The following is a 115,343-nucleotide window of genomic DNA, read 5'->3' as shown; positions in this document are numbered from 1 at the left end:
ATCAATACAAAATTGGATGTATCAATACCATTCCAGATATTGTCAGCATTTGTCGTTACTGTACTGGAGGTCGCCTCGGAAATATAGAATTTGTTTAATACGTTATTCATATTAACACGGAAACTCATTGTATTTTTATCACTTACTTTAACCTCATAGGATAATCCGGCATCCAGTAGATTGAAAGAAGGAAGCTCAATTACTCGACCAACTTTTTTACCATCTTCTTCAACTGTTCTATGTCTTGAAGAATATAGGCGATCGTACTGTCTGTAGTTACCATCAACTGAAAACCCTTTGAATACAATATATTTAGCACCGAAACCATAAGTTGTCTGCGCAGCATTTCCAACATGCTCTCCAGTCAAATCTACCTCTTCTCTACCTAGTTCAACACGGTTATCATTGCGTTCAATAGCTGTTACTTTTCCATCATATTTCCAATCACCGATTGATGCAAAACCAGTTAAAGTAAGCCCATGAAACGGACGAGCAGCAATGTCTAATTCAGCCCCTTTATGATCCTGTTTAACACCATAATTTGACGTATAGATATATTGTCCTGCAAGCAAAACGCTCGGATCATTCTGGGGGTTATATTTAGCAACGTCCTTATCTGTTGCCAGTCTAGAGCTACCTGTAACTCGATTTTCCCAAGTTGTACGGTAAACATTCACATTCACATCCAAGAATCTAGAAGCAAATTTATATCCAGCTTCTAAACCCAGAATTTTTTCATTGTCAGCATTTTCATTGATATCATTTGCATAATTCATGAAAATATTGTTTTGATAAGGCTGACGGGAATAATACCCTGCATTAGCAAAAAGACTGTGTTTACCCAAAGTATAACTTACACCACCTTTGGTATTGTATCCAAAGTTGTTAACTGTTTTGGATTTTTCATTTCCTGGTGTATATTGAAAATAATCGTAGCGCTTATTTTGTTGTTCAGAAACTGATCCTTGGAAAAATGCTGTAAAACCATTTTTAGCATATTCCAATTGACCAAATAAACCTCCGTAGCGGATATATTGGTTATAGTCCCAAGACAGTCTGTCTTCACGAGAATCAGGCTTGCTTGAGAAAGCTTTCCAAGGATTAGTGGAATATGTATTGGTTACATATACCGGATCAGTAATATTAATATTACCGCCCAACAACACACCATTTGTATTGGCAAGTGGATCAGTTAACTTACGATAATGTGTACCTTTATAATCTCTGACATCAAAACCAATGTTAAAATTCAAAGACTCTGAAAGTTTACGGTTGTAGTTTGAAACAACGCCAAACCATTGGTGATTGTTCACATCGGCTGCTAGGTATTTTTCTTTGTTGTACTTGTCACCTCTTAACCCTTGGCCACCACCAGCAGCCAAAGAAGCATATACTACTGTAGATAATGAAGATTTATCATCGATGGTCCAATCCCAGTTTAAGTTAGCAACTGGTTTGTGATAAAAGTTCTTCTGTGGATTCATCATCACCCCATTGACATCTTTATAGTTATCATTGTATCGCTTACCATATTGTAAGTAATTTGATAATTTAGATGTAAATCCTTGGTTATGCCATTGCGGGGCTCCTGTAATCATCAAGTTAAGATTGTGCTTTTCACTTGCCTTATAACCTACAGAAAGGAAATAGCTCTGCCCTGCACCTTCAGTATGATCCATATAGCCGTCACCAGACCATTGTGTAAACATTGCCGAAACAGCAAATCCGTTTCTCATCAAACCTGTATTGTAACCAACAGTAGCTTTCATAAACATGTCGTTACCGACTGTTGTCCGCACAAAACCACCTTCTTTCATCGAAGTGGATTGCGTCACATAGTTTACAGTTCCCCCTACAGATGAAATGGCTAATTTAGAAGCCCCCAGACCACGTTGAATCTGTACCAAAGAAGCAATATCTGTAAGACCAGACCAGTTGGACCAATATACGCTACCATTATCCATACCATTGATCGGCTGACCGTTCAATAAAAATGCCGTATTGGACTGGTCAAAACCACGTGTAGTCATTGAAGACTCTCCAAAACCTTTGGCCTGACCAGTAATATATACAGATGGCGTATTTGCAAGCGCTGAAGTAATATCCTGTGCTCCTACTTTTTCCTCTAAATCTCTTTTATGGATTGTAGATACTGCAATAGGTGTTTTTCTACCTACAGCAATATCAATAACACCATGACCAACAACAACAACCTCATCTAAATCCGTTGAAGAGCCCTCCGAAAAAGTCGGATTTATATTCAACGATTCGCCCGATTTCAACATGATGTTTTCAATGACAACCGGAGTTTCACCAATGTAGGTAACTTCCACTTTGTAGGGACCGCCCTCTTGAAGATTTGAAATTTGAAATTTTCCTTGAGCATCAGCTGAGCCGCTTACAACTTGTCCACTTGGGATGTGGGTGATTTTAATGGTTGCTCCTTTAACTGTTTGTCCAGTAGCCTCTTTTACAACTCCTGAAACCGAACTAGTATTTGCCGTTTGTGCATGAACCGTGCCATAGCTAGCAAAAACAAGTGCAAAAAAAAGTAAAGACTTTTTCATCTTAGATGTGATTGTTTTGTTTTTTGTGCCGCAAAATTAGGAATTGATTGTCTTTTTAACTAATTTTAACACTAGCACAACTGTAAACAGTCCGTTTATATTCACTTCGAATTTTAATCATCCATAGATTAAGTTTGATTTTAAGATCAAAACAACAAACCAAAAATAAGCTTGTTAATAGGAATACAACAAAAACATCGTTTTAATGGAAATATATCAAAAGTAGTCAGAATAAAATTTTGTCTTCTTTGAATAAGTCAACACATTCTTTTATTTCCGTTTTTTATCCCAGATCTACCTGAGACACTCTTTATTACTACAGCAGAGCATAAGGTCTTTGCGTTTTTTAGTCAAACACAGCAGCAGTTAAGATCAAAATGGCTATATTTAAGTAATAATAAAAAACTATGTTGTCCATTGAACAGGCTTACGCAGGTGTTCTTGAACCTGCATTGATTGAAGAAATTATAAAGAACGCTCGCATCAAAACTTTTCGTGAAGGCGATCTTATCATCGATACCGATCAATACATCAGCGCAATGCCCCTATTGCTAACGGGAGCGATCAAAGTCGTCCGTGAGGATGAAGCCAAAGGCGAACTCTTACTATATTATCTTGAACAGGGACAGACCTGTACCATGTCTATCGCCTGTTGTCTGGGTGATAAAAAAAGTGAAATTCGTGCTCGGGCTGAAAAGGATACAACCGTAGCCATGATCCCCAATGAACAGGTCAATGACTGGATGGGAAAATACCCTTCCTGGCGGAATTTCATTATATCGAGTTATGCCAGCCGGATGAATGAAATGCTGCAGGCTGTAGATAATCTTGCATTCTCCAATATGGAAGAACGTATCCTCAATTACCTGAAAGCCAAAGTAAATCTTACCAACGACCGAATTCTTACCCTTACTCATCAGGATATTGCATCCGATTTGAACACTTCCCGTGTTGTCGTCTCCCGGATCTTAAAAAAACTGGAGAACGAGGACAAAATCGTACTGCTCAGGAATGAGATCAGGGTATTGATTTAGCCGCAGAAATAAATTCATATCAAACGGATATGGAGGTTATACGGTCAAATTTAAATGCCTATTATTGTTGTCCTAGCTTTACGCCCTATAGATCCAAAAACATTTGTACCTTTATTGTGAGCTGAATGTTCGATTCACATGACACAATTTAATATGAAAACAGAAAACGTAGGATTTATAGGATTAGGAAACATGGGGAATCCCATGGCAAAAAACCTTGAAAAAGCAGGTTTTCCGCTTGCCGTTTACAACAGAAATATCGCCAGAACAACAGACTTTGTAGCACAATCAACTGTTTATAGTGAAGTCACAGATCTGATCGGCGCCAGTGATGTGGTTTTTACCATGCTGACAAACGATGACGCAGTCGAGGAGGTTTACGGCAAAATTCTTGAACAGCCTATCAGCGGGAAATTATTTGTGGATATGAGTACCATCGCTCAAGATGTGAGTATCAATCTTGCCAATAAGCTAAAAGCAAAAGGTGCCGCATTTCTGGATGCTCCTGTCGCAGGAAGCACCAAACCCGCTGCTGAAGGTACATTGATCATTATGGTTGGCGGAGAACAGACCGACCTTGAGCGTGCCAGACCTTACCTTGAAAAGATGGGAAAATCCATTAAACACCTTGGTGAAAATGGCAAAGGTATTGCCGCAAAACTAGCCATCAATTATTTTCTATCAATCATCTATCAAGGTCTGGCCGAAACCATCCTATTCTCCGATCAATTAGGGATTGAACGCAGTGAAATGCTAGAGATTATCAACGATAGTGCCAGCGGTAGCGGAGCAACAAAAGTAAAAACTCCTTTGCTCGTTGAAGGAAATTATACCGCAGCATTTGCGCTGGATCTGATGTTAAAAGATATCCGGTTGGCACAACAGGCGGGAGCCACCTATCCCCTACTTGGCACCTTGCTCGACACCTATAAAAAGGCACATGAAAACGGCTTGGGACAATTGGATGTGATCGGAATTATAGAGTCAATAAAACCATCCGGAGTCTAAATTTGTTTATAAAGCATAATAAGCACTTCGACTGAACACAACGATATTACCTTTAATCACACAGCCCATCTGATGGCTAAAAAAAATTAAGAACAGATGAAAACAGCTTTGACATTTTTTCTATTAACTATCGTTACCATGAGCATGAAAGCACAGGAGTTAAAACAGGTATCCTATAAAGACGGAACACAGCAACTAAATGGTCTTATCACGTCCAATGCGAATAAAAAAGGGCCTGCGGTCCTTATTTTACCCGCTTGGAAAGGCATAGACAATGAAGCAAAACAGGCCGCTTTACAACTTGAAAAAGAAGGTTATATTGCTTTCATTGCCGATATCTATGGTGAAGGAAATATCCCTACAGACAACACGGCAGCTTCGAAAATAGCAGGTCACTATAAAACAGACTACAAGGCTTATCAGCAGCGCATTGCGGCTGCGCTAAAACAATTGAAGGAAACAGGAGCTGATCCCGGAAAAATTGCGGTAATTGGTTATTGCTTTGGCGGAACCGGAGCGCTGGAGACAGCACGCGCTGGTTTTCCTGTCGCAGCTGTGGTCAGTATTCATGGTGGGCTCTCCAAATCAGTAGATAGACCTAATACAGCGATCAATGTGAAAGTATTGGTTGAGCATCCTGCCGCTGACAAAAGTGTATCAAAAGAAGATTATGATGGATTGGTTAAGGAACTTAATGAAGGAAAAGCGGACTGGCAAATCATCACCTATGCCAATTCTGGCCATACCTTTACCAATCCGGAATCACCAGAATATAACCCTGTCATGGCCAAACGTGCCTGGGAGCATACTTTACTATTCATAAAAGAAGTACTAAACTAAAGTATATAAAGATAAAGCTCCCCTATTCAAATGAACTGTCATTCCAGATCAATAGCGCTCCATCCGATCATTTTCCAGTTATTGGCACTCCTGATCTGTACGACTGTAGCACGATCCCAAACGATAAAATCAATGGAAATCGGAGCGCCTACGCAAGCAATCCTGTTCGTTACCAATGAATCCGATAAATCAACGGATTTCGCGATGCGTCTCCATGATCAAAAGGCAAATGAAATTATTAGACAGGTTCCCTATAGTACCACCAAACTACTGGTCTCAAAAACAGATGCCCAAAAATTTACTTTTGTTGTCAACAAGCGTAAGTGGACAGTGGATGTACCGACCCTTAAACAACGAAATGCCATGATCCTGTTTGATGGTCAGAGCCGACCAAAAGTGATCTATGAAAGTCAAAGCTATCTCCAGGCCGCAAAGCAAATATTAACAAACAATAAGCAGACAAGTACACCTCAAAAAGCGCTTAAATACGATGCAAAACTATTCTTCGATTCCATAGCAGCTATTCCGTTTAAACCATCCAAGCAATATGCTGAGACCATCATTTCCCGATCCAGTCTTCCGATCTACTCCACTCAGAAAAAAGGCAAATATGACGGAACTTATATTTCGCAGACTTTTACAGGGGGGAACCTCGAAAAACCCAGTGGCATTCTAACGACTGTTTATCAGCAAGGCAAAGAGCTCTCCGCAAACAATTTGTCTAATGGGATCAATTTTTACACCAAATATTTTTACAACAAATGGGGATTAATCGATTCGATACAACAGCTTCAAGACAGCAAATGGTCCTCTAGCACAATTTATCAATACTTACCGCATGCTATTATCATTACCGATCCTGAGCGGCGAACCGCCTCCATCCATCATTTAAATGATCAATATCAAGTGTTCCGGGAGGAGTCCATCCACTTCGTTTACCAAAGGATGCATTGGGTCGACCACCATTACAATGAAAATGGGCAGCTTATTGAGGAAGTTTCAGGGCTAAATGACGCTATCGAAAAACGTACACTGTATTATTATGATAACCCAAAAGCAGACAATTTCTCTTCGTGGCAGGTATTTGACACGACGGGGAAGCTCACTGCCGAATCCAAAATAGCTGTGCAAGGCAACGAAAGCACCTACCTGTTTTATCGTGATGGTACATTGGAATTGAAGATAGTCTCAAAAGAACAGGGCGATTATCAATATGAGAGCACTGTATTTGATAAGCAGAATAAAATCACCTCTAAAACAATACAAACAAAGAAAAGTTCCTCCAATTCTCAATAATTAAAACGCGCAAACTGAAATAGAAGGAAGCAATAAACCATCATTTGTTATTAGTGAAAAAACGGAAATTAATAAGTCAACGTCACCCTTTGCTGTATTTTCTTGCTGTCTGGGCAAGAAGAACACAAAGAAAAACCATTTGGTTACTGGATAATAAAAAGTACACAAAAACCAAATCTACAACAGCACTGCAGTACCGCATCAAAAAACACCAGTCCGTTTTATTAAAGAAGCTGGGAGAAAATAATATGCAGCTGCAGATCAATAAAGTGACCAATCTAAAGATTGCAGCAAAGCAGATCAATGGTATACTGATCCAGCCCGGTGAAACCTTTTCATTCTGTAAACTGGTCGGCCAGCCCACACAAAAGAAAGGCTATCTTCCGGGGATGGAATTGTCTTTCGGCGAAGCACGGGCAGGTATCGGTGGTGGAATCTGCCAGATCTCCAATCTGATCCATTGGCTTGTTATCCATAGCCCACTCACAGTCACAGAGCGTTATCACCATTCTTTTGATCCGTTTCCCGATGATGGGCGTGTATTACCTTTCGGAAGCGGTGCAACAGTGTTTTACAACTATCGCGACTATCAGTTTACCAACAATACACCCTACACGTTTCAGATCAATCTCTGGTTTACCGAAAAATGTCTTGAAGGTGAACTGAGGATCGATCAGGAACTCGATTTTGCCTATCACATCATTGAAAAAGAGCATCAATTCCTTAAAATAGGAGATCAATTCTATCGAAAAAATGAAATCTGGCGAGAAAAATTCCTAAAATTCCAGGGAGGAAAGGTTGTTGATACAGAACTCCTGACTAAAAATTTTGCCCGTGTCACTTATACCCCACCGGACTATTTGGAATTGCCAGCTGAAGACAATATAACATCTTAAGTACACCGAATTCACCGTTGAGAGCAATGCTGTTTCTTCGCAAATAGACCTGCCTGCCTGCCTGCCTGCCTGCCTGCCTGCCTGCCTGCCTGCCTGCCTGCCTGCCTGCCATTGATCATTACTGGCCTGTCGCTTCCCTCGTATATGCCCAGTCTATTTTCCTCGCTCGAATGCGGCTGAAAATACACGCGCACTCCGGTCTATTGACTAACGTCTAGTTTTACTATTCTGGGACTGAATAAAACACTGGTTATAAAAAGTCCTTTTTTTTGTCTAAGTTTGGTATGGCTTTGGGGGTATTCTGTATAGAATTGAGATAGTCCCTTCGAACCTGATTCGGTTTATACCGGCGTAGGGAAAAGCAACCGCTTAGGTATATTGAAATATACCCGACAGCCCATCTGTCTCATTTCTTCCTGACAAAGCCACCTGCAAATATAGAAAACAAAAGGAATGGAAGATTTAATTATCGATCTGTTAGCACAGGTCAGAAGACAAAAACCACTTGTACATAATATTACGAATTTGGTGGTGATGAATAACACCGCCAATGCGCTTCTCGCTCTTGGAGCTTCCCCAGTCATGGTTCACAGTCCATCCGAAGTGCGCGAGGTTGTTGACCTTGCCCAGTCGTTGGTACTTAACATCGGCACATTGAGTGAACTTACCGCCGAGTCCATGCTTGTTGCAGCGGAACATGCTAATAACATTGGCCGCCCTTGGGTATTGGATCCTGTGGGTGCGGGAATATCCGCTTTTCGCAATGACTTATTGGCAAATCTCCTGGAGTTAAAGCCAACTGTGATACGGGGAAATGCATCAGAGATCATGAGCCTCTACAATTTCAACGAGGTCAATACCAAAGGTGTAGACAGCACCTCAGATAGCAAAGCAGCTATCGGCTTTGGTAAAGCATTACAAGAACAATTGGGATCTATCATCTGTATCTCTGGAAAGGTAGACTATATCCTGTCCGAACAGCGTACCGCTGAGGTGCACAATGGGCACCCCTTGATGACCCAGGTTACCGGACTTGGCTGTAGCGCAACTGCACTCATCGGTGCATTTTTAGCAGTCACAGACCATCCTTTTGAAGCAGCGACCGCCGGTGTCTCCCTTTTGAGCTTAGCAGGTGAACTGGCTACAGCGCGATCCGCTGGTCCGGGTTCCTTACAGATGAATCTCTATGATGAACTCTATCTGCTGAATGATGAGCGTATCCGTATGCATCTCAACCTGAAACATTATGGCAATTAATCCCCTATTTCCTTATCCCTTGTATCTGGTTATCTCCGAACAGGATTGCTACCCACAATCTTGGCTCCATGTTGCCGAAGAAGCCATAATCGGCGGTGTGGATATTATTCAGTTACGCGAAAAGAACGAAACGCCGACGGGGTTTCTGGAAAAAGCCAAGAAGTTAAAACAGATTACCGATCGTTACGGAATCCCATTAATCATCAATGATGCTGTGGATATTGGGATTGAAATCGAGGCATGGGGGGTACATGTCGGACAAAACGATCGTCAACCTATAGAAATAAGGGAAAAATATGGACCGCGTCTTCAAATTGGCTGGTCGCTTGAAGATCGAACACAACTTGACAGCAAACAGATGGCCGCCGTAGACCATCTTGGAGTCAGCCCAATTTTTCCAACAAAAACAAAAACAGACACTATTACAACCTGGGGGATCAGTGGACTGGGCGAGCTACGGAATTTAACCGAAAAGCCCTTGATCGCCATCGGCGGCATGAACCTAGCTACCAGTGCAAGTGCCTGGCTGTCTGGCGTAGATTCCATTGCGGTCGTCTCGGCAATTTGCCAAAGTAAAAATCCAAGAGAGCGTAGCGCTCAATTAAAGGAATTATTAACATGAAAATAGTGAAACAATATACAGTGCCCACCGTCCTGAGTATTGCCGGTTTTGACGGCAGTGGCGGAGCAGGCATCCAAGCAGATACGAAAACCATATCAGCCCTGGGATGTTATGCAATGAACGTCTTAACGGCATTACCAATACAAAACACACAAGGGGTGCGGAATATTTACGAGATACCGACCCAAGCAGTGCGTGAGCAGCTGGATGCGATCTTCGACGATATTTATCCGGATGCGATCAAAATCGGGATGGTTCATAACATTGAGCTTGTCGAACTGATCAGCAGCTATTTGAAAGATTACCGTGGAACAATCGTATTTGATCCTGTGATGGTGTCGACAAGTGGTCACAAATTGATCAATGATGACACAATACAGGCATGTATGGACTTGCTTTTTCCACAAGCCACAATTATCACTCCCAACCTGGATGAAGTCAGTGTACTTGTCGGACGAACCATAGCTGAGGTCAAAGAAATGGAAAAAGCAGGCATTGAACTTCTTGAAAAAGGATGTCAGTCAGTCCTTATTAAAGGCGGACACCTCCAGACAAGCGAACTCACCTCCCTCCTCTTTCAGCAACATGCGTCACCATTGGTATTTAAATCACAAAAAATTGACAGCAAAAATACACATGGATCCGGCTGCTCTCTTTCTTCAGCAATAGCGAGCCAGTTGGCGCAGCAATTCCCTCTTGCTAAGGCTGTCGCTACTGCTTTAGATTATGTCCACGAGGCAATCAAAGGCAGCAAGGATCTCGTGATTGGCAAAGGAAATGGGCCACTTAATCATTTCCACAACCCTATTAAACTTATTGTTCATGAAATGGAGCGATAAAGCCTGGGATGCTATAAGACCAATTTATGCTGATATCTTAGCGATGCCCTTTATTTCTGAACTGAGCAATGGCAGTCTACCGCTGGACAAATTTCAATTCTATATGCGCCAGGATGCTTTCTATCTGGAGGAATTTGGACGTGTTTTAGCTTTTATCGGTGCAAAGAGTGCAGACAATCAACAAGCCCTGGATTATTTTGAATTTGGACGCAATGCGCTTATTGTCGAAAAAGCGCTCCATGAAAACTATTTTAAAGAATTTGGTATGGATCCGGAAGACGACAACAAGATAGAACCCGTTTGCCACCATTACGTGCATTTTTTAAAAAGTGTAGCTGCCTTTGAACCTATTGAAGTCGCTATGGCTGCGACTTTACCCTGCTTTTGGATTTATAAAGAAGTTGGCGACCACATCGTTTCGATCGCTAGTGGCGACCAAAACCCCTATTCCAAATGGATCAATACCTATAGTGGTGAGGACTTCGCCGAGGGCGTGAACAAAGCCAAAAATTACGTCGATCAAATTTCTGAACAAACGACTGCAACAAATCGGGAGAAAATGCGACAAGTATTTATAACAGCTTCCCGATTGGAATATCATTTCTGGCAGGCAGCTTACGAAAAGAGCATGTGGTAACCACAAAAACAACAGTTAAATTGTTCGATAGCGAACACCAGTTGTTCAAAAATGGGCAATAGGAGAAAACGTCTAAAAGTAAAAATAGCTATTTATCAGTGATTTACATGGTTTTTAAATTTTGGCACCACTATTATATATGTAAGGAAGGAAATGAGGCTGTTTTTCGAAATTAAAATAAAAATTATTATAGCATAGAATTAAAAACTACTAATAGACAAAACCATGAAAAGAATTTTAACTATCGCCTTTATTTCTTTTTTATACGTTGCCCAGGCCCAAGAACGTGAAACCCGTAAGATTTCTGCTCCGGATGGCATTTCGGCAGCGACATCACTACGTGTAGACTACGTTCAATCCAATCGCAATGAAGTTGTTGTTGAAGCTGACAATGCGGAGCATCTGTCGTTGATAGAGACAAATGTTAAAAATGGCATATTACATGTGCAATATAAACGGAATTCACAGATCAGAAATGCAAGAAACAACCGTGTAACGGTATATTCAAGTAAAATTCCGACAAGTTTTTCCGCTTCTTCCAGTGGATCAATCTACAGCAACGAAACCATCAAGGCAAACAAAATATCTGTCAATGTTTCTTCATCGGCCAGAATTACACTTAAAAAATTAATTGCCGATGATATTTCACTTTCGACAAGTTCCTCGAGTAGGTTAACGGCTGATGTAAGTGCAAAAAATCTAACGGTGAATTCCACAAGTTCGTCAAGACAGGAAATTGCAGGAAGTGCGACGAATCTGGATTTAAATGCCAACTCCTCTACTTCAGTTGACATGGCCGCTTTTACAACTACCAATGCAGAGGTCAATGCCAGCACATCCTCAGGTGTAACCCTAAGTGTTAAGGATAATCTACACGGTAAAGTTTCTACCTCAGCAAAGATCTCCTTAAAAAATCAGCCACGAAATGTCCAAGTTGACAAATCGACAAGTGGCCGAGTCGTTATGTAATTTTAGTTTAGGTCTTTAAAAAAGACTGTTTATTTATGTTTAATGTTTAGTTAGCTAAAGGTGGCGCCCTCCCCAGCGCCACCTTTTTTCTGCTTCTCCACCCTACTCTCATCGGTCAGAAACTGAACTAGCTCGCCCTCCAACAACCTGTTAACAGAAGCCAATTCCCCGGATATCATCTGATATTTTCGTATCTTGTGCCAAGAAACACAAGCACACATAACACACAATCCAATGGATAATTTTTTAGCAAGTAGCCTCAAGCAATTTCATGAATTTAAATCTTTGGGAGACAAGACCTTCGCTCAATTGAGTGATGAGCACTTGTTCTGGCAATTCAACCCATCCAGCAACAGTATTGCCCTCATTGTGAAACACCTCCATGGGAATATGCTTTCGCGTTGGACAGACTTTCTACATTCGGACGGTGAAAAAGAGGGAAGAGACCGCGATATGGAATTCGAAAATACCGAGATGAGCAGAGCGCAACTGATCACGTTGTGGAACGAAGGTTGGGATTGTTTATTTCAAGCACTTGAATCTTTAAATGAGCAAGACCTGACGAAAACAATCTTTATCCGCGGAGAAGGACATACCGTATTAGCAGCTATCCACCGCCAACTTGCCCACTACCCTTATCACGTCGGTCAGATCGTTTACATCGGAAAAATGTGCCAGGATGAGCAATGGACTTCACTATCCATTCCAAAAGGAAAATCTGCAGATTTTAACCAGGAAAAATTTGATCAAAGCAAAAAAGTATAACTTGGAACTATTGGTTGTAGCTGCCCAATTGTTGATTGGGCACTCATCCGCCTAAATTTTTGAATTGCAATCGTATCCTACAAATCCGTTTAAAACGTTACATGGAAGGTGTTGTTTTAGGTATTCTTTAGCAAAGAATTGATTATATTTGTATGATCTACCATTACTAATTCCTTTACGAGTCAATCCCATGGAAATTAGCTTGTTTAGGGTTGTAAAACAAATAGCAAGCGCGGGGAGCTCATTGACCCACTTTAGCGTAGATAGGTAATTTATAATTATTTAAAGATGAAAAATTCAATTAAGATCATCAACAATTACGAATATAAAAAGTTATTCTTACCTGATGTTTCTGAGCATAATCTATTTAACGAAAGTAAAATCCAGGTTTATCGAATTGAAAATTATCTCCGGAGCATTTTAATGCCCGTCATTCCTTATCGTACTACATTTAATTTTCTAATTTTCGTAACAAAAGGTTCCCTGACACAACACCTGGAATCAGCCTCCTATACACTGACTGAACACCAAGTCATCAATATCAAGCAAGGTAATATCACCGCAACGTTGGCGATCTCCGATGATGTTGAAGGTTTTTTTGTGGTTTATGAAAACGAAATTGTCACTGATATCGAACTTGGGATCAATGACATCAAATTTTTCAATTCCCATCCCTTCACTACGTTAAAGCCGCATGTTGCCAATTGGATTCAGCAAATGCTGATTCTTTTGGAGGAAGAGCTTTTTACCGAAGGTCGCGTGATGGAGGTATGTATCTCGATGATGCAGTGCATCTTATTGAAGGTCATCAAATCGGATATCGAAACCAAGGCACCGATGAGTAGACAACTAGATATTGCATTTCGCTTTCGTGAATATGTCCAAAAGTTCCATATTGACCATAAAAATGTATTGTTTTACGCCAATCTATTGCATATCTCCGAAAACTACCTGAACAAATGTGTGAAGGAGGCAACCAATAAGCCACCCAAGCAATGGATTACAGAAATCAGTATCCTGCATAGCCAGATCCTCTTGCAGGATGCCACGAGAGATATTGCGGGAATAGCGTTCGAGTTGAAGTTTCAATCGCCCTCCTATTTCACGAGACTATTTAAAAAAATCACCGGGTATTCACCCAGTGATTATCGCAAACATAAGTTTATGGCAGACTAATGTTTATGGTAAGGCAGGTTCCAAATGAGGTCAACTGCCAGATAATGTACTCCAAAATCCACTTGATCATAGCCCTTGATCAGATCATTCATGTAGCCTACATCCAGTCGTAGGGGCGTCTTTGGAATATCTGTCATGTAATAAAAGCCCAAACGTGTTTCCTTGTAACCAAAGCTCGACCAAGCATCCTCCGGTTTATTCAGTTTACTGATCGCAAAAAGCCCCTCGGCACTCAATGCCAGTTCCTGCTTATTTTTATCGGAGATTTTAAAATTCACCTGCGATTTCAGCCGGGTTCTAAACTGAAAATTCTCTTCCGCTTTGTGAAAGTCCGCAGTAAAAAATTTCCGGAACTCCTGCCGCAGTGTATTTTTCCATTTCCAGCGCTCAGCCAGCTTAAAAGTATACGCATAACGTCCATACAATCGGAATTCCTGTTCAACTCCTTCATTGTGGTAGGGTGCTGTTTCATCATATACATTTTGACGTCTGTAGCTCAGCGCATAACTATATTGCTGATTTGGCGCAAATTTGTGATAGACCTCATGATTCAACACCCAGATGGCCTGCTTATGAAAAGGATTGGAGTCGTCAGGTGTACTTTTGGTTCCCAGGCCGATATAGGTCAGTGCTTCCTTTGTTCCGGCACTGTCCAACTTGCGTCGCAGGCCCAACACCGACCAGGAGGCCGTTTTGGCTTTACCAAGCCCTGGCGGACTTACCTGCCCATATACGGTGTTTATATGAATTCCCAATAAGAGTATTATTGGGAATAGATTTATGAAACGAAATTTCAACATCAGATAAAATTTTAGTAAAAAAAAGATTAGGGAGTCTCCGCTGTCGCAGAAAATTTAGCCACCAACCAATTGTCCAATCGTTTGACAGGCTCCATTGCCCACATCGCGACCACAAAAGGAAACGTTAGGGTCGTCCAACCATTGTGGATCAGGAAATGGTCAAAATAGGTTGCTATAATAACCGCAATGAGTACATAAATACCATCTCTGACGCGTTGCCCGCTCAAAGCAATCCCACATAAAACGGCATTGAAGCTAAAGATCCCATTATTGGTCATATCGGTTGATTCATGCCCATGATGCGATATATAAACGCTAATAATTACAGCTGCAGAAGCATATAACGCCGCGATTGGCTTACTGATAAAAACACCAATGAAAAAGATCAATCCCGCAACTAAGCTACCCTGAAAAATAACCTGACCAAAGGCATGTCCCTCAATAAGGAAATCGTCCATTTCCTCAATATCCACAAAGTGTTCTGGAACAGTTCGTAAAGCCAATTCTGGAATACTCAATACATATAGCGCAATCCAGGTGATCATGATAAAAGGAAATGTAAATACAGGAATATTTTTCTTCAGTGCAAAGCCCATTAAAATCGTGGTCAATGCAGAACCGATGATCAAGGCAGCCCATACCCAGATATTAGCCTGAAAATAAAAGACGAGCGCAATCCCATATAATGTGGCATTAAATCCAAAGAGCCCATCATTAATATGGTCCTCATCAAACTTCATCAATTTCGCCGTTATTACCCCGATCAGATTTGCAAGGATCCCCGCAAATCCCATGAGCGCGGAATCGTAAATAATAGCCCCAATAAACAGGACACCAGTCCAGCTATTACCCTGTAACATAATCTGTCCAAATCCTTTAAAAAAAGCTTTAACAAAAGCTAGGATGTTATTTTTCATTAGAATAATTTGTTATTTAAAAATTGTATTCAGCCCCGTTATTTAATTCAAGAATAATTTTTCCCATAAAGCGCTCTGCATTTCTTTAAAAAGAAGATAAAGCTGCTCGGCACCATAGCCCAGTACCCGCACCATAAAACCGTCATGTTGCAAAGCGCTGATACCAAAGGCAACATCCTTGGTTTCCCCATATTTCTCATAGAATGCTTCGATCCATTCATCTGGACTTAACCCATTACTATTCAGATAGATCAGCGTCCCTTGATGTGTATATCCTTCCAGAATGCCCAATCCCTGAATGGGCATACGGTCCGGTTGTAACAGCACATTATCTTTGACAACCAGTCGACCATTCACATAACATTCCGTCAGGTTCTGAAAATGATTGTATTGAAATTCCTCCCCCGACATTTTCCTTCCACAGGTCACGATTTCACTCAGCAGTAGATGACAATTGGAAGCAAGATGGATAATGTTGTGACTCAAGAAATGGGAGGAATGTTGTGGCACCACCGGGTGAGGAACATAGGAAAACACAGAATCTTCACCCAAAGTCACCTGCATTGTCTGCGAAGAATGCCCCTTCATATGAAACAGACGCTGATAAGCCTGCGTCTGTAACTGCAACTTTGCTCCTGGCGCAATATCAATTTTGATCTGATGATCATCACCATCCAACAATCCCGGTGAGGAACTCATGATCATCAAATAAGCCGCATTGTCTTTTTGATATTGACCGACAGGTACAATGCGAAAAGGTTGAGTGACATAAGCATCCTTCATAAAGGATTTCCCTTCACGATGTGCTATTTTGACGGCTAAAGAACAAATCATAATTAACGAAGTAAATTAGGTTCTTCAATATCTTGAAGCAATGCATATTTCTTGATCCAGCCCACAATCTCTTCCAGACCATCGCCAGTTTTCAAATTGGAGAACAAAAATGGAGCACCTTTACGCATCATACGGGCATCATGTTCCATGACCTCCAAGCTCGCTCCCACATAAGGCGCCAAGTCTTTCTTGTTGATCAATAACAGATCCGAACGTGTAATCGCGGGACCACCTTTACGTGGCATTTTTTCACCCTCAGCGACATCAATTACGAAAATGGTGATATCTGCCAAATCTGGGCTATAGGTTGAAGTTAGATTGTCCCCCCCACTTTCGATCAAAATAAGTTCCAGATCGGGAAAACGGCTAGCCAGTTCGTCTACAGCTTCCAGGTTCATACTCGCATCTTCACGTATCGCGGTATGTGGGCAACCACCTGTTTCAACACCGATAATACGTTCGCGAGGTAATAAGCTATTTTTCGCCATATACTCCGCATCTTCTTTGGTGTAGATATCATTTGTAATAACCGCCAGATCTAACTCATTTACCAGACGTCTGCTCAATCTTTCCAATAACGCTGTTTTGCCGGAACCCACAGGACCGCCGACACCGATCTTAACATATTTTCTATTTTCCATTGTATTTGATTTTAAGATATATAAACCCTAGAATATAATCGTTCGTGTTGCATGCAGCGGATATCAAATCCGATATTGCACAGCCCCACTAAATTTCGTTCAACTGCTAAAGTCTCGTGACAAAGCTCAAGTATATCATCGTGCAGGTCAAAAAGAACATCCTGACCATCGAGCTGTCCGAGCGGCACGAGTTTCACGGCATTCGTCACCATGGTGATGGCCGCATTGTAATAAAAGCCATGTAATGCTTCTTCCAAAGGAATTTCCAATATCGAAGCTAACATACCATACATCAAGCAATAGTGGCTATCCACTTCCTTTTTCTGAATCAATTTGCCCCAGGCAACAACAAAATCCTGTTGTTGATAACGGCTAAATATTTTGTAAATGCGTACGCCCAGTTTTTTACTGGCTTCCCGGATCTCTTTTGGACTCTTCAATGCTGTACACTCCTGATCCAAAGCGATCAATGCATTTAAATCCGTTGAGGAGGTAGCCTCGTAGGCCAATTTCATCAAGGCAGCATCGTTATACTTTAAATTGTACCATAAATTATGGCGCACGTAGTTGTCAGTAGTTGCTTTATCACAGACTAAGCCTTGCTGCACATAGGTTTCCAGTCCATTTGAATGGGTAAATCCACCGATCGGTAGAGTCGGATCTGCGAGATGGAGCAACTTGCCCAGAAAAGTATTTTTCATTGACATAAATTATTTATTCATTGTTTGTTGATGCGACCGTCGGCGCTGAACCAGTATCCCCTTGCTCCGTCATGAACAGGGGAATATTTTTTGTCGAAAATTTCAACTTTTGATGATGCTTCGGGTCTACGTTTGCATGCAGTGGATTCAGCAGCTGATGCATACAGCATATAGGGTCAAATCCATTTTTGGTCAACCACTCGTACATGGAGCGTTCGTAAGGCATCAGCAATTCATTTGCCTCTACGAATAGAGGCAAATGTTTGTTTCCGATTTCACTGCTGACAAAAGCAATCTGAAGGAAATCAATTGCCATCACTTTGATAACTTCACAAGGTCTGATGGTAACCACAACTATTTTTTCTTCATCTTCATACAAGATATCGCCGTCCTGCAAGCAGGAAGTATTGCCCAATAATTTTACAGCGATATCCATTCCCTCCGCTGTACGAAGACGTTGAATACGTTTGGTGGATTCATACCATTCAATCGACAGCAGATCATGACGCTTATTGGTCTGCTCGCGATTGATATTCCTAGTGATTTCTGTGATAATCATTTTCGATCTTTAAAAAAATAGATTTTTTGACAATCCCAATCCCACAGTTGAGCCATTGATTCCTGTAATCACTTCGTGATCATTTGGAATAACAGCATCCTTGCCATGCTTCTTTTTGTAAGAGAGCTCCGCGACTTTTGCTTTCAAAGCCCAGCCTTTTCCGAGGTCAATACCCACCAACGGATACACTCTGAACAGGAAACCATTGTAGCTTCCATCCACCATGCCTCCGGATGCATTAACAACATGCTGGTCACCCCAGATGTAATGTGCATCTACTTGACCGATCAACATAAAATGTTCCCCTAACGGCCAGGTGTTGCTGTAGAATGGACCAACTTCATGGGAATGATCTGTAAAGTCAAGCGCCTTCGTATAGGCGTTGTTGAATCCATAATTTATCCCTACGTTCATGTTGTCATTAAAAAAATAGCCTACGCCCACTGGTGCTGCACTAAATTGGTGTCCAGCGGTGGTTTCATGGTAATTGAGCGAACCATACAGCATGATTCCTCCTTTTTGAGCAGAAGCCGATTGTATCGAAAAGCATGCTATTGCTAGACAACATCCCAAAAATGTCTTTAAATTTTTCATTTCTATATCGTTGTTTTTGAGGGCAATAAAACGATCATGAGCCTTACTTTACCTATTGCTCATCAGCGCTACTTTGGGCTCATGATCGTTTTATTAATGTGTTTTTCATTTATAATGGCCTGATGCAAGATCAAGCCATAGTAGTCACCATTCAGATTAAAACAAGAAATACAACTGTCCCAAAGAAACCGTATCAACCGGCTGTGAACGCAAAATTTCTCCATCCAGACTTACTTCATAGTTCTCCGGATTAACGATAATTTCGGGCGTAGCATCGTTGTGGATCATATCTTTTTTGGAGATATTTCGACAGTTTTCTACAGGAAGTACTCCTTTTGCTAAGCCATATTCCTCTTTAATGCCGTTTTCGAATGAAATTTTGGAAACAAAGTTGAAACAGGTATTATGAACTGCTTTTCCCAATCCACCGAACATTGTACGTAAGATAATCGGTTGTGGTGTAGGAATGGATGCATTGGCATCCCCCATTTTGGACGCGATGATCATACCACCTTTGATAATCATTTCCGGTTTTGCACCAAACAAGGCTGGGCGCCAGATGACCATATCCGCGATTTTACCCGGTTCGATAGAACCTACGTATTTTGAGATACCATGTGCAATCGCTGGGTTGATTGTATATTTTGCGACATAACGACGTGCACGGAAGTTATCGTTGTTTTTTCCTTCGTCTTCAGGTAGTGGCCCCACTTGTTTTCTCATTTTGTCCGCTGTCTGCCATGTACGTGTGATAACCTCACCTACACGACCCATTGCCTGTGAATCTGAGCTCATGATGCTGAATACACCACGATCTTGCAATACATCCTCAGCAGCAATTGTCTCCGGACGGATACGTGAATCGGCAAAAGCCACATCCTCAGGAATTTCCTTACTCAGGTGGTGACAAACCATCAACATATCCAAGTGCTCATCAATCGTATTTTTTGTAAATGGACGTGTCGGATTTGTGGAAGCTGGCAATACATTTGGATACATTGCCGATTTGATGATATCTGGAGCGTGACCACCACCGGCACCTTCCGTATGGAAGGTATGGATTACGCGACCGTTGATCGCCTGAATGGTATCTTCCAAGAAACCCGCTTCATTTAATGTATCGGTATGAATGGCAACCTGTACATCGTATTTATCAGCTACCGTTAATGCTCTATCAATTGTTGCGGGTGTTGCTCCCCAGTCTTCGTGAATTTTAACCCCCAAAGCTCCTGCTTCAATCTGCTCAACAATAGGTTGTTCAGTTCCCACATTTCCTTTTCCAAAGAAGCCAAAGTTCATTGGCAGATCTTCCACCGCTTGCATCATACGACGGATATTCCACTTTCCTGGTGTTACGGTGGTTGCATTTGTTCCGTCCGCTGGACCGGTACCACCGCCGATCATGGTGGTAATACCACTGTATAAGGCTGTTTCGACCTGTGTTGGGCTGATATAGTGAATATGGGTATCTATACCACCTGGTGTTAGGATATAGCCAGATCCGCCGTGCACTTCGGTAGAAGCACCAATAATCATATTTGGTGTAATATTATCCATCGTATCTGGATTTCCAGCACGGCCGACACCGACAATCTTACCATCCTTGATACCGATATCACCTTTCACAATTCCCCAGTGGTCAATCACGATAGCGTCTGTGATCACCATGTCCAAGGTACCTTCATCACGTGTGTGAACCGAAGATTGACACATACCGTCACGGACGGTCTTACCACCACCAAATTTTGCTTCATCGCCATAATAAGCGTAGTCCTTTTCAACTTCGATTATGATGTCTGTATCGCCTAAACGGATTTTATCGCCACTTGTCGGACCAAAGATGGCACTATAATTTACTTTGCTAACTTTTAAACTCATGATACTTTGTTTTTAAAGCCTTGTTCTTTCACTTTTTTCATTGCATTTTCTTTCGCGACTTCGGTTTCGGTATCACCGTTTACCAAGTCGTTGTGCCCGTAGATTCTTCTGGCACCTGCATAAGGAACCAATTCTACATCTTTGGATTCCCCCGGCTCAAAACGCACTGCTGTACTTGCGATAATATTCAATCGCTTGCCAAAAGCTTTTGCACGGTCAAATTCCATCATCTTGTTCACTTCAAAGAAATGAAAATGTGAACCTACCTGAATTGGTCTATCTCCCGTGTTTGTTACAGTAATCGTCGTAACCTCTCTACCTTCATTACAGATGACATGGCCATCCGCTATAAAAAATTCTCCTGGAATCATAAATTCTATTTTTAACAATTATCGAATCGGATTATGAACGGTCACCAATTTGGTACCATCCGGAAAAGTCGCCTCAATCTGCACATCGTGAATCATTTCAGGCACACCTTCCATGACATCTTCTCGTGTCAATAATGTCGCGCCATACTGCATTAAATCAGCCACAGTACGGCCATCACGTGCAGCTTCCAGAAGCTCACTGCTGATCAATGCAATAGACTCCGGATAATTAAGTTTAAGTCCTCTAGCTCTACGTTTTTTCGCTAGTTCACCGGCAAGATGAAGCAATAGCTTCTCTGTCTCTCTAGGTAATAAATGCATATAAAATAATATTTAAATTGTTGTTATTTCAGTCGAAAACAAGTCAGTACAAGCCCTGACGATTTAAAAAAATCGTTCAAAAAAGCTGATAGACGAAGCCCATAGCAAATGCTTACGGCATAGCGTATCAGTTCTCAGCGTTGTAAGAAAAGGAAAGGATTATCCCTGAAATGGGATCTTTAAACTTTGGAAAAGAATGTATTTTGGTGGTAGGACCAATCGATCCATGTAAGGTGTTCTGTTATTCCGCATGTTGAGACATACAGGATAGCAAAATATAAAAAGACAAATGTACAATACGGTCCAACCGAGGAGCTTACTCCATTCATCTTTTAAGTCGACCTGTTCACTGACATCATAAAGGTCATGATCGTGTACAGCGGCAACTATATTTTCCCGTTCCGGTTGATCAGCACCTTTGTCAATTTGTTTATGGGTGCTGGACAAATCCAGATAGATACCCGAGGAATTATGAATTTTAAGCTGTTCAGAAATAGTCATTCCTTTCAGGAGCAGGACGCTCAAAAGAAAAACTATAAAAACTAAACTATGCCTAATCATTGTATTCACAATCCTATTATTTGTTGTCCAAATTTACAACCAAAGCAGGCCACTTCACTAGTACAAATCTTGAATTAAATAGTCTAAATTTGTCGAAAAACCTGCTTTGATTGCTTTTTTTAGTTAAAAGGAATAACCAATTGAAACCATCATGTTTCTTGGCGCCCCAGCAAAGGCACGTGTATAATCAAATCCCCCTAAAAAATAGTATTTATCAAATACATTGTTTAGGTTAAGCGCCATTTTCATGGCACCGATATGATAATAAGCCGCCGCATTAATTGTCGTATAAGAGGGCCATTGTCCCCAAAGGGCATTTCCTTCGCCATCTTTCCCAATGCTATTGTCCATGCGTTTACTATCAACATAATAAATACCGGTACCAAAGCCAAGTCCTTTTAAAGAAGTATTGGAGAAGACATATTTTAACCAGGCGCTGGCCATATTTTTAGGTGCTCCCGGTAGCGCCTGCCCGACTTCAGAAGCAACAGAAGAGGCCTTCACTTCGGTATGGTTAAACGTATAATTTGCCATCACCTGAAATTCTTTGGTCAGCTGTCCACGGACATCTAACTCAACTCCTCGCGACAATGCTTTGCCAGATTGTCTATACTCCGGTAATCCCGAGTCATTGATTGTCCCTGTTGCAATAAGCATATTTCTACGCTCGATCTGAAACAAGGAAAGATCCATTTGCAGCTGATCCTTAAAAAAGCCCGTTTTCAGCCCTGTTTCAATTTGAAAACTACGTTCAGCTTCAAAAGCTTTGTCCGCACCATAGTCTTTATAGTTCTGGATAAAATTAGCGCCTACCGGTACAAAACCCTGCGAGTAGCTTGCGAAGTAATTAATCTGCTTGTTGATTCCATAAGTCAGACCGAAACGGGGCAGCAAGGCATTTTGTGTAGCATGAAAGCGATTCTGTCCATCAATAGTTTCCGAAGAATAATGTTCATGCCTCAACCCCACAATTAATTTCAGACGATCCGCAATGCTGATCTGATCCTGTATGTATTTACCGGTCGTTTTATAGGGACTCAAAAAAGGATAAGCGACCTGTGTACGCCAGACGTAGTTGGTCAGATCATGCGTTGTATAGGTCGGGTTGTTCAGGTCAAAAGTCAATGGCACCACTTTGCCATCCACAGTTTGCTGTCTGGCTTCCCGTAACTGATTTTCTTTGTCACCACGATACTGTGCGAAGTCGATCCCAGCAACGATATGGTGGTCAATTTTATCTCCTGGTAGATCCCATTTGACATATCCGACGATATTGTCGGTATAATCCCGGCCATGACGGTCAAAGAAACGCATATTCATGATGGTGTTATGTGGGGCATCCGCAAAAGTATTTAGCGTACGATGCTCGTTGACATCTTCCTGATAGATGGATTTCATATAGCTCAGGTTCAGGCTCACATTTTCTGCCAGTCTTTGCGCCAATCGTCCACTAAATGAAAAAGTCTTGGAATTATAGAAATCAGAAGGCTGACTTAAAGTAAACGAACGTGGCAGGGCATAAAAGTTATTTTCCTTTATTCCCATTCCCCGATCCAGATAACCATTGAATTGATTGTATACCACATCGATGTCTACGGTTGTTCCTGCAGCGGGCTTAAATGTAAATGAGGGTGCGAGCATCATCCGTTTTTGACGGTTCACATCACGAAAGGTTTTGGTATCTTCATACCCTGCATTAAATCGATAGAGAATTCGTTTTGCACTATCCAATGGACCGCCCAGATCCACTGTAGTGCGCATCGTTTCAAAACTTCCGGCAGCAAAACTGACATGACCTTTAAAATCTTCCAAAGGCTTTTTCGTCGTCATATTGATGGTGCCACCAGGTACGATGTCGCCAAATAGAGAAGCTCCAGGGCCTTTCAGCACCTCCAGGTTTTCGAGATTGATTGTTAGTGGGGAATTATAATAACTATTGCCGTAACCATAGCCCGAACGTAGACCGTTCACCAAACGGACTCCGGTTTCATAACCGCTTTTAAAACCACGGATCACCACATCATCATAAGATGAAGCCTCAGTGACACCAGCCAGATCCTGCACCAGTGCTCCCGTTGTAAATGCTTGCTTATCTTCAATAAACTCCTTACTCAGTACAGCCACAGATTGTGGTAGATCTTTCAGCTTTCCAGCGAACTTACCGCCCAACTCCATGTTGTTGGTCAAATAGGAATTATTACGACGGCCGGTAACCAATACTTCATCCAAGGTCCGCCCTCCCTCTCCCATCATGAGTCGAATTCCTTTTTTCGGATTCCAGGTAGTCTCATCAATAAGAATAAGCTGTGATTTATAGCCGATCGCTTCGGCACGCAATTGTACCGGAAAAGTTGTCGCGGTAGTAAAAGCAAATTCGCCATTCGTGGTAGTACTTATCTTTTGTCCCTGGTTTTCAAGTGTCAAAGTCACTCCTAGAATTGGATTTCCGTTTTCATCCTGGATCTTCCCAAAAATCATAAAGCTCTGTTGGGCGTAAACAGCCACTGGTGTGACGGTACTTGCCAATAATGCGAAAGCGAGTGCTTTCATTGTGTTGTTCATCCGTATGTTGTTCATTAGTCAGATGGCACATACCCTGTTTAAAACTCACCTACGATGATCTTATTGAAATAAGATTCTAAACAGGGACAGTTCCTCTGGAATTATTTTTTATCTTCTATTGCTGATTTATTTTATTTCTTGCATTCAGCGTGAATTCAGTTCACAAAACTGAATAGCCTTATTTTGACAATTCCAGTTCTGCTGAACATTTCAGTTTACTGGGCTGCCCCAGCAGTAGCTCCATGTGAAATGTCGGAAAGCCCGATTCATCGCAGAATTCTTTGAGATAGAATCCTTGTTTTAACCAGAATTCATGGGCTCCCTCCAAAAAAGGATGGGTGTGTAAGTAAAGTCTTTCGACCGCTTTCTCCTTGGCCACCTTTGTCAATTGACGGAAAAGTGCTGTTCCAAGTCCAGAACGACGGTAATCGGGGTCGACAAAAAGACGCGCGACCTCGACAGTCTTCCGGGCGTCTAAATCTAGATGCGGAAAACGATAGTCATAAGCGAGCATACCGATCACACCAACCAATTTTCCGCTCTTGTCCCTTGCCTGTAGAAATGTTCCAGTTTGTCCATCCAGATACAGCTGTTTAAAGTCCAGCAAATCTCTGGGAATCTTTTGCGGGTCAAGCATGGGAAACAGCTGTTTCCGAAATTCAATAACATAAGGTAACACCGTTTCCAGATCCTGAACAGTGACTGTACTTATTGCAATATTTCTGATTGAATCTGTCCTTTGCATGTCTATTTTATTCATACTATTTTCGTTTTTAGCGTCCATACCGCCACTAGGATCTGTACCTTATTCGCACATTGTTTACAGCCTTTATAGCTTATTATTTACGCCTTCCAGTTCAAGGGATTTTATCGAAGTCCAGTCATGTGTATGAAGCATAGGTGCAAACATCCATTTCCCTTGGTTTTCCAAACTGATCAATGGTAACTCATAGGTCTGTTCCAATACTTTCCGAACCTGCTCTCTATTCATCCCTTGTAGATCCACCAGTGTATTGTCCTGCATCAAATAAAAGTGGTCGCCAAAAAGATAGGCCATATTGGGGTCGTGCATAACACAGAGCACTGTTGTTCCCTCCTTGACCAGTTCCTTAGCGGTCTGCAAAACGGCAATCTGATATTTCAGGTCAAGATGGTTTGTCGGTTCATCCAAAAGCAACAGATCAGGCTGTTGCACCAATACCCGACAAAGCAAGACCAGCTGCCGCTCCCCACCTGACAGGGAAGTATAAGATTTATGCTTTAAATGTGCGAGATTAAATTTCTCCAGGATTGCATCCACAGCCTCAAAATCTTCACGCCGCGGCGAAAAGCGGGAGAATGATGCACGTCCTGTTAAAATAACATCTGCCACCTTAAAAGGGAAAGTTGTCTGATGAAACTGGTTTAAAAAACCCAGTTTAAGCGCATTTGATTTACCGACCTTCCAGTTTCTACGTTCCGTTTCACCGATCAATACCGATCCCTGATAGTGTTTCTCCAATCCGGCAATAACATTGAACAAAGTCGACTTACCGCTACCGTTCCGGCCAAGAATAACCGAAAGCTTTCCTTCCGGGAAGGACACATTGAGGTCCCGCAAAATAGTATCCTTACCATAGGCAAAAGATAGGTTTTTGATATGGATGGATTTGCTCATGAGTTCCAGTTAATTTCGTTCCGGCGCATCAGGTAGATAAAGAGTGGAGCACCAATAATCATTGTAAATACCCCTATTGGAATTTCGAAAGGCATGACTGCACGGGAAAAATCGTCAATCAATAACAGGAATGTCCCACCGATACTGATATTCGCCCATACGACAATATTATTGTTGGGGCCAAAAATCATGCGGCTGATATGTGGAACAATAAGTCCAAATAAGCTGATCACGCCTACCGCAGCAACAGCTGATGCGGTGATCATGGTCGCAACCCCGATCATCAGCAATTTCAAGAGTTTTGGATTCACCCCCACAGCAATTGCTTCCTGATCTCCCAATGCCAACAAATTCAATTTCCAACGCAATAAGATCAATATGATCAATCCGATCACGATCGGTAAAAAGGCGTTCTGCACTTTTGACCAGGAGGCGGTATGGAGATTTCCCATCGTCCACTGCACAATAGCCTGCAATTTATAAGGATCACTGATATATTGTAACAGGGTAAGCATCGCTGTAAATACCCCTGAAATAACCATTCCTGCCAAAACCATCCCAATGATGGATGTTTTTAAACCGGCATTTGATACAAAGTAAGTCAAGGCCACAGCACAGACACCAAAAAGAAATGCCGAAACATTGACAGACAAAAGTGGAAACAGCATGGCTAAGGCGGCACCGAAAGCAGCACCGGAAGATATTCCCAATGTAAATGGGTCTACAATAGGATTTCGAAAAATAGCTTGTAAGGTCCCTCCAGATGAGGCAAGAGCGGCACCGACCATAAAGGTCAATAAAATCCGTGGCAAACGTACTTGCCACAAAATGGTATCCATGCTGCCCATCAATAACGTCGTATCATTTCCTTTATAAAGCCCTAATTCCAACCCTATGCGTTGGCAGAGTTCAATAAAACCAATATGCTGACTTGAACCGATCAATAATGAAAGCAGGAGCAGCACTAATGGCAATATCACCAACAATAAAAGCTTTTTTAATTGAAGTATCATTGCAGAAGCCCCGCTTTACCGTATAATTTGTCAAAAGCCATTGTCATATCCTGATCGAGTTGTTCCTTGGTATAACTCGGGAAACACCAATGCCGCACCTGTTTGGCAAAGAGCATAAATTTCACGGTATGTGGATCAAAAGGAAAGGACGGTGACATCACAAATACCTGTTTATTTTTTACGGCAGGCAGTGCGGCCAATTCTTTCAAATTGTAAACATCAGAACTTTTGGAATTCCACAGAATCATGAGATCGGGATTCCACTTGTAGATCGTTTCAGCCCCTACATTTGGTACTTCCATTTCCAAGGGACAGGCATTTGCCGCCCCCGATAGGCGGATGGCCATATCGATGAGGCTACCTCTTCCCGAGGTCGAAAGTACACGTCCTTTTGACCAAGCATAATAGACCTTCTTTTGTGGTTGATCGAGCGGAGCTGCCATCTTTTTGACTTCATCTCCGACAAATTTCACAATTTCCTCAGCCCGTGCTTTCTTGTCCAAAAGCGTTCCCATTCCGATCAATTCGTTAAAGATACTGGTTTCATCTTTCGATGAAAAAGTGAAGACGGGAATACCCAAATTTTCGAGCTGTGTGATATTATCCTGATCGGTATTGAATGTCAGAACAAGATCTGGGTTCAAGCTTACGATGCTTTCTACATTATTGGCCTGACCACCAAAAGTTGGTGTAGCGATACTTTTCTGAACGATACGTGGGTCTAATTTCGATAAAAAAGCATAGGTATCCTCCATTTGATAAACTTGTTCAGGAATGCCGACCAATCGGTCACTGGCCTGTAGCATATAAACCTCATCCACCAGAGAGGGATACAGGACAACAACACGTTGTGCTGGTCGCTCCAATGTGATTTCCTTGCCGCGGCTATCCATGGCTTTCACACCATTTTTACTTGCATTGGACTGTTGGTTTTGGCAGGCTTGTGAGCATACGAGCAAGACCAGTGGCAACAGCAATGTATATATTCTAATTTTCATGCTTTCTGCTATTCTTTAGCTGCTGGCGAATCCGATTTTCAGACAGCAATATCGCTTCTTCCAATTGGACAGACGCACCATATTTCGCCGCAATTTGCTCATAGAGTCGACCATCATATGGCAAATGGAGAGACTGGAGCTGATCGACCTGGAATATCGGTAGATGTCGGTTACCGACGAAATAACCAAAATCTGCCAGTTGAACCAAATCCGAAGGGTTAAATCTGATCGCCAAGGTTCGCTTAACAGTGACGATTGCCTGCAATTCCCCATTGTGGTACAGCGCATCTCCATGATGCCACTCCTGTCCCTGCTCCAATTGCATCAGGATCGTCTTGCCAGACAAGGTATTTCTGGTCAAGCGGCGTTTATTAATTTCAAACCATTCGAGGTATACCCGATCGACCTGATCAGTGATGGTTTGGTACTGGGGCACAATGGTATCTATCGTTACAGGCAATCTATTCATTGTTATATAGGGTATGTCATTCAAACTTTGCGCTGTGATCAAGCATCGTTCCATCTGATCGTTGATCACCTTCGCGCATTTACTATTTCGCCGCAGCTACTTTCTGTTGTTCTTTTTTCAGTTGGACTTTCTCTTTTAACCAGTCACACCAGCTATCTAGGCCATCTCCATTCAAGGTACTGATTGTAATCACTTCCAGGTTTGGATTGACTTCACGGGCATCTTTTGTCACGGCATCTACGGAGAAAGGCACATAAGGTAGCAAGTCTGCTTTTGAAACAAGCATCAATTCGCTGGTCAAAAACATACGTGGGTATTTTTTTGGTTTATCATCACCTTCAGTTGTCGCCAATAAAGTAACTCTGTAGTCTTCACCTAGATCGAAAGCGGAAGGGCAAAGTAAGTTTCCGACATTTTCGATAAATAACAAATCAATACCTTCGATATCGATGTGATCCAGTGCCTGCAGAATCATTTGTGCTTCAATATGGCACATACCGCCGGTAACGATCTGCAACGCATTGATGCCAACATCGCGCATACGGATGGCATCACGTTCCGTTTCAGGGTCACCTACTAAGACTGCAATATTTAGATCTTTTGAAAGACGCTTTCCAGTCTCTTGCATCAATGTTGTTTTACCAGAACCCGGAGAAGAACATACATTAATCACACAAACATCTTTCAGTCTGTCGCGGATACTTTTGGCGACAAAATCATTTGCTTTTAATAAATGCAGGGTTGTATTTTCACATTGAACCGAACCGACACGGTTACCTAAACTTTTAGGATTTTGAGTATTGTCTGACATGATAAATGATTTTTTAATCGTGTTTAAAAATTACTTTGGAAATATAGAGTTCATTTCCTTGAACAATTGTACTCGAAGGCTGCCCACAATCGCAGACAAATCGATGAAAATGAACAGGAAAGTTCTTCTGACAGTGCTCACAATAGGCGATAATATCATTTCCCACAACCTCCATTTCCATATCCCGGTAATGGGTATTTTCGGTGATAAATGCGTCAAAAGCATTTTGAATCAGCACAGGCTGCACATTGGACAATAGTCCGGCTGTCACCTGAATTTTCTGGATATCATCCACTCTGGTCTCGTAATGCGAGGTCAAGGTCTCGAAGATATCCTTTACTATACTTAGCTCGTGCATGGGTATATTTTAAGAAATCAATAAAATAAATTTGGAAAAGAAATACGATTTTTCGTTCAATTTCCGTTAAGCATGAAAGCTCAAAATCGCTAAAATGGGATTTTTATTTGCTCAAAAAGCAGGAACCGTGCTATGGGAATAGGTTCAATATCCAAAATATGCAGATAACGGTAGTCGTTCTGCAATGCTGAAGGCCGTAATTCATACCAAAGCAAATCGACGATAACTACCCAGCGGTCTGTTAACCAATCCTGATTGATCTCGACGTCCAATTCGGCGATAGATTGCAGCGATGGATATAAAGGATCTAAATCTGGATTATCTATTTTTAGCAGGGTGGAACGGGGGAAATCAGCTTTATTTGGTTCAGTTTTTAGGGAAGAAATCTCGCGGTGAAAACTATCACTTTTCGGTACAATACTGTTTGCATTTAAACTTTTAAATGAAACAAACAGAACTGTAATTAGAAAAATAAAGTGCTTCCACATAGCTGCAAACTAACAAAGTATCAAGTTTCCCTTTGAAAACAACACAAAGTTACTACCGATCAAACAACAAAAAGTAGCACAAATCTTGAATTTTATTTCACAAAATAGGAAAAGCCCAAAGAAAATTCCATAATTCTTCATATATTAAATTAAAATTTGGTTAAAGCGAGATTAAAATGATCTTAGAGGCATAAATTGATGATTTTGGCACAAAAAATTAAAACAATTTTAAGAGATTATAATCATCGTCCATGGCCTATACCAACTAGCCCCTGGCGTTACTATCAGGAATGGCTTGATCTACTTTTTTTACATTTTCAAGTCGATTATGATCTACTCCGGCCACTAGTTCCTGTCGAATTGCAAATCGATCAGCACGAAGGTCTATGTTATGTATCTTTGGTTGCTTTCAAAATGAAAAATATCCGTCCCAGAAATTTGCCTGCATTCCCACCCATCTCGGACTTCTATGAGATCAATGTACGCACCTATATCGATCAGGATGGTAAAAAGGGTGTTTATTTTATCCATATTGAAGCAAGTAAATTCTTATCCGCATTAGTGGCAAAAAAGTTGTCGGGTCTACCTTACGAAAAGTCCTCCATGCTGAGGAATACACAAGGGTATCATAATCTCAATAAAGAAAGGGGCTTTAGGTTGAAAACGATCTTTGAGGTGACCGATGAGATTAAAATAAAATCCAGCCTTGACACCTGGCTTACCGAACGCTATTGCCTTTACCTGAACCAACGCGATGGAATATATCGTTTCGACATTCACCATCCGGAATGGCCCTTGTTTTCAGTGCAGCTGCAAGAATGCCAGTTGAACTATAAAGCTGGTGATATTCATCTCCATAACGAAAATATTGCACTTATACACTATTCTCCAGGTGTACAAGTACTTGCTTGGAAGGCCAAAGCAATTCATCCGGCCTTTTGATCACATTGAACTCAATAGTCATTTCTTCAATTTACCTTTCCTCTGAGAGAGTAGTTTAGAAAGATATTTATTCCAAACCAAAAAAAGGGTAAAATTCCACTAAAAAGCCTTTTAGCGGAATTTTACCCCTCCTATGCCCTAGCCTCTAAGAAACAAATGCTTCCATTTTAAGACAGATGTATGAGTATGGGCACTAAGTTGAACTATTGCAGCTCAAGCAAATTATCTGTGTAAATCAAAACGATCCAATTCCATCACTTTATTCCAGGCAGCGACAAAATCCTTAGCGAACTTTTCTTTCGCATCAGCACTACCATAGATTTCAGCAACAGCTCTTAATTCAGCGTTAGAACCAAATACCAGATCTGCGCGTCCAGCAACCCATTTCTTTGCGCCCGTTTTACGGTCCGTTCCTTCAAACAGTTCCCGATCTTGCGAAACTGCTGTCCAAGCTGTCCCCATATCCAATAGGTTCACAAAAAAGTCATTGGTCAACTGTCCAGGGCGCTCCGTCATCACACCTGTCTGAGAGCCATCAAAATTAGCTTGTAATACACGCATACCACCGATTAAAACGGTCAATTCCGGAACAGATAAAGTCAGTAATTGTGCTTTATCAATCAATAATGATTCTGTGGAAACTGTGTAGGAACCTTTACGATAGTTTCTAAAACCATCAGCAATAGGTTCTAGATATCCCATTGATTCTACATCCGTCTGTTCTTGAGAAGCATCCATGCGTCCCGGATTAAACGGAACCTTTAGCGCATGTCCACCAGCTCTTGCTCCCTGTTCGATTGCTGCTGCACCGGCAAGGACAATTAAATCAGCCAACGATACTTTTTTACCACCTTGTTGTTTACCATTAAAATCCTGTTGGATCTGCTCTAGTACAGTTAGCACTTTTTGCAATTGCGTCGGGTTATTAACCTGCCAATAACGTTGTGGCGCCAAGCGAAGACGGGCTCCATTTGCTCCACCACGCATATCCGACCCCCGGAATGTCGAAGCCGAAGCCCATGCCGTAGTCACCAACTCTGCGATACTAAGCCCTGAAGCCAAAATAGTCAATTTTAAGCCTTCAACATCGTGTTCATCGACCAATACATGGTCTACAGCTGGAATAGGGTCTTGCCATAACAATTCTTCGCTAGGCACCTCAGCTCCAAGATAACGTTCACGTGGACCTAGATCACGGTGTGTTAATTTAAACCAAGCGCGTGAGAAAGCATCCGCGAAAGCATCCTGATCTTCATAGAATTTACGGGAAATCTTTTCGTAAACAGGATCAAAACGTAAGGACAGATCCGTTGTCAACATCGTAGGTCTACGTTTTTTATTGGGGTCAAAAGGATCAGGAATACTTGAATCAGCCCCTTTTGCCACCCATTGGTGCGCGCCAGCGGGACTTTTTGTGAGTTCCCATTCATTTTCAAAAAGATTCTTAAAAAAGAGGTTAGTCCATTCGGTCGGTTTTTGAGTCCAGATAACTTCCAAACCACTGGTAATGGCATCTGTACCTACCCCAGTACCGTAACTGCTTCTCCATCCGAGCCCCTGCTGTTCAATCCCTGCAGCTTCGGGTTCCTTACCAACATTATCGGCGGGTCCGGCACCATGTGTTTTTCCAAAAGTGTGTCCTCCGGCGATTAGCGCAACAGTTTCCTCGTCATCCATCGCCATACGACCAAAAGTGTCCCTAATATCTTTTGCTGCTGCAATAGGGTCCGGATTTCCATCTGGTCCCTCTGGATTCACATAGATCAATCCCATCTGTACAGCTGCCAAAGGTTTTTCGAGATTGCGTGAATGTTGTTTGCCATCAGCATTATCATCCGCTGATAAAACACCATGCGATTCAACCACACCTTCAGAACCATGTGCATAACGTACATCACCACCTAGCCAGGTTTTTTCCGATCCCCAATAGACATCCAATTCCGGTTCAAAAGCATCCACACGTCCCCCCGAAAAGCCAAAAGTTTTAAATCCCATTGATTCCAGCGCAACATTTCCCGTTAGGATCAATAAATCTGCCCACGAAATATTCTTACCATATTTTTGTTTGATCGGCCACAACAGTCGACGCGCCTTATCCAAGCTCACATTGTCTGGCCAACTATTCAAAGGTGCAAAACGCTGCTGCCCCGAACCTGCACCACCGCGACCATCACTTACACGATAGGTTCCTGCACTATGCCAGGCCATCCGAATAAATAGGGGACCATAATGTCCAAAATCTGCCGGCCACCAATCCTGTGAATCTGTCATCAATACATGTAAATCTCTCTTAACGGCTTCCAGATCCAATTGTTTGAAAGCTTCAGCATAATCAAAACCTTCATCCATTGGATTTGATTTCGTCGCATGCTGTCTCAAAAGATCCACACGAAGTCTATTTGGCCACCAATCTTGATTTTGGGTTCCCCCTCCCGCAACGGCGTTGCGCATAGTTCCATTGTGAAATGGGCATTTGCTAATGTCTTTTTCGTTGTTGTCCATATTAAAAGAAAGTTTATTTATATAATACCTTAAATGATCAAATTGTTTGACTTTTACCTTCATAAAATTAAACAAATACAGTATCCCCTGCTCATCGAATGATTCGATACAATATAATCAAAATCTATAAATAGAACTAAACATTATAAAAACAAACAGTTACAACGAACACAAGACGCCATCGATTCCGACCGTCCACAACAATTTTAAAAACAAAAAGCACATTTTTTTTATTCTACTATATAGATAGAACTAAGCATCCATTTGTCATGGGGGAATTATCCACATACCTGGTCAGTGCATTTATTGGCATTAGTCTGGCTGCGGCAACAGGTTTCCGAATTTTTATGCCTCTGTTTTTGCTCAGCCTAGGCTGTCGTCTGGAATTATTTCAGGTAGGTAATGAATGGGCTTGGGCAGGTTCCAATTTGGTGCTGATCACCACAAGCATCGCGATGGTTATCGAAGTTGCCGCTTACTACATACCCCTTGTTGACAATATTCTGGATACCATTTCCATTCCTTTGGCAACGATTGCGGGAACATTACTATTTGCGGTGCAGTTTACAGATATTTCTCCGTTTTTCCGCTGGTCAGCGGCCATTATCGCCGGCGGGGGAACTGCGGCGGCGATCAGTACAGTACTGGCTGGTACAAGAGCTGCTTCTTCCATCGGTACTGCGGGTCTTGGCAATTTTATCATTTCGACCATGGAGACCATTGGTTCCTCCGTCTTGACCATTCTGGCCATATTCGTTCCTTTTATGGCTATTTTGGTGGTTTTCGCCTTATTCTATTTCTTCGGGAAGTTTGGAAAAAAACAATTGCAAAAGAAGCTCAAAAAAACATAAAAAAGGAAAGTGTCCAAAAATAAAAGCTCCCTTAACATTGCGTATTCGAAAAGAGATTATAGGGAGGGCGCCAACTAAATTAAAGAAAAAGGGGTTGTCCACAATGCAGACACCCCTTTTTCTATGCGCTATAAAAGCGTTACAATCCGTCAAACCTAGTCTATGATAACTTCTTGTGGCCTTTTTACCTTGTCAAGATCCTTAGGAAGAATGACTGTTAGTACCCCGTCTTCAAAACTGGCATGTACGTTATCTGTAAGCACCTGTTCATTTAATTGAAATTCACGCTCAAATGCAGTGCCCAAATGCTCCTTATAGATATAAGCTGTCGCATCGTTACTATTTTCTGTACAGGAAATCGTTAAAATCCCTTCATTTATACTGACCTGGAACTGTTCTTTCTTCCGGCCAGCAGAAAATACCTGCACTTCGTAGAACTCAGAATTTTCGGAAATATTTACGGGAACAAATTGCTGTCCTTCTCCGCGCTGCCTTGCTTCGCCTTCAAAAAAATGTTGTTGAAATTTTTCAAAACGGTCTTTGAAATGTTGACCGCAAAATCTATTTTGATTTGAATATCCGCTGGAATAATGATCTCTTTTAAACATGTCTTTATTTTTTTAATAATGAATATTGTGTATTGCGCAATGAGCAGTCCAAGGGACTTCATTATTGCCGCTATTTATGTTATTTGGTTTTCTACCAAGTCCTGATATTAATATACCGGAACAATTGTCACATTCTTAACCCGTTGTTGTTTGTATAAAGGAACGATTGCACTATTCGTCCTCGACGCACTGTACATTCCGGGGTGAATCGGAGCCTTGTCCATTTTAAATGAACGCATTTCTCTCCTGCGCATTTTGGCCATTGCAAAGCTTCCTATTCCGAATAAAATCGTTGCAACCAACAACAGCTTAAAGATCGCTCCCATAATCAAGCTGGCTAAACCCACTATTACCGTCAATGCAATCAAGCGGGGTAATATAAATCGAATTTTATTTTTCATTTTTTCTTTAATTTAATTGTTCTTTAAACCCAAAATCTGTCAATCCACTTATTGGTAATCCTATTCGTTATTCGATATACTTCTTTCGTTGTCAATTTCTCAACCCGTATCATTATTTTATATCGCTAATAACAGATCATCGCGTCCTGTCATTACCTTTACAGTGTTTCTTCAGCTCTTGGCATAAAAAAAGGCGCCTTTATAGAAGAAGACGCCTGTATCAGGTTTTTACTTTAAAAAATTTACTTTTTTTTTCAGAATCCACATCGTCCGTTAAAACGACGTTTCCATTCCTCACGCAAGCGCTCCCTTTCCTCTTCCGAAAGATCTTCATGGCGGCCCATATCAGGGGGAAAATTTTTACGGAACCCGCCCCTTCCCGGCTTACCAAATCCACGTCCAAATAGAATCCGTGATAGCACAAACAAGCCAAACGCCTGCCAATACGTGATTGCCTTCAAATTGAAAATATCACACATCAATGTATTCCACAGATATTGCAACAAGGCTACCAGCAAAAAAACGCCAATGATAATGGCAACAAACACAAAAGCAAATTTACCTTTTCCTTGTCTTCTCATTCTTCTATTCATAGCTTTATTTTTAAAATTTTAATTCTTCATACAAGTTCCGCAAACGTAAACGCAGATGTTTTACAGCATAGCCCTTTCTGCTTATTATCGTTTTCAGATTTTCATTTTCCATGTCGGCAATCTCCTGCAAGGTTTTATCTTCAATTTCATTAAGCATAAAAACCCGACGTTGTTTTTCGGGCAATTCTTCGAGGGCTTTCATCAATTCATCCCAAAAAATATCTTTGAATAATTTAAGTTCAGGGTTGTTCGAATCATCGGCCAGCAGAAACTGACGTATCGGAAAGGCCGTATCCACTTCCTCTCCATCCGCCATTAAATCATCAAGTGACTCATCTTTCTTTTTTCGATAACTATCTGTAATCTTGTTTCGCGTTACAGCATACAACCATGCCACAGCATTTTCCAGTTCGTCCATATTGGTCAAACGACTGAATTGATACCAGACCTCCTGCAAGATATCCTCGGCATCTTCCGTTTTTTTGACCTTTCCTTTTACAAAACGCAGCAATTGACTTCCATAAGTCTTGACGATGTCTGTAAATGATCTGGAGTTTTTTTCTGCCATATGATTTTGGTATGCAATGTCCATAATTACATAGACGAACCAACAAAGCTTTTACTCTAAATTATTTTCAGCTGTGATGGAACTATCAGATTTATTCATCGTCTGTATTTTTTAAGCGACATTCATGAGCTCAATCGTTCGATTCATCCGGCGTAAAGAAATCATGATGGTTACATGAACATACAGGTTGTTGTTTAAATAGGATTACTTGCGTTTATCCTGGACAACCTTTCCTTTGTCTGTAATAAAGATAAAACGATAATTTGGGAAATTACGGATTATTTTCTTCCCTTCTTTTTCACCCAGTACCATAATGGAAGTACTCAGGGCATTGGCTATTTCTGCCGACGGTCCATAAATTGTTACCGAAGTCAGTCCCGTAGCTGGATATCCGGTGATGGGATTAATAATATGGGAATAACGTTTTCCATTGATTTCGGCATATTTTTCATAGCTGCCTGAGGTAGCGACTGCCATTTCATTTAGACGAAGAACCTGGACCATCTGATGTGATTTGAAGGGGTTGTTCACCCCAATCTTCCAGGGCTCACCATTTGGTTGGCTACCCCAGGTAGATAGATCCCCGGAAGCATTGACGATTCCGGCAGTGGTTCCACAGGCTTTCATGATCTCCCTTCCCCGATCGGCGGCATAGCCCTTCCCGATCGAGCCAAAGCCAATCTTCATGCCCGGAAGTTCCAAGAAAATAGTCGAAGCAGCACTATCCAAAACAATATGTTTATAGCCAACTTTGGCAACCGAATTTCTGATCGCATCCTCAGAAGGCATTGTATCCATGCTGCCATCAAACTTCCATATTTTATCTAAAGCGACAATGCTAATATCAAAGGCTCCTTGTGAATTCCGGCTGTATTGAATTGCCCTTTTGGTCAGGTCAAATACTTCCCGATCAACTTTAACAGGTTTAATCCCCGCATTGCGGTTGACCTCCGAAATCTGTGTATATGGACGCCACTCCGAAATCAGGTTTTCGATACGTTCAATCTCTGCGATGACTTCGACAATATGCTGGTTGGCCTTTACGCTATCCTGATCAACTAGGGTGATCTCAAAAACAGAGCCCATAAGGGTCACCTGTTTTTTAAGCGTTACCTGTGAAAAACCGTTAGCGGCGGCTATCAACCAAAGTATTGAAATCAGTAGATATTGCTTATAATAATTCATTACACATTGTCAAAATAAATGATGGCATAAGATTGTTTGTTTAATAACAATCTGTCAGAATCTGACCTTTTTCTTTGTAGATGTTGATCGATTTGCCTGTACTTACCAGCAGTATCTCGTTTAAAGTTGCTTCGACATCCTGTTGCATACGAAGTGAACCACACAATAAGATACAGCCCTGCTGTTCGAGCAATTCAACAAAGTACGTACCGTCCTGACGGATCAGATCCATCACATACTGCCCCTGCTGTTCCCGTGAAAAAGCCAGCTGTACATCGTTCAGCTGTCCCAGTTTTTTTTGTTCATCGGTAAATTCCAGATATTGTGCCGTCATCTCGTTGTTCTTGCGGAAGCCTGCATAGAGCTTGACAGGTATTTTATGCTGATTTTCTGCAATCATACCCAAAAATGGTGCAATACCGGTTCCATTTGCAATCAATGCTACAGCGGGTGCTGTCTTGGGAAAATGAAAACTTGGGTTGGCCATGACACGCGCCTCCAGAACCTGATCGGCTTTTAGCTGATATAGAAATCCCGAGCCAAAACCATCAGGAAATAGCTTGACGACTAATTGAACCATTCCATCCTTGCATCCAATGGAATAGAAACGTTCCCGTTGATCCTGCGCCGGATAGATGGCCAACAAATCTCCGGACTGTACTTTCATTTTTCCAAGTGGCTTTAATAAAAGTGTAAAGGTACTGTTGCTCTCCGAAACAGTTGATCGGGCAATCACTTTAAATTTCTTCAATCCAACAACTTTGGAGCTGTATATCGCTGGAGCAGAAGCTAAGGCAATATTGGTATGTTCACTCCAATGATGTACCCATGAGATCAGTTCATCAACACTTTTGTCATTGACTGTATGTGGGTCTATCAGTCGGGAGGCCCATGTTTGCTGACTGAGCAACTTGTCTATCGCATATGCATAGGCACAGAAATCAGGGTATGCTTTCGATCCAAAACCGAGAACAGAGAAATTAATCGACTGCTGCTGTGGATAGGCCAATAGCTTTTTCTCAAACTGAGTCGCATTGGAAGGCGCTGTTCCTAGACCGTAGGTGGACGTAAACAGCAAAAGATGTTTTGCTTTTGGAAAATACTGATAGTGGTTCATGCCAAGCAACAGCGATTTTTTACCATCAGCCAACAGCTGTTTGTGAATCTGATTGGCAAAAAACAAGGTACTTCCATTTTCAGTACCTACCAGAATAATAATTTCAGCGTCGGCTGCCTTATACTTATTCTTAATCTTTGTTCTTGTACGTTTGAAGGTAATGACAAAACCTGTATAAATAAAAAACACAATATTCAGTGATGCAAGCCCCAAAATTATGGCCCATATCATATTGGTTTTACCGGTGTGAAGATCGAGCGAAAATTGTTCTGCAAGTGCAGTAAAGGGATACTTGACCTCTTTATGTAGGGCACCATTCAATTGATTTACGGTCAACTCCCGGTCTTTCAGTTTGAGGACATAATATTCGTCAGGATCTCCTTCCATAAAAGGAAACTCCACCTTCACGACATCGTTAAGCTTCGTTTTTTTAAAGATCGAAAAATCTGCTATCGCCAGTTCCTCGGTCTCATTTTCCTTCACTGGATATTCAACCGTTTGGTTTGTCTTCTTTAACAGTTCGATTCGGACCATAAATAAATAGGTCCCCGTCAAAGCCAAAATTAAAATGGGTATCAGAAACAACCGCCCTGATACAACATGAAAATACTGTGCTAAGAAATCCCGATTGATCTTGGCAAAGAAATGTCGAACGTCCTGTTGACGTTTGATAATCAACACTAAACCAGAGATTGTAATCAAAAATAGTAGAAAAGAAGCGATGCCAATAATGATTCGGCCTGTTACCTTTAAGAATAAGGAACGATGCAGTGCTGTAGTCCATTGAACAAACTCTGTTTTGTTCTTTTGTGCACCCAGATATTTGCCGGTTTGCGGGTCAATATACCCTTTTACAGTATTTCCCTCAGCATCTATGGCGTCAATGCTCACAAATTGATTGTGGTCGACCGAAATTTCAATAATTTCGGGATAAACCTTTCGCAGACCGGTAATGGTCTGCGAAAGATCCAAAGAATCTATATTTTCCATTCGATAGGGTGGTATTTTTTCATTGACGGCGTCAATGGCCAAAATTACTCCCGTGACCGATAATAATAGTAAAAAAACAGAAGAAACAAGAGCTAAGGCTAAATGTGCATACCTCCAGACAGATACCAACATTTTTTCTTATTGTACTTTATTTAATTTGACAAGCTTAATGTATCCCTTACCATTTGCTTTTTCAGTAATAGCTTCTTTTGTTAATGGGATTTCTACATCTGCAGTATGATATTTCTGTTCTTCTACAGCGGATTCAAAGCGAAGTTTATACCCTTTGTTGAATTTAGACTCATCAATTTCCAATGTACGCATCGCACGGTCACCACCACCAACAGAAGCACCAGTCACTGCGCTCAGCTTTTCTTTGGTTTTAGCCTGAAATTTATACCATTCTTTCAATGTGTTATACCATTGTTTATCTGGTCCCAATACGGAGAGTGTTTTTTCGTATGCTCCCTTCGGGTTTATGAGTGAAATAACGACATAAGCTCCTTCTCCTTGATAGGCGTTCATTTGAATCATACATTTATACTTACCCGTTTGGGCAAATGTGCTGACAGAAACTGCAGAAAACAAAAGTGTGATTAGCGCGATTTTAATTATAGTATTCATCTTATTATTTTAAAAAGTCCAACTGTACATTTCCTTTTGACAAAAAGTCATTTTCTTTGGCCAAATCGTATGCGGTTTCATCAAATTCGGTTTTCAGTTCTTTTTTTGCTCCTAAAGCGACCAATCTCTTCAATAATGAATCGTCTTTGGCAATCAAAGCAGCTTTATGTAGTGCAGTGGTTCCTTCTTTATCCTGTGCATTGATGTCTACCCCCAATTCGCTTGCTTTCTGGATCAAGTTTGCATTTTCCCGGGCTATAGCCAAATGATAGAGTGTACTACCATTTTTCTGTGGTGCGACAACATCCAATCCGCCAGCTTTAAGCACGCCCAATTTTTCTTTAAAATCATCTACCTGTGGGCTATTGGATTGCGCCCCCTGTTGTGGGCGTCCACCTTGCGGTGCTTCTCTAAAAGAATTGAACCAGTAAACAGCTAAGTTATTACCGTCTTTATCCAATAGTTTGGTATCAGCACCGTTTTTAATTAAGAGTGCTGCGACCTCAGCTGTACCATTACCCACTGCTTTGGTCAATGCGGATTCACCTTTTTCATTCACCGCATTCACGTTCTTCGCTTTGGAAAGCAGCAGTTCTACTAATTTCGCGTCCTTGCCATTCGCCGCAACCATAAGGGCTGTATTGCCCTCGTTATCTGCTTTTGCAACATCAACCCCTTTTTCTAAAAAGTAATTGATCACCGTCATATCTGGGCGACGCACCAAGACATGCATTAAAGTCGCACCGTCTTTATTAATAGCTTTAGGATCCAATTTTAGTTTCTCTACCAAATAGGTATAGGTCTCCAGTCCATTCGATGCTTGTCTGGATCCTTGCGTAGCAAAAAACAACGCATTGTTTGTCGGTTTTACACCACGGGCAATAAACTTTTCGACCAACGGCATGTTACCTAATTTCGCTGCATAATCCGTGACAACGCGGCCGTACTCATCTTTATCTTGTATAGAAAGCCCCTTCTTGATAAAGTAATCTGTCAATGCAAGATCTTTATCAGCAGAAGCCGCCAGCATCATTAACGTGGCTCCACCTTCATATTTTTGTTTCGGATTTACTCCTGCTTTAAACAAAGCGTCATAAACAGCGGTATTGGTGTTTCCTGTCGACGCAGCATAGGCAATGATTGGGTAGCCATGGCTATCCTGATAGTTCACATCGGAACCTTTTGCAATGAGATAGTCCACCAATTCAGCATTCCCACTTGAAGCAGCCCAATGTAAATAACTTCGACTATGGTGTGTTTTCTTAGTCACACTATTTCCTTCTTGTTCGATCATGAATTTGACAACATCAGTCGGGGCTCCATTTAGGATTGCCATCGTTACAGGATCAAAAGATGCCGCATTTGGTTGTGAAGGACTATTTCCTTTTGTAATCTCTTCCTTAACGGTAGCCAAAGTAGGTTTACCTTTCCAAAACTCACCATTCATCAATGAATTTGTCTGTGCCTGGGCATAAGATGCCGCTAAAAGTAAAGCTGCTAAAAGTGTCTTTTTCATTAGAACGTATTTTTTATGGATAATGAAGTTATCATAAGTAATCGCTATTTCGCGCTATCTATTTGTGAATATCGTGTAGTCTTATGCTAACCTCAGTTGAATACTGATTATTAAGCCGAAGAATTAATTGCTTATTTAAATTAATTCTAAATTATTGCAAATCTAAAAAATATTCTGATACTAAAAAATTAATACGGGCTAAATTTGCTCTTTAAGCCCCTCTTTCGTTTTTTTTTATCCAAAGCAGACAAACCCAACTTGCAAATCCAACAAAATTATCTTAGTTTACTTCAACACTAAGGAAGCAACATCATGAATATGGTATCGTCCAATCTTTTTCCGACAAGTTCTTTTGAAGGTAAACCGGGTCATAAACTCTTCTATCGTATATTTGAACCTGTGGACCAAAAGGCAATCGCGACAATATTGATTGTCCATGGCATGCAGGAACATAGTGGCCGATATCAAATGCTTACCAATCATCTGACTGACCGTGGTTTTGCTGTACTCACCTATGATCAGTTGGGTCATGGGAAAACGGCCGATAATACGGGTGAATTAGGGTATTTCCAACGATCCAGTCCAGTGGAACAACTTGTCCAGGATGCGTTAACAATGAGCACGGTATTGCAACGAAGCTATCCCGATCAACCGCATTTTATCTTGGGGCATTCCATGGGATCATTTGTTACCCGTTGTGCCTTACAACAAGCTGGAGATCGTTTTAAAGGGGCAATAATCGTTGGAACGGGCGCACGGCAAAAGGGATCCATAGCTTTTCGTATGCTATTGGCTGTTCTCAATTCCTTTGCACCTAAAAAACGAAGCCGATTGATTAACAGCATATTTGATCAGCGTAATAATGCCGGATTTAAAAATGAGCCCAATCAAAATAACAGCAACTGGCTGAGTGTCAACAAAGCGAATCGTCTTGCTTTTATCGAGGACCCACTCTGTGGTGGTTTATTTACGAACAATGGATTTTATACCGTATTGAGTTTATCGCTACGCGCGACAGATAAAGAACTATCAAAACACATCCCGAAAAATTTACCGCTATTATTTATTAGTGGACAGGATGACCCTATTGGTGACTTTGGGAAGGGAGTGGAACAAACCGCCGCACAATTACGCCTGCAGGGACAAAACGATATTACTGTAAAGCTGTATGAAGGCATGCGTCACGAAATACTCAACGAAGACTGCAGGGAAGATGTCTTTCAATTCATTGATCAATGGCTAGAGCAGCATTTAAGCTAATTGTAGCCAAGTATTTGGGCTAAACAATTGCTGTGACTCAAGCATCTCATCTAGTAGAGATAAAATAGCCGTTAGCAGTAGTAATCCAATTTCCGTCAAAATGTTAATCAAAACTATTTAAAGACAGGTGCGACCTTTTCCACAACGCTACTTGTCTCCCCCTCAATCGTAGGCCAATCTTCTTTCCAGATTACCCTATCCAATAATAGCATGCGGCGATTACCCCCTGTAGAAACGCGTGGCCGTTTTGGCTCCATGGCGTGATAAAGCAACCAATCATTGCCCTGATCATCGGTTATAATCCGCGAGGTATGCCCAGTTCCGACAAATTTATCATTACCCTTCAGCAATAAGGTTCCATTACCCCTTTGGGCTAAATCACGGCCTTTCTGATCCAGATAAGGGCCTTTCAAATTTTTCGAACGCCCTACAAGTACGTGATATGTACTTTTCTCGCCTTCGCAACAGGATCCCTTTGAGCCGATAAAGTAATAATAGTCTTTTCTTTTATGGATCACCACAGCTTCAAAATCACCAGCCGCAACTTTAAATTTCTTATTCAAATCTGGTACTTGCGTTCCATCGTTATCCAGAGGTACTCCATAAGTCCCTTGTGTAGCGGCATCGCTAAAACTTCCCCAGAAGAGGTAGTTATGGTCCTTTTCCCTGAAAAAATAGGGATCTATTGAATTGGGTACATCGATTGATTTACTATCGAACAGTTTACCCCGATCTTTAAATGGCCCTTCGGGTTTGTCCGCTACTGCCACTCCAATACCGGGATTAGGATCTCCCCAGGTGGAATATGCATAGTACATCAGGTATTTTCCATTCAATAAAACCACATCAGGTGCCCAAATCCCACCTGCTGGCTTCCAGTTTGGTTTGGTTGAAAATGCTGCCCCGATCCAGGTCCAATGCACGAGATCTCTTGACTGCAAAATTGAAACTAGACGCTGCCTTTTGCCGTCGCCCCAGTTGTCCGCCGTTCCGTAAGCATAAAATAATTTATCCTGCGGATTACGTACCACCGTAGGGTCCGCAAGTATCGGTTCAAAAACAGGATTTATATAGGTTGTCTTCTTTACGGACGCCCCCGTAGCGTGTACAGTTTGTGCACCTAAACCTGAAGAACTCCCACACGAATTCAACAGGCTCAGGATTACACCTATTCCAATCCAATATTTTAGCAACATTGACAGTAACATTTTATTATTTTTATTTTATCCCGATACTACCCACCCCATTGTATCCGGAAAACTATTTATAAGCCGCTATAATCTCCATGAATGGATTCTAAGCATTGACTGATTTACTTTGTTGTTGCTTGATATAAGGCCTGATGGGCAGTATTTAATTCCGCTTCAGGCATTTTTACTACTTTACGATCATAGGTCATTAAACCGTTGGTTTCTACCTCCACATCTGTTGTCTGTGTATAAACTGCAGCCGACAATCCCATTGGAATCAGTCTTGTCAGATCACGGATCAGTTGCTTATATCGTTCGAGAAGTTCTGTTTTATTTTTAAAGCTCTGGTATCCCCAGTTATCCTTTTGCTGCCAGGAGTGACCATCTATCGGCAGTCCCAGTCCTCCAAATTCACCAAGTGCGAGTACCTGTTTCGCTCCAAATAATTTGGGATCCGGCATGGCTGCATCCGGGTAATTGTGTATATCCAGTATATGACCTGTTTCCATAAAATTACCACCACTGGCACTGTTTACCAATCGGGAAGGATCATTGGCCATTGTCCATTCGGTAATCTCCTTTGTCTTAAACTGACCCCAGGCTTCGTTAAAAGGTACCCAGATCACGATGCTCGGGTAATTGTGAAGCACGTCCATGATGGTCTTCCATTCTTTTCTGTAGTATCCTTCCGACTCCTGCGAACGGACTTTATCCCGATTTCCACCTGATATTTTTCCAGGTTGCATATCCCAATGATTTCCCCCCAGGTCACCGCTTGGCATATCCTGCCACACAAGCATACCAATGCTATCACAATAGCGATACCAGCGTGCAGGTTCAACTTTAATATGCTTACGGATCATATTAAAGCCCATTTCCTTTGTCTTGACCACATCAAATTTTAAAGCTTCATCCGTAGGAGCGGTATGTAAACCATCGGGCCACCAGCCCTGATCAAGTGGTCCATATTGAAAGGTAAACTTGTTGTTCAACAGCATGCGCTGTATCCCATTTTCGTCTTTCTCCATTGAAATTTTACGCATGGCAAAATAGCTTTTTGCCTGATCAATGACCTTACCTTTGCGAAGTAACTGAATTTCTAGGTCATAAAGTTTTGGATTACTCGGTGACCAGGCTTCCAAATTTGGAACAGAAAGATCAAAGTCTGCATTTGGTTGTCCCACCTGTTCTTTAATCACTTGAGTTCCGTTTAATGCCCGCACTTTAATTTCATCACCCACTTGACTACCTGCTACTGTGGCCTGGAAGGCAAGCACACCTTCATCTAATCTTGGCGTCTGTTTTGTTTTCACAATGTAAGACTTTGGTACACTTTCTAACCATACCGTTTGCCATATCCCTGTAACCGGTGTATACCAGATACCATTGGGACGGTTAACCTGCTTTCCTCTAGGTTGTGGCCCATCATCCGTCGGATCCCATACGCGAAGGGCAATCTCTTGCTTAGCTCCTTTCTTGAGATAAGGGGTCACATCCATCGTAAAAGGGTCGAAACCACCTTCATGTCTTCCGACCAATTGATTATTTACGTATACATCACATTGCCAGTCCACCGCTCCAAAATGGAGCAACACATTATTCTTATTGACAGACTTGTCCAAAGTAACCGTATTGGTATACCACAGCGCTTTATCCTTACCAACTTCCTTCCCTACACCAGAAAGCGCAGATTCTATGGCATAAGGAACCAAGATACTTCCATCCCACTGCTGCGGAATTTCTTTTGTATTTACTGGGGTAATGGCATATTTCCATAAGCCGTTTAAATTTTGCCAGTTATTGGTTCTCACCAGTTGCGGTCTTGGGTATTCTGGATGAGGCTTTTGTGCTGTTACTTTTTCACCCCAAGAAGTCAGAATATGCGAACCAACAGGTTTCCATTCCTGCGCAAAATTCATTTGAGCAGCCATCATCAGACTGGCAAAAAACAAGGTTTTCTTCATCATAAAAATCGTTATGTCATTTATATCTTTAATTACTTTACGGTTGGAAACGCCGCGATACGTAAACGGGCGGCACCCATCGGAATCAGTTCAACCTCTTGTACCGCAGCTTGACTCGCTACAGGACTCAATGGCAATACCCCTGTCAATCCATTTTCATCTATTTTCCAACCATCTACTTTTTTTGCTTTGACCATAATAGAGATCGGTACTGCATCCGCCTCAAATGGAAAAGCGTCTTTTGGCCAAGCCCGCTTGACGACCTTCAATTGATCCGGTGCTGTCAACTGATTTTGAACAAGACCATAATTCCAATCACTTGCCGGAAGGATCTCATAGGAAGGCCATTTGGTTGGATCGGCGGTTTCCTGCCATTTTGAGTCTCCAATAGCTGAAGCTTTGCTGTCCTTCTGCACATAATTCTCTTTGATCTTCAAGGCATAGGTCAATGGTCCCCGTTGAATACTCACCGCATTTTTATTCGCTGTCCAAGTATTCAATACAATGGACATCGGCAGTGAAAGTTCGACCTGATCGTTATCTTTCCATTTTCGGTCAATCCGGATATACTTTGCCCCCGGTTCAACCTTTTCTGTCTTTCCATTAATTTTGATGTGTGCCTGTTTTGCCCAAGCCGGGATCCGCAAGTAAAATGGGAAACCAATTGTCTTTCCATTTGTTCCGATGACAAAGCGAATAGACTCTTCAAATGGATAATTAGAGCTTTGTTGAATTCGGATCTTTTGATTATTTCCGACCTTTATATCTGCATTGGATGCTGCATATAATACCGCGGCAACGCCATTATCGTTAGTCGCCATATAGAGATGCTCCGCATAATATGGCCATCCCTGACTATGGTTGTGCTGGCAACAACGCGAACTAAAGGGATTCATCATCAAAAATGGGCCATTGTTATCAATGCCCGGGGCATGATTGTGGCTATCGCTAATGCTCATATTGGGGCTAGTGATATAACGTAGTGCCTTAAAATCAGCGGTTACCGCCGCTGGATAAGTATTGAAGGCCACATCTTCGGCGTGATCCGCCCAAAAAGGATCACCTGTTATCCCCAGCAGAATCTCATTGGAAGCCATCTGTTCAACCATACCACAGGTTTCGACGCCCTGTCGAGGGTCAGTATACCCTGGACGAGCATTTTCATCTGCACCAAACATGCCGCCCGGCACCTGACCGAATACCTGCCGGACAAAGTGAAAATTAGCGTAGGTCGCCTTGAGGTCGTCGCCGGACTGGCTCTTAAGATAGTAGGTAGCCGGTTCCCTGAAACATTGTGCGATATTGACATTGTGCCAATTGGGTAAATCATTCTTTTGTCGCCAATTTGCTGTATTGCGATGGATTTTATCGGCCAAATCCATCAGCCATTCATTCCCTTGCGTCCGATTATAAAGCCAATAAACTGACAATAAATTGTCTCCACCACGACTGTTCTCCCAGTAATCTTTTAGGAAAAAACTATCAGGTAGATTCGCCTGCCACTTAAAGTAATTGGTCATCAAGGTCAGAACACGTTGATCTCCGCTATATTCGTAATAGGACTGCAGGCACCAAAGCATAATCATATTACCCCATAAGTCCGGTTTATTGTTGCGCAGGATCAGGGGGCCAAAGTAACCGTCCGGTCTTTGGCTCTTTATAGCTGCTTCCAACCATATTTTTGATTCTGCTATTATTTTGGGGTCTTTCAGAATATAGCCCAGGTTTGCATAACCTTTTAACCAATAAGGAACTTCTTCCCAACCGTATTCCCCTTTCCCATCTGTACTCAACCAGGCATTATTTTTCTTGGATAACCAAGCACTAATTTCTCCCAGGTGCCCTGTAAGACCGTCCTTCTGTAATTCCAAATACTTTCCTAACCAACCTTGAGGAACAATGCTACCTACGGGCAGTTTCAGCAGCGCATTCTGTTTTAATGGTAAACGGTTATTAATATAGTTTAAATTCTTCCCTTCAACCGGTAGCTGATCAACAGCGATTACGGCATTGTTTTGCGCTGAACTTAGAAAACAAATTCCAATTAAATAAGATAATAGGCCTATTTTTTTTGTCATTATTGGCTTGATTAGTTTTATAACTGATTACCCAAAATTAAACTTTAATCAATGAGTTGGATGATTGATTTTTCTCAAAAAACTGCCTATTTGTATCAATAGAAGAAAGCACATCTCTATCGAGATGTACTTCCAAAACCAATCATTATTAATATGTATTATTTTACCGAAAAACGGTACAGGGATTTCGTTTGATAGACTTGTCCAGGACTTACAACTGTCGTTGGAAACTTGGGTTGATTTGGTGCATCTGGAAAATGCTGTGGTTCGAGACAGAAAGCTGTTCGGAATGCATCCTTTTCCCCGTTTTTTAACTGCACTTGCTCATTCATAAAATTGCCGCTATAGAATTGGATCCCCGGTTCATTCGTCAAAATATCCATGACAATACCTGACTTATCGCCTACGACATGTGCGGCTTTATACCATTCTCCTTCCTTGTCTTTGTTCAAAACAAAGTTATGGTCATAACCTTTTCCATAACTGAGTTGCTGATCATTTGTATTAATATCTTTTCCGATCGCTTTGGGCGCAGTAAAATCGAAAGGAGTTCCTTTCACCGCTATCAATTGGCCGGTAGGTATCAATGTACTGTCAACAGGCGTATATTGATTGGCAAACAATTGAAGTTGATGATCCAGTATTGTACCACTCCCCTCTCCATTCAGATTAAAGTAAGCGTGATTTGTTAAGTTAATGACTGTTTTTTTTTCGGTTTCGGCACGGTAAGCAATCATCAATTCATTATTGTCATTCAGCGAATAGGTAACTTCCATCTGAATATTACCCGGAAACCCTTCCTGTCCATCCGGCAATGTATACGCGAAAGTAAGGGATGACTGATCGGCCTTCTTTAAGATCCAATGTGCAAAATGTACGCCCTTAAAACCGCCATGCAATGTATTTGGACCATTATTCACCGCCAATGTATAGCTCTTATCATCCAATTTAAATTTCCCTTTTGCGATCCGATTGCCAAAAGGCCCTACAATAGTCCCAAAAAATGGCTCTTTGGGATTATTGTAATCACCTGCCTTCGCGAATCCCAAAACCACATCACGCAATTTCCCCTTGTTATCGGGCACCCAAAGGCCTACCAGGCGTGCGCCATAATTTGTAAAATAGGCCTGTACACCATTCTTATTGGTTAATTCGTATAAATAGACTTTTTTCGTATCAATCGTTGTGCTAAATGATGAAGTGTCCATTAAGGCTGCGACAGTGTCGTTTGGGCTGGTTTTTGAACTATTCGTTTGCTGACAAGACAGGCAACAATAACTAAGTATACCAGAAATACCCAGCAACATCAATTTTCCTTTCATTTGTTATGATTTAATGGTTTATAATCTTTATTGAATGACAAATATGTTGTTTTCTATATTTTTTATAATTTTATTGGTTACAATACAAATACTAAAATCCTAATTTTTTTTATTTTTTTTTGGATTAAATTGTTTCAATTTTGAGCTATTTTGTATCAATAACCAAATGATCATGATCAACCTAAAGCCAGTCCGTTTTCTATCTTTCTTGTTGCTGTTTCCTTTTCTGATCCAGGCACAACCCTATTACTTCAACCATTATCAGATTAATGAGGGGCTTTCAAACAATGCCGTGATCTGTAGTATGCAAGATAGCTATGGGTTTCTCTGGTTTGGCACGAAGGATGGCTTAAATCGCTTTGATGGAAATAGTTTCAAACATTTTGATGCCTCGGCTTCTGACAAGAGTAGTTTAGGAGGCAATAATATCATCTCCCTGAAAGAGGACTTCAAAAAAAGAATCTGGATTGGTACCGATCAGGGGATCTATTGTTACAATCCCATCGACGAACAGTTTAAGTTATTAAGCAAACAGTTTGAGCATGCAGATGTACCCGTTATCATTACGGACCAAAGAAAAAGGATCTGGTTTATATCCAATGGGATGCTCTACTACCACAATCTGATCAGCAACGAAATCAAACAGATTACCACATCTGATCTTTATATTACCGCTGTGAGCTGCACAACAAATGGAACCATTTTCTATGGTACTCCAGAGGGTAAAATCTTCCAGATCAATAGTTCAGATAAACCCTCACTCCTATTGGATTTTCAGGTAAAATATGGTTCAAAAGATTGGTTCAGCATAGAAAAAATCACGGAGAACCGTAAGGGGGAACTCATGATCGGCACCTCTAAATCTGGCGTTTATGTTTACGATTTTAAGGAAAAAACTTTAAAATCTATGCTAGGCCCGGACCGAATCAAGCAATTTCTTTATGTCCGGGATATCCTCCAACCGAATGATACTGAATATTGGTTTGCGACCGAATCAGGGTTATTTATTTATCAAATTGCCGACCAGAGCTTTATCAATATTCAAAAAGAACAGGAAAATCCATGGGGTATTTCCGACAACGCGGTTTACAATATCCTGCAGGATAAAGATGAAGGAATCTGGATCGGTACTTACTTTGGTGGAGTCAACTACTATCACAAGAACAATAGTATTATCGAAAAGTTTTTACCTCAGGACAAACCCGGTAGCTTAAAAGGTTCTGTCGTACGTATCATTACCAAAGACCCGACAGGCAAGGTCTGGATCGGAACCGAAAATGGTGGTTTATCGAAACTAGATCCCAGTTCAGGACAGATTCAAAATTTCTCTGAGAAAAAGGGAAATCTGGCGAACAATAATATTCATGGAATCCTGCCCTTTGACAATAAATTATTAGTCGGAACTTTCGTCAATGGCTTAGATATTTTCGATCCCATACAAGAAAAAGTTGTTTACCATATCGATCGAAATAGTTCCCCGAATCCCGATCTACAGAGTAATTTTCTCTTTTACCTGTATAAAACTAAGAAGGGAGAAATTTTGGCAGCCTCCACCCGAGGTTTGTATCGTTTTGATTTCGTCAATAAATCCTTTCATTTGATACGCAGCGTTCCGGAATATATGTTTTATACGACCGTGCTTGAAGATAAACAGGGAAATATCTGGTTAGGTACCTGGCGAGATGGCTTGTATTGTTATAATCCCAATAATGGAGATCTCAAGCATTATACGCATCAAAAGGACAATCCGAGCTCTCTTCCAAACAACCGCATCAATAGTCTATTTGAAGATTCTAAAAAACAGATCTGGATAGCAACAGAAGGTGGAATGGCGAAAAAAATCCCCACAGGTGAAGGCTTTGAAAAGATTGGTATAAAAGAAGGAATGCCCAGTAATGTGATCTTGGCCATTCTTGAAGACCAGCAAAACAATCTTTGGGTAAGTACTTCTAAAGGGCTTGTCCGTTATCACTTATCGAATGGAAAAAAAAGGATTTTCAACCTGGAATCGGGCCTACCTTCCATTCAGTTTAATTACAATTCTGCATTTGATGATGGCTATGGTCGTTTTTACTTTGGCACTATCAATGGTTTGATCCGTTTCGATCCAAAAAAACTCAATCAGATCAATTATAATACCCGGATCCCGATCTATGTCACCAACCTTTATATCAATAACAAAGCAATCAATCAGTATACAGACGGGCATATCCTTTCGAAATCCATTTTATTCACGGATAAGATTCAATTGAAACATGATGAATCATCGTTTAGTCTCGATGTGGCGGCACTTCATTATCAGGCCCCCCATTCTGTCCATTACAGCTATAAGATGGAAGGTCTTGATAACAATTGGGTCGATATCACCGGAAATCAACGGGTGTATTTCACTAAACTCGCACCGGGAAGTTATGTTTTTACTGTCAAAGCTGAAGATCCCAATGGAAATGTCATCCCCACTGCTGCAAGTCTTAAAATTGTTATTCTGCCGCCTATTTGGGCGAGCGTACCGGCCTATATCTGTTATGCGCTCATTCTTATTGGCCTGATTATATTTATTATTTATCATTTTAATGAAAAGATAAAACAACGTAACCGCCAACATTTGCTGACGGTGCAGAATCTTCGGGAACAGGAGCTCTATCGGGCGAAAATCAATTTTTATACGGATGTAGTACATGAAATACGTACACCATTAACATTGATTAAAGCCCCTTTGGAAAAACTCATGGACAAAGTCGAACACAACCCAGTAACAGATAAACTGCTTTCAACCATGCAGAACAATACAGAAAAACTAATTGCGCTCAGTAATGAGTTGCTGGATTTTAGACAGGTCGAAACTGAAGGTTTTAAATTACATTTTGAGCTGGCAAATATTAGTCAGACAGTGCAAAAAATCAGCAACGATTTTGGTGTCACTATCCAAGCGCAAGGAAAGAGTATGCAGGTTTTAATCACTCCTGACATCATTGGCTCCGTTGCGACAGACGCTTTTGATAAGATCTGTTATAACTTGTTTAATAATGCTCTAAAATACTCATCAGAGTTCATTGAAGTGAATTTAGAGGCGGATAAACAGAAAAATATTGCTATATTGACGGTGAAAAACGACGGTGCATTAATTCCTTCGGAGGAAAGGGAAAGAATTTTCGAACCATTCAATCGCTTAAAACAAAATAAGAACATTCCAGGCAGTGGTTTAGGCTTGGCGTTAACAAGATCCTTGGTTTTAAAACATCAGGGCAGTTTAGTGTATGATATTGAAAATTTTCAATGGAATGTATTCCGCCTAACTTTACCACTAAACCACAACTCAAACCAATAATTATGAATGCAAAAGCCAATTTATTAGTGGTAGATGACCATGCTGAATTACTTGAATTTATTGCAGATGACCTCAATGAGGATTACCATATCACCACAAGTACAAATGGAAATGAGGCCTTGGATCTACTTGCATCTGAATACTTTGATTTGATCATCAGCGACGTGATGATGCCCGAAATGGATGGCTATGAACTCTGCCAAAAAATTAAAGAAAACATCGCTTACGCACATATTCCTGTTATTCTATTAACAGCAAAAAATAGCATAGAATCAAAGATTCAAGGCCTGGAATATGGTGCTGATGCTTATATCGAAAAACCCTTTTCGCCCGCATTTTTACGAGCACAAATTGCCAGCTTGCTAAAAAACAGGATTAAAGTCAAGGAATTTTTCATCAAGAATCCGATGTCTCAAATCCAGCAAATCGGACAGAACCAAAACGATCAGGATTTCCTACTCAGGATAGAGGAAATCATTATGCAACATTTGGATGACCCACAATTTAATGTCGATCGGATGGCGGATATACTTTGCATGAGCAGACCAACCTTGTATCGAAAAATCAATCTGGTATCGAGCCTGTCGCCAAATGAGCTAATCAATCTGACCAGGCTACGGAAAGCGGCAGAACTACTTAGTTTACGGCAATATAAAGTCTACGAAATTTCCAATTTGTTAGGCTACAGTTCGGCGACGCATTTTTCCCGAAATTTCCAAAAACAATTTGGACTCAGCCCGACGGAATTCCAGGAATCGCAGTCGAAATAATATTTTTCTCGGATGGTAGCTTCGGTTAAAATCGCGATTTGCGTTAAAGATGCACTCACCTTCAAACTGAAAATTTAACGGCGGATTGTAGGTATCTGATTGAAAAGATCGCAAAGAACCTGTCTTGAAACACGTTCAGGCATTCTGAATTCAGTTATTCACAAAAAAACCAGATTCACTAGGATCTGGTTTTTTGCTATCCAATAAGGCAACTAAGACCTATTTTGTCCCAAGTTTGCCTCATCTTGTTTGATATCCATTTTTTATATGGATTATACCCTTTCCTTCATTATGCTAAAATTTAAGGGATCTACCATCCTACCATTTGATATCCACGTATACACCCTCGGGACTATTTTCAAATTCCAGCAGATAGGTTTTTGTTTTCGTATCCCAATTTGCTTCTGCAAAAACTTCCTTTTTATCAACGACGAGACTCTTTGGTTTGCCAGGTAATAATATACGCGAAATGCTGGTGGTATTGATCGGGCTTTTAGCCGTAAATGAGTATTGATGGCCAGTCGATTTTTCATCGTAAATACGACTTGCCGATGCCAATACCTGAGGCTTTTGTTTATTTGCAACATGATCTATATTGACAAACAGGCACTGTTCATTTGGCTGGATATTTTTAGAGGTAACAATTGGTAGAGCCGGATCAAAAAGATCGATTAAATTTCCCTTAACCTGATAAGGCTGATTGCTCACACTCTCATCCAATACAGCGATCAGGTCATAAATACCCCTTGTCAATGTAAAATAGTTTTTAAATTGAAGTTTCCCGGATTTGCCCTTAGCTTCGTAAAGACTTTTAGTCAGGTCCAACAGTTTCTGACTGTTGTTCGGCTTGACAACAAATTCTTTGGGATCTGAACGCAAAACATAAAAAGTACCTTTCCCGTAGCTATATTGTCCCTCCTTTGGCATTCCGCCACGCAAACCCATTTTTTCAAATAAATGATCTGATGGTCTTTGATATTGGTTGCCATTTGTGTTCCACCATTCCTGTACGGATTGAAAGGGATCGAGATCCGTTGCACAATAAATAAGTACGCCCCCATTTTTTACCCAGTCCGCAAGATACTGATGGGCCTCGGGAGCCAAGGGTTTCATATTGGAATAAGACATCAACAGCACCTTTGTCTCAGCTAGGGCATTCTTAACCCCTAAATTCTCCAGGTGAACTGTTTTAACGGGAACACCACGTTTTAAGAAAGGAAGAGCAAGTCCGTAAAAGTTGGCCAATTGTGGATCGTCATATCCGGCATGTGTCGGGAAACGTTGGAACATCAGTGAATTTGCCAGCAGGATGCTGATCCCTGTTGATCCGGACACTTTACTGGTCGTTTTGGGCATGCTATTCAGACTATTAATCATCACCTGCATCTGGGTCGAATAATGGCGTGGTATTTTTTCTTTTTGGTCACTCTTGGCACTTGTCTTATACAATCCTTCATAGATACGTTCGGGCCAGGGCATCACTTCATAGTCTGCAATATTGGGATACAAAAGTTGTGCAGTGAAAGTAGCCTGATAATTTTTCTTGTAATCAGCCCAGTCACGAGGCCAATCTTCGATCGGGTCCGTCAGGAAAAACATCTTTCGCCCAGTCGGTGCTGTCATGGATTCCATTGCACCGTACTCTAAAAATGCGGTTTCGAAAACACGTTCTTTCGCCACACCATTAAAATAATTGGGTTCACGTGAAGTCCCCGTCCATACCTGTGCGATATATCCATCGACACAGGGTAGCGAGGCCAAGCTTGCCTCAGGACTGACAATCATCCATTGTGAATAATTGATCAACGAGTGTGTGGGCACATAACATTTTACATCCATCCCTTTGGTTTTTCCATAAGATTTGGCATAAGTAAAGACTTCATTCAGTGCATTGAGGTACAAAGCGTACTTTAATTTATTGGATAAGTAGGTATTCTCAGGCGATTCGTGCTGTGGGCGCCAATCAAAACCGTAATACTTTTTCCATTCCTTCTTAAATGATTCGCTATAACCTGCCCTTGCCCAGAATTCGGGTTCCTCCATGAAAATGGCATCAATCCCCGCATCAATAACACGTTTGACATGCATCTCCTTGATGTATTTCAAATAATTTTCAGTAGGAACAATATAAGGAACCATGTGACCATGCCAGATAGTATCACCTTTTACATCAACTTGTCCCTCATCGAGGTGCATTTTCCCATCCCATTTTCCCGTAAAATAATCCTGATATTCCCCCCAGGCAATACCCGTCATAAAATGCGTAATATATCCCCTATCACGCCAGGATTTTACCCGTTCTTCAAACGGAATTTTTCGGGATTTGTCGGAAGGATTTCCCCCGGTTCCATATATCATGACAGCATCTGCACGGTTGTCAATTGTAGGACGCCATTCTCGGGAGCTCTGAAAGGTCGTCTTTACAGGATCTCCTTTTTGAGCGGTCGCTGTGAACGTTGCCAGCAACAATAAAGCGAGTATATTCGTTTTTACCATAGTTTATCTTTTTTTTACCTACGAATAGTTATTGATTGAGCAGCCGCAATTGTTATTTTAAATAATCAGGTTGGCTCCTTTTTTATTGTCCAAATGGAACCGTCCTTTTTTAAGATTCATTTTCATCCAAGAAACCTTAAAAAGGACGGTTCAACATGTGTATTGATTCTCTTATGGGATATCCACTCGTTTGGCTTCGTTGTAGTTCCACCTACGATTGCCCGTTCCACGGGGAGTATCATAGTTGATACGAGAGGCTGCACGAACAAAGACCGTACGACCCTTCGGAATTTCGCCAGTAGACACTATATCAATAACCTGCCCTAACTTTGTCTTGAAGCTGTCGCCATTGTATTCGATTTTGCTCGACCAGCGTTCATCTCGTGCACGATATCCAACCGTAGCGGAATAGCTAACAAAGAGCTGTATATCTGTAACATTTAAAAAATCTGCGTTATAATTTCCTAGTGGCTCGATCTTATCGCGAAAAAGCTGTTCAGTTACAGCACGGGTGACCTTGACTTTCGCTTTTATCTTTCCATTTTCAACAACTGGATCGCCAACCCATTCCACTTTAAGAAAGGGGTGAACTTCCATTTTTATTTCATGTGAACCATTCAGCTCCATATTTTTGCTATCGTCTGACAGTACCTTACCATCTCCGTCTGTACGTACTAAAGGAATAAATGGGCCATCAACGGTGATATTATAATTTCCCTTAAACAGTTTTGTATTTTGAAATGTTCCGTCAGCCATGCAATAGAAGTCAGGATTGTGTTCCACATTATCTCCCCAACTAAGCTCGGTCAATCGAACGCGGATACCTTCACTACCCTGATCGGTCAATACCGGTGCACCCGTTTGTGCGTCGACGACTATGCCCTTCAGTTCCACGGAGGGGGCCTCGTAGTTATCTGCCTCAAAAAGACTACACGAACTCAACATACATAGTATGCCCAGTGCGCTTAAAATGCTATTTTTCATTTGTTATACGTTTAGTGGTGGCTTGGACTTTTATAATTTAGTTCCACCAGTTATTGTTTTATTAAAAGTTCACTCCTTCCAAACAAGCAGTGTCCTGCCATTAACATGCGCAGCACACTTTTGCTGTCTATCGATTAGGCTGTTGATCGATTTTCGGACTTTTAGCCACCTCGTCACCCGGTATTTCAAAATAATAATCTACAGGTGTGTACCGAAACGTTTTGGTGCTTACCCATTGGAAGCGTGCATCAAAGAAGTACTTCCCTGCTGCTGTGGAAAAAAACGGATATAATCCTCTGAATCTAAAATTCTCGTTGTTACTGTATAGATTCTTATCCTTTTGTGTTCCCCAGAAACCGTCCCGGCCTTCAAAATGCAGTACGCGCCAGCGACGTAAATCCCATTTCGCCTTATGTTCAAATGCAAGTTCCTTTCGACGCTCTCTTCGAATGATATTTCGGCCTGTATTATCTCCTGAAATTGTGCCGGCCAAAAGATCTGCTCCCGCACGAGTACGAATCTCATTGACGGCAGTCGTCGCTGTTTGCAGCAGGTCGCTTCCATCTGCCGGACTAGCGCCCAACATTTTGAGTTCAACGGCTGCTTCGGCGGCATTCAATAATACCTCCGCGTAACGCATCAAAATAAAAGGTTGGTCAGATTTCCCTTCTCCAACTTCTTTTGCTGGATTTGTATTGAGCCATTTACGTACATAAAAGCCTGTTAAGGTTGCTTCACCATTATCAAAGAATGGACCTTCGTTGCCAGCGGCATTCATTTTTTGCCCATTGTAATCAACTGTTTGTTGTCCACTACCATCTCTTGGACTCAGATACAAGGTTTTTGGCGATCCTGTGTAGGCACCCAACTGTTGATAGCGTGTGTCAGCTGTTGCATAGGAATAATCTGTAAACAGAGGTTTTACAGGAGTTTGACCAGTATAGACCCCTGCTCGTATATCCATTTTTCTTTGCTTGAAGATATCATCCGGAAAGATAACATAGGCACGTAATCTAGGCTCCGCATTTTTAAAGAAATCCATTGGTTTGTCGTACAACTTATATTCCCCTTCCCTGTTGCTTTGTCCGGTAGTCACTTTGACTGTTCCATCGGGATACTTGTCAAATCCATCAAACAATTCCATAAAATCTACTGTAGGACATGTTCCGGCAGAAAGTGGAGATCTAAATGTGAAGGGCGAGCTAAAGGCATCAAAACTATGTGTCAACGTTGGATAGACATATTCTTTGACGTAGATATTTTCAGGACTACTGAGGTCACTAAACATATCCACCATATTTTGATACTGTGCTTCTTTATCGTTCGCTGCCCATTTCTTTTTATAAAGTGAATAGCCACCCGCTGTCATCACCTGACGTGCAGCCGAATAAGCTTCTGCAAAATACTTTTGTGATGCTGCCTTTGCAGTGCTGGCGTCAAATCCGATGACACGGACACCCGTTTTTCGGCCTAACCCCGTCAGGCGCCCAGAAACCGTTTCGTTGTATTTGGCCACACTACCCGCATAGAGCATCGCCTCTGATTTAAAAGAAAGCGCAACATATTTATTGGAATAGCCAGATTTAGGACCTTTTGGAAGCATTAATTTGATTGCTTCATCATAATCTTTCAAGATCTGGTTCCAGGTATCTTCTTCACTCGAGCGGGGTATCTCCAAATTCTCCAAAGTATTCGGGTATTGTAGTTCCTTGGTCACCAAAGGAATTCCTCCAAAACGTCTTGCCATCGCATAAAACACGGTCGCCCGGACATAATATCCTTCCCCCAAGTAATGATTATAAAGTTCTTCTGAGAATTTGTCCCGGTAATTAGGCAAGGTTTCAATCAGATGGTTTGCATCACGGAGCAATTCAAATGCTCTTCCCCAATAGGCGGTCCTTTCACCGGTAAAAGAGGTGCTGATACCATCGCGAGTCACAGCTTCACCGGTTCCTTCAATGCCTATGGCTGCCAACCAGCCATTGAATTCAATCCCCCATTGTGCCATGTATTTGAAATCTTCAAAAGGCATCAGACTGTACATCCTGGCCATATAAATATCCATACCGGCAGGGGTATTCAATAGGTCTTGATCCGTTACAATATTTTTAGGTGTAATATCTAGATCAGCACAACCTGTAAGTCCGATTGAGCCAGCTAGTGATAGTATAATGAGTATTTTTTTCATTGTAATATTTTTTGTGGGTGCTAAAAAGTAAGCGATAAACCTAACGTATAGGTTTTATTCAATGGATACATACGACCTAGGTTATCATCAGGATGCTCAGGGTCAACAAACCGTACGCCTGTCATCGTAAATAAGTTATAGGCATTGGCGTAAACACGTAATCGCATCGATGAGGAAGGTTTTAAATTCGAAATGGTATAGCCCAATTCGATACTCTTTAAGCGTAAGTAGGCTGTGCTCACCCGATTGAATTCAGAATTTGATTTCGGGTATCTACCTGTAAAACCATAGTAGCCTTTCACCCATTCTGTCGCTGGATCGTAAGGATCCGCCATGGGATTGACGGGATGCCAACGATCAAGGTACTGCTCCAACGTTCCGCCACCATTCGATCCCCAGATTGCATAAAGTGGTTCTTTGTATTCCATAGAACCCAAAGCCGATCCCTGAAACAATATATTCATATCGAAATTCTTGTAAGCTGTTTCGAGATTCATACTATAGTTAAGCCACGGAGTCTGGTCGAATGCAAAAGGATGTTCGTCCTGACCGTTAATTTCGCCATCACCATTCCAGTCCAGATATTTATAGTCTCCGGGTAAGACATCACGTTCCTTATAAATCGGGTAACTCCAAATATCTTCCCAATTCTCAAATCTTCCAGCCGATTCATAACCAAATTGAATCCCTTGATATCTATTGTTGAAATTGTCAATGCGCCAACGGTCATACGAGTTTTTATAGGGGCCATTTTGGACAGCCGTCAGGTACTTATTTCTGGTTACAGTCGCTATAGCCCGAACATTGTATGAGAAATCATTGATTTTATTGCGATGCTTCAGTTCCAATTCCAATCCCATATGGCGATCGCTATTGGCATTTTCCATCGGGGCCGTTGCACCGATTACGGTTGGAAATTCACTCGTGCGACGTTGAAATAGCCCCGACCGTGTGCGTTCAAAATAGTCCAATGTAAAACCAAACAGCCCATTCCACCCCTCGAAATCTAAACCAACATTGAATGTTTTGGCTTTATACCAAGTAATTGATTCGTTGGCGATAGCTTTCCGACTTACGCCGGTGATATATTTATCACCAAAAATATATCCTGGAGCATATTGATTATTATAGCCATTTTCAGCATTTCCACTCGTCGCTGGATAAACATAGCCGGGTACCCAGCCAAAATCCCAGGACGAGGATAAGTCATCCCCTAGCACGCCATAGCTACCCCGGAATTTTAGTTGATTGACAAAGGAAAGCGCGTCAATAGATTTGAAAAATGGTTCCTCGGATATCCGCCATCCCAAGGAAGCCGAGGGAAAAAATCCCCATTGATGTCCTTTGGCAAAACGGGAGGATCCGTCATATCTAAATTGAAATTCTGCAATATATCTGCCCGCAAAATCGTAATTAACCCGCCCGAACAGGGCCGACTTTGCTTCATTATAATAATCACTGATACCACCATACATGGAGGTCATTTGACCATCTTCTACACCTGCAAGCAATTGGTCGGAACCAAAAGCAAGATTTTTCAGTCCATAGAAGTTATCGCCATCGTTCTTTTGTGATTCCCAGCCTACAAGTCCGGACACTTTATGTTGATCGCCAAATGTACGATCGTAATTCAATATCAACTGGCCTAAGACCTGTTGTTTATCAAAAAACTCCCGTTTCATTTGATTTGGGCTACTTAAGTTATAGAGTTTCTGATCATATTTACCCGTTGTTTTATTCAACGCATACTGATAATACTCCTTTCTGAACATGGAATTGTTATCTGCACGGTAATCATAGCCAATCAATGCCTTTGCCGAAAACCCCTGAAGCGCGGAGGATAAATTACTTAGGTCATAATTCAATGCCGCTGAAGTCTGGAAAGTTTTCTTTTTGAATTTGCGATAGCCTGAGATATCCGCGTCCATCATCGCTACGGTATTTTGTTCCAAATCCAGCCCTTCATAATTTAACAAGGTATTTTCGGGATCTGCATACGCGGCAAACAACATTCCCTGTTTCCAATAGTTTCGAATAATGTCAACCGAACTTGTATAGGGATTATTTTGCTGATCAGCCATCCCACTGATGTTCAAATCCAATTTCAATCCCTTGGCCAATTCTGCCGAGATATTCGAACGCAAATTGTATTTATTATAATTGAGATCACCAGATTTAAAGAAGCCTTGCTGATAAGAATAGCCACCACCAATATAGTACTGCACCTTATTGCTTCCGCCCGAAAAACTAATGTCGTGCTGCGTCTGTGGTGCATATTTTGAAAAGATCAATGAAGTCCAATCCGATGAGCGGCGTGTTCCATTTCTGAAATCTTCAAAATCTTTTTCGGTATACACAGGACTTCCACCATTGATGTTGTTCATGGATTTCTCATTGTAGATCGTCATTGCACTGATTGCATCGGCCAATACGGGCATACCAGAAGGTCTTTGAAAAGTATAGGAGCCATTATAACTGACTGTGGTCTTTCCTTCTTTTCCCTTTTTTGTTGTGACCAACACCACACCATTTGCTGATCGTACACCATAAATGGCTGCGGATGCATCTTTTAGAACCGAAACCTCTTCAATATCGCTCGGGTTCAGGCGCTGAAAATCTTCACTTGTACGTGGTACCCCATCGATCACGACTAGCGGAGCTCCGAGACCACGTATATCGAAATTGGCACTATAGGCTCCCGGTTCCGCACTTTTCTGCCATACGCGAACACCAGGGATGCGTCCTGCCAACATATTTTGTGGATTTTCATTCTTCGTCTGCCTCATTTCCGTCCCCTTCACGGATGCGATAGCACCAGTCAGTGATTGCTTCCGCTGCGTACCATAACCGACGACAACAACCGTCTCCAATTGCGTATCATCGTTTTCCAGGACAACATTAATGGTGGATTTCCCATCCGTAATCTCTTCCTTCGCGCTAAAACCCAGCGATTTAAATAAAAGCTTCTTTCCTTCCGGAACTACGATCGTATAACTACCATCTGCATTGGTAGTGGTTTCCACACGTGTACCCGCATGCTGAACAGAAACCGTTACCCCAGCGATAGGCTTATTATTACTATCAAGCACTTTTCCACTGACATTTTTCTGCTGCGCCCAACTCATGGACGGAATACCCAGCGCCATCAGCACAAGCAGTGTGCTAAGTCGCCGCCTTGATTTCCCTAAATCCTTTTTCATATTTATAATTTGGTTTTAAATAGTGATTAAGCTATCTGATGTATTTTCATAGGCTCGCAAGCTCGGTTTTATTGGTATTCGTTTTTAGTATCACAATTGTTTACCTCGATCTTTTTACTTTATCTTGCTATTTTTCGATCTGGTATTGGGACAACATGGCATACTGTGCCGCATAAGTGAACATGAACATTCCCTCTAGGTTATTTTTGTCTTTGTCTGTATGCCATCCACCAAGAAGATCGGGTGGCAATAAACCGGAACGTAAAAAATGGGCATATCCATAGTCCAAATTCTGCTGGAAAGAGTCTATATAACGTCCAGCTTTTTCGAAGACAGGAGAAATCTGAAAAAATCCCCTTAGTAATACGCCGTTAAACCAATTGTTGAACCCATCGGAAGCATAGGTATAATGCGCTGGTACCTGTGAACCTAGTTTAGCAAAGTATTGAAAACTGGCATCACTCAGCTTCTTTCCATCCTCCAAATAGACCTTAGATCGGGTCGCACGGTACAGATCAGCAGCCCCAGAAATCATGGTTCCACTGTTATAGGAAAATGAGGTTCCAACGGCTTTCCGTAATTGGGTATTTTTGCGATACTTTATGCCATTGACGATTTCGTAGACAATACTGCAATCTGGATAGCAGTCTCCCATCATATCATCGTAAACACCTTTACTATTTAATAAATGATCTTTTTGCCAAGCATAAATCCTTTTAGCAAAATCCAAATAAAAATCAGCCTTTCGCAGCATTTTAGAACGACGCGACTGCCTATCTCCGGCATCGATATAATTGTATGTGATCTGATCGTTCTTTTTCTTATAGATTTCATGTAGCCAAACCAATGGACTGATCATGGGCGCGTTGCTACAAGCATGTTTGGTCACGTAGCCCGGTCCCCAGGGAATTCCACCATTTTCATTGCCCTTATCATCTAGGGTGCAGTCCCATCCATCCAATACATAGGTTGTTAGGTATTCTGCCTCCTTTAAATAGCGCTCTTTTCCTGTCAGGTGATAGGCTTCAATCAGTTCCCGAATCAACCACATTTGATCGTCATAGACATTTAATACCCCAGTTACATTTGCTGCCCCCTTTGCCTTTGCACGATCCACAGCATACACTGTCCAGTCTCTTCTCTGTGTAAAAGAAATAAGATTAAATGTTCCTAAATAATAAGCGGCATTTTCGTGAAGCTGGACCAATAAATCCGCATAACGCTTGTAATGTTTGTCAAATAGGTTATGATTCCCTCTTTCTTTTTGAGCTTTAAGTCCATGTAAAATTGCATTGACAGCCTCTATCGAAGCGGAGTACATCCATACACTTGCCTTTTCCTCCGGACGCACCTTCGTATCGGGATTATAGAAACGATGCATAGACTGTCCATCTGCGGAGAAATAAACTTCCATTGACCGGTCCAAGAGCGCCATCGCCCGTACTAAGTTCTGATCTTGCCGAGCCTGATCACTTTTGATATTGTCAACGGAAAAAGAAATTCGGATTTCAGCTTGAACCTGCCGCACCATCACCATGGATACGGAAGCAACAAAAATAAATTGCAGCTTTTTAAAGACTTTCATAAGTAAGATTTCGATTTATAATTAGTTCGAATTTCTACCGAAAATATAGGCAGGAATTCTAACGCAAGGTAAAGCTGACTGATTAATTTTTGGGTTAAAATTGGGTTAAAAGGCAAAAATAAAACGATAACCCTCTATTTTATTTCCTTATATCCTATGATTGGGAAGACTAATACAAACAGCAATTGTAACACAGCTTTTATTTTATTCAGCGCATTTTTTTGCATACTTTTAAGTCCTGTAAGATATTGATAAGGGATATACTAACCGTTACTATATTTCATAAAAAGCCGACAGCAGACAAATTATTTTAAACAGGTCTTTGTCGATAACTATTGGTTTAAGTTTTTTTGATTGCACTATGCGACCCTGTATATTATATATTATTTTTTTGCTCTTAACTCCCCTACTTTCCCGATCGCAGGGGCTCAAATTTAGAGGTGGACATGAGCCTATAGACAAACGCAGTTCCTACGAGTTATCTGACAAAAGGGAGATTTCATTTGAACAGGAGTTTACGCTAAAGTTTCAACTTTCCATTTATTCATCAAATTCATTGGGCAATATCTTCCGTGTCAAGAATAAAGACAATAACACGGTTTACAATTTATTTTATGATGAGGAGGCCGGTAATTGTATTTTCCGTCTGAACGAAGAAGGTAAAAGCAGTCTAATCATCGCAAAAATAAATCAGCAACAATTATTCAAGGAGGAATGGATCACGATTCAGTTGACCTTCCACCTGCATAAGCAATTATTTAAGCTTCAGATACAAAATCAGATTTTTCAATCACCAAAAGTGAAATTACCCTCTCAGTATAGTCCTCAAGTGATTTTTGGAAAAAGTGACTATCTGATCGATGTTCCGGCAATGTCTATCAAAAATGTGCAGATTGGAAATACGGCCAAAAGCTATCTATTCCCATTAAAAGAAAGCACAGGTACTGTTGTACATGATGAAAATGGGGTTGCTTATGGCTCCACTACAAACCCAACCTGGCTCATTGTGGATTCTTACAAATGGAAAAATCTCTTTGCAAGCAGTTCCTTCTCACAAGCTGGTTCCAACTACAATCAACGGACCAAAGAGATTTATTATTTCAATCAGGATTCTATCACCATATACAACATAAAGACCAATCAGACGAAAAAACGGACCTTTCAGAAACCATGTCCCGTAAAATTGGTTTTAGCAAACAATTTTATAGACGTTACGACAAATAAACTGTATGTCTATGAACTTTTCTATACCCAGCCCTATCAAGGCCCTACGGTAGCCAGCCTTGATCTGGAAACTTTCGAATGGAAGGTCGAAAGTGACGACCTGATGAGGAAAGAATTAAATCATCACGGTTCTTTTTATGATGCACAACAGCGACAATTCTATCTTTTCGGTGGTTATGGAAATATGGCTTACAGTGGCGAATTTAGGCGCTACGACCTGGACTCCAGCAAATGGCAAACTGTTGACGGATGGACAGGCGATAAAATTTTCCCACGCTATTTTCTTTCGGCTGGCCAAGGGAGCAATAATCGAATCGCTTATATCTTTGGAGGTATGGGAAATGAATCCGGGGAGCATATTGTAGGCCGAAAATACCTCTATGATTTCTATCAAATAAATTTGGACACCAAGGAAATTACAAAAAAATGGGATGTCCTTTGGAAGGATAAGCATATCGTACCTGCCCGTGGTTTGGTGTTCCCCGATAGCAGCCATTTTTACGCCTTATGTTATCCCGAATATCTAACGAAGTCCAATATCCAATTGTATCGCTTTTCCGTCAAAGATGGAAGTTTTGATATCCTAGGGGACTCTGTTCCGATCTATTCAGATAAAATAAGTACACATGCCCAACTTTATTATGATCAACAATTAGGTAGGCTTCTGGTACTGGTCCAAGAATCAAAAGATGATATACAGTCAACGTTAAAAGTCTATTCCTTGAATATGACGCCGATAACGCCTAACGAATTAAATGGCGTTCCACTGGCTGGATCAAACCGAAAAGTATTCTTACTATTGTTGTTATCTACGATTTGCGGAGTTGGCCTCTATTTCTTTTGGCAGCGAGGTAGGCAAAAGCGAAAAATAGCAAGCGTAGCTGAAAAAAGAGTCCTGCAGGTTCCACGGATTGCAGATACTGGAATCCTACAAACAATACAAAAAGACGAGTTTATACGGGCAAATGCAATTTTCCTGTTTGGTGAGTTCCGTGCTTTTGACCGCAACAAACGTGATATCTCTCATTTGTTCAGTACAAAGCTGAAACAGGCATTTTGTCTTATCCTGTCTAACAGTGCTGGTATTAGTTCACCATATTTCAGTCAGATCATGTGGCCCGACAAATCAGAAGACAAGGTAAAGAACTCAAGAGGAGTCACGATCAATCATTTACGAAAAGTGCTGAGTGAGTTTGCTGGGATTGAACTCGTATACAAGCAGGGAAGATTCCTTATTGAACATAGCGCTGAATTTTATTGTGATTACGTAGATTACATCCAGTTGCTGGCAAACCCTTCTGTTGCTTATGAAAGTAGATTAATTCAGATCATTCAAAGGGGAAAATTCTTACAGGGGTTGGATCTACCTGTGTTTGATGCATTGAAGACCGAGGTTGAACAAAATTTATTACCCATTTTACTGACGGAACTTCATAAAGCTGACATTGCTCATCTGCATAAAAAAAGCATTGAGATTGCGCATACGATATTCTTATTGGATCCGCTAAATGAACAAGCATTATTTTCCGAAATGAAAGCGTTGTTTGCTTTAAATCAACACAATGAAGCCCGCATTAAATTTCAGCAGTTTTGTCTCAACTATAGACAGCTGATGAACGAGGACTTCCCCTACAACCTGGATAAAATGATATAAATAAGCCCTACCATATACTGCTGTATGGTGGGGCTTATTTATTATTATCATCAAGAGATTTAGGCAACCAATTCCTCGCGATGACGTTTTACAAATTGTTTTTTAAGCAGGTATAGTTTATAATAATCATATAAACCTATGATAAGTAAAACAAAACAAACCACATAAAATGTTTTATTAGACAAGTAATTAAAGGAGATTCCACTGAGTAGTCCTCCCATTACATAACTTGTGACAATGGTCAGTAACAAATGAAACTTATCCACCAAATCTTTATTGCTTCTATTGGCTTCTTTGGTGAACATGGATATTAGTATTGCTAGATCGGTCGTCAATCCGGTCAAATGTGTTGTCTTTACAACTGAATTGGATATACTCGCTGTCAATCCATTTTGCAGTCCCATCGCAAACAATAAGGCCCCAACCAATATCTCGGTTTCCTTGAGTGAATCTTCGTAGAAAACATCGAGATATATCCCTACAAACAAAATACTTAATATTTCCAGCACCAGGGGTATCGAATGTGTAAGGTATGCACTGAACTTTCCTTTACCATGGATGATAATTAAGTTGGAAAGCATGCTTCCTGTTAAAAACAAAAGGATCCAAAACAAAACGACAGCACCTTGATACCAGTTTCCTTTTGCTATCTCCTGTGCAAAAACAGCATAATATCCTGTTACATTTGATGTAAAGGAAAAAAACACAATCACTGAAGCGACGTTAACCATACCAGCAGAAAATGCCGTTAGTCCACCCAGTTTAATGTTATCTTGAATGGTCCTATGATTGCTATATTTTCTTAGCATATTTTTCCTTTCCTCCTTTTTTCAGCACGATACGCGCTATTCCCTTGGTCTGCATATCCAAATTGAGATGCAATACCAGCTGATTTTTGTTCAGTTTCTGTATAACAAAACTCTCCACAAGCTCGTTATTTTTTCGAAGTTCAAGGATATGGCCCCTTCCTTTCAAAAACCAGTTATACTGTTTGTCCTTATGATGGGCGACAAAATTCTTTTCACCCATTTTTTCAAAATGCCATAAACCGTCCTGTAAGGGCGGCAGATGGGCAATAGCAGCATCTTTGATACCTTCATGAATAACCGTCTGTTTTTTGAATATTGGCGATTTCTCCACTTTTTCAAAGTACCATCCCTGTTCTTCCCACTCGCCTTCTAAAAGCCTTTCAGGATTTTCGTAAAACATAACCATCGATGATGCCCCCAGAAGCAACAATGCCAAAAAGACAAAATTGAATCTTGCTAGTATTTTTCTTTTAGTAGTTAACATCCCATTTTTTATTAAAAAATAAATCCCCCAAGACACTTCCTCCAGTTTTATGCATTGCTGGTTTTTCGACAATGGCTACACGTTTACGCTTACTTTCGTTGAGGTGCAACAAAGCCTGTCCAACATCAAAGAAATGTCTCGTTCTTTTTTCAAATTGATAATCTGTTGGAATCTTGACCTCGTCAATCCGGGCTCCATTCAGATAATGATGTAAATAATTGGGATTGTCCGTACCGATAATATCTGCGTAGATATTAAGTTTACGATTTTCGTATCGGTGGCAGATCATTTGACAGGCTTTCAAAAAATCCTCTGACTGAAGGTCGTTGAGTTGATCCTCTAGTTTGATTCCTAATAATTCGCTGATTGAGGTGCTACTTTTATTTCCATAAACCAAAATAACGTCAAGCTGTTCAGCCTTCGACTGCTCAATACTATGGATTACAAAAAAAAGTGAATCAATTGTAAAATCACTTGGAATCAATACGCGTGTCGCTTTTGCCATACCCAATTATTTTTTAAACAAAGTTAATGGGTGCACATGGCAACGGAATGAAGCTAGAATTAGCTTTTCATTAGAATTTTAAGAGACTTATTAAAATGAGATTAAAAATAATAAGGAAATTAAAATGGGATTAAAACCGAATGTAAGTTGGCAGCTCAATCTCTACAGTCGTGCCTTCCCCAACGACGGAATTGACCTTTAATGTCCCACCGTGGAGCTTTATTATATTTCTTGCTAAGGGCAGGCCAATGCCGTATCCATCTATTCCATTGGTATTGGATGCCCTAAAATAAGGATCATAAATATAGCCCAATTCTTTTGACGGGATCCCGATACCCTTATCTTTTATCAGGATAAACACTTTATTGTTTAATGCGCCCAAGGCGATATAAGCAGTCCTATTGGAGGAATACTTACAGGCATTACTAATGATATTGGATAATGCAAGCTGGAGTAAAATAGCATTTCCATTGACTTTGAGTCGCATACTGTCATCCGGCAGCAAACTAAAATCTGTCGTAATTTTAAATTTATCATTGATGGCTTTAACAGTCAACTCGGCATCCATAACAATCTGGTCAATACGAACAGGATTAAATGTTGTCGAATTGCTTACAAAACCAGTGCGGGCCAACATCAAAAGCGCCTTAGTCTTTTTTTCCAAATGCTCCGCAGATTCTATAATTTTACATAAGGTACGTTGATATTCCTCAACTGTTCTTTCTTTGGACAGTGCTAAGTCAGCCTGTCCTATAATCGAAGTCAGGGGTGTATTCAATTCGTGTGAAGCATTACTGATAAAATTTTTCTGGGTTTCAAAAGAGGTTTCCAAACGTGTCAGCATGCTGTTGAATGTAAACGCCAGATCATGGAGCTCCCCCTTATATTTTTCTTCATCCAGGCGCTTGTCCAGATTCTCAGAGCCAATCTGCTGGACTTCCTTCATCATGGTCAGGATAGGTTTTAGAAATGAACGTTTCATGAAGACAGAAACCACCAAAATAAAAAGAATACCCAAAATCAGACTAATAATAAGCAGATTACGCAGATAGGCCAGGTGATGCGTGTAGAAGTAATTTTCCGCCGATGCGCCGACAATATAATGCTTATTGTTTTTTGAAAAGTACTTTGTCGAATAGAATTGGTGCCCTGCTTTAAAATTTGATGTTCCGGTCTTGTTGATTTTATCCCACAATTCAGAATAGAATCCCTGGCTTTGAACAATTTTTCCATTCTTATCAAATTCAACCAAAAATTCATGCTGATTGTTCAGACTTTCTATAAAGTCCAGACTCCATTGATCTGTTTGCGAAGCGGATTTACTATTGAGGAACTTTTCTGCTGCAATATTTCTTCGCAGATCCAGGCGTTTATAAAAATCGGTAAAAGCAAAGTTTGTGATCGAGTAAAAGATAAAGCCAACGAAACAGCTGACATATATAACTAATATTGCTATGAGATAGATGAGTTTCCTATTGTAATTATTCATTTTAACCTATTCAGTCTTCTTAATCTATTCAGTCTTCGATTTTTAACACATAACCCATTCCGATAACGGTATGAATGGCCTTTTTGCTCGTTACCTTCTCGATCTTCTTCCGCAGGTAATTAACATATACATCAACGACATTTGATCCGATATCAAAATTAATTCCCCATATTTTATCCAACAACTCACTGCGCTCAAATACTTTCTTTGGGCTTCGGATAAATAATAAAAGTAAACGATACTCTGTACTGGTCAGGTTAAGTTCTTGACCTTCACAATAGGCAACTTTCTTATAATCATCAATCGTTAGAAATCCATAACTGAATGTATCTTTTGGGGGCTGTGCTTCGCGTTGGGTCGCCTGAACAATGGATTGCTGTCTACGGATCAATGAACGTATTCTGGCTTTAAGTTCGATTAGCTTAAATGGTTTAGAAAGATAATCATCAGCGCCATTATCAAGACCAAGCACAACGTTTTCAGGGGTTCCTAGTGCCGTAAGCATCATAACAGGCAAATCGGTATAGCCCCAATGTCTGATCTGTTTACAAATATCAAGTCCGTTGGTGCCAGGCAAAAGAATGTCCAAAAGAACAAGGGCTACATCTTGTTTGGCCAATAGTTGCTCAAGCCCTTCGGCACGCCCCAAATGAATGACCTTATAACCTTCTTCGCCCAATCCCTGTACGATCAAATCCGCAACGTCTTGCTCATCTTCAACCAGAATAATTTTTTGCTCCTCCATATGCATCATAATGTGTCTTTCCCGTTATCGCTCATCGCCAAACCATAAAAATACTGTTTTGATCCTACAGACACAAATCTCTTGCCCAAGATAAACTCGGAGGTCACAATAGATACATCAAAAAAATGATGCTTTTTACCATTATCTCATAATAAACAGAAGTAAAAAACTGAAAAACTAGATTAGCTCAAGCAATGAAGCGATAGCAGTGGTCTTGTGGTTGTCTTATTTATGAATTGACCTCCTCGTTCTCTTTGTGTCGTTCACTGGCAGATTTATCTTCTGAAACACCGCTTTTCCAATAAGAATAGGCATAAAGTTCCTCCCTCTTCCATGCAAGATCCTTACGCAGGTAATTGCGTATCTCCCGAACGGTAGAATACTCCGCTGCAATGTAAGCAAAGCGATCTGTCTGAGGAAGAGACTTTATCTTCACCAGATCCGCCAGCAGACTACCTTCCTGTGGAGTATCATTATGCAACCAGATAAATTCAATATTCGCTTGCGTATATAATTTTTGTACATCCTCCCGGCCATGCACCTCGATGATGCAGGTCCCTTTTGCTGATGCTGGTAAATTTTCCAATATTGCACCTAGTACCGGAAGTGCCGTTGCATCCCCCGCTAATAGATAGTTTTCTGTCAGTGGGAATAATTCGGTCTTACCAGCTCTCATAAGGACACCCAATACATCCCCAGGCTTGGATCCTATTGCCCAGGCAGATGCTGGTCCTTCATCCCCATGTGCAACGAAATCTATCCAGATTTCGTTACGTCGAAGATCTATCCCTCGATGCGTATATGTACGTACTGTTGGCCGAATACGGTCGTCCATTGGTCTCCATTGTCCCTTTTCAAAATCAAATTCCGGAAAATAGACTTTATTCAATCCCATAGGCGGAATCAAAATCTTATTGTTAACACCGATTGTCGTGTCCGCGATTTCTGGGACAGCTTCTCCTGTCAGATAAATCCGGATATAATGTGGGGTCACATATTCTTTTCGACTAACAGTCAATTCAGCTTGTATAATTTTCGCTTCAGCTCTACCCATGGTTTTATAAAATTTAAGGATAAATGATCTATCAATTTTTTAATAGCTATTCTTAGCCCGCATTGTAGGTCGGGTAAGCTAGCTGTATGTCTTTTTTAATTTACTTGGTGGAAATCCAAATTTCCGTCTAAAAGCATCTGAAAAATGACGTTGATTTTTATACCCAATGGCATCAGAGACTTCACCAATGGTCATGTTTTTGTCTAAAATTAGCTTTTTGGCATGTTCCATTTTTGCATCATTCCAAAAACCGAAAACTGTCGTACCAAACAGCTCCTTAAACCCCTTCTTTAATGTAAACTCATTTGTCCCGACCAGATGGGCCAGGTTGACAAGTGTATTGTTTGAATCCATATTATCCAGTAAAAATTCACGGACCGCATAGATTTTATCAACATCAGGCTTTCTGAGGGTCGTGTTCGAAACGTTGTTGTCGGCTAACTGCTCCAACTGAAGCAGCAATAACTCCATGATCTTGGCTTCGAGAAATATTTTTTTAAACATACCCTTACGTTCACAATTTATGATACTATCAATAAGAGTATGCATTTCATGGGTAATTCTTCTATTAATATCTGTCAATAAGCCAGATTTTCCCTTTTCAATAATATTTCTGAAGTCATTAAATAAGATGGAATTATCGGGTATAAATTTCTTAAAAAAATCTGGAGACAAATTTATCTCACATACCTGGAATTCTTCACGTTCCCATTGCATCTGACCACAGATCGAATTGCCGTAAAGGATATTGTGCTGGCAAGTTTCAAAATCTATGGTAGCGGCTAATGTCTCCCCAGCTGCCCGACTTCTACCCTTCAATGCAAAATGCATTTCGACCGTCTCAAAGTCACTTTCAAAACGAAATAGTATCCGTTCATACAGATTTGCATGACCAAAGCCAATATGAATTCCATCAAAAAAGATCTCTTTGTAATAGCCATCACCAAATGGAGCGCCCAACTGTGTGACACATTCCTGGATACCGGCATCGATTGAAAAGAAAGTCTGTGGATAGTTTTTTTCCAATAATAAACTAGCCGAATCAATATCATAAAGTCTTAATCCCATTCCATATTTCATTAAGGTTCAACTATTCCTTTTCACGGACTTTTTACTCCTCATTACATACCCAACAATGGCACTATACCTAGTATCTTTGGCTAAATTACAATTTATTTAGAATGATTCTTAATTATTTAATACAAATAAGCACATGCAAAAGAAAAAAATTGAAACTAAGCTGTCATTAATTCAGGATATAGACAGCCTGCTACTCCCAGATAGCATTTATAATAATATCAAAATGGGCAATCCCCTAGCTAGTAAGTTGGACGTTATTCTTGCAGCGGAGAAAGCCATGGTACTGGACTTTGCCTGGGAGTTTCCGAATGGTCTGGACACCTTTGTTGATGATGAACGCTATCCGCTTTCGGCCGATCAAAAGCAACGTATCAATTTGGCCCGTATATTTTTAAAAAATGTGCGAAATACGACACCTGAGGCTAATATTTCGAGTTCTGATGTATTTTAGTGATCTATCTGCTGGGAGTAGAAAAAGGATGATAAGCAAAATTTAACTCCATTTGAAGAGTCAAATGGAGTTAAGCAAAGCATGTAAACTTAGGGTCTATTCGGTGATTTTTAGCTGGCCACGGTGCTCTGTCAACCAATTTTTGGCAGTAGCTGCTTTATCTCGCGTTCCCTCCATTTGTGCCAAGAGATCTGCCATTGTTGCATCATCAAAATGGATCTGTGAAAAGAGGCTTGCCAATTCTGGTTGATCCTTGCGGAAGTCTCTGCGTGCAAAGATTTTAATCTCTTCAGTGCTACCCAATGTTTTTTTTGGATCATTTAAAAACTTCAATTTCATCTTAGCAAACATCCAATGGGGCTGCCAACCCGCCACAACAATCCATCTATGGGCTTTAATTGCATTCTGTAGCTCAGTAATCATCGCTACCGTGGATGAATTTACGTGTTTATAGTTCAGGTTATAGTCTTTGATAACCTGATCCACAGCCCTTGTGATCCCCGCACCTTTTTCGATCCCAATAATTCTATTATCGAACTGCGCTTCGTGTGCTTTCAATTGCTCGATATCATCAATGGATACATAATCGGGCACAACAAGACCATTGCGGGCGGAAGCATAACTCGTACCGATTTCCTGTAGATTTGGGAACTTCGCTACCTTAGCGCCATGTGTTAATGGCAGCCAGACATCCATATACAGATCTGTATCGCCATTATTCATCGAAGCCAAGATCATATCTGGGGTAGCACGCTGTATCACAACATGGTAACCTTTCTCCTCCATGATCGCTTTGGCAATATAGGTCATTGCGACACCCTCTGCCCAACCGTCAACCATACCAATATGAATGATATTCTTATTCCTGCTACTGTTACAAGCTGAAAACAAAAATACCAGTATCCAGATTCCTATTAACTTAATTTTCACCATTATTTATTTTTTATTTACAAAACCTTGTGTTATTCGGTCCAGTATAATTGCCAAAATCACGACAGACAGACCGCTTTCAAATCCAAGGCCAATATCCAGGTTGTTTATTCCTTCGAGAACCCTTTCACCCAAGCCTCCTGCAGCAATCATCCCAGCGATAACAACCATTGACAACGATAACAATATCGTTTGATTGATCCCCGCAAGAATTGTTTTGGTCGCCAAAGGCAACTCCACCTTAAATAAAATCTGCCGATTGGTTGCTCCAAATGAACGGGCAGCCTCAACAATATCCTTCGGTACCCCATCAATACCCAGCGTGGTCAGGCGAACCGCCGGGGGCATTGCAAAAATGATCGTAGCAAAGGCACCGGGTACTTTTCCGATACTAAAAAACAGTACTGCTGGTATCAGATAGACAAAAGCAGGCATCGTCTGCATTAAATCCAATAAAGGCCGAATGATCTTTGCTGCAAATTTATTTTTGGCCGCCCATATCCCTATCGGTACAGAAATAAGTAATGCTGTCACCGTCGCGACCAGCACCAAAGCCAATGTCTCCATTGTTTCCGTCCAAAATCCCATCAGATAGATCAATGTCAATCCCAGGAATGTGGTCAGCGCAACGCCTTTACCGGATTTCCACCAGGCCAATGCTGTAAAAAGTGCGATCATCACGAAAAACGGAGTCGCGATCAATAACCATTCAAGACCAAGAATAGACGTATTTCCGGTATTTTTGATCAGGTCAAAAAATGGTTTCAGATTGTCTGTCAACCAATTGACAGCGATGGTTATATATTGTCCTATGTCGATTACTTTATTCATATCTATTGATTATTTGCTTGCTCTTTTAATTCTATGATTTCCTCTTCGTTGTATTTGGTCGCCTCAATAATTAATGAAGTCTGGGTTACGATTCCCAGTAAACGGTTGTGTTCATTGACCACAGCAATGGGCGATCGCACTTCTGATATCAGAGGTAACATTTCCTCCACAGTCACTTCTTTTGATACGGTAGGAACATTTGCGTGAATGATGGCCTCAACGGTCGGTTCTTTGCGTTTGGCCGACTGGATCACTTCATTAATATGGACAAAACCAAAAAAATGATCATGCACATCCACGACAGGTAATATATCTATACCTGAAGCACGCATTTTGCGCAGAGCACCCTCGGGACCATCTTTTTTGAATCGTACAACAGTCGGTTTTTCAAACATCAGGGAGCCTGCGGTAATAATTGCTTTCCGATCCACTTTTTCGACAAAAGCTTTTACATAATCACTTGCTGGGTTCGTCAGAATATCCTCTGCAGTACCAATCTGTTCAATTACCCCGTCCTTCATAATGACGATACGATCGCCCAATTTGATGGCTTCGTCGAGATCATGCGTAATAAAGACAATAGTTTTCTGTAGCGTGTCCTGCAGTTCAAGCAGCTGATCCTGCATTTCAGCTTTGATTAGCGGGTCCAGTGCCGAAAACGCTTCATCCATCAGTAACACTTCAGGATCATTGGCCAAAGCCCGAGCCAATCCTACGCGTTGCTGCATCCCGCCGGAAAGTTGAGCTGGCAGCTGCTGTTCAAAGCCGTTCAATCCAACAATATCAAGAGCCTTTTGTGCTTTTGCCTCACGTGATTCTTTGTCCTCACCTCTTATTTCCAATCCAAATGCAGCATTACTCAGTACAGTGTGGTGTGGCAGCAAGCCGAATTTTTGAAAGACCATACTCATTTCTGTCCTGCGCACTTCCAAAAGCTCTTTATTATTTTTCCCGGTAATATCTTCGTCATTGACAAATACCTTTCCTGAGGTAGGCTCATTCAATCGGTTTAAACAACGAAGTAAGGTCGATTTGCCGCTTCCCGAAAGCCCCATAATCACAAAAAACTCACCCTCATAGATTTCGAAATTTGCTTTGTTAATTCCTATTGTACAAGCCGTCTTTTCCAAGATTTCTTTCTTCGAAAACCCCTCGTCCAATAATTTCAAAGCTTGTTTTTTTTGTTTACCAAAAACAATGGTTAAATCTTCAACTTTTACCTTTACCTTTCTAGTTTTATCCATTCTTTAATTTTTTTAAACATAAATAAAACAAAAGAGCATGAGTAAACCACTAAGGCTGCACACCTACGTAGTTTTCATTCACATAAAATATCCCTACAGTTGAATTCGTTTGATCGAAATTTTAAACTTCAGTTCAATCTACTTATTAACTAACACGCTTTACTCTCGGTTCGATAAGAGCAACGATGAAAAAGAAACTAATCTTTTAAAGACGAGATGTGCTAAACACAACTCCAAAATATACTTCAACAAGTACAACGAACAACTTCGACTGTGCCTCAAAAAGGTTCCAGTCCTAGCGGAATAAACTCACGCCATTCTGTCTTTTGACAGCACAAAGGTACGAAAAATAAATTAAATGCCTTTTTAACCACATAGATATCTCACTGTAAGTATGTTATAAAAAACACCAAACAAAGTAAAAATAGGTGCTTGTAGACACTACCGCGGCAAACTTTCAGGACGTCGCATCCGATAGGAAGTTGCTGTGATGGCATGTAAAAATGCCTCGATATCTTTTATTTCCTCTTTACTAAGATTCAAAGGTTGCATTAAAGGGTCTGTAACCGGATAAAATGCATCTTTGGCCTTCTGTTCTGGCTTCGCGGAGTTCATCTGCATCCCACTGTTATACATGTTGAGCAATCCTGTCATATTCCAGAATAATCCATTGTGCATCCACGGATCAGTATTCATCACGTCTCGCAGTGAAGGTGTTCTAAAACGCCCTACATCAGCAGGATCTTTTGTAATCTCATACCTACCCAGGTCTTGATATTTACGCTTGTAATAAGTCAGTCCGATGTTATGATAAGCGTCGTCCGTAAAAAACTGACCATTGTGACAATTCATACATCTCGCTTTTGTACGGAAGAGATGTAGTCCACGTACCTCTTGCTCGGACAACACCTTATAATTACCATCCAAAAACTCATCAAAGCGACTACGTCTACTTGTTAAAGTCCGTTGAAAAGCACCTAAGGCCTTTAAAACCTCTGGCATGGAATAATCTTCCTCTCCAAAGGCTGCTAGAAACAGCTTGTTATAGGCCGGGATAGCTTTCAATTTTGGAATCAATTTGGTCAGATCCATGTCCATTTCATGATGAGCTTCAATAGGCCCCAAAGCCTGTTCTTCCAGCGACTTGGATCTTCCATCCCAAAACAATTCTTTCCGCGCATACACATTCAGTAGTGATGGTGTATTACGTGTCCCCTCCAAATGATCATTGCCAACCGGGACCGTCAATTTATCAGCCCATGATGTCTGGGGATTGTGACAGCTGCTACAGGAGATCTGATTGCTACCAGACAGAATCGGATCAAAGAAAAGATATTTTCCCAGCTTGACATCCGGCTTTTCCATCAAAGAAAAATAACTTGTATCAACCTTAGGCAATGATGTAAATTCCTTCCAGCTGACACCAACATCAATCGTAGGCTTAGGCCACTCGCTTATTGGTCTTCGATAAAGCAACTGCAGTTCTTCATACAGTGCTTTTTGTTGATCTTTCATGGAAAGTAAACCAACAAGTCCAATGATACTGACCAATACTGCAAAATGTTTTTTCATGATTAATATAACCTTAAATATGCTTAAAAAATACCTGTTGTTCCTTCAATGGGGTACACGATCGCATCAGAAAATATACGAAACACCCAATTTGCCTAAAAACCTATCTTTACCGGGTAAGCTTAACAAGTCATAATTCAATGACATCAGATCGCCCCGATGCTGATAATCTAACTGAAACTGCAGACTCCAGTCTGTTTTACCCCGATGAGTCACCCATACCCATGATGTTGCCCAAGTGTTACTTGAAGCGGTCTCATAGCGGTAATCCTGATAAAGAATCTGCTTCGCAAAATTGCCTGTATTCAAATCCGACACAATTAAATCATTCGCAGGAGACCATTGTCTGAGATAATGAACAGAACCCAATAGATCAGATCGCTCATTTACTCGAAATCTGCGATTTAGACCAATCCCTGCTTTGATCTGATCTACATCCATTGCATTACCAGTCACGCCATCTTTTTTTCTAAAATTTCGCACAGCTATACTCCCTTCGGTCTGAAACTGACGAAAACCAAACAGGCCCTTGATTTGCATCTGATTTTGCTGATAGGTATAATTATTTGATAAATAGGTATAATTAAAGTCTTTTCCTTCCTCAATCTGCCCAGTTAATGCCAGTTTCAATGATTTTTGGTTATGCATCTGGCGACTCCATAAAAAATCTATAGAGCTGATATCCTTCGTATAATCATTTAGCAATAAATAAGTCTGTTTAGAATTATCATTTCTTCGGAAAGACTGCTTTTCATTAATATATTGTCCATTTAGGTAGATCTTATCAGCTCCATTGGGTTTTAATAGCAGATGTCCGCCAATTCCTGCCCGATCGATGATATCATTGTAGTTGATCTCGCTTATCCTTTCGTGTGCATTTCCAAAACCGTTCATTATCCAATTAACATACAGGGGATCTTCGGTATTTTTGGTGTACTTTTCATTTTTATAGCCCACATTTACCCGTTCAGAACCGTAACCCCAAATACCCGAAAGGTGATAAGAAATTTTTGGGAGATTGTGCCCGACACTCAATTTAAACTGTAAATTCATATCTTTAATATCTCCTCTTGGATCATTATTGGAGTAATGAGAACCTAACCTATAATCAATCCCTAAGGAAATGGGCAGGCGATTATTTAGAAATGCATGCTGAATTCCAGCATCTAGTTTATATGTTTCCCGATTGTATTTATTTTTTTTTAGGGAGCCAAAATAAACTGGAGCGTCTTCATTCCATCTAGATTGATGGCGCATGGCAGTGCTATCCTCCGAACTGCGGTCGTAGGAAAATCGTCCCCAGAAATTAGTCTTTTGCCATTGTGTTTTCCCCTCCGTAAAAATATGGGTCTGTTTTAGTCCATTGGCCCCCTGAGCAGGCTGAAAACTTCCTCTGGCAACCGTCTGTTGAATCCCCAGTATAGAAGACTTATTCTTCATTTCTTCAGAAATCCATACCCTATTTCGAACAGCCATATCATGAGACATAATAGATGAAGGTTGGTACCAGTACAGTGTCGCTGTCAACGAATCCACCGTTGCACTGGATTTTATCTGTCCTTGCACAGCAATAGAGCTTAGGAAAAATACGGTAGCGGAAGCAATATATTGAATACTTTTCATCTATTTAATTGTTTTATTGATGACCTGTTGAGGTTATAAATGAGCGTTCAGATGGAAAATCATCTGGAACGGGTCATCAGCTAATATTTCAAATTCCATCTGCTTGACAGTAAGCAGATGGAATAGAATTACATTGCGCATCTTAATCCGCAAATCCGAATGGATTTGCTTTTATCACAACGAAATCCACCGTAGAATTATTCGTATCCTTCAACTTTCGGACACCATTCGTGGTTTTGTCGGTTCTGCGCATCACGGATTGCGATGAATAGCCACCGAGTGTAACGAATGTAAAACCTGCATCTAAGGCCGGAGGGAGTTTTTTAGGAATTCTATCATCTGTCGTATTGGGTTGTACATCTACGGCATCCATAATCCAATTGACAGGCAACTGTCTGTATTTTTTTACTGTAGAATTTGGTGGATTTATGGACGGTTCAGGGTAGCTAGGAAGGTTCGCTACTGCAGCACGATCAGCATGTTTAAATATCACGTAAGCATCCCGCCCTAAATTATCTAAAATCCAATCGTTGCCCACATAATCCAAAATTTGCACATTAGGTACCTTTGGGTTGTCAATATCAGACGCGAATGGTTTATTCCCTGGAATATCACCATAATATACTTCGAAGCTTGCGTTGCTCAGATCAACTGTTAATTCCGGTTTTTTAATGGTCACTTCTTTTCCGTTATTTCCGACAAAAGGCACTTTATGGTTTAAAGCATTCTGCGCAATCACAATACTTTTACCAGGTTCTACAGGATAACTTTTCCCATTTCCCGGAATCATAAACAGATCTCTTAAATAGACATAATCTGTATTCGCAGCTTCTCCGCCAGTCATACCCAATGATTTACTCCAATCCAATTGCCCATTGTTCTGATAGTAAACAGCTTCGTTTGTATTCCGCTGTCTTCCCCACAGACGGCCCAAATAAAGGCTATCAGCATATAAAACCCGGTCGGTATTATTATAAACTTCAAAAAACTGATCTCTATAAATAGCGCCTTCTTTATTGTCTGATCCGGCATAATAGATTTGTTTTATAACAAAGTTGCCCAGAAGACCAGCAATTAATTCAAGGTCTAAACTTGACGAACTGGTTAAGGTCACTTTTTTTATCGCCGCATTAAATGTAACATCCTCAAAAATTGCTTCCCCCGTTGAGTTAAAATATTGCTCTTTGGGAATTGTAATGGAAGCATCTATATCGTATTCGCCTGGCATAATGGATACCAGATTGACCACGCCTTGGGTCGGTGAATAGGTCATACTGGTCTTTGTCGACAGATTGGTCACTTTAACAACCACCTTGCTCAAATCTAACTTACCATTTAGCTCCGCAGATGCGTATTTCAAATTCAATTTAAGATCCAATGGCTGTACACCGGGTGTATTATCCTTTTTACAAGATATAAAAGGTAAAAATAAAAACGGAATCAAATAACGTGTTTTCATATTGTTTAGTTTTTGAGTTTTAGAATTTATATGTTAATTGTGCACCATAGTTTGGTGACGAATTGGGAGCCTTCACCCCAGTCGCCCCGGCTCTATAAAACCGTGGCTGATAATCCAGGAAATTATACACATTAAAAGAGAGATAGATATTCTTGCCTATCTCCTTGGCCATATTGAGATTAAAGTTCCAATACACATAATTATTATCGGCATTGACACGATCCGCATCGACTTTTCTTTTCTCATAGAGTTCGAGATGTTTTGGATTCGTTATATCAAATTGATCAATCTCATGATATTCATAGTCGCGGGTATAGTATCCTACGGGTATAATATCCCCATAGGCAGTTTTGCTATAATTATACAATTCACAGTCTGCACTTAATTCGATAATCAATCGCAGCGCCGGAAAATGTGTTGAGCTTCTGAGCTGTGCTCTGCTCAAATAACTTTTGGTAGACTTAGCCGGAAAAAAACCGATTACAATATCATCCAATGCTGTTTGTTCGGTATTAAACGGAGTACTATTTAACGTCGAAGAACTTGCATTAGCAAGCGTAAATGCAGCCGTTGCCGAAAAAGTTGTCATGAGAGACGGAATGCGCGGAGCTGAATACATGACCTCAAGGCCGAAGTTGGAGGAACTATTACTATTGTCAAAATATAGATTGGACAACAGATACCGCTTTGTTCCGGTCTCCGTGATAACTGGTTTGGCACCCGGAGCCGGGGTTGCCGAATATGTTGGTAAGTCTCTCCCTTCATAAGCAGTAGCAGTATTGATACTACGTGCGTTCTTTTTATAAAAAAGATTAGTCCGTAAATAATGACCATTTTTGTTCCAGGACAAGGAAGACTCTAAAGTCTGTCCCATACTGCTTTTCAGATTGCTATTGTCTTTTTCATACCTTCTCAGATAAATCAAGGCTGTACTCTCATCTTCTCGTCCATTATAAGCATTTAGCAAAATAATCTCATCAAATGTAGGTCCGGGGTATAGTTGGGCCAATCCGGGAGATTTAAAAGATAGACCATAAGCCAGTCCAATTTGGGTGGATTTGGAAAGCGCATAATTTATATTCGTTCGCGGGGAAAATGAAGAATGGCCATTCATGACGTCCCAGCGAAGCCCCGCTCTTATGGATAGGTCTTTATCAAATAATTTCATACGTGCAGCATCCTCAGCATAGAAACCGAAATTTTGTAGGGCATGTAGCAACGAGAAATCGTAATATCGATCTGATCTGCTTCCTAGGTCTTTTTTTGGCATAGAAGGATCCGCTAGACGGCCCCTACCTCGATTAATATCATAGCTATAATTTGCTCCAAAATTTATTTTGTGCGTAATAAGCCCTGTGATTGCGAAAGCGTTTGCTTCGAGCCGGCCATTTAAATTTATAGGTCTATTGTCCACAGCATCTACTGCCGTATACTGCCCTGGTGCATATTGTCCTTCCACAATACCTGTCTGGACAGAATCGGTATAGAGCACAACGGCATCATTATAATAATGTTCCCGGTAGGTATTCTGCTGGCTGGAACTTATACCTACATTAAAATTGATGTTTTTGAGAAATTCGTGATCCAATTTGTAACTCGTGCGGCTAGCGGCATTCCATCCCCAACCACCAAATGAAATGGCATTGGACTGCGGATCATCCGGATCCTTATTCACCCGGTCAATCACCTTATTATACGATCCCGAAAAAGTCTGTTTTAATCTTTTTTCAGCTCCAAAGTAATTTGTCCAGATCAATGTCCCATTAACACGGTCATATTGCTTCAATTTGTCCCTATTGTCCGCATAGGATTTAACATAACCTAAATCAGCGTTGATCGTCCCCAAATTCTTCCCTAGGCTCATACCTTTGGATAATCCATATGAGGTGGCATTACTACGGACCTGAAGCCGGAAAAAAGCAGGGGTCTTTCCTGCCTGCCTTTCAATGATAACAGCACCGTTGGATAAATCACCATAGCGTGCCGGGGCGACCCCCGATATTACCTCCAAACGCTCAATATTCTCTACAGGGATCTGACGCAGATCCACACCCCCAAAAACATTCTCCCCCGAATAGGATTTTGTCGTCCCCGGACGCCCCGTCAATCCATAATCTGAAGGTTTGATGGAGTTAGTTGCGCCTGACATTCCAAATATACCGGGGTTACGTCCTTGCATATTCCCATTATTTCCAAGGGTAATATCATCCATGACGATGGCAACACCAAAAGCATTATTGAGTTCGTCTGCATTCCGTGTGCCGCCAGTAGTTTCTTCAAAGGCTCCACGCAGTGTCAACATTTGCATATCTTGCACGGAAGGAGCTGTATTTTTGCGGTTAGGAAGGCGGTTCAACAAGTCATTTACACTGAGAGCGGGATATCTTTCGATCATTTCTCGGTCAAATACTAAGGAGGAATTACTTAGTTCTCCCTTTTTCGCCTGTACAGCCACCTCATCGAGCGCTAGACTCATATCCTGCAAGACAAAATTCTCAACCTTTTTTACTGAATCCAATAAAATTGTCCGCTCTATCCCCTTTTTCCCTAAATAAGAGACTGATAAAATAATCGATTTGCCAAATTGCTCGGTCGGAATTTTTAGACTATACTCGCCTCGATTATTGGTGATACTAGACAGATCCAGTTGATTCAGCATTACAGTGCTTCCTGATAATAACGTCTTCCTATTATCGGTAACTTTTCCCTGAATTAACACGGATTGCCCATATACATCCATAACGAGACAAAGTGAGGCAAAAATAGTCCAATATTCTTTTTTCATAAGTACGAACAAAAACGCATCTAGAAATACGTTTGTTTAAAATCATTCTAAACAATTGCAAATATAGGCGATTTAAAAGCACTTATTAAAATTATTTTTAATAAATCTAAATTATATACAGCAATATAGCTCAATCAATAAATAAAAAAACGCACAAAAACGAATACAAATGCTACCTGAACAATTTAATAATAGATTATAAATGGGGTAATCTACGGGCTGGTAAAAGCGGAAAAAACATTGTGTTGATGCCTGGCTTTCGTGGATAAATAGCAAGCCCAGAACAGTAGGTAAAAGGACGGCTTATTTTTGAAAACATGGACTACTCGTCAGGGCTTTTTGAACAAAACAGACTATCCCGCAATCCATATTGTGAACACAACGATTTAGCCTTATCTGTAAAAGCTTGACGATAGTAAACTGGTAATTTACCATCTGCGCCAAATAAACGCTGATACTTTTGTATTAGATGCGGATAATGCTTTTCAATAGCACGCATGACCAAGGCTCTATTATCCGCTGGATCACTCCCATATAAAGCAAGGGTGGCAGGAAAAATATAGCTGGCACCAATAGCCTGAAAAGTCTGAAATAGCAGTTCCAGGCTCGCTCCAGTATCCGATATATAGGGCAACAGTGGCATCAGACTGACTCCACTATGGAGTCCGTGTTCACGCGCTTGCCTTAATGCTTCCAATCGTAGTGAGGGCAATGGGGCTCCGGGCTCAAAAATCCGGGCGACACGATCATCTATAGTCGAAAATGAAAAAGTAACAAAAGCCTTATGTCCTAATCTCGACTGAAGATCTTCAGGAAGTATTGCTTCTGCATCAATCCGTTTCAACAAATCAAAATCTCGGGTGACTAAGTTCGATTTCGTAATAATATGCACCGGAAAACGATAGTGTAGGATGACTTCCAATGACTGTCTGGTGAGCAATTCAGTATGTTCCATTTGCAGATAAGGATCTGTTACAGAAGAAAGGACAATAATTCCATATTGTTTTTTACGCGCACGTAATGCCAGCTGCTTTTCCAGCAATTCGACAGCATTGCCCTTCATACTCAGCTTTTCAGCCATGTTGAGTCCGTACTTACTTCCCCGGATATAACAATACAAACAATTAAAAGAGCAACCACTGTAGGGATTCAACGTATAATCATCAAGAAACCAAGGATCTCTTCGTTTTGTCTTATTGAGGATAGATTTCGCAATTATACGATGCATAATAGCCTATTCATTTTAAAACGTTCTACCCATACCTCTTGATGCAGGCCACACTTCCTTAAAACCATATTGCGCATAGAGCTGGAAAGCAGGACCATCAGCGATCAAACTGACATAGCAGCTATCTGGCAGGTTCGAATTCATGTATTCATCAAGTTTCTGCATAATCAGTTTTCCAAGCCCTTTTTTCTGATGTTCGGGGAGCACACAGATGTCAACGACCTGGCAATGGCAAGCACCATCGCCAACGATCCTACCCATACCTACTATTTCATTGTCGTTGCCCCCATCCAAAATAGCCACACAGCATAAGGAATTTTCCATCCCTAGACGTGCAGCTTCGTCCGTTTTTGGAGATAACCCGGACTGTTGTCTTAAAAATTGATAGCGTTTATAATCTATCTTCTGATATACGGCTTGATAATGCATAGTAAAATGATGAGTTTATTATTTATGAAATTATTCATAATAATACATTTTTCAAAACCGCATTGATTATACACTAACGAAAAATACATAAATAATTATTGGCAAATATGAATTTCAGTCATGGATCAATGGGCTATATATCTATAAATTACTTCAACTGACTTGTTTTCGTTGTATCTTAACAACCAGAAAAATCATCTCAAAAGAACTAATGCATTAAAAAAATCTCTTTATTCATCGGATAATCGCAAATATTTAATTTTCAATGCATAATAAATATTTTTCATTACCTTTATAGCATTGAAACAAAACTCAACACCAGCCATGTTTATCGGCGCTGTCAAATGGTTCGACAATAACAAAGGATTTGGTACCCTTGCGTTACCTTCCGGAGAAGAACTCTTTGTGCATATACGCAGGTTTAAAATCCCTCCAGAGCATATTATCCAGCCTGGTGAGGTAATTGTCGGAGACAAGAAATCGGATCCCAAGCGGAACGGTTACTTAGCCCACAACTGTAAAATCCTCAAAAGGCCTGAAGATTGGAAATTCGTTATCTCCCTTCTGGACAAGGATCATACCGTACTCATCCCCGATAACCACGGCCACGAGCAAAAGCACAACCTCACCTCATTAGCAGCAAGACAATTACTACGAACCCAGGGCAAAGACAATGTAGTTTCTATGTTGACTTCTCACTTTGATTTCCGGTTCGACTGTTCCATTTTCTTGGCTTATGCCGAACTACTTGACAAAAGCATTTCGGGCACCTTCGAAAAAGAAACGGCAACTGAGCTTCTCTCTCAGGTATTTAAATACTTCGGAAACCATGTCTCACATCAGATTCTATTTCGGGTATGGAAAGAAAGAATGTTCAGATATATCGGCTATCCTGCTGATGGTGACTATGAGATTCCTGAAGAAGTGCTGAATCTAAACGCAACGGAGATCAATTATGATGATTTAGCAAGAATCAGGGACTACAGTTTTGGTAAATCCTTCTGTAACGAATTTGTAGAGGCTTTATTTGATGATATAGAAACAATGGACAAAGGGGATATCGAGCCTCTGATCCCCTATATCGATTTCCTTGAAAACGAAGACTCTATTGAGAAAATTAATCTGATTATGCAGTAAGATAAATTAGCGCAGCATAGGGGCTCGATAATAGAAGAAATCCGCGAAAACTTACAGAAGAATTAAATCAAGAAGAAAATAAATAAAACAACAGCCTTTCAAATATTAAGATAAACAGGTAATTTGGTTAGAACAAAGCAACATTAACACGAATAAAGCCACAAGATTAACTAAATTATTATAATGCAAGAATTGTTTTATACATTACTATTTCGACAGCTATCCGATTATTTCTATTTAATAGACTCTTTCCGTAACGACGATGATTTTATAGCAACCTTGCTCCTCATGGGCTCACTTGTCTTTCTGGCACTCGCGGTGATAAGCATCCTTCTTGGCTTACTTTTTATCGTCACAATCATCCTACTCATTAGTGCCGGCATTATTTCAACATCTGTTATCGTCGGATTACAACAGCGGTCAATAACCAAAGGTTTCAAAACCCTATTTCTTTCCTCAGCCATATTGGGCAGTAGCATTGTTTCCGTTATATTTTGCATTTTCCTAAATGCAGTTTATGACTGGAGCAGCAATAACATGGCTATGCTAATCGGCCTCGTCCTAGGGATTATTTTGGGTACAGGCCTAGGCTTACTTGCCTTTAAAGCGATGGCCGGACTAATCCGGTTTTTGACGAGTAAGTACCAAAAGTAATACCCATCTTCGCAAATCCCCCCTTTCCTATTCCACATATTTAAACCGAAGCGCAGTCAGACTCGCTTTATCACCATCACCTTCGATCAACGAAACAGTTATTTTATATCGTCCGGCATTTTCAAATTTCATCCAGCCCCAAGGATACCAGTTATAGACATGGGCCGACTCTTGTTGGTTTTGAACAACCTCGCCCGCTGAGTTTTCAATACGCCATACCATCCTTCCTTCGCCTGCATAATTCATATCTACCTGATAATAACCAGGCTTTTTGACAGCTATTTCATAGGAGAACTTACTTTTTTCTGTCCATTTACTGACCTGAACAACATGTTTCCATTCGCCAAATTTCTCCATCCAGGATTTCCCTTCTTTAGTACAGCTCTCCACCTCTCCAAAATCAACTGGGATAATCGTTTCCAGAACCGGATCAACCCCCAGCATTTTTTCGACGTGAGGTGTACCGTTTAACTTAACCTCGATGACAGATACCTTCTTTTCGGGAGCAACTTTCGGAATATCAATTTTAAGCCAGCCCTTTTCAAGTGTATAATTCAATTTTCCTTGATCTTTCGAGCCCCGGAGTTTAATGGACTGAATCCCTGTGATCAACCCCGGAACATATAAGGCTCCATCAGTAGGCCAATGATAGACCAGTAAGGAAATACGATCCCCCTGCACGGTGGCATCGCCCCAAGGTAGCGCATGTCCCCAGGGTGATGCTTGCGCGCCATAAACCGTTTCGGGATAACGCTTGATCCAAGCACCGGCATTGCGCAGAGCCAAACCTGCCTGATCCGGAATAGAACCATCCGGTTTAGGTCCCACATTCAGCATATATGTTCCCCCACGTGCGACAGTTGATAGTGTACGTTGCAATATCTCCTGACTACTCTTCCAATTATTGTCATACCAAGCATAGCCCCAGGAATCATTGGTCACATCCACAGTTTCCCAAATGCCATCCACATTCTCCCGAGACACTTCCATGTCACCAAGAGTAGAATAATCTCCGAGCCCATGCCCCACCCTTCCTGACACATAGGCTCCCGGTTGATTTTTATGTACCAGTTCAACTAGCTTCTGTGCGTATTTTTTATCCATTCCACCCGGCGTATCAAACCATACCAGTTCTATAGGACCATAGCCTGTTGTAATTTGCTGCACTTCGGGATAGCATTTCTCCCAAAAGTAATCGTCAAAAGATTTCATTTTCCCCTGCGCATCCACCTTGGGTCCACCGTTTCCACCGGGATAAGTCCAATCCTGATTTTGAGAATAATAAAATCCAAAACCGATGCCACCTTCTTTACATGCTTTAGCCAATTCGATCATAGGATCACGTTTAAAATCCGTCGCATCGACAATATTGAATGGATTTACTTTCGAATGAAACATCGAAAATCCGTCATGGTGTTTACTGGTAATAACGATATAACGCATTCCAGCATCTTTTGCCAGCTTTACGATCGCTTTGGCATCAAAGTGATCCGGATGAAAGGAAGATGCTACCAACTTATATTCTACGGGTGGAATATTCGCCATGCTCTTGTTCATAAGCCATTCTCCTATTCCATAATAGGTTTTTCCCTGCCATTTATTTGCTAGTTGGGAATAGATCCCCCAATGAATAAATAGGGCATACTTCCCCTCTCGAAACAGCTTTCCCCTATCTTTTGAAACAGTATTTTTCCCTCCAGCGCCATCCCACATCTCTTCCATTCGTTGCGCCAGGGCCCCTTGTGTACACAATATGCTGATCACTGTCCCCCATACAATCTTTTTAAAACTCATCTATAAAAACTTTTGATACATCTAGGTACAACATTATACCTTAGGCATACTATACCCATTTTGATAACTTTTAGCCAAGTAGCGATCTGCCTCCCTATCATTGAAAGTTCGCTTATTTTTATCCCAAAACAATTTTTTCTTGCTGCGATAAGCAATATTCCCCATTTGTGAGAAAATGGCAATATGGGCACCCGCTTCGATCGGCGCATGAAGTCCTTCACTGGATTTATTTCGAACTGCCGTTATAAAATTGACCATATGTTTATCGAGCCCATTATCTTTTGAAGGTTGAAAAGCAACAGCTTCCATACGTCCTTTTTCAGGAATAACCTCCCAGCCTTCACGATTAACGACCAACGTACCGTTGTTACCGATAAAAGCGACACCATGTGTTTTTTGATAGGGGCCAAGATCTATTCCTGTTGCCTGCTCCCATTGGACATTGAATCCATCAAACTCATACACTGTTGTTAAACTATCCGGTGTTTCGGCTGCATCATCGGGATAAGCAAACTTCCCTCCGGCAGCCATAACGGATACCGGATCAGAAACCTTCATCCCAATCAAAGCATAATCCAACATATGGACTCCCCAATCCGTCATCAAGCCGCCCGCATAGTCCCAATACCACCTAAAATTGAAATGAAAACGATTGGGGTTGAAAGCCCGTTTTGGAGCAGGTCCCAGCCACTTATCATAATGAACACCTGCAGGAACGGCAGCATCTGCCAACACAGGAATACTCTTCATCCAACCTTGATAAGCCCAAGCTTTGACCAAACGGATTTTACCCAGTTTTCCACCATGTACAAATGCCATTGCATCTCTGAAATGCTGTTGACTACGTTGCCATTGCCCCACCTGTACAACACGGTTATATTTTTTCGCAGCGGCAACCATGACTTCACATTCCCGAATGGAATTTCCAATAGGTTTTTCAACATATACATCCTTGCCTGCTGCAACAGCATCTACCATCTGTAGGCAATGCCAATGGTCTGGGGTGGCTATGATAACAACATCCACATCTGTTGCTTTGAGCAAATCTTTATAATCAATATAGGTTTTGACTGTAATATTCCGTTTTTTTAATTCCCCCACTCGGCTGCTGAGTATATTTTCATCTACATCACAAAGTGCTGTACATTGGACACCGGGGATTTTCAATATCGCATTTAGATTGGACCAGCCCATACCGTTTACACCAATCAGTCCAACACGGATAAGTTCTGATTGAAAACCGAAAACACTTGTATTGGCAAATAGTGTTGAGGCAGTAAGAATCCCTGCATTACGGATAAAATCTTTTCTTTTCATTGCTTAGTTTGGTTGATTTTGCTCTACTATCTTTTTAGCAAAGACGATTCATGCAGCACTTTCCCTAGAAATAACTAATATAAGATTTAATCTTGAAGATTAGGAAAAATACGATAATCCTTATTTCATCTTTTAAGGTTTTGGTAGCATTAACGAGAAATTATTGGGTTATGGGCGATGGGCTTTACCTGCAATATGTTTTCCCGCTTTCATCCCAGAAAAAATACAACCACCCAAAAATGTCCCTTCCAGGGCTCTGTATCCGTGCATACCACCGCCTCCAAAACCTGCCACCTCACCAACGGCATACAATCCTTCGATAGTATCATCGTTTATCGTCAAGACCTGTGCGTCAAGATTGGTTTTAAGCCCACCCAATGTCTTACGCGTCAATACATGGAGCCGTACGGCAATCAAAGGTCCATTCTTTGGGTCCAATATCTTATGCGGAGGTGAAACCCGGCCTAATCTATCGCCAAGATAGTTCCGCGTACTACGGATATAATTGACCTGCGTATCTTTGGAGAATTTGTTATCCAATTCCCGATCTCTTGCTAAGATCAGTGATTCAATAGATTCATAATTTAACAGCTCATCTCCAGACAGGAGGTTCATCTTACGTATCAATTCCGATAATGTATCTGAAACGATAAAATCTACTCCATTCTCCTTAAATGCTTCAACTGGGCCGGGGGCCTTTTTACCAAAAATTCGTTTGAGGAAGAGTTTATAATCCCTGTTGGTGATATCTGGGTTTTGTTCGGATCCAGAAAGTGCAAATTCTTTTTTTATGATCTTTTGTGTGAGAATAAACCAGGAATATGAATAGCCACTATCTTGTATATGTTTTAGGGTACCCAAGGTATCAAATCCCGGTAAGAATGGTGCTGGAAGTCTATTTCCTTTTGCATCAAACCAAAGTGAGGAGGGCCCCGGAAGGATACGGATACCATGATTGGGCCAAATCGGATTCCAGTTCTGAATACCCTCTGTATAATGCCACATACGGTCTTTATTGATCGTGTGTGCTCCGACTTCTTCGGCTATACCGATCATCTTTCCATCTACATAGGCCGGAACCCCTGAGATCATATGTATCGGCGCTTTTCCCAATCGTTCAGGCCAATTCTTCCGGACTAGCTCGTGGTTGGCTCCAAGCCCCCCTGAAGCAATGATAACATCTGGAGCATAGTATTCAAATGTATCGATGACGTTTCTATTGGTCGCTACCCCTCTTTGCTTATCATCAGCTTCTAAAATATCGCCGGATACTCCAGTTACAGTGTTATTTTCCGTTATTAGCTTCGTCACGCGATGCCTAAATTTAAATTGCAATAGTCCGCTTTTTTCGGCAGCATAAGCTTTTTCTACAAATGGCCTGACCACCCCTGTTCCAGTTCCCCAACTCACATGGAATCTGGGAACCGAATTGCCATGACCAGAAGCACTGCCATCTCCGCGCTCGGCCCAGCCTACCATAAACATGAATTTAATCCCCAGCTTGGTTACATAGGCGTATTTCTCACTGGCAGCAAATTTCAAATAGGCCTCTGCCCATTGACGGGGCCAATAATCTTCCGTTCGATCAAATCCTGCGGTCCCTAACCAGTCTTGCTGTGCCATTTCCAGGGAGTCTTTGATTCCCATGCGGCGTTGCTGTGGTGAATTGATAAGAAATAGACCTCCAAATGACCAAAAGGCCTGTCCACCAATATTTTCTTCCGTTTCCTGATCCAATAAAAGCACCTTCTTCCCCACATTGGTAATTTCCATTGCTGCTGTTAATCCCGCCAGACCGGTCCCAATAATGATGGCGTCAGGTTTAAATTGTTCTTCTATCCGCATACTGTTTATATCAATGGGTTCGATTTTCTTTACGGCTTCTTGTACGTAAGTTTACTGTTGGTTCCCTTAAATTTACCTTTTCTCTTCTGATGTACAAAGAGAAATAAAATTCAACCTGTGAAAAAGGAACGCAAATTATAATTAAAATTATACATAAATACAATTTAAATTATTTTAATGATATAAAATACTATTCTACCTTTGCTGCATCACAAACTCAAATAATAATATTAAGCAAGTCGCTCCTTTTTGATTTGATGAAAATATGCAGCGGGTGACAAAGATTAAAATAACAAAATATGGAATACAGAAAATTAGGAAAAACAGATTTAGAACTTTCAGCAATCACCTATGGTGCTTTCGCCATTGGTGGAAATATGTGGGGTGGTAATGAGAAAAAAGACTCCATCGAGTCCGTTAAGGCTTCCATCGATCATGGAGTTACCACGTTAGATACAGCTCCTTTCTACGGCTTCGGTTTAAGTGAGGAGATGATCGGCGAAGCGATAAAGGGTTACGATAGATCTAAAATTCAGTTGTTGACCAAATTTGGGTTGGTATGGGACGGAAGTAATCAAGGTAAAGGTGAATTTTTCTTTGATGCCGAGGAAAAGGGCAAAACTATTCCTGTTTACAAGTATGCATCCAAAGCCAGTGTGATCAAAGAAGTCGAAAACAGTCTAAAACGCCTGCAAACGGACTATATAGACTTATTGCAAATCCATTGGCCAGACAGTACCACAGCCATTGCTGAAACAATGGAAGCCTTAGATCTGCTTTTACAGCAGGGAAAAATTCGTGCAGCGGGTGTAAGCAACTATAGTGTCGAACAAGTTTCGGAAGCTCAGAATTCAATCCAAATCGCGAGCAATCAGGTCGGTTACAGTATGCTAAACCGAGGTATTGAGCAAGATCTGGTACCTTATGCACAACAGCATGATTTGGGCATTATTGTTTACAGCCCGATGGAACGTGGCCTGCTTACAGGCAAATACTTTAATGAAGGTAAATTGAAAGACAATGATCACCGCAACGGCTACTTTCAGCAATTTGATCTCAAAAAGGTAAAAACCTTCTTAGATACCATTACTCCAGTGGCAGCTGACAAGGGCGTCAGTGTTTCACAACTCGTGTTACGCTGGACCAGTCTACAACCGGCAATCACTGTTGTATTGGCAGGCGCCAGAAATGCTGAACAGGCTATTGCAAATGCAGAAGCTACAGCAATCAATCTCACTAGAGATGAACTATCATTTATCGATACAGCCTTGTCTAAGATTTAAAATTTAGGCACCTAAAAAGAACTCTTATAACAGTACGTCTCTTCAGAATTGTCCTGTTATAAGAGTTAAAATCTATTGCTGGCCTACCCCTAGTCACTTATTTTGTCTTAGCAAAACAATCAATGATTTTCATTAGAGTCAGCGCTTCCTCGATCGGAGCAGGGTTTGGCCCATTACCTTCAAAAAAGGCAACTGTACTCGCGATCATTGGATATTGTATATGCTCAGGATGCTCAAATACGAATTCTTTTTCTCCCTGATCAGATCTTAATAAGATGGAATTGCCAAATATCGAAAAGGTGATTTTTCCCTGGCTACCTACAATTTCACAGCTATCTATATTATCTTCTGATCGGATATTAAAACACCAGCTCCCGTTAAAGATGATCTGATTCTCAAACACTATGGTACCAGTTGTTTGATCAGCAACATCACTTGCAGCATCCTGAATTTGGCTAAATCCATTATAAGAAATAGGCGCACCAAAGAAATAAAGCATTAGATCCAATTGATGTGGTGCAAGATCAAAAAAATATCCACCACCCGATATCGCAGGATCTGTACGCCAGTCTGCTGCACCTTTAGTCACCAATTCCGGCGCCCGGCTCTGCCATAATCGAAGTTGAACGGTTCGGATAGCTCCTATCTGTCCTGCCTCTAGCAATTCTTTTACTTTGAGAAACAAGGGTAATTGTCTTCGGTAATGCGCAACGACGAGCTTGCCACTTGTTTTTCTAACAGCCGCTAACAACAATGCGGCTTCATCCGCATTTAATGTAACAGGTTTCTCCACATAAACATTCTTTCCGGCTTCCAGCGCCTTCAAAGCATAGTCATAATGCGAAGACGGTGGAGTCGCAATATAAATAGCATTCAATGCCGGATTGTCCAACAAGTCCTCGACCTTCGAATACCAATTGGCAACTTGGTGTCTCCGAGCATAATCGGCGGCTTTTGTAGCGTCTCTGCGCATCACAGCAAGTAATTGACTATCTTTAACCTTATTGAATGCCGGTCCGCTCTTTTTCTCTGTCACATCACCGCAGCCAATGATCCCCCATCTTACCTTTGTATTTTCCATGCTATTTTTTATGATCTAATCCTTCAATAAATCTTTTTTATCAGGGTTTTTCACGCCCAATAAATCGATTGTTACCAAGCAAAAATCCGATTGCTTTTTCAATATTTTTATGCCGGCTGTCCTCGGTCTTTAAAAAAGAAATATAACGGATAATCTCTTTTCTTTTTGATGGTGCTAAACGATCAAAGACTGTTTTGGCGGCTTCATTTTCCGCCAATGCCTGCTCAAGTTCGGGGTGCGGAACCAAGCTTCGGTCCGTCGGATCAAAAACAACGGATAATTCCAAGATTTCACCAATTCGTTTAGGTGAATTTGGCAAGATCTCCGTATTGATATACAATCGCCATGCTCCCTGATAACGCAACAAAGTCTGTTTGTAATCTTTCCCATTTACCATTCCTTTAATAGGGATATATCCCTTGTTGACCCCAGCTTCTTCAAAGAGTCGGTGTAATACATCATCGGGAACAAAAACAAAAGGATTGATTCCTATGAGTTCCAGTTTGGCTTTAAAGACCGACATAGGCGTTGAAATTTACCATCCAGCAAAAAATTAAGTTGTAGCAAGAATATGTGCTATCTGATTGAGTTCCGAAGTACTAAAGCTCAAATTGTCGAGCGATCTTAACGAATCAGCCAACTGTTCGCTGTTTCGTGCTCCGACCAAAACCGAGGTCAGGCGTTCGTCTTTCAATAACCATGCAATTGCCATTTGGGCCAGCGATTGTCCGCGTTGCAATGCCAGTTCGTTCAAAGCAGACAATTTTGTTATCAGATCGGGTGTAATTGCAGTACTCTTTAAAAAATGTTCTTTTGCGGCCCGAGACTCTGTTGGAATATTACCTTGTAAATATTTATTGGTCAGTAATCCCTGCGCCAACGGGGAGAAAGCAATCATGCCCACCCCTTCCTCGTCCAGCACTTCCAATAACCCATCCTCTGGGGTACGTACCAACATCGAGTACTTCGGTTGATGGATCAGACAAGGGCATCTAAGATCCTGTAATATAGCAATTGCCTTCGTTGCTAAATCCGCGGGGTAGTTTGATAAACCGACATAGAGGGCTTTCCCCTGTCGTACAATATCACTCAATGCACCCATCGTTTCTTCGAGTGGTGTCTGCGGGTCAGGTCTGTGATGATAGAAAATATCAATATAGTCAAGTTTTAGACGTTTTAAGCTCTGATGAAGGCTTGCCATCAGATATTTACGGCTCCCCCAATCGCCATAGGGTCCATCCCACATGGTGTATCCCGCTTTGGTAGACAGCAAAAGTTCGTCCCGATGTCCAACAAAATCTGAGCTCAGTATAGCGCCAAAATTTCGCTCCGCGCTACCGGGAGGTGGGCCATAATTATTGGCGAGGTCAAAATGTGTGATACCATTGTCAAAAGCCGTAAGTAGGGTCTGCCTAAACACTTCTTTCTGATCGATATCACCAAAATTTTGCCACAGGCCAAGGGAAATTGCCGGAAGCTGGATACCACTTTTTCCACATCGCCTGTAAGGCATTATAGTATATCGGTTTGGATTGAATGTCACGTTATCAAGTTTATGTATGCAAAATACAAAACTATTTTGAAGAGTCTATGCAATTGCAACAGTCAATCTAATTGAAATATTTCGATACACAACAATTTGAATTAAAATTTATACCATTCCTCTCAACAGATACCATGCTAGTATCACAAATATTTTTATATTTTTGACTATAGTCCAATAATAGCACAACTTTAAGAACGTCCCCATGATCAGTAGATTCTTTAGAAAATTCTATTTACATATTGTGATATGGGTCATTCTGCTCTTACTGCCTTTTATTACTTATCTTTATCAACCCGATAAAATCGCTGATTTTAAAATCTATTCGGCACTATCCCATCTGGCCAATATCATCTTTCTGGCAAGTAATTTTTATCTTCTTTGTTACCTCGTCGCACCGAAATATTTCTTTGGTCGCCGAAAGATGCTCATCCTATTGATTGCATTAGGCTTTGCCGCATATGTCATGCTCAATTATGCAATCGTCTATTTCAATCCCAATGGGGAATTAGCTCATTTTAAAAAGGAAAATATACTATTTGTGCGACTCGTTGTAGGCCCAGGGATTATCTACTCACTTTGTATGATCACCTCGTCCATGATTTTTCTTTATAATGAACAGGCCAGACAAAAGGAACTTAATAAACAAATTGCATTAGAAAAGACAACTGCCGAACTGACTATTTTGAAACTTCAGATCAGTCCACATTTTTTATTTAATACGCTCAACAATATTCGTTGGCTGATCCGCAAACAGTCACCCGATTCCGAGGGGACAATAGTCAAGCTCTCCGAAATGCTACGCTACATCCTTTATGAAGTTGATGGGCCAAAGGTCGAACTTTTCAAAGAAATTGATCATATGCGCAATTTCATTGCTTTACAGACATTAAGGCTTCCCATTGCGGGTGAAGTTGATCTAAAAATAGAAAGCACCCTCAAGAATAGAATGATCCCACCGCTATTATTTATTCATTTTGTAGAAAATGCTTTCAAATACGGAGTAGATAGTAAAAATAGCCCATACATCCAGTTTCAATTCGTAGATATTCCGGGAGGGCTTATTTTTAAATCGGTCAATAAAATATTACAATATACTGAGCACCGGCCAAATGAAGGGATCGGATTGGCGAATGTGAAACGACGATTACAATTGCTTTATCCCAACCGCCATGACCTCAAGATCAAAAGGACAGCAGACGACTATTTTGAAGTTGCACTCAGATTAATGACAGATGAAGATTAAATGTATACTCATTGACGATGAACCATTCGCGCTTAATTTGCTGGAGGACGATCTGTTGAGTTTTGAGCAAATTGAAATTCTACAGAAATTTCATGCCCCTGTAGATGTTGTTGACTACCTGAAAACCCATTCGGTCGATCTCATTTTTCTGGACATCCAGATGCCGGAACAACTAGGAACACAATTTGTCAGGGAACTCGAAGATCCACCGTTAATCGTATTCACAACAGCCTATCATCAATATGCTGTTGAGGGATTTGAATTAAATGCAGTAGATTATCTTTTGAAGCCTATTTCAAAAGAACGGCTCACGGCTGCGATTCGAAAAGTAGCAGATATTATGACACTACGCAACAAACACGTTGTTGAAAAAGACCATATTGTCGTGCATGTGGAATATAAAAAAACCAAGATCTTTCTCCAGGAAATCAGTTATATCGAAGGTTTAAAAGACTATGTAAAAATCTATTTGGTTGACCGGCCGGTTCCACTGCTAACCCGGAGCAATTTACGTGGTATGGAAAAATTGTTGCCAACAGGCAACTTCCTCCGAATACACAATTCCTTTATCGTCAACAAAAATAGGATCGAACATTGCACAGTTGCAAAACTTACATTACCTGAGGTGGAACTGCCGATTGGCAAAAAATATGTCAAAAATATGGAGCAGTTTCAGACAAAAGGGCCCGCGAGCAAAGATAACAGCATTCGATAACAGCCATTCGTCTACACATTAGGTCCGTCGGTCTACAGATGATTGTGTAGAATAAAAATCATTTACAAATTTGCTTGGGATCAATTTTTCCAACACCAGCTATTGATCCGTATAGCAAAGAAAAAATGAAAAAAATTATAGCAGCACTCTTATTGGCAACCGCTGTTGCCTCATTACATGCCCAAACAGCTCCCAGTGGCCGTCCCGGCAGTTTCTCTGTCGCTGAAGGCAAACTTTCCGGTCAACTGATAGACCTTCAGGGTAAACCAATCGCACAGGCTTCTGTCAATCTACTGCGGGTGATTCATGATCAGTCTACAGGCAAAGAGCGGGAAATCTTATTCAAAAGCACGAGTTCGCTTGAAAATGGAAAATTTAGCTTTACGGCACTATCCACCAAAGACAAATGGAAGTTAAAAATAAGCTCAGTAGGTTACACCGCTAAAGATATTGCGGTCGAGTATGGATCTGATAGCAAAGTTTTGGATAAAGATCTTGGTGCTATCACATTGGAAAATGATAATCGAAAGCTAGACGAGGTAACGGTGACTGGTCGTAAAGCTTTACTTGAAATGGATATCGACAAAAAAGTATACAATGTAGAAAAGAATATTGTAGCAGCGGGTGGTACTGCCATTGATGTTATGCGCAATATGCCTTCTGTGCAAGTTGATATTGATGGAAATGTCAAGCTCCGGAATGCTGCACCGACTATTTTTGTAGATGGCAAACCGACAACACTAACGCCAGACCAAATACCTGCTGACGTGATCGAAAAGATCGAAATCATCACCAACCCTTCTGCTAAATACGATGCTTCGGGGAGTATGGCCGGAATTTTAAATATTATCCTGAAAAAGAATAAAAAAACAGGTTACAATGGTATGCTTACCTTTGGAGCAGATCGCTTTGGCGGAACCAATTTTATGGGAAGTCTCAATTTGCGTCAAAACAAATTCAATATATCCCTTACGGGAATGAATATGCGCATGCGGACGAATACCGAAGGTGATAGCTATCGGGAAAGCACAATTGATGGCGTTAAATCTACCGTTAACCAGGATATCGAAGGTAAAACCAAGGGAACGATCAGCTTTGGAAGACTCGGATTAGACTATGACCTTAGTCCGCGCACGACCGTATCTGTTGCTGGAATCTTTGTCGAAGGCAAATTTCGCCCCAATGAAAACACGATGATAACGACGGAAACGCAAGGCAATAGCAATAGAATTTCAGCGTCCGAACGTAGTTTCAAACCTAGAGGTTTACAGGCGGGCCTTGTTCAGAAATTCAAAACCGAGGGCGAGGAATTGACCGCGGACTTCAATTATTTCGGCGGAACAAACAAATCTAATGGCACTTACACCACCAATTATTTAGATAACAGTGGAATCATTGGTTCACAGATCCAAAAGAACGTTGGATCTGGCGACAATAAATTTATGACCGTACAGGCAGATTATGTTAAACCATTCAAAAATGGGATGAAACTTGAAACGGGAGTTCGCGCACAGATCAACAAGCTCAAAAACCTGAATAGCAACAGTCTTAAAGCCCGCGATAAAGATGATTATGAGGATATCAGTGCTGCGTCAGCCAATTACGACAATAAGAATACAGTCTATGCGGCTTATGCTTCACTTGGTGGCAACCTTAAAGATTGGGTATCTTATAAAGTCGGTTTACGCGTCGAGAATTCCACCTATGACGGTGAACTAATCAATACAAACCAAAAATTCCACAATAAATACCCGCTTAGTCTCTTCCCATCTCTATTCCTCAGTAAGAAACTGACGGAAAAAGATCAGCTACAGATGAGTGTCACGCGTCGTGTTAATCGTCCTAACTTCTTTCAGTTAATTCCATTTGTTGATTATACGGACAGCTTAAATATTACACGTGGTAATCCGGACCTCGTCCCAGAGTTTACAACGTCAGGCGAATTGTCTTATAGCCGAACACATGGTAAAGGAACCTTCCTGGCTTCATTTTATTACAAATATACCACGAACCTGATCACCCGATACCTGACACAGGAGCTCAATCCCATTACGGACAAAATGGATTTCATCAACACCTATATTAATGCGAATTCCAGCAAAAACTATGGGGCAGAGTTCACCTACACCAATAATTTAAAAACATGGTGGGATCTGACAGCAGACCTCAATTTCTACAATTCAAAAATTGAAATCGATGACAAGACACCATCAGAAGGTATGTGGACCGTATTTGGAAAATTGAATAATACGTTTAATTTGAAAAAGAACTGGAACCTTCAGCTCGCATTTGAATATCAAGGAAAAACAAATATGCCGGTCACACAAAATCAAACCTTTGGCCCACCGATGAATCAGGCTCAAAGTTCCTCTCAGGGGTACATTAAGCCTTTTTATGGGATCGATTTTGCCATCAAGAAGAGTTTCTTGAAAAATCAGGCTGCTTCCGTGACATTGGCGGTAAACGATATCTTCAGAACCCGCGGAAATACCATAATCTCTTCGGGTGATGGTTTCTACCAAGAGTATTATCGTCTCTCCAATCCGCAGCTTGTCAAATTGAATCTATCTTATCGTTTTGGCAAAATGGACATGAACATGTTCAAGAAAAACAAAAACCAAAATTCCATGGAAGGTATGCAGATGCAATAGACACTTGCATTTAGCTTGACATATTAAAGCAGAAAGAGACCGATTGGATGGTCTCTTTCTGCTTTATTTCATTTTATACGATCTTCATTTCATTAAACCAGCTGACTTGGGATATTGTATTTTTCTATAATTGGTACAATTTCCAGTAGATCATCAATCACATAATCCGGATTAGCTGACTTTAGCTGTTCAGCATGATGCGCACCTGTCGTAATGCCAATGCTTAAAGCACAACCAGCATTCTGACCCTCCTTTATATCAATAATTGAGTCCCCTATTTTCACTACGCCTTTGGGATCTGTTATTGCAAAATTTGCTCTTGCAAGATCGATCATATCCGGGTATGGTCTATTTTTAGGCACATCGGATGCCGTAATCAATGCATCAATATCTTGACCTACAACCCAATTAAGCTTTTTCAAAAGGGATTCCGCTGTTTTGCGATCATATCCCGTATTTAATACCCGAAGTATATTCATCTCTTTCAAAATCGCAAAAAGTTCATTGGCATTTGAATTCGGATAAATGTCTGCTACTTCATAGGCGTTTTCAAGTGCTTGCAAAAATGATTGGAACATCTGCTCAGCTAATTGATCGTCAACTATATTGAGGCAATTTTTTAGTACAGTCTTAATGGCCTGTAACTTTTCTTTGCCAGCTCCATGCTCCAACACTTCTGTCAATGTCAGTTGATAACCACCAATGTGATTTATCACCTGTTGAAGTGTCTTATAAACTATATTACCCTCATTTACAGTAGTACCTGCCATATCAAATACTACCATCTTGATCGCTTCTCTCATCTATTCACTATTAAATGTTTAGCAAAAATAAAATATTGTTAAATAAAACTAAACTTTTCAATATTAACTTATTGCTATCTTTAAGTTAAGAGGAGCATAAATTAACGTAGCACAAAATAATAAGTCCAGCCGATCAGCAACAGTTGAAATGGAATTCTAAACCACAGATACCCGGGTCCTTTTCCATCAAAAGTCGCAGTTTCATAGTTCAGATGCTTTATACTCGCATATATATTTGTCGGTAGTATCAGTAAAAAAAAGACAATTAAAAGCATCCCTGTAAGACGGCTTAAAGCTGGTATAAATAAACCGAAGGCCCCTATGACCTCCAATAGTCCAGTCACATAAATCATTTCCTTTTTTAATGGGATAAAATCAGGAAGCATCAACAGCATGCCTTTTGTGTAGATGAGGTGTCCAAGGGAGGTAAACAATAATGTGGCAGCAAGGGCTATTTTTCCAGCCAAATGGTAATCCATATCGTCCTTATACTGTCGTATAACTAAATTGCTGATGAGAAATACTGTAAGTAAAACAAAAAGTGGTTTCATAATCTTTTTTATTCAAAGTTATGGGCCTTTCTATTCCCTATCAATGAACAATTGTTAAGAAATTTCCTTCCGGATTCTGCTTAACGATTGTGGTCTAATCCCAATATAAGATGCCAGGTATTTGAGGGGGATATTTTTAATTAACTCAGGCTGTTCCCGCATCAGATTAACATACCTCGTTTTGGCTGAATCTTCGAGTAACGTAAATTCACGTTTCATTTTCTTCAAAAAGATATCTTCGATAGCCTTTCGTCCGATAAAATTCCCCACCTGTGTCGTTTTATACACGATATTCAGATCATCATAAGATATCCGCCACAAGACACAATCTGTAATCGCTTCAAGATTATAGGACGATGCAGTTTGGGTCAGGAATGAATCATAGGCGCTCACAAAGGAGTTTTCAAAGGCAAAACCAAATGTAAAATCGTAATCTAATTTTTGAATATTGAACCGAACAATCCCCTTTTCAATAAAAGATAAATAGCGCTCCGTCTTGCCCATTTCCAGGATCAATGATTTTTTCGGAAAAACTGCTTTGGAAAGCATTGAAGAAAAAATATTCCAGTCCTCGATCTCCATCGCAATGAGCGAGTCAAAATAATTCTTGATTTTATCCATGCTATCCATATTTTAAAACAAGATAAAAACTTCTGGACAAACAAGAGAAAACCTGATCTTATTATCTATTTAATTATTTAAGCATTTAATCTCATGAATAAATATTAAATTAATCAATATAAACGTTTATTATGACTCCTATTGCAGAAAACAGTCTCAAAGTATGGTCCCCATCAAAGAAATTCTTCTTCCGATTTTCTTTTGTTTTCATCTTTTCATTCATACTAGTTTTCAATAATGGTGCTTTTCCACTTTTCGGATACATCGGCAAGCCATTAACTGATCTTATGCATTGGATCATACCTTGGTTTGCGAAAACTATTTTACAATATCAGTATGATTATACTATTTTTATCAATGGAAGTGGGGATACTTCCTATGCCTGGGTATCGTTACTTTTTCTTCTCATAATTACTGCGGTAACTACAATTAGCTGGTCTTTGTTTGATTTGAAGTGTCAAAACTATGAAACCTTATATTATTGGTTGACAACAGCAATACGTTATTATATTGCATTCATGTTGATAAACTACGGTGTAATTAAAGTGATGCATTTCCAGATGCAACCGCCCTCACTGGCACAGTTGATACAACCATTGGGAGAATACACTCCGATGGGACTGGCATGGACATTTATTGGTTTTTCCAAAGGCTACAATATTCTCATAGGAATAGCTGAAATATTGTCGGGATTCCTTCTATTCCGAAAAACCGTTGTGTTGGGGGCTTTAGTAACCATTGTCACTAGCATTAACATCATGTCCATCAACTATTTTTACGATGTCCCAGTGAAGATGGTTTCGACCGCCTTGTTTTTGCTTTCACTGTTTTTGTTGCTACCTTCCGCGAATGCACTGGTTTCCCTATTTATTAAAGGGCAACCAGCACAGTTATTTACCATTCAAAAACCATTATTTAATAAAGTATGGAAGAGAAAAGGGCTTATCGTCTTTAAAATATTAATACTTATCATCTTTGGAGTACAGCAGGTAATTGGGATTTTTAACACCAAGAAGATGATCGACGCCTATTTTAAAAAATCACCACTCTATGGAATCTACCATTTTGAAAAAACCGATGAGAATATCAAAACCATTCCAAAAGAATGGCGGCAGATCATTTTTCAGCAGGATAACGATCGTGCCTTTGTCCGTGATATAGACTACAATCCACTGTCCCTAAATATCTTAATTGATTCCCAACAACAAAAACTCACCTTAAACAATTATCGATACGATTATGAAATCGATCAAAATGGAAATATCTTATTGACGAAAGCTGTTGACAACCGTATCGAGAAAATTAAACTTATCAAACAGGATCCTCAAAAACCAGAATTAATGAAACGCTCTTTTCATTGGATACAGGAGTATCCAAGTAGCCGTTAGACAATTCGTCAATCGAAAATAGAATACCATCTGTTTTATTTGGCTTTTTGCAGCTTTTAAAACTCCATTACGACAAAGAGTATTCGGTTACTTTCTATGCAAAAAACAGGCTCCATGTATTGATTTTTATTCAACTACATGGAGCCATATTTCCATTATTATAGTAGGATAAGTCTCAGTTGTTCTTATTTCTTCTTTACTGTGATATTATCTAAAGATATGGTCTCTTTACCTGTGTTTGTAAAGGCTATTCGCACTATTTTTTTATTTGGCTTGATTTCCTGACCAGTCACAAAATTAATTTCGTGCTTTTTACCTTTCTTACCCAACTCCAGCGTCTGTTGGTTTAGATTCGACAGTTCTCCAGTCACAACCGTCACGTCGTCTACTGCTAAGGCTATACTGCCGCCTCTACCCCAATACGTAAGGTTAAATTGTTGCTCCGGGTCCAGATAAATGTATTGTTCTATCTTTTTCCCTTGAGCAAGTACAAGAGCCTTACTACCCTTTTCACCTAAGCCTTGCTCGATCGTCCCCTCACCTTCCCAGGGCTGAAGACCAGCTTTTCCCTCAAAATCTGGATTAGGGAGCTCATTTCCATCACGCAAAGGCCAGTTATAGGCACGGATATAATCGACCTCCATATTCACCCCACCTTCGGAACCGTATGCGCCCAAAAACACATTCATAAAATGGTTGGGTGAATAGATTTGATTCTTATTGTTGTATTCTTTAATTAAATCACCATTGATATAGTGCTTAATACTTGTTGGAGTCCACAACATACCGTGTGTAACCCACTGGCCTACATGCTCATAGCCTTCGGCAATATGTGTAGCAAGATTACGTTGAAATACACCTTTCGCATCAACATGTCCGTGGATGACAAATTGAGCCGTGATATATTCAAACACATCTATTTCAAACAATTGGCCTTTTGGGCGTATTCCCTTTATTCCATCAACCTCTGCCCCCTCTTGAAGATAGTAACGAATATCTGGCCCTGGTGAATCGAACCAAAATGCAGTATTTGTTCCTTTCGGGTTACCTTGACGATTGCGTCGTACTTTTACCTCAAAATAACCACCTTTACTATTGTCCAATAGGTTTTCATTCGTTTTCCAGTCATAGGTCTGAATGGACGAAATCTTTTGGTTTCCACCTTCTGTAAAGATTCGCTTTGGGATGCTATCGTTCACATAGAGGTTTATTGCGGATCCGTCGAGCGTATAGGCCGGCTGGGGTAATTGATCCTGCAACATTTCCTGCTTTGATTTTTCATTTAGATAATTCAATGAGGAGAAATAATTGCTGGTCCATTTATTCCGGTTTAAAAGTCGATCATTAAACTCGTCCTGCCAAAAAACTTCCATACCGGGAGGAACAACAGCTGAACTTGGATTTCTTTTCTCTTCCTCGAGTTCGGCGTCATCCAAAGTCCAACTTTTAGCGGTATAGGATTTCCCTTGCGCCAAAGGCTTGCCAGCTGCAGATTCCACCCAAACATAATACGTTGTCTCGGGATCAACCTGCTGGATATAATAGCGTTTGGTGCCCTCCGCCAGTACCGCATTGGCAACAGCAGGCTTCCTATGCGTCTTTGACCAGAACAGCTTGGCACCCGAAAGATCGTTCTTTCCATCTTTCATATCAAGTCGTATCCAACTTCTTGTTCCCAACAATCGTAATAGTGCATCTGACTTGGCCGTTTGCGCTGACAATAATAGAACCGACAACATTTGAGCTGCCGCCAGTGATATATATTTTTTCACTTTATCTTATTTTAAGTACTCATTTACTATAGCAATACGATAATAATGAGAATTATTAGCATTGGCAACTCCGATCAAAACGCAACCGTTTGTTTAATTTAGCAATACAAAGACGTAAATTCCATTGTACTTTTCTACAAAAGTATCAATGGCTCGCTATCCGCAGAGGACATGGAACTAGAGGGACATGGAAAGATATGCAGGATTTCTGCCCATTATAAGGACATATAATTAAAAATAAATCGCTACTGGTCGCCCTGTAGCGATTTATTCGCTTAATTTAACGTGATACTGATAGCTTGGTTCTTTAAAATCATTTTTTGAATTGTCGTTCCATCTTGTTGTTTCACAACAAGGAACTCTTGTTTGCCTCTCCGAACTACTTCAAGATCAAACACACGGTCAAAGGCTCTTATGCGCCTAAGTCGCATATACTTCCATTCCTTTGGTAAACTGGGATTTATGCTGAACTTACGTAACCCGGTGGGTACAATATGAAATAAACCCTCAGTTATGACACGACAATAAAGGGCACTCTCTGCACTTAAATGTCTTTGTCCACCTTCGGGCCACGCCTCTACTGGATAAGGGACGTGATCGCCCAAAAGGCGCATCGAAGAGTAATATTTAAAATAGGGAAGCGCTCTTTCTGTCGCACCTGTCATAAAAAATCCCTTAAAGGCATACAATGTTGCCCTATCCCAGAATACCTTATCTCCGGATTGTGTCAGGATACCATTATTGGTCCAAAGATATTTTGACAACAATGCGTCGATTGTTCCTGCGCTCCGCTCGGTAATGCCCATCGTCATGGGCAAACATATCCAAGCCCTTAAGATGTTATTTCCATCATAATAACGATACGTGGAGTATCCCTGCACGTCGGTTCCAAAGTACTTAACAATCGCGCTCCGAAGTTCTCCAGCGCGCTGTAGGTATAGTTGTGAAAGATCATCCTTACCCAACTCACGGGCCAGATCCGCAGCACTTCGATAAGCACCATAAGCAATACTATTCGTCGACAGATTAATCTTTCCTGCGGGAGCTCTGCCTTCCAATTCGTCACTGTCGGAGCGGTATACGCCCTCATCTGTCTTCTTTTGCTCAAGATACTCAAAACACCAATGAATCAATGTCCACAGCTCAGTAGCGATATCTTTCTTACCCAATGCCAGGGCATAACGCGATGCCCCATAGGCAATCATCGCCATATCCCCCCTATCTTTGGCTCCATTCCAATAACTGTCACCTTCAGCAACTATTGAACTGGGAATCGGTTTATAATCCGAATTCATAAAACGGGCAAAATGACGGAAGGAATTAATCGCACTTTCATTGCCGTTGCGATTGCCTAAAAATGGAAAGAAAGGATTGGCATATTCCGCCTGATCATTTGCCCATATCGCGGCATAGTAGCTTAAGCCCCCAGGACCATGCATTAATCCGCCCTTTGTATCATAGATACTTTCTGTTGCACGAATCTTCGCAAAGGCAAATGCTGTATTGATTGTATCATTGGGTGTTTCCAGAATAAGATCACCAGCTAAACTTTTCACAAAGTCCTCCCTTTTCCCTAATTCATAGGAAGGCGAATACGGATAAGCTGGTTCGGTGATTTTCTTCCCCTCATACACAATATTGAATTGATAAGACTGCAGTGGTTCAAGTTTTGGGACGAGGCTATCTCTTAGTAAAGCCTGCACGACATATTGCCCATATACACTTTTTTCAGGGTCGGAATAGAATTTTGAATACTTGTTAGTCAGATCAATCTGTAAGGGTTTACTCCCCGTATTAACCAACTTAACTTGTTCAATCAAAACAGGTTTATCAACTGCGGGAAATAAGGTCCGCTGTATTTCCAGCGGAGAATTCGTTTTTGAATAAACACATAATTTTCCATCGAGCCCAAAGCTCAGCGGATATTCATCGACCTCTACACCATCTACTTTTATTAATAAAGACTTATTATCTTGAAAGGGTACGGTTAGGCTTGCATGTGTATTGTTGGGAATTGTTCGCAACATGGGAAATACGATCTTTTTGTCCAATACGAGACGACCGTTGCGAACACCATAGTAAACGACAGCAGCGGTTTGTAAACCTGCCATTTCAATATGGTCTTCGTGATTCTCTCCTTCTCTGACCTTCCATTCAATCCTATTCCCTTTCAATAACGTCCATTTTTTTGAATTTTGAGCTAACGATGAACTCCACAGCAGTAGACTAATTGCAACAATACTCCAATAGTATAATTTAGTTTTCATGATTTATCTATAATTGAGTCGTTACACGATATGGCTTATCTCCTGTGATCTTCACATCGATATAACTGTAGGTAATGCCATTTTTCTCGCCGATGCTACTTTTAGTCTTTTTACCATTACAGTAGAGATAAGGATGACTTCCCGGAAAACCAGCCTGCCAATACTGTACCGCTTCTCCTCCTGTATAAGACAAGATCGTTTCCGATACAGCACGCTGCTCCACAGTGTACAGTACCTGACCAATCTTGACATTCGACACTTTCACTCGGCCAAGTTCTTTTGGAAGATGGGAGCAGGTTTCTATAGCGTTACCTTTTTCCCCGGGATTAACGCCCATCATATCCTGTACAACATTACTGATCAGTACAAAAGAAACCTCTGGGTAATCGCCATTGTTACCAGTCAATGTTGCCATGGCATGCACTGTATTAATTTTTGAAATAATGTATTTCAACCATTTCCAGCCACGCTCATTCTGTCCATATTTAAAAAATAACTCCGGCACATAGGTAATTGCTTCTATATTTTCGGGCAATCCTTCTTTGGAGCCAAGCTGTTCATCGATATAATCCAAATACTTTAGATGTCTGTCCGATCGTGGGTCTGTAATTTCTTTCAAGGGAAGAAACCAAGAGTTCTCTTTTCCCCAACCAGCAACAGGGAGATTATTCTTATCGTAGCCCCGATTATACAGTTCTTTATTATCCACTATCCCCCATTCCTTGTTAAAATAGTTCCGCAATGCGCTAGCCTTTTCGTTATAGAACCTGGCCTGGGAGTTCTCGCCACTTAATTCTGACAGCTTGGCGAAAGCCATATAAGCTTGATATTGACTGCCGATACCATCGCCTGCTTCGATCAAAGTCTGGTCACGATGTTCATTATAGGTGGCGGTACCTTTGAAGATATTGCCCGAGCCATCACTCTCAGCAACACCGTTCGGATTTTTAAGATCATGTGCTAGCACGAAGTCACTGACAGCTTTGGCATTGAATTGTCTTAATGCGGAATCAGTCAGATAACGTCGATCTTTGGTCCAGTCATAGAGCTGAGCATTCTTTTCAACGAGTTCAAAAACAGCTGGAATTTCGCGCACAAAGTTATCGTCATTTTTATAATCTAAGGTATAAGGTGTCCCATCAAAATTAATAGCCCATAAAGGGAACCATTTTCGGCTAGGGGTAGCACTCGCGGCAAAAGCGCGGAGCATGGTGAAATTTTCAGCTTCCAGTCCTAATAAATGAGCTCCAATCGCTTGATGACAAAAATCACGTGAATAGAATGCTGTGCGCAAAGGATAACCTGCCCAGTAGCTAGGTAAATAAGAAACGGTAGCTGACTCTTGTTTTTTTTGATGGATATTGACTGGGCCTCTTTTTCCTGTAACAACAAAAGACCGCGCTTTCTGCTTTGCCCACACAAAGATGTCGTTTAGCTCTTTATGATCTGTATCAATGGAAATATCATTTTTTTGCGCGAATAAACTTACAAAAAATAGTGCCTGCAGCACGAGTAATAAGATCGTTTTCATAAGGATTAGCTTTTAATGAACCCAGGATCTGTACATGACAGATCCTGGGCGGTAGGTTGATTAGTCGTAACTTGGATTCTGTTTCAACAGTGCATTTCGTTGAATCTCACTCCGTGGAATTGGAAGCAGATAATGCTGTGGAAAGAACTTCCGCTCCTGCAACACCTCGATTTTATAACTTTTCTTTTTCGTTTGGTCATCCCGCACAATCGTGATTTTTCGTGCTGGTTTGTTTTCGGTCTGTTCAGCGATTTTCCAACGTCTTACATCAAAAAAACGATGATCTTCAAAAGCAAGTTCTATGCGGCGTTCTTGTTGTATTTTTCCCAAAAGTGCTGCCCCGGTGCTTGTAATAGCAGGAAGTATACCAGCCTTCCCTCCTCGTGCCCGCTCTCTAATCTTATTGATGTAAGTACGGGCGGCCTCCTCGTTCCCCAACTGATATTGGGTTTCCGCATAATTTAGATAAATCTCACCCAGACGCATGTAAATCCAAGGTTGTGCGCTCTTATCGTTCCAAGGATTGCGCAAACTTTCGTCCATAAACTTGCGGATCGTGTAATGGGTCTTCGAAGCATTCCAATCATCAATACCGAATTCGCTGTCTTTACCACTATTGGCTCTGTTTCCGGTAGAAGATACATAGAACTCAATCTCCCTTCCTCTAAATTGCTGGCCATCGCAGACAACAGAAGCATAGAATCGAGGCTCACGCCCTTCCCAGGGTTTACCATCCACGTACTGTTGTGCTGAAGGCATGGAACCGTCCTCCATCTCATAAGCATCCACCATGTCTTGGAGTACACAGGTTCTTGACCAGCCTGTAAAACCGTTCGGAGAATCAGTCCAGTCAAAGGAATGCCCAAATTCCGTATTGAACTGCTTCATGAAAATAATCTCTTTGCTCTTGTTGCTCGTAAAAAGCTGTTTGTAATTCGGATCGAGCTGGTATTGATTGAGATCCAGCACAGCCTTCGCTGCATCCGCAGCTTTTTGCCATTTGGACTTATCATTAGATGGGTTCCAATAAGAGCTGGCAGCATATAATGTTACCCGCGACTTCAGTGCCAACGCAGCTCCCTTAGTCGCGCGACCAAAATCCTTTCCCTCATAACTGAGAGGAAGTAAGTCTGCTGCTTTATCTAATTCTTTTACAATAAAGTCAATGCATTCGTCATAGGAATTCCGAGGCACCATCATATCACTGTTCAGGTCGAAGGTTTTTGTAATCAGAGGGACACCGCCAAATCGTGCGACAAGGTCCGCATAAAAAAATGCTCTCAGAAAAGTCATTTCCCCAATCAATCGGTCTACCTTCCCTTTGTCTGCTTTGAGCTGAGCAATATTATCAAAGAAAATATTACAGTTCTTGATTCCTTCATAATACGCGTTCCAGGTCGAGTGATCACCAAATTGATCTGCTGTTACCTCGCCACGATTATATAAATAAGGATTACCCGAGTTGAAGTTGTGATATGCCTCATCGGAAATGTAGCGTAAACCGAAATTCCCAAACCCATCCCGTAGTTCCGTATATCGCTTGTTCACATAAGCTTCTGTTAAACTGACATCCGAAAATATAGCCTCTCCGGTAAAAGAGTCCAAAGGCTTGACATCTAGATAATCAGCGCATGATGTAAAACAAGCTGTAAAAAAAATTGCTATATATAGTTTTATCGTTGTTTTCATGTAATCTATCAATTAAAAACTTAAATTCATACCCACACTATAAATCCGCTGCTGTGGATAATACATGCCACCAGCTTGTATCCCTTCAGGATCCTGGATTTTGATCTGGTCGATGGAAAAGAGATTAAAACCGCTAATAAAGACGCGCAGATTTTTCATCTTAATCTTTTCGAGCATGGCTGGTGATAGTGAGTAAGCCAGTTCTACATTTTTCAGTCTTAAGAAGGAGGCATTTTTCAACCAGAATGTCGAGTTCATGGAATTAAACGTATCATCGCGATCAAAAGCTCTGGGATATAGTGCATTCGGCGTTTCCGCTTCCGAAGTCCATCTATTTTCAAAATATGTCACATCTCTATTGTAGCTTCCCGGTTTTATGATCTGTTTCGCCCGGCCCTGCCCCGACCATAGGATATTTAAATCGAAATTTTTCCATTTCGTCCCCATGGTAATGCCGTAGGTAATTTCGGGTATCGGACTTTCGTAAATCCGGACCATATCATTACTTGTAATTTTTTTATCGTCGTCAACATCAACATACTTGATATCACCAGGTTTGGTATTCAATAAATGTGGAGAAGCATCTATTTCAGCCTGATTCTGGTAGATACCATCGGTTTTGTACACCAACCAGGAATCTATGCTATGATTTGTTCTACGCTGCCATTCCGGCGTATTTTGCGCCTCATCAAAGAAATGAATCTTATTGCGTACAAAAGTGAAATTTCCGCCAATAGAATAACTAAAATCATCAACCTTATTACGATATAGCAGGCTACTCTCAACACCTCTGTTTGAAATCTCGCCGATATTCTGATCTGGCAAAGTCAATCCTGTATATTTGGGTACTGAGGCCTGCTTTGGTGTTAAAATATCAGTCCGCATCGAATAGAAATACTGTAGGTCAAAAGTCAACGTGTTTTTAAAGAAAACAGACTCAAAACCTATATTTTTCGTATCCACTTTTTCCCAGGTAATATTAGGGTTGGCCAATCTTCCTACCGTAAAACCTTTCCCTCTCTTAGGGTCAACACCAAACATTGCTCCATCCCCGAGTACATAGGTACTTATATACTGAAAAGGACTTACACGGTCATTTCCCAATTTACCCCAAGAAGCTTTAATCTTCAATTCATTAATGAACGGAACATTTTCTTTAAAAAAATCTTCCTGGGAGATACGCCAACCTGCTGAGACACCGGGAAACCAACCCCAACGTGCATTGCTGCTGAAGTTTTGCGAACCATCTCTCCTCAACGTGAAATCGGCTAGATACTTATCTTTAAATCCATAACTTACCCGGCCAAAGTAATTCTGGCGAGCTGAGATTGTTGCCTTCCCATCGTTATTTTTTTGATTATCACTTCCTGCGAAAAGATAATCTACGGCATCACTTAAGAAATCACGGCGATAAGCTGAAAACCAATCTCCTCTGTTCTTGCTTTGCTCATATGCAAGAAAGGCATTAATACTATGCGCATCAAATTTCTTATCATAGCCAATTTTAAAATTCCAGGTTTCGATGCGATCGTTATCGTTTCTCTCCGAAAGGTTTATATTAACATCACCTGTTGTTTCCCGAATATTGTCATATTCTTTGGTTGCTGGATTATAACGATAGGCATCCCACATATTGTTGAGCTTCTTTTCATGCCGATATCTCGAATCAAATGCGGCATATCCTGAAAAACTTAATCCATCCAACAACCAAGGAGTTTTGAGGTCGAAGCCAGCTTTTGTATTTATAAAATTATCTTTTATATGCTGATAACCTGTTTTCCCTGCAGCGAGGATTGTCAGGTTATTACCCCAGGAAAGTCCCGGGCCTGGTAGTCCGTTGGGATAGTAATCTGGTAAGAACGGATAAGCATGGAACGCTTCCCAAAAGAAGGTCCCCATATCATAATTGGAATTGTTTCGATTTTCCTGTCTTGTAGCGACCTCAATCAATACCGAAAGATCTTTGGTGATCTTTGCATCGAGGTTGGAGCGAAACTGCACCGTTCTGAAATTCAGGTCAGTATTTTTAAAGCCCGGTTTCTGATATAAGTATCCACCCGATACATAATAACGTACCTTTTCATCACCACCGCGCAACGAGAGCGAATGCTGTGTTTGCGGGGCTGATTTAAATACCGCCTTCATCCAGTCTGTATTTGCATATAGCAGCGGATCGATACTTCCATCCAAATACTTTCCTTTAATATCCTTATACTTTTCAACTCGACCAAAATGAGCATTGATTTCATCATCATATACCATAAACTGATAAGAATCCATCAACTTAGGTGTACGTGTATGCTCGGAGAGCCCATAACTTCCATCGTAAGAAATCGTTGGTTTATCACCGTTTCCACGTTTGGTCGTCACCAAAATCACACCATTAGCAGCCTGTGCACCATAGATTGCAGCAGAAGCATCCTTTAATACGGAAATAGTTTCGATATCGCTCGGATTCAATCGCTCGATGCCACCACGGTTGGCAACCCCGTCGATCACATACAATGGACTATTGTCTCCCAAGGAACCTTTACCGCGAATAAATATTTCAGAATTATCGCTCCCGGGCTGACCTGAACGATTGTTGGCAACTACACCTGGCATTCTCCCGGCAAGGGAATTGGACAAGTTAGGTGCTGGCGACCGTTGCAGCTCGCTCCCCGAAACCTGACTGACCGAACCCGTCAACGTTGCTTTCTTCTGGGTTCCGTATCCAATGACAACAACTTCTTCCAATTGGGCGAGATCTTCCTGTAACACCACTGACATCCCTTGTCGTTGATAAGGAAGCTCCTGTGTGAGATAACCCAGGTAGGAAAACAACAGTATGTTGTTTTCGTTATCGACCACAAGTGAGAATTGTCCATCACTATTGGACTGTGTCATCTTGTCTGTTCCTTTTACTTTCACCGATACCCCAGCCAACGGTTTTCCATGGCTATCTTTGATTGTACCCGATGCTATTTTATCCTGCGATCTGCTCATCGAACGGATGATAATACGATTTTCACTTACTATATCCATCTCCAAAGATTCCTTCGCTAAGATTGGCAACAATAGATCAGTCCATTTTTTATTGCGTACATCAACACGCTTTACTTTAATATCATGAATACTATTATCGTTATAGATGAAATTAATCTTGGTTTGCTCCTCGA

The 115,343-nt window shown here is 40.9% G+C and carries 96 protein-coding genes and 1 riboswitch (1 of these 97 running past the window's edge); of the genes, 26 read left to right on the top strand and 70 right to left on the bottom strand.

Features of this window, described 5'->3' with window-relative positions; translation table 11 throughout:
* On the bottom strand, positions 1–2,567 hold the 5' portion of the coding sequence (locus AC07UV_RS16865) for a TonB-dependent receptor (protein ID WP_282255555.1). Its footprint begins 46 nt before the window's first position; the window shows 2,567 of its 2,613 coding nt (coding positions 1–2,567); its start codon is at positions 2,565–2,567; its stop codon lies off the left edge, out of view.
* A gap of 407 nt (positions 2,568–2,974) precedes the next feature.
* Here AC07UV_RS16865 and AC07UV_RS16860 point away from each other — a divergent pair, with 407 nt between their 5' ends.
* The 10 genes from AC07UV_RS16860 to AC07UV_RS16815 all read left to right on the top strand — a co-directional run bounded on the left by AC07UV_RS16860 (position 2,975) and on the right by AC07UV_RS16815 (position 11,965).
* Entirely contained in the window at positions 2,975–3,601 is a 627-nt protein-coding gene (locus AC07UV_RS16860; RefSeq protein WP_495184590.1) for a Crp/Fnr family transcriptional regulator, read from the top strand.
* A gap of 153 nt (positions 3,602–3,754) precedes the next feature.
* Positions 3,755–4,609 carry an NAD(P)-dependent oxidoreductase gene (locus AC07UV_RS16855; RefSeq protein WP_282255557.1) on the top strand — a complete coding sequence of 285 codons (855 nt, stop codon included), beginning with the start codon at positions 3,755–3,757 and terminating at the stop codon, positions 4,607–4,609.
* Positions 4,610–4,705: 96 nt separating this feature from the next.
* A complete protein-coding gene (locus AC07UV_RS16850; RefSeq protein ID WP_495184589.1) occupies positions 4,706–5,449 on the top strand; it encodes a dienelactone hydrolase family protein in 744 nt (247 codons plus the stop codon).
* Between the two features lie 30 nt (positions 5,450–5,479).
* Complete coding sequence (locus AC07UV_RS16845) at positions 5,480–6,745, top strand: hypothetical protein (RefSeq protein WP_495184588.1); 1,266 nt, start codon at positions 5,480–5,482, stop codon at positions 6,743–6,745.
* A 53-nt stretch (positions 6,746–6,798) separates the two neighbouring features.
* On the top strand, positions 6,799–7,641 hold the full coding sequence (locus AC07UV_RS16840) for a VanW family protein (protein WP_495184587.1): 843 nt from the start codon (positions 6,799–6,801) through the stop codon (positions 7,639–7,641).
* A 282-nt stretch (positions 7,642–7,923) separates the two neighbouring features.
* A riboswitch (TPP riboswitch) is annotated at positions 7,924–8,016 on the top strand.
* A 78-nt stretch (positions 8,017–8,094) separates the two neighbouring features.
* Positions 8,095–8,898 carry a hydroxyethylthiazole kinase gene (thiM, locus tag AC07UV_RS16835; protein WP_495184586.1) on the top strand — a complete coding sequence of 268 codons (804 nt, stop codon included), beginning with the start codon at positions 8,095–8,097 and terminating at the stop codon, positions 8,896–8,898.
* Positions 8,888–9,520, top strand: coding sequence for a thiamine phosphate synthase (thiE, locus tag AC07UV_RS16830; RefSeq protein WP_495184585.1), 633 nt, complete (start codon positions 8,888–8,890; stop codon positions 9,518–9,520). Before thiM ends, thiE begins: the two co-directional genes overlap by 11 nt.
* 20 nt (positions 9,521–9,540) lie before the next feature.
* Positions 9,541–10,359 carry a bifunctional hydroxymethylpyrimidine kinase/phosphomethylpyrimidine kinase gene (gene thiD, locus AC07UV_RS16825; protein WP_495184584.1) on the top strand — a complete coding sequence of 273 codons (819 nt, stop codon included), beginning with the start codon at positions 9,541–9,543 and terminating at the stop codon, positions 10,357–10,359.
* Positions 10,343–10,996, top strand: coding sequence for a thiaminase II (gene tenA, locus AC07UV_RS16820; RefSeq protein WP_495184583.1), 654 nt, complete (start codon positions 10,343–10,345; stop codon positions 10,994–10,996). Before thiD ends, tenA begins: the two co-directional genes overlap by 17 nt.
* A 225-nt stretch (positions 10,997–11,221) precedes the next feature.
* Complete coding sequence (locus tag AC07UV_RS16815; protein ID WP_495184582.1) at positions 11,222–11,965, top strand: GIN domain-containing protein; 744 nt, start codon at positions 11,222–11,224, stop codon at positions 11,963–11,965.
* Positions 11,966–12,015: 50 nt separating this feature from the next.
* Here AC07UV_RS16815 and AC07UV_RS16810 read toward each other — a convergent pair whose 3' ends face one another.
* Entirely contained in the window at positions 12,016–12,144 is a 129-nt protein-coding gene (locus AC07UV_RS16810; RefSeq protein ID WP_495184581.1) for a hypothetical protein, read from the bottom strand.
* Positions 12,145–12,199: 55 nt separating this feature from the next.
* On the opposite strand from AC07UV_RS16810, the gene AC07UV_RS16805 reads away from it, so the two are divergent.
* Together AC07UV_RS16805 and AC07UV_RS16800 are read left to right on the top strand one after the other, a co-directional pair.
* Entirely contained in the window at positions 12,200–12,730 is a 531-nt protein-coding gene (locus AC07UV_RS16805; protein ID WP_495184580.1) for a DUF1572 family protein, read from the top strand.
* 288 nt (positions 12,731–13,018) lie between these two features.
* Positions 13,019–13,906 carry a helix-turn-helix domain-containing protein gene (locus AC07UV_RS16800; protein WP_108632377.1) on the top strand — a complete coding sequence of 296 codons (888 nt, stop codon included), beginning with the start codon at positions 13,019–13,021 and terminating at the stop codon, positions 13,904–13,906.
* Here AC07UV_RS16800 and AC07UV_RS16795 read toward each other — a convergent pair.
* From AC07UV_RS16795 to AC07UV_RS16700, 20 genes are all read right to left on the bottom strand, one after another.
* The gene (locus AC07UV_RS16795) at positions 13,903–14,661 is read right to left on the bottom strand and encodes a DUF2490 domain-containing protein (protein WP_495184579.1); all 759 of its coding nucleotides are present in this window, start codon (positions 14,659–14,661) and stop codon (positions 13,903–13,905) included. The genes AC07UV_RS16800 and AC07UV_RS16795 overlap by 4 nt on opposite strands.
* Positions 14,662–14,732: 71 nt before the next feature.
* Positions 14,733–15,623: an urea transporter gene (locus AC07UV_RS16790; RefSeq protein WP_495184578.1), complete on the bottom strand. Its 891-nt coding sequence runs from the start codon at positions 15,621–15,623 to the stop codon at positions 14,733–14,735.
* Positions 15,624–15,665: 42 nt separating this feature from the next.
* Positions 15,666–16,457, bottom strand: coding sequence for an urease accessory protein UreD (locus AC07UV_RS16785; protein WP_282255571.1), 792 nt, complete (start codon positions 16,455–16,457; stop codon positions 15,666–15,668).
* A gap of 2 nt (positions 16,458–16,459) precedes the next feature.
* The gene (gene ureG / locus AC07UV_RS16780; RefSeq protein ID WP_259182668.1) at positions 16,460–17,098 is read right to left on the bottom strand and encodes an urease accessory protein UreG; all 639 of its coding nucleotides are present in this window, start codon (positions 17,096–17,098) and stop codon (positions 16,460–16,462) included.
* An 11-nt stretch (positions 17,099–17,109) separates the two neighbouring features.
* A complete protein-coding gene (locus AC07UV_RS16775) occupies positions 17,110–17,799 on the bottom strand; it encodes an urease accessory protein UreF (RefSeq protein WP_282255573.1) in 690 nt (229 codons plus the stop codon).
* Between the two features lie 13 nt (positions 17,800–17,812).
* On the bottom strand, positions 17,813–18,358 hold the full coding sequence (locus AC07UV_RS16770; protein ID WP_495184577.1) for an urease accessory protein UreE: 546 nt from the start codon (positions 18,356–18,358) through the stop codon (positions 17,813–17,815).
* A 9-nt stretch (positions 18,359–18,367) separates the two neighbouring features.
* A complete protein-coding gene (locus AC07UV_RS16765) occupies positions 18,368–18,952 on the bottom strand; it encodes a hypothetical protein (protein WP_282255575.1) in 585 nt (194 codons plus the stop codon).
* A gap of 156 nt (positions 18,953–19,108) precedes the next feature.
* Complete coding sequence (ureC, locus tag AC07UV_RS16760) at positions 19,109–20,830, bottom strand: urease subunit alpha (RefSeq protein WP_282255576.1); 1,722 nt, start codon at positions 20,828–20,830, stop codon at positions 19,109–19,111.
* Positions 20,827–21,201: an urease subunit beta gene (gene ureB / locus AC07UV_RS16755; protein WP_077435610.1), complete on the bottom strand. Its 375-nt coding sequence runs from the start codon at positions 21,199–21,201 to the stop codon at positions 20,827–20,829. The genes ureC and ureB overlap by 4 nt, the downstream gene beginning before the upstream one ends.
* 18 nt (positions 21,202–21,219) lie before the next feature.
* Positions 21,220–21,522, bottom strand: a complete 303-nt coding sequence (gene ureA / locus AC07UV_RS16750) for an urease subunit gamma (RefSeq protein ID WP_077435612.1) — start codon at positions 21,520–21,522, stop codon at positions 21,220–21,222.
* A gap of 159 nt (positions 21,523–21,681) precedes the next feature.
* Positions 21,682–22,092, bottom strand: coding sequence for a hypothetical protein (locus AC07UV_RS16745; RefSeq protein WP_495184576.1), 411 nt, complete (start codon positions 22,090–22,092; stop codon positions 21,682–21,684).
* A 114-nt stretch (positions 22,093–22,206) separates the two neighbouring features.
* Positions 22,207–24,645, bottom strand: coding sequence for a TonB-dependent siderophore receptor (locus tag AC07UV_RS16740; protein WP_495184575.1), 2,439 nt, complete (start codon positions 24,643–24,645; stop codon positions 22,207–22,209).
* A gap of 178 nt (positions 24,646–24,823) precedes the next feature.
* Positions 24,824–25,405 (bottom strand): GNAT family N-acetyltransferase, encoded by a 582-nt coding sequence (locus AC07UV_RS16735; protein ID WP_282255580.1) that lies wholly within the window; start codon positions 25,403–25,405, stop codon positions 24,824–24,826.
* Positions 25,406–25,474: 69 nt separating this feature from the next.
* A complete protein-coding gene (locus AC07UV_RS16730) occupies positions 25,475–26,302 on the bottom strand; it encodes an ABC transporter ATP-binding protein (protein WP_282255581.1) in 828 nt (275 codons plus the stop codon).
* Positions 26,299–27,315: a FecCD family ABC transporter permease gene (locus AC07UV_RS16725; RefSeq protein ID WP_282255582.1), complete on the bottom strand. Its 1,017-nt coding sequence runs from the start codon at positions 27,313–27,315 to the stop codon at positions 26,299–26,301. Before AC07UV_RS16725 ends, AC07UV_RS16730 begins: the two co-directional genes overlap by 4 nt.
* Positions 27,312–28,313, bottom strand: coding sequence for an ABC transporter substrate-binding protein (locus AC07UV_RS16720; protein ID WP_495184574.1), 1,002 nt, complete (start codon positions 28,311–28,313; stop codon positions 27,312–27,314). Before AC07UV_RS16720 ends, AC07UV_RS16725 begins: the two co-directional genes overlap by 4 nt.
* Positions 28,303–28,782 carry an urease accessory protein UreE gene (locus AC07UV_RS16715; protein ID WP_282255584.1) on the bottom strand — a complete coding sequence of 160 codons (480 nt, stop codon included), beginning with the start codon at positions 28,780–28,782 and terminating at the stop codon, positions 28,303–28,305. Before AC07UV_RS16715 ends, AC07UV_RS16720 begins: the two co-directional genes overlap by 11 nt.
* An 82-nt stretch (positions 28,783–28,864) precedes the next feature.
* The gene (hypB, locus tag AC07UV_RS16710) at positions 28,865–29,593 is read right to left on the bottom strand and encodes a hydrogenase nickel incorporation protein HypB (protein ID WP_120258501.1); all 729 of its coding nucleotides are present in this window, start codon (positions 29,591–29,593) and stop codon (positions 28,865–28,867) included.
* A gap of 13 nt (positions 29,594–29,606) precedes the next feature.
* On the bottom strand, positions 29,607–29,951 hold the full coding sequence (locus AC07UV_RS16705) for a hydrogenase maturation nickel metallochaperone HypA/HybF (RefSeq protein ID WP_495184573.1): 345 nt from the start codon (positions 29,949–29,951) through the stop codon (positions 29,607–29,609).
* Between the two features lie 89 nt (positions 29,952–30,040).
* Positions 30,041–30,439, bottom strand: coding sequence for a hypothetical protein (locus AC07UV_RS16700; RefSeq protein ID WP_282255586.1), 399 nt, complete (start codon positions 30,437–30,439; stop codon positions 30,041–30,043).
* A gap of 204 nt (positions 30,440–30,643) precedes the next feature.
* Here AC07UV_RS16700 and AC07UV_RS16695 point away from each other — a divergent pair, with 204 nt between their 5' ends.
* Positions 30,644–31,381 carry a YqjF family protein gene (locus AC07UV_RS16695; RefSeq protein WP_282255587.1) on the top strand — a complete coding sequence of 246 codons (738 nt, stop codon included), beginning with the start codon at positions 30,644–30,646 and terminating at the stop codon, positions 31,379–31,381.
* A 222-nt stretch (positions 31,382–31,603) separates the two neighbouring features.
* On the opposite strand, the gene katG is transcribed toward AC07UV_RS16695, so the two are convergent.
* On the bottom strand, positions 31,604–33,883 hold the full coding sequence (gene katG / locus AC07UV_RS16690) for a catalase/peroxidase HPI (RefSeq protein WP_495184572.1): 2,280 nt from the start codon (positions 33,881–33,883) through the stop codon (positions 31,604–31,606).
* Between the two features lie 269 nt (positions 33,884–34,152).
* Here katG and AC07UV_RS16685 point away from each other — a divergent pair, with 269 nt between their 5' ends.
* Positions 34,153–34,734 carry a DUF4126 domain-containing protein gene (locus AC07UV_RS16685; protein ID WP_495184571.1) on the top strand — a complete coding sequence of 194 codons (582 nt, stop codon included), beginning with the start codon at positions 34,153–34,155 and terminating at the stop codon, positions 34,732–34,734.
* A gap of 155 nt (positions 34,735–34,889) precedes the next feature.
* Here AC07UV_RS16685 and AC07UV_RS16680 read toward each other — a convergent pair whose 3' ends face one another.
* The 8 genes from AC07UV_RS16680 to AC07UV_RS16645 all read right to left on the bottom strand — a co-directional run bounded on the left by AC07UV_RS16680 (position 34,890) and on the right by AC07UV_RS16645 (position 42,336).
* Positions 34,890–35,342: an Hsp20/alpha crystallin family protein gene (locus AC07UV_RS16680; protein ID WP_495184570.1), complete on the bottom strand. Its 453-nt coding sequence runs from the start codon at positions 35,340–35,342 to the stop codon at positions 34,890–34,892.
* A 107-nt stretch (positions 35,343–35,449) separates the two neighbouring features.
* Entirely contained in the window at positions 35,450–35,743 is a 294-nt protein-coding gene (locus AC07UV_RS16675; protein ID WP_495184569.1) for a hypothetical protein, read from the bottom strand.
* A 254-nt stretch (positions 35,744–35,997) separates the two neighbouring features.
* The gene (locus tag AC07UV_RS16670; RefSeq protein WP_223578460.1) at positions 35,998–36,336 is read right to left on the bottom strand and encodes a hypothetical protein; all 339 of its coding nucleotides are present in this window, start codon (positions 36,334–36,336) and stop codon (positions 35,998–36,000) included.
* A gap of 10 nt (positions 36,337–36,346) precedes the next feature.
* On the bottom strand, positions 36,347–36,904 hold the full coding sequence (locus AC07UV_RS16665) for an RNA polymerase sigma factor (RefSeq protein WP_495184568.1): 558 nt from the start codon (positions 36,902–36,904) through the stop codon (positions 36,347–36,349).
* A 204-nt stretch (positions 36,905–37,108) separates the two neighbouring features.
* Positions 37,109–38,089 (bottom strand): FAD:protein FMN transferase, encoded by a 981-nt coding sequence (locus AC07UV_RS16660; protein ID WP_495184567.1) that lies wholly within the window; start codon positions 38,087–38,089, stop codon positions 37,109–37,111.
* A gap of 40 nt (positions 38,090–38,129) precedes the next feature.
* Positions 38,130–40,328 carry a PepSY domain-containing protein gene (locus AC07UV_RS16655; RefSeq protein WP_495184566.1) on the bottom strand — a complete coding sequence of 733 codons (2,199 nt, stop codon included), beginning with the start codon at positions 40,326–40,328 and terminating at the stop codon, positions 38,130–38,132.
* Between the two features lie 6 nt (positions 40,329–40,334).
* The gene (locus tag AC07UV_RS16650) at positions 40,335–40,820 is read right to left on the bottom strand and encodes a DUF2271 domain-containing protein (protein ID WP_104382750.1); all 486 of its coding nucleotides are present in this window, start codon (positions 40,818–40,820) and stop codon (positions 40,335–40,337) included.
* Positions 40,821–40,824: 4 nt separating this feature from the next.
* A complete protein-coding gene (locus tag AC07UV_RS16645; RefSeq protein ID WP_495184565.1) occupies positions 40,825–42,336 on the bottom strand; it encodes an ankyrin repeat domain-containing protein in 1,512 nt (503 codons plus the stop codon).
* A gap of 312 nt (positions 42,337–42,648) precedes the next feature.
* Between AC07UV_RS16645 and AC07UV_RS16640 the strand changes: the two genes are divergently transcribed.
* Positions 42,649–43,596, top strand: coding sequence for an alpha/beta fold hydrolase (locus tag AC07UV_RS16640; protein WP_495184564.1), 948 nt, complete (start codon positions 42,649–42,651; stop codon positions 43,594–43,596).
* Positions 43,597–43,709: 113 nt separating this feature from the next.
* Here AC07UV_RS16640 and AC07UV_RS16635 read toward each other — a convergent pair whose 3' ends face one another.
* The 4 genes from AC07UV_RS16635 to AC07UV_RS16620 all read right to left on the bottom strand — a co-directional run bounded on the left by AC07UV_RS16635 (position 43,710) and on the right by AC07UV_RS16620 (position 50,150).
* A complete protein-coding gene (locus AC07UV_RS16635) occupies positions 43,710–44,792 on the bottom strand; it encodes a family 43 glycosylhydrolase (RefSeq protein WP_495184563.1) in 1,083 nt (360 codons plus the stop codon).
* A gap of 116 nt (positions 44,793–44,908) precedes the next feature.
* Positions 44,909–46,753 carry a glycoside hydrolase family 2 protein gene (locus AC07UV_RS16630; protein ID WP_495184562.1) on the bottom strand — a complete coding sequence of 615 codons (1,845 nt, stop codon included), beginning with the start codon at positions 46,751–46,753 and terminating at the stop codon, positions 44,909–44,911.
* Between the two features lie 29 nt (positions 46,754–46,782).
* Complete coding sequence (locus AC07UV_RS16625) at positions 46,783–48,828, bottom strand: beta-L-arabinofuranosidase domain-containing protein (RefSeq protein WP_495184561.1); 2,046 nt, start codon at positions 48,826–48,828, stop codon at positions 46,783–46,785.
* A gap of 158 nt (positions 48,829–48,986) precedes the next feature.
* Positions 48,987–50,150: an aldose epimerase family protein gene (locus tag AC07UV_RS16620; protein WP_495184560.1), complete on the bottom strand. Its 1,164-nt coding sequence runs from the start codon at positions 50,148–50,150 to the stop codon at positions 48,987–48,989.
* 172 nt (positions 50,151–50,322) lie between these two features.
* On the opposite strand from AC07UV_RS16620, the gene AC07UV_RS16615 reads away from it, so the two are divergent.
* Together AC07UV_RS16615 and AC07UV_RS16610 are read left to right on the top strand one after the other, a co-directional pair.
* On the top strand, positions 50,323–53,478 hold the full coding sequence (locus tag AC07UV_RS16615; RefSeq protein WP_495184559.1) for a ligand-binding sensor domain-containing protein: 3,156 nt from the start codon (positions 50,323–50,325) through the stop codon (positions 53,476–53,478).
* Positions 53,479–53,480: 2 nt separating this feature from the next.
* Entirely contained in the window at positions 53,481–54,248 is a 768-nt protein-coding gene (locus AC07UV_RS16610; protein WP_282255604.1) for a response regulator transcription factor, read from the top strand.
* 318 nt (positions 54,249–54,566) lie between these two features.
* On the opposite strand, the gene AC07UV_RS16605 is transcribed toward AC07UV_RS16610, so the two are convergent.
* The 5 genes from AC07UV_RS16605 to AC07UV_RS16585 form a co-directional block, all read right to left on the bottom strand.
* Positions 54,567–56,744: a hypothetical protein gene (locus AC07UV_RS16605; RefSeq protein WP_495184558.1), complete on the bottom strand. Its 2,178-nt coding sequence runs from the start codon at positions 56,742–56,744 to the stop codon at positions 54,567–54,569.
* Positions 56,745–56,915: 171 nt separating this feature from the next.
* A complete protein-coding gene (locus tag AC07UV_RS16600) occupies positions 56,916–57,728 on the bottom strand; it encodes a DUF3823 domain-containing protein (protein ID WP_282255606.1) in 813 nt (270 codons plus the stop codon).
* Positions 57,729–57,855: 127 nt separating this feature from the next.
* On the bottom strand, positions 57,856–59,916 hold the full coding sequence (locus AC07UV_RS16595) for a RagB/SusD family nutrient uptake outer membrane protein (RefSeq protein WP_495184557.1): 2,061 nt from the start codon (positions 59,914–59,916) through the stop codon (positions 57,856–57,858).
* A gap of 20 nt (positions 59,917–59,936) precedes the next feature.
* Positions 59,937–63,116 carry a SusC/RagA family TonB-linked outer membrane protein gene (locus tag AC07UV_RS16590; RefSeq protein ID WP_495184556.1) on the bottom strand — a complete coding sequence of 1,060 codons (3,180 nt, stop codon included), beginning with the start codon at positions 63,114–63,116 and terminating at the stop codon, positions 59,937–59,939.
* 127 nt (positions 63,117–63,243) lie between these two features.
* Complete coding sequence (locus AC07UV_RS16585; protein WP_495184555.1) at positions 63,244–64,701, bottom strand: glycoside hydrolase family 76 protein; 1,458 nt, start codon at positions 64,699–64,701, stop codon at positions 63,244–63,246.
* A gap of 391 nt (positions 64,702–65,092) precedes the next feature.
* On the opposite strand from AC07UV_RS16585, the gene AC07UV_RS16580 reads away from it, so the two are divergent.
* Positions 65,093–67,579: a Kelch repeat-containing protein gene (locus AC07UV_RS16580; RefSeq protein WP_495184554.1), complete on the top strand. Its 2,487-nt coding sequence runs from the start codon at positions 65,093–65,095 to the stop codon at positions 67,577–67,579.
* Positions 67,580–67,638: 59 nt separating this feature from the next.
* Here AC07UV_RS16580 and AC07UV_RS16575 read toward each other — a convergent pair whose 3' ends face one another.
* From AC07UV_RS16575 to AC07UV_RS16545, 7 genes are all read right to left on the bottom strand, one after another.
* Complete coding sequence (locus AC07UV_RS16575) at positions 67,639–68,388, bottom strand: YoaK family protein (protein ID WP_282255611.1); 750 nt, start codon at positions 68,386–68,388, stop codon at positions 67,639–67,641.
* Positions 68,372–68,872 (bottom strand): hypothetical protein, encoded by a 501-nt coding sequence (locus AC07UV_RS16570; protein ID WP_495184553.1) that lies wholly within the window; start codon positions 68,870–68,872, stop codon positions 68,372–68,374. Before AC07UV_RS16570 ends, AC07UV_RS16575 begins: the two co-directional genes overlap by 17 nt.
* On the bottom strand, positions 68,859–69,377 hold the full coding sequence (locus tag AC07UV_RS16565) for a hypothetical protein (protein WP_282255613.1): 519 nt from the start codon (positions 69,375–69,377) through the stop codon (positions 68,859–68,861). Before AC07UV_RS16565 ends, AC07UV_RS16570 begins: the two co-directional genes overlap by 14 nt.
* A gap of 130 nt (positions 69,378–69,507) precedes the next feature.
* Entirely contained in the window at positions 69,508–70,866 is a 1,359-nt protein-coding gene (locus AC07UV_RS16560; RefSeq protein WP_120258530.1) for a HAMP domain-containing sensor histidine kinase, read from the bottom strand.
* A 28-nt stretch (positions 70,867–70,894) separates the two neighbouring features.
* Positions 70,895–71,611, bottom strand: coding sequence for a response regulator transcription factor (locus AC07UV_RS16555; protein ID WP_495184552.1), 717 nt, complete (start codon positions 71,609–71,611; stop codon positions 70,895–70,897).
* 229 nt (positions 71,612–71,840) lie between these two features.
* On the bottom strand, positions 71,841–72,665 hold the full coding sequence (locus AC07UV_RS16550) for a siderophore-interacting protein (protein ID WP_495184551.1): 825 nt from the start codon (positions 72,663–72,665) through the stop codon (positions 71,841–71,843).
* 78 nt (positions 72,666–72,743) lie between these two features.
* Positions 72,744–73,733 (bottom strand): helix-turn-helix transcriptional regulator, encoded by a 990-nt coding sequence (locus AC07UV_RS16545; RefSeq protein ID WP_495184550.1) that lies wholly within the window; start codon positions 73,731–73,733, stop codon positions 72,744–72,746.
* Between the two features lie 145 nt (positions 73,734–73,878).
* On the opposite strand from AC07UV_RS16545, the gene AC07UV_RS16540 reads away from it, so the two are divergent.
* The gene (locus AC07UV_RS16540) at positions 73,879–74,196 is read left to right on the top strand and encodes a hypothetical protein (protein ID WP_495184549.1); all 318 of its coding nucleotides are present in this window, start codon (positions 73,879–73,881) and stop codon (positions 74,194–74,196) included.
* 96 nt (positions 74,197–74,292) lie between these two features.
* Here AC07UV_RS16540 and AC07UV_RS16535 read toward each other — a convergent pair whose 3' ends face one another.
* From AC07UV_RS16535 to AC07UV_RS16495, 9 genes are all read right to left on the bottom strand, one after another.
* The gene (locus AC07UV_RS16535) at positions 74,293–75,129 is read right to left on the bottom strand and encodes a glycine betaine ABC transporter substrate-binding protein (protein WP_495184548.1); all 837 of its coding nucleotides are present in this window, start codon (positions 75,127–75,129) and stop codon (positions 74,293–74,295) included.
* A 3-nt stretch (positions 75,130–75,132) separates the two neighbouring features.
* Complete coding sequence (locus tag AC07UV_RS16530; protein WP_495184547.1) at positions 75,133–75,957, bottom strand: ABC transporter permease; 825 nt, start codon at positions 75,955–75,957, stop codon at positions 75,133–75,135.
* Between the two features lie 2 nt (positions 75,958–75,959).
* A complete protein-coding gene (locus AC07UV_RS16525) occupies positions 75,960–77,201 on the bottom strand; it encodes a quaternary amine ABC transporter ATP-binding protein (protein WP_282255621.1) in 1,242 nt (413 codons plus the stop codon).
* A gap of 441 nt (positions 77,202–77,642) precedes the next feature.
* On the bottom strand, positions 77,643–78,773 hold the full coding sequence (locus AC07UV_RS16520; RefSeq protein ID WP_495184546.1) for a cytochrome-c peroxidase: 1,131 nt from the start codon (positions 78,771–78,773) through the stop codon (positions 77,643–77,645).
* A gap of 66 nt (positions 78,774–78,839) precedes the next feature.
* A complete protein-coding gene (locus AC07UV_RS16515; RefSeq protein WP_495184545.1) occupies positions 78,840–80,396 on the bottom strand; it encodes a DUF6850 family outer membrane beta-barrel protein in 1,557 nt (518 codons plus the stop codon).
* A 142-nt stretch (positions 80,397–80,538) separates the two neighbouring features.
* Positions 80,539–81,855 carry a DUF4876 domain-containing protein gene (locus tag AC07UV_RS16510; RefSeq protein ID WP_495184544.1) on the bottom strand — a complete coding sequence of 439 codons (1,317 nt, stop codon included), beginning with the start codon at positions 81,853–81,855 and terminating at the stop codon, positions 80,539–80,541.
* Positions 81,856–81,874: 19 nt separating this feature from the next.
* Positions 81,875–84,640 carry a TonB-dependent receptor gene (locus tag AC07UV_RS16505; protein ID WP_495184543.1) on the bottom strand — a complete coding sequence of 922 codons (2,766 nt, stop codon included), beginning with the start codon at positions 84,638–84,640 and terminating at the stop codon, positions 81,875–81,877.
* A gap of 322 nt (positions 84,641–84,962) precedes the next feature.
* Positions 84,963–85,868, bottom strand: coding sequence for an SPL family radical SAM protein (locus tag AC07UV_RS16500; protein WP_495184542.1), 906 nt, complete (start codon positions 85,866–85,868; stop codon positions 84,963–84,965).
* A gap of 15 nt (positions 85,869–85,883) precedes the next feature.
* Positions 85,884–86,297 carry a GNAT family N-acetyltransferase gene (locus AC07UV_RS16495; RefSeq protein ID WP_495184541.1) on the bottom strand — a complete coding sequence of 138 codons (414 nt, stop codon included), beginning with the start codon at positions 86,295–86,297 and terminating at the stop codon, positions 85,884–85,886.
* A gap of 300 nt (positions 86,298–86,597) precedes the next feature.
* Here AC07UV_RS16495 and AC07UV_RS16490 point away from each other — a divergent pair, with 300 nt between their 5' ends.
* Together AC07UV_RS16490 and AC07UV_RS16485 are read left to right on the top strand one after the other, a co-directional pair.
* Positions 86,598–87,434 (top strand): cold-shock protein, encoded by an 837-nt coding sequence (locus AC07UV_RS16490; RefSeq protein ID WP_282255633.1) that lies wholly within the window; start codon positions 86,598–86,600, stop codon positions 87,432–87,434.
* A 183-nt stretch (positions 87,435–87,617) separates the two neighbouring features.
* Complete coding sequence (locus AC07UV_RS16485; protein WP_495184540.1) at positions 87,618–88,088, top strand: hypothetical protein; 471 nt, start codon at positions 87,618–87,620, stop codon at positions 88,086–88,088.
* 27 nt (positions 88,089–88,115) lie between these two features.
* On the opposite strand, the gene AC07UV_RS16480 is transcribed toward AC07UV_RS16485, so the two are convergent.
* The 3 genes from AC07UV_RS16480 to AC07UV_RS16470 all read right to left on the bottom strand — a co-directional run bounded on the left by AC07UV_RS16480 (position 88,116) and on the right by AC07UV_RS16470 (position 93,044).
* Positions 88,116–89,882: an alpha-L-fucosidase gene (locus AC07UV_RS16480; RefSeq protein ID WP_495184539.1), complete on the bottom strand. Its 1,767-nt coding sequence runs from the start codon at positions 89,880–89,882 to the stop codon at positions 88,116–88,118.
* A gap of 33 nt (positions 89,883–89,915) precedes the next feature.
* Entirely contained in the window at positions 89,916–91,199 is a 1,284-nt protein-coding gene (locus AC07UV_RS16475) for a Gfo/Idh/MocA family protein (protein ID WP_495184538.1), read from the bottom strand.
* Between the two features lie 168 nt (positions 91,200–91,367).
* On the bottom strand, positions 91,368–93,044 hold the full coding sequence (locus AC07UV_RS16470) for an FAD-binding dehydrogenase (RefSeq protein ID WP_495184537.1): 1,677 nt from the start codon (positions 93,042–93,044) through the stop codon (positions 91,368–91,370).
* 299 nt (positions 93,045–93,343) lie between these two features.
* Between AC07UV_RS16470 and AC07UV_RS16465 the strand changes: the two genes are divergently transcribed.
* Entirely contained in the window at positions 93,344–94,327 is a 984-nt protein-coding gene (locus AC07UV_RS16465) for an aldo/keto reductase (protein WP_495184536.1), read from the top strand.
* A gap of 97 nt (positions 94,328–94,424) precedes the next feature.
* On the opposite strand, the gene AC07UV_RS16460 is transcribed toward AC07UV_RS16465, so the two are convergent.
* From AC07UV_RS16460 to AC07UV_RS16450, 3 genes are read right to left on the bottom strand one after another with little or no spacing between them, the layout of a single operon-like run.
* Positions 94,425–95,408 (bottom strand): Gfo/Idh/MocA family protein, encoded by a 984-nt coding sequence (locus AC07UV_RS16460; protein ID WP_282255640.1) that lies wholly within the window; start codon positions 95,406–95,408, stop codon positions 94,425–94,427.
* A gap of 40 nt (positions 95,409–95,448) precedes the next feature.
* The gene (locus AC07UV_RS16455) at positions 95,449–95,931 is read right to left on the bottom strand and encodes a YdeI/OmpD-associated family protein (protein ID WP_282255641.1); all 483 of its coding nucleotides are present in this window, start codon (positions 95,929–95,931) and stop codon (positions 95,449–95,451) included.
* A gap of 30 nt (positions 95,932–95,961) precedes the next feature.
* Complete coding sequence (locus AC07UV_RS16450) at positions 95,962–96,921, bottom strand: aldo/keto reductase (RefSeq protein WP_495184535.1); 960 nt, start codon at positions 96,919–96,921, stop codon at positions 95,962–95,964.
* A gap of 235 nt (positions 96,922–97,156) precedes the next feature.
* Here AC07UV_RS16450 and AC07UV_RS16445 point away from each other — a divergent pair, with 235 nt between their 5' ends.
* The 3 genes from AC07UV_RS16445 to AC07UV_RS16435 all read left to right on the top strand — a co-directional run bounded on the left by AC07UV_RS16445 (position 97,157) and on the right by AC07UV_RS16435 (position 101,563).
* On the top strand, positions 97,157–98,197 hold the full coding sequence (locus AC07UV_RS16445) for a sensor histidine kinase (protein ID WP_495184534.1): 1,041 nt from the start codon (positions 97,157–97,159) through the stop codon (positions 98,195–98,197).
* Positions 98,187–98,912 (top strand): LytR/AlgR family response regulator transcription factor, encoded by a 726-nt coding sequence (locus AC07UV_RS16440; protein ID WP_495184533.1) that lies wholly within the window; start codon positions 98,187–98,189, stop codon positions 98,910–98,912. Before AC07UV_RS16445 ends, AC07UV_RS16440 begins: the two co-directional genes overlap by 11 nt.
* Before the next feature lie 125 nt (positions 98,913–99,037).
* Positions 99,038–101,563, top strand: coding sequence for a TonB-dependent receptor (locus AC07UV_RS16435; protein WP_495184532.1), 2,526 nt, complete (start codon positions 99,038–99,040; stop codon positions 101,561–101,563).
* A 92-nt stretch (positions 101,564–101,655) separates the two neighbouring features.
* Here the strand turns inward: AC07UV_RS16435 and AC07UV_RS16430 are convergent, their stop codons facing one another.
* The 3 genes from AC07UV_RS16430 to AC07UV_RS16420 all read right to left on the bottom strand — a co-directional run bounded on the left by AC07UV_RS16430 (position 101,656) and on the right by AC07UV_RS16420 (position 103,538).
* Complete coding sequence (locus AC07UV_RS16430; protein ID WP_495184531.1) at positions 101,656–102,366, bottom strand: HAD family hydrolase; 711 nt, start codon at positions 102,364–102,366, stop codon at positions 101,656–101,658.
* Positions 102,367–102,467: 101 nt separating this feature from the next.
* On the bottom strand, positions 102,468–102,917 hold the full coding sequence (locus AC07UV_RS16425; RefSeq protein ID WP_495184530.1) for a DoxX family protein: 450 nt from the start codon (positions 102,915–102,917) through the stop codon (positions 102,468–102,470).
* 54 nt (positions 102,918–102,971) lie between these two features.
* Entirely contained in the window at positions 102,972–103,538 is a 567-nt protein-coding gene (locus AC07UV_RS16420) for a Crp/Fnr family transcriptional regulator (RefSeq protein ID WP_495184529.1), read from the bottom strand.
* A 131-nt stretch (positions 103,539–103,669) separates the two neighbouring features.
* On the opposite strand from AC07UV_RS16420, the gene AC07UV_RS16415 reads away from it, so the two are divergent.
* Positions 103,670–104,926, top strand: coding sequence for a hypothetical protein (locus tag AC07UV_RS16415; RefSeq protein ID WP_495184528.1), 1,257 nt, complete (start codon positions 103,670–103,672; stop codon positions 104,924–104,926).
* Between the two features lie 185 nt (positions 104,927–105,111).
* Here AC07UV_RS16415 and AC07UV_RS16410 read toward each other — a convergent pair whose 3' ends face one another.
* From AC07UV_RS16410 to AC07UV_RS16390, 5 genes are all read right to left on the bottom strand, one after another.
* Entirely contained in the window at positions 105,112–106,698 is a 1,587-nt protein-coding gene (locus AC07UV_RS16410) for a glycoside hydrolase family 16 protein (RefSeq protein WP_495184527.1), read from the bottom strand.
* Positions 106,699–106,973: 275 nt separating this feature from the next.
* Positions 106,974–108,965: a hypothetical protein gene (locus tag AC07UV_RS16405; protein WP_495184526.1), complete on the bottom strand. Its 1,992-nt coding sequence runs from the start codon at positions 108,963–108,965 to the stop codon at positions 106,974–106,976.
* Positions 108,966–108,972: 7 nt separating this feature from the next.
* Positions 108,973–110,496, bottom strand: coding sequence for a hypothetical protein (locus AC07UV_RS16400; protein ID WP_495184525.1), 1,524 nt, complete (start codon positions 110,494–110,496; stop codon positions 108,973–108,975).
* A gap of 60 nt (positions 110,497–110,556) precedes the next feature.
* Positions 110,557–112,185 carry a RagB/SusD family nutrient uptake outer membrane protein gene (locus AC07UV_RS16395; RefSeq protein WP_495184524.1) on the bottom strand — a complete coding sequence of 543 codons (1,629 nt, stop codon included), beginning with the start codon at positions 112,183–112,185 and terminating at the stop codon, positions 110,557–110,559.
* A 12-nt stretch (positions 112,186–112,197) separates the two neighbouring features.
* Positions 112,198–115,343, bottom strand: a 3,146-nt coding sequence (locus tag AC07UV_RS16390; protein ID WP_495184523.1) for a SusC/RagA family TonB-linked outer membrane protein, incomplete at its 5' end; no start/stop codon positions are given.

The organism is Sphingobacterium sp. GW821-FHT03E03, from assembly GCF_059420745.1.
This window is presented reverse-complemented; position numbering and strand designations above follow the sequence as displayed.

Excerpts from the sequence above, each read along its gene's own strand:
- AC07UV_RS16860 (WP_495184590.1), top strand. The coding sequence starts at position 2,975 with ATGTTGTCCATTGAACAGGCTTACGCAGGTGTTCTTGAACCTGCATTG.
- AC07UV_RS16855 (WP_282255557.1), top strand. The coding sequence starts at position 3,755 with ATGAAAACAGAAAACGTAGGATTTATAGGATTAGGAAACATGGGGAAT.
- AC07UV_RS16850 (WP_495184589.1), top strand. The coding sequence starts at position 4,706 with ATGAAAACAGCTTTGACATTTTTTCTATTAACTATCGTTACCATGAGC.
- AC07UV_RS16845 (WP_495184588.1), top strand. The coding sequence starts at position 5,480 with ATGAACTGTCATTCCAGATCAATAGCGCTCCATCCGATCATTTTCCAG.
- thiM (WP_495184586.1), top strand. The coding sequence starts at position 8,095 with ATGGAAGATTTAATTATCGATCTGTTAGCACAGGTCAGAAGACAAAAA.
- thiE (WP_495184585.1), top strand. The coding sequence starts at position 8,888 with ATGGCAATTAATCCCCTATTTCCTTATCCCTTGTATCTGGTTATCTCC.
- tenA (WP_495184583.1), top strand. The coding sequence starts at position 10,343 with ATGAAATGGAGCGATAAAGCCTGGGATGCTATAAGACCAATTTATGCT.
- AC07UV_RS16815 (WP_495184582.1), top strand. The coding sequence starts at position 11,222 with ATGAAAAGAATTTTAACTATCGCCTTTATTTCTTTTTTATACGTTGCC.
- AC07UV_RS16810 (WP_495184581.1), bottom strand. The coding sequence starts at position 12,144 with ATGATATCCGGGGAATTGGCTTCTGTTAACAGGTTGTTGGAGGGCGAG.
- AC07UV_RS16805 (WP_495184580.1), top strand. The coding sequence starts at position 12,200 with ATGGATAATTTTTTAGCAAGTAGCCTCAAGCAATTTCATGAATTTAAA.
- AC07UV_RS16800 (WP_108632377.1), top strand. The coding sequence starts at position 13,019 with ATGAAAAATTCAATTAAGATCATCAACAATTACGAATATAAAAAGTTA.
- AC07UV_RS16790 (WP_495184578.1), bottom strand. The coding sequence starts at position 15,623 with ATGAAAAATAACATCCTAGCTTTTGTTAAAGCTTTTTTTAAAGGATTT.
- AC07UV_RS16785 (WP_282255571.1), bottom strand. The coding sequence starts at position 16,457 with ATGATTTGTTCTTTAGCCGTCAAAATAGCACATCGTGAAGGGAAATCC.
- ureG (WP_259182668.1), bottom strand. The coding sequence starts at position 17,098 with ATGGAAAATAGAAAATATGTTAAGATCGGTGTCGGCGGTCCTGTGGGT.
- AC07UV_RS16775 (WP_282255573.1), bottom strand. The coding sequence starts at position 17,799 with ATGAAAAATACTTTTCTGGGCAAGTTGCTCCATCTCGCAGATCCGACT.
- AC07UV_RS16770 (WP_495184577.1), bottom strand. The coding sequence starts at position 18,358 with ATGATTATCACAGAAATCACTAGGAATATCAATCGCGAGCAGACCAAT.
- AC07UV_RS16765 (WP_282255575.1), bottom strand. The coding sequence starts at position 18,952 with ATGAAAAATTTAAAGACATTTTTGGGATGTTGTCTAGCAATAGCATGC.
- ureC (WP_282255576.1), bottom strand. The coding sequence starts at position 20,830 with ATGAGTTTAAAAGTTAGCAAAGTAAATTATAGTGCCATCTTTGGTCCG.
- ureB (WP_077435610.1), bottom strand. The coding sequence starts at position 21,201 with ATGATTCCAGGAGAATTTTTTATAGCGGATGGCCATGTCATCTGTAAT.
- ureA (WP_077435612.1), bottom strand. The coding sequence starts at position 21,522 with ATGCATTTATTACCTAGAGAGACAGAGAAGCTATTGCTTCATCTTGCC.
- AC07UV_RS16740 (WP_495184575.1), bottom strand. The coding sequence starts at position 24,645 with ATGAACAACACAATGAAAGCACTCGCTTTCGCATTATTGGCAAGTACC.
- AC07UV_RS16735 (WP_282255580.1), bottom strand. The coding sequence starts at position 25,405 with ATGAATAAAATAGACATGCAAAGGACAGATTCAATCAGAAATATTGCA.
- AC07UV_RS16730 (WP_282255581.1), bottom strand. The coding sequence starts at position 26,302 with ATGAGCAAATCCATCCATATCAAAAACCTATCTTTTGCCTATGGTAAG.
- AC07UV_RS16725 (WP_282255582.1), bottom strand. The coding sequence starts at position 27,315 with ATGATACTTCAATTAAAAAAGCTTTTATTGTTGGTGATATTGCCATTA.
- AC07UV_RS16720 (WP_495184574.1), bottom strand. The coding sequence starts at position 28,313 with ATGAAAATTAGAATATATACATTGCTGTTGCCACTGGTCTTGCTCGTA.
- AC07UV_RS16715 (WP_282255584.1), bottom strand. The coding sequence starts at position 28,782 with ATGAATAGATTGCCTGTAACGATAGATACCATTGTGCCCCAGTACCAA.
- hypB (WP_120258501.1), bottom strand. The coding sequence starts at position 29,593 with ATGTCAGACAATACTCAAAATCCTAAAAGTTTAGGTAACCGTGTCGGT.
- AC07UV_RS16705 (WP_495184573.1), bottom strand. The coding sequence starts at position 29,951 with ATGCACGAGCTAAGTATAGTAAAGGATATCTTCGAGACCTTGACCTCG.
- AC07UV_RS16700 (WP_282255586.1), bottom strand. The coding sequence starts at position 30,439 with ATGTGGAAGCACTTTATTTTTCTAATTACAGTTCTGTTTGTTTCATTT.
- katG (WP_495184572.1), bottom strand. The coding sequence starts at position 33,883 with ATGGACAACAACGAAAAAGACATTAGCAAATGCCCATTTCACAATGGA.
- AC07UV_RS16685 (WP_495184571.1), top strand. The coding sequence starts at position 34,153 with ATGGGGGAATTATCCACATACCTGGTCAGTGCATTTATTGGCATTAGT.
- AC07UV_RS16680 (WP_495184570.1), bottom strand. The coding sequence starts at position 35,342 with ATGTTTAAAAGAGATCATTATTCCAGCGGATATTCAAATCAAAATAGA.
- AC07UV_RS16675 (WP_495184569.1), bottom strand. The coding sequence starts at position 35,743 with ATGAAAAATAAAATTCGATTTATATTACCCCGCTTGATTGCATTGACG.
- AC07UV_RS16670 (WP_223578460.1), bottom strand. The coding sequence starts at position 36,336 with ATGAATAGAAGAATGAGAAGACAAGGAAAAGGTAAATTTGCTTTTGTG.
- AC07UV_RS16665 (WP_495184568.1), bottom strand. The coding sequence starts at position 36,904 with ATGGCAGAAAAAAACTCCAGATCATTTACAGACATCGTCAAGACTTAT.
- AC07UV_RS16660 (WP_495184567.1), bottom strand. The coding sequence starts at position 38,089 with ATGAATTATTATAAGCAATATCTACTGATTTCAATACTTTGGTTGATA.
- AC07UV_RS16655 (WP_495184566.1), bottom strand. The coding sequence starts at position 40,328 with ATGTTGGTATCTGTCTGGAGGTATGCACATTTAGCCTTAGCTCTTGTT.
- AC07UV_RS16650 (WP_104382750.1), bottom strand. The coding sequence starts at position 40,820 with ATGAATACTATAATTAAAATCGCGCTAATCACACTTTTGTTTTCTGCA.
- AC07UV_RS16645 (WP_495184565.1), bottom strand. The coding sequence starts at position 42,336 with ATGAAAAAGACACTTTTAGCAGCTTTACTTTTAGCGGCATCTTATGCC.
- AC07UV_RS16640 (WP_495184564.1), top strand. The coding sequence starts at position 42,649 with ATGAATATGGTATCGTCCAATCTTTTTCCGACAAGTTCTTTTGAAGGT.
- AC07UV_RS16635 (WP_495184563.1), bottom strand. The coding sequence starts at position 44,792 with ATGTTGCTAAAATATTGGATTGGAATAGGTGTAATCCTGAGCCTGTTG.
- AC07UV_RS16630 (WP_495184562.1), bottom strand. The coding sequence starts at position 46,753 with ATGATGAAGAAAACCTTGTTTTTTGCCAGTCTGATGATGGCTGCTCAA.
- AC07UV_RS16625 (WP_495184561.1), bottom strand. The coding sequence starts at position 48,828 with ATGACAAAAAAAATAGGCCTATTATCTTATTTAATTGGAATTTGTTTT.
- AC07UV_RS16620 (WP_495184560.1), bottom strand. The coding sequence starts at position 50,150 with ATGAAAGGAAAATTGATGTTGCTGGGTATTTCTGGTATACTTAGTTAT.
- AC07UV_RS16615 (WP_495184559.1), top strand. The coding sequence starts at position 50,323 with ATGATCAACCTAAAGCCAGTCCGTTTTCTATCTTTCTTGTTGCTGTTT.
- AC07UV_RS16610 (WP_282255604.1), top strand. The coding sequence starts at position 53,481 with ATGAATGCAAAAGCCAATTTATTAGTGGTAGATGACCATGCTGAATTA.
- AC07UV_RS16605 (WP_495184558.1), bottom strand. The coding sequence starts at position 56,744 with ATGGTAAAAACGAATATACTCGCTTTATTGTTGCTGGCAACGTTCACA.
- AC07UV_RS16600 (WP_282255606.1), bottom strand. The coding sequence starts at position 57,728 with ATGAAAAATAGCATTTTAAGCGCACTGGGCATACTATGTATGTTGAGT.
- AC07UV_RS16595 (WP_495184557.1), bottom strand. The coding sequence starts at position 59,916 with ATGAAAAAAATACTCATTATACTATCACTAGCTGGCTCAATCGGACTT.
- AC07UV_RS16590 (WP_495184556.1), bottom strand. The coding sequence starts at position 63,116 with ATGAAAAAGGATTTAGGGAAATCAAGGCGGCGACTTAGCACACTGCTT.
- AC07UV_RS16585 (WP_495184555.1), bottom strand. The coding sequence starts at position 64,701 with ATGAAAGTCTTTAAAAAGCTGCAATTTATTTTTGTTGCTTCCGTATCC.
- AC07UV_RS16575 (WP_282255611.1), bottom strand. The coding sequence starts at position 68,388 with ATGCTAAGAAAATATAGCAATCATAGGACCATTCAAGATAACATTAAA.
- AC07UV_RS16570 (WP_495184553.1), bottom strand. The coding sequence starts at position 68,872 with ATGTTAACTACTAAAAGAAAAATACTAGCAAGATTCAATTTTGTCTTT.
- AC07UV_RS16565 (WP_282255613.1), bottom strand. The coding sequence starts at position 69,377 with ATGGCAAAAGCGACACGCGTATTGATTCCAAGTGATTTTACAATTGAT.
- AC07UV_RS16560 (WP_120258530.1), bottom strand. The coding sequence starts at position 70,866 with ATGAATAATTACAATAGGAAACTCATCTATCTCATAGCAATATTAGTT.
- AC07UV_RS16555 (WP_495184552.1), bottom strand. The coding sequence starts at position 71,611 with ATGGAGGAGCAAAAAATTATTCTGGTTGAAGATGAGCAAGACGTTGCG.
- AC07UV_RS16550 (WP_495184551.1), bottom strand. The coding sequence starts at position 72,665 with ATGGGTAGAGCTGAAGCGAAAATTATACAAGCTGAATTGACTGTTAGT.
- AC07UV_RS16545 (WP_495184550.1), bottom strand. The coding sequence starts at position 73,733 with ATGGGATTAAGACTTTATGATATTGATTCGGCTAGTTTATTATTGGAA.
- AC07UV_RS16540 (WP_495184549.1), top strand. The coding sequence starts at position 73,879 with ATGCAAAAGAAAAAAATTGAAACTAAGCTGTCATTAATTCAGGATATA.
- AC07UV_RS16535 (WP_495184548.1), bottom strand. The coding sequence starts at position 75,129 with ATGGTGAAAATTAAGTTAATAGGAATCTGGATACTGGTATTTTTGTTT.
- AC07UV_RS16530 (WP_495184547.1), bottom strand. The coding sequence starts at position 75,957 with ATGAATAAAGTAATCGACATAGGACAATATATAACCATCGCTGTCAAT.
- AC07UV_RS16525 (WP_282255621.1), bottom strand. The coding sequence starts at position 77,201 with ATGGATAAAACTAGAAAGGTAAAGGTAAAAGTTGAAGATTTAACCATT.
- AC07UV_RS16520 (WP_495184546.1), bottom strand. The coding sequence starts at position 78,773 with ATGAAAAAACATTTTGCAGTATTGGTCAGTATCATTGGACTTGTTGGT.
- AC07UV_RS16515 (WP_495184545.1), bottom strand. The coding sequence starts at position 80,396 with ATGAAAAGTATTCAATATATTGCTTCCGCTACCGTATTTTTCCTAAGC.
- AC07UV_RS16510 (WP_495184544.1), bottom strand. The coding sequence starts at position 81,855 with ATGAAAACACGTTATTTGATTCCGTTTTTATTTTTACCTTTTATATCT.
- AC07UV_RS16505 (WP_495184543.1), bottom strand. The coding sequence starts at position 84,640 with ATGAAAAAAGAATATTGGACTATTTTTGCCTCACTTTGTCTCGTTATG.
- AC07UV_RS16500 (WP_495184542.1), bottom strand. The coding sequence starts at position 85,868 with ATGCATCGTATAATTGCGAAATCTATCCTCAATAAGACAAAACGAAGA.
- AC07UV_RS16495 (WP_495184541.1), bottom strand. The coding sequence starts at position 86,297 with ATGCATTATCAAGCCGTATATCAGAAGATAGATTATAAACGCTATCAA.
- AC07UV_RS16485 (WP_495184540.1), top strand. The coding sequence starts at position 87,618 with ATGCAAGAATTGTTTTATACATTACTATTTCGACAGCTATCCGATTAT.
- AC07UV_RS16480 (WP_495184539.1), bottom strand. The coding sequence starts at position 89,882 with ATGAGTTTTAAAAAGATTGTATGGGGGACAGTGATCAGCATATTGTGT.
- AC07UV_RS16475 (WP_495184538.1), bottom strand. The coding sequence starts at position 91,199 with ATGAAAAGAAAAGATTTTATCCGTAATGCAGGGATTCTTACTGCCTCA.
- AC07UV_RS16470 (WP_495184537.1), bottom strand. The coding sequence starts at position 93,044 with ATGCGGATAGAAGAACAATTTAAACCTGACGCCATCATTATTGGGACC.
- AC07UV_RS16465 (WP_495184536.1), top strand. The coding sequence starts at position 93,344 with ATGGAATACAGAAAATTAGGAAAAACAGATTTAGAACTTTCAGCAATC.
- AC07UV_RS16460 (WP_282255640.1), bottom strand. The coding sequence starts at position 95,408 with ATGGAAAATACAAAGGTAAGATGGGGGATCATTGGCTGCGGTGATGTG.
- AC07UV_RS16455 (WP_282255641.1), bottom strand. The coding sequence starts at position 95,931 with ATGTCGGTCTTTAAAGCCAAACTGGAACTCATAGGAATCAATCCTTTT.
- AC07UV_RS16450 (WP_495184535.1), bottom strand. The coding sequence starts at position 96,921 with ATGCCTTACAGGCGATGTGGAAAAAGTGGTATCCAGCTTCCGGCAATT.
- AC07UV_RS16445 (WP_495184534.1), top strand. The coding sequence starts at position 97,157 with ATGATCAGTAGATTCTTTAGAAAATTCTATTTACATATTGTGATATGG.
- AC07UV_RS16440 (WP_495184533.1), top strand. The coding sequence starts at position 98,187 with ATGAAGATTAAATGTATACTCATTGACGATGAACCATTCGCGCTTAAT.
- AC07UV_RS16435 (WP_495184532.1), top strand. The coding sequence starts at position 99,038 with ATGAAAAAAATTATAGCAGCACTCTTATTGGCAACCGCTGTTGCCTCA.
- AC07UV_RS16430 (WP_495184531.1), bottom strand. The coding sequence starts at position 102,366 with ATGAGAGAAGCGATCAAGATGGTAGTATTTGATATGGCAGGTACTACT.
- AC07UV_RS16425 (WP_495184530.1), bottom strand. The coding sequence starts at position 102,917 with ATGAAACCACTTTTTGTTTTACTTACAGTATTTCTCATCAGCAATTTA.
- AC07UV_RS16420 (WP_495184529.1), bottom strand. The coding sequence starts at position 103,538 with ATGGATAAAATCAAGAATTATTTTGACTCGCTCATTGCGATGGAGATC.
- AC07UV_RS16415 (WP_495184528.1), top strand. The coding sequence starts at position 103,670 with ATGACTCCTATTGCAGAAAACAGTCTCAAAGTATGGTCCCCATCAAAG.
- AC07UV_RS16405 (WP_495184526.1), bottom strand. The coding sequence starts at position 108,965 with ATGAAAACTAAATTATACTATTGGAGTATTGTTGCAATTAGTCTACTG.
- AC07UV_RS16400 (WP_495184525.1), bottom strand. The coding sequence starts at position 110,496 with ATGAAAACGATCTTATTACTCGTGCTGCAGGCACTATTTTTTGTAAGT.
- AC07UV_RS16395 (WP_495184524.1), bottom strand. The coding sequence starts at position 112,185 with ATGAAAACAACGATAAAACTATATATAGCAATTTTTTTTACAGCTTGT.